At 53.0% G+C, this 115,343-nt stretch carries 88 protein-coding genes and 2 tRNA genes (2 of these 90 running past the window's edge); 42 read left to right on the forward strand and 48 right to left on the reverse strand.

Features of this window, described 5'->3' with window-relative positions; genetic code table 11:
* Positions 1 to 59, reverse strand: partial view of an asparagine synthase (glutamine-hydrolyzing) gene (gene asnB / locus SH668x_RS11550; RefSeq protein WP_437185212.1) — the 5' end (the start) only. Its footprint begins 1,927 nt before the window's first position; only the first 59 of its 1,986 coding nucleotides appear in the window; it begins with the start codon at positions 57 to 59; its stop codon lies beyond the left edge, outside the window.
* Positions 60 to 549: 490 nt separating this feature from the next.
* On the opposite strand from asnB, the gene SH668x_RS11555 reads away from it, so the two are divergent.
* The gene (locus SH668x_RS11555) at positions 550 to 1,842 is read left to right on the forward strand and encodes an aminopeptidase P family protein (RefSeq protein WP_437185213.1); all 1,293 of its coding nucleotides are present in this window, start codon (positions 550 to 552) and stop codon (positions 1,840 to 1,842) included.
* 315 nt (positions 1,843 to 2,157) lie between these two features.
* Positions 2,158 to 6,030 (forward strand): hypothetical protein, encoded by a 3,873-nt coding sequence (locus tag SH668x_RS11560; RefSeq protein WP_437185214.1) that lies wholly within the window; start codon positions 2,158 to 2,160, stop codon positions 6,028 to 6,030.
* Positions 6,031 to 6,066: 36 nt separating this feature from the next.
* Here SH668x_RS11560 and SH668x_RS11565 read toward each other — a convergent pair whose 3' ends face one another.
* From SH668x_RS11565 to SH668x_RS11575, 3 genes are read right to left on the reverse strand one after another with little or no spacing between them, the layout of a single operon-like run.
* Positions 6,067 to 9,183: a multidrug efflux RND transporter permease subunit gene (locus tag SH668x_RS11565; RefSeq protein WP_437185215.1), complete on the reverse strand. Its 3,117-nt coding sequence runs from the start codon at positions 9,181 to 9,183 to the stop codon at positions 6,067 to 6,069.
* A complete protein-coding gene (locus SH668x_RS11570; protein ID WP_437185216.1) occupies positions 9,180 to 12,329 on the reverse strand; it encodes a multidrug efflux RND transporter permease subunit in 3,150 nt (1,049 codons plus the stop codon). The genes SH668x_RS11565 and SH668x_RS11570 overlap by 4 nt, the downstream gene beginning before the upstream one ends.
* Positions 12,330 to 12,334: 5 nt before the next feature.
* Entirely contained in the window at positions 12,335 to 13,693 is a 1,359-nt protein-coding gene (locus SH668x_RS11575; RefSeq protein WP_437185217.1) for an efflux RND transporter periplasmic adaptor subunit, read from the reverse strand.
* 389 nt (positions 13,694 to 14,082) lie between these two features.
* Here SH668x_RS11575 and SH668x_RS11580 point away from each other — a divergent pair, with 389 nt between their 5' ends.
* Together SH668x_RS11580 and SH668x_RS11585 are read left to right on the forward strand one after the other, a co-directional pair.
* The gene (locus SH668x_RS11580) at positions 14,083 to 17,034 is read left to right on the forward strand and encodes a sensor histidine kinase (RefSeq protein WP_437185218.1); all 2,952 of its coding nucleotides are present in this window, start codon (positions 14,083 to 14,085) and stop codon (positions 17,032 to 17,034) included.
* A 71-nt stretch (positions 17,035 to 17,105) separates the two neighbouring features.
* Entirely contained in the window at positions 17,106 to 17,729 is a 624-nt protein-coding gene (locus tag SH668x_RS11585; RefSeq protein WP_437185219.1) for a response regulator, read from the forward strand.
* 187 nt (positions 17,730 to 17,916) lie between these two features.
* Here the strand turns inward: SH668x_RS11585 and SH668x_RS11590 are convergent, their stop codons facing one another.
* Complete coding sequence (locus SH668x_RS11590) at positions 17,917 to 18,897, reverse strand: DUF1571 domain-containing protein (RefSeq protein WP_437185220.1); 981 nt, start codon at positions 18,895 to 18,897, stop codon at positions 17,917 to 17,919.
* Positions 18,898 to 19,418: 521 nt separating this feature from the next.
* Here SH668x_RS11590 and SH668x_RS11595 point away from each other — a divergent pair.
* The gene (locus tag SH668x_RS11595; protein WP_437185221.1) at positions 19,419 to 21,185 is read left to right on the forward strand and encodes a hypothetical protein; all 1,767 of its coding nucleotides are present in this window, start codon (positions 19,419 to 19,421) and stop codon (positions 21,183 to 21,185) included.
* 114 nt (positions 21,186 to 21,299) lie between these two features.
* Here SH668x_RS11595 and SH668x_RS11600 read toward each other — a convergent pair whose 3' ends face one another.
* Positions 21,300 to 22,301, reverse strand: coding sequence for a polysaccharide deacetylase family protein (locus SH668x_RS11600; RefSeq protein WP_437185222.1), 1,002 nt, complete (start codon positions 22,299 to 22,301; stop codon positions 21,300 to 21,302).
* Between the two features lie 159 nt (positions 22,302 to 22,460).
* Here SH668x_RS11600 and SH668x_RS11605 point away from each other — a divergent pair, with 159 nt between their 5' ends.
* Positions 22,461 to 24,065, forward strand: coding sequence for a hypothetical protein (locus SH668x_RS11605; protein WP_437185223.1), 1,605 nt, complete (start codon positions 22,461 to 22,463; stop codon positions 24,063 to 24,065).
* Positions 24,066 to 24,198: 133 nt separating this feature from the next.
* Positions 24,199 to 26,367 carry a prolyl oligopeptidase family serine peptidase gene (locus SH668x_RS11610; RefSeq protein ID WP_437185224.1) on the forward strand — a complete coding sequence of 723 codons (2,169 nt, stop codon included), beginning with the start codon at positions 24,199 to 24,201 and terminating at the stop codon, positions 26,365 to 26,367.
* Positions 26,368 to 26,532: 165 nt separating this feature from the next.
* Here the strand turns inward: SH668x_RS11610 and SH668x_RS11615 are convergent, their stop codons facing one another.
* From SH668x_RS11615 to SH668x_RS11635, 5 genes are all read right to left on the reverse strand, one after another.
* Positions 26,533 to 27,348, reverse strand: a complete 816-nt coding sequence (locus tag SH668x_RS11615; RefSeq protein WP_437185225.1) for an alpha/beta hydrolase family protein — start codon at positions 27,346 to 27,348, stop codon at positions 26,533 to 26,535.
* A gap of 133 nt (positions 27,349 to 27,481) precedes the next feature.
* The gene (locus SH668x_RS11620; RefSeq protein ID WP_437185226.1) at positions 27,482 to 28,702 is read right to left on the reverse strand and encodes a DUF3472 domain-containing protein; all 1,221 of its coding nucleotides are present in this window, start codon (positions 28,700 to 28,702) and stop codon (positions 27,482 to 27,484) included.
* 434 nt (positions 28,703 to 29,136) lie between these two features.
* A complete protein-coding gene (locus tag SH668x_RS11625) occupies positions 29,137 to 30,177 on the reverse strand; it encodes an HD domain-containing phosphohydrolase (protein WP_437185227.1) in 1,041 nt (346 codons plus the stop codon).
* Positions 30,174 to 30,629, reverse strand: a complete 456-nt coding sequence (locus SH668x_RS11630; RefSeq protein ID WP_437185228.1) for an Hpt domain-containing protein — start codon at positions 30,627 to 30,629, stop codon at positions 30,174 to 30,176. Before SH668x_RS11630 ends, SH668x_RS11625 begins: the two co-directional genes overlap by 4 nt.
* A gap of 875 nt (positions 30,630 to 31,504) precedes the next feature.
* On the reverse strand, positions 31,505 to 32,632 hold the full coding sequence (locus tag SH668x_RS11635) for a hypothetical protein (protein WP_437185229.1): 1,128 nt from the start codon (positions 32,630 to 32,632) through the stop codon (positions 31,505 to 31,507).
* Between the two features lie 402 nt (positions 32,633 to 33,034).
* Here SH668x_RS11635 and SH668x_RS11640 point away from each other — a divergent pair, with 402 nt between their 5' ends.
* Positions 33,035 to 38,977 carry an ATP-binding protein gene (locus SH668x_RS11640; RefSeq protein WP_437185230.1) on the forward strand — a complete coding sequence of 1,981 codons (5,943 nt, stop codon included), beginning with the start codon at positions 33,035 to 33,037 and terminating at the stop codon, positions 38,975 to 38,977.
* A gap of 61 nt (positions 38,978 to 39,038) precedes the next feature.
* On the opposite strand, the gene SH668x_RS11645 is transcribed toward SH668x_RS11640, so the two are convergent.
* The 6 genes from SH668x_RS11645 to SH668x_RS11670 form a co-directional block, all read right to left on the reverse strand.
* On the reverse strand, positions 39,039 to 40,475 hold the full coding sequence (locus tag SH668x_RS11645; protein ID WP_437185231.1) for a DUF1501 domain-containing protein: 1,437 nt from the start codon (positions 40,473 to 40,475) through the stop codon (positions 39,039 to 39,041).
* A gap of 50 nt (positions 40,476 to 40,525) precedes the next feature.
* Entirely contained in the window at positions 40,526 to 43,528 is a 3,003-nt protein-coding gene (locus SH668x_RS11650) for a DUF1553 domain-containing protein (protein WP_437185232.1), read from the reverse strand.
* A gap of 42 nt (positions 43,529 to 43,570) precedes the next feature.
* Positions 43,571 to 43,987 carry a hypothetical protein gene (locus tag SH668x_RS11655; protein WP_437185233.1) on the reverse strand — a complete coding sequence of 139 codons (417 nt, stop codon included), beginning with the start codon at positions 43,985 to 43,987 and terminating at the stop codon, positions 43,571 to 43,573.
* Between the two features lie 270 nt (positions 43,988 to 44,257).
* Entirely contained in the window at positions 44,258 to 45,253 is a 996-nt protein-coding gene (locus tag SH668x_RS11660; RefSeq protein WP_437185234.1) for a DUF1559 domain-containing protein, read from the reverse strand.
* Positions 45,254 to 45,340: 87 nt separating this feature from the next.
* Positions 45,341 to 46,663 carry a FecR domain-containing protein gene (locus SH668x_RS11665; RefSeq protein ID WP_437185235.1) on the reverse strand — a complete coding sequence of 441 codons (1,323 nt, stop codon included), beginning with the start codon at positions 46,661 to 46,663 and terminating at the stop codon, positions 45,341 to 45,343.
* Positions 46,660 to 47,247 carry a sigma-70 family RNA polymerase sigma factor gene (locus SH668x_RS11670; protein ID WP_437185236.1) on the reverse strand — a complete coding sequence of 196 codons (588 nt, stop codon included), beginning with the start codon at positions 47,245 to 47,247 and terminating at the stop codon, positions 46,660 to 46,662. The genes SH668x_RS11665 and SH668x_RS11670 overlap by 4 nt, the downstream gene beginning before the upstream one ends.
* Here SH668x_RS11670 and SH668x_RS11675 point away from each other — a divergent pair.
* The 3 genes from SH668x_RS11675 (at position 47,246) to SH668x_RS11685 (ending at position 52,652) form a co-directional block, all read left to right on the forward strand.
* On the forward strand, positions 47,246 to 47,371 hold the full coding sequence (locus SH668x_RS11675) for a hypothetical protein (RefSeq protein WP_437185237.1): 126 nt from the start codon (positions 47,246 to 47,248) through the stop codon (positions 47,369 to 47,371). The genes SH668x_RS11670 and SH668x_RS11675 overlap by 2 nt on opposite strands.
* 433 nt (positions 47,372 to 47,804) lie before the next feature.
* Positions 47,805 to 51,134, forward strand: coding sequence for a DUF1553 domain-containing protein (locus SH668x_RS11680; RefSeq protein ID WP_437185238.1), 3,330 nt, complete (start codon positions 47,805 to 47,807; stop codon positions 51,132 to 51,134).
* Between the two features lie 72 nt (positions 51,135 to 51,206).
* Positions 51,207 to 52,652 (forward strand): DUF1501 domain-containing protein, encoded by a 1,446-nt coding sequence (locus SH668x_RS11685; RefSeq protein ID WP_437185239.1) that lies wholly within the window; start codon positions 51,207 to 51,209, stop codon positions 52,650 to 52,652.
* A 71-nt stretch (positions 52,653 to 52,723) separates the two neighbouring features.
* Here SH668x_RS11685 and SH668x_RS11690 read toward each other — a convergent pair whose 3' ends face one another.
* Complete coding sequence (locus SH668x_RS11690) at positions 52,724 to 54,172, reverse strand: caspase family protein (protein WP_437185240.1); 1,449 nt, start codon at positions 54,170 to 54,172, stop codon at positions 52,724 to 52,726.
* A 371-nt stretch (positions 54,173 to 54,543) separates the two neighbouring features.
* Here SH668x_RS11690 and SH668x_RS11695 point away from each other — a divergent pair.
* Positions 54,544 to 54,632: transfer RNA gene (locus SH668x_RS11695), tRNA-Ser, on the forward strand.
* A 52-nt stretch (positions 54,633 to 54,684) separates the two neighbouring features.
* Here SH668x_RS11695 and SH668x_RS11700 read toward each other — a convergent pair.
* Together SH668x_RS11700 and SH668x_RS11705 are read right to left on the reverse strand one after the other, a co-directional pair.
* A complete protein-coding gene (locus SH668x_RS11700; RefSeq protein WP_437185241.1) occupies positions 54,685 to 54,972 on the reverse strand; it encodes a hypothetical protein in 288 nt (95 codons plus the stop codon).
* A gap of 162 nt (positions 54,973 to 55,134) precedes the next feature.
* Entirely contained in the window at positions 55,135 to 55,506 is a 372-nt protein-coding gene (locus SH668x_RS11705; RefSeq protein WP_437185242.1) for an SOS response-associated peptidase, read from the reverse strand.
* Between the two features lie 225 nt (positions 55,507 to 55,731).
* On the opposite strand from SH668x_RS11705, the gene SH668x_RS11710 reads away from it, so the two are divergent.
* Positions 55,732 to 58,395, forward strand: a complete 2,664-nt coding sequence (locus SH668x_RS11710; protein ID WP_437185243.1) for a P-loop NTPase fold protein — start codon at positions 55,732 to 55,734, stop codon at positions 58,393 to 58,395.
* Positions 58,396 to 58,582: 187 nt separating this feature from the next.
* Here SH668x_RS11710 and SH668x_RS11715 read toward each other — a convergent pair whose 3' ends face one another.
* From SH668x_RS11715 to SH668x_RS11740, 6 genes are all read right to left on the reverse strand, one after another.
* Entirely contained in the window at positions 58,583 to 59,044 is a 462-nt protein-coding gene (locus SH668x_RS11715) for a hypothetical protein (protein ID WP_437185244.1), read from the reverse strand.
* 298 nt (positions 59,045 to 59,342) lie between these two features.
* Positions 59,343 to 62,441, reverse strand: a complete 3,099-nt coding sequence (locus SH668x_RS11720; protein ID WP_437185245.1) for a type I restriction endonuclease subunit R — start codon at positions 62,439 to 62,441, stop codon at positions 59,343 to 59,345.
* The gene (locus tag SH668x_RS11725; protein ID WP_437185246.1) at positions 62,438 to 63,700 is read right to left on the reverse strand and encodes an AAA family ATPase; all 1,263 of its coding nucleotides are present in this window, start codon (positions 63,698 to 63,700) and stop codon (positions 62,438 to 62,440) included. Before SH668x_RS11725 ends, SH668x_RS11720 begins: the two co-directional genes overlap by 4 nt.
* Before the next feature lies 1 nt (position 63,701).
* Entirely contained in the window at positions 63,702 to 64,847 is a 1,146-nt protein-coding gene (locus tag SH668x_RS11730; RefSeq protein ID WP_437185247.1) for a restriction endonuclease subunit S, read from the reverse strand.
* A complete protein-coding gene (locus SH668x_RS11735; protein WP_437185248.1) occupies positions 64,844 to 66,400 on the reverse strand; it encodes a type I restriction-modification system subunit M in 1,557 nt (518 codons plus the stop codon). Before SH668x_RS11735 ends, SH668x_RS11730 begins: the two co-directional genes overlap by 4 nt.
* A 280-nt stretch (positions 66,401 to 66,680) precedes the next feature.
* Positions 66,681 to 66,890: a MerR family transcriptional regulator gene (locus SH668x_RS11740; protein ID WP_437185249.1), complete on the reverse strand. Its 210-nt coding sequence runs from the start codon at positions 66,888 to 66,890 to the stop codon at positions 66,681 to 66,683.
* A 152-nt stretch (positions 66,891 to 67,042) separates the two neighbouring features.
* Between SH668x_RS11740 and SH668x_RS11745 the strand changes: the two genes are divergently transcribed.
* The gene (locus SH668x_RS11745) at positions 67,043 to 67,405 is read left to right on the forward strand and encodes a hypothetical protein (protein WP_437185250.1); all 363 of its coding nucleotides are present in this window, start codon (positions 67,043 to 67,045) and stop codon (positions 67,403 to 67,405) included.
* Between the two features lie 254 nt (positions 67,406 to 67,659).
* Here SH668x_RS11745 and SH668x_RS11750 read toward each other — a convergent pair whose 3' ends face one another.
* The 10 genes from SH668x_RS11750 to SH668x_RS11795 all read right to left on the reverse strand — a co-directional run bounded on the left by SH668x_RS11750 (position 67,660) and on the right by SH668x_RS11795 (position 72,257).
* A complete protein-coding gene (locus SH668x_RS11750; RefSeq protein ID WP_437185251.1) occupies positions 67,660 to 68,664 on the reverse strand; it encodes a replication protein RepA in 1,005 nt (334 codons plus the stop codon).
* A gap of 36 nt (positions 68,665 to 68,700) precedes the next feature.
* Positions 68,701 to 68,967 (reverse strand): plasmid partition protein ParG, encoded by a 267-nt coding sequence (locus SH668x_RS11755; RefSeq protein ID WP_437185252.1) that lies wholly within the window; start codon positions 68,965 to 68,967, stop codon positions 68,701 to 68,703.
* Complete coding sequence (gene parA, locus SH668x_RS11760) at positions 68,964 to 69,593, reverse strand: ParA family partition ATPase (protein ID WP_437185253.1); 630 nt, start codon at positions 69,591 to 69,593, stop codon at positions 68,964 to 68,966. The genes SH668x_RS11755 and parA overlap by 4 nt, the downstream gene beginning before the upstream one ends.
* 484 nt (positions 69,594 to 70,077) lie before the next feature.
* Positions 70,078 to 70,320, reverse strand: a complete 243-nt coding sequence (locus SH668x_RS11765; protein WP_437185254.1) for a hypothetical protein — start codon at positions 70,318 to 70,320, stop codon at positions 70,078 to 70,080.
* A 4-nt stretch (positions 70,321 to 70,324) separates the two neighbouring features.
* Entirely contained in the window at positions 70,325 to 70,636 is a 312-nt protein-coding gene (locus SH668x_RS11770; protein WP_437185255.1) for a hypothetical protein, read from the reverse strand.
* Positions 70,636 to 70,806 (reverse strand): hypothetical protein, encoded by a 171-nt coding sequence (locus tag SH668x_RS11775; protein WP_437185256.1) that lies wholly within the window; start codon positions 70,804 to 70,806, stop codon positions 70,636 to 70,638. The genes SH668x_RS11770 and SH668x_RS11775 overlap by 1 nt, the downstream gene beginning before the upstream one ends.
* Complete coding sequence (locus SH668x_RS11780; RefSeq protein WP_437185257.1) at positions 70,803 to 71,573, reverse strand: hypothetical protein; 771 nt, start codon at positions 71,571 to 71,573, stop codon at positions 70,803 to 70,805. The genes SH668x_RS11775 and SH668x_RS11780 overlap by 4 nt, the downstream gene beginning before the upstream one ends.
* Positions 71,570 to 71,833: a hypothetical protein gene (locus tag SH668x_RS11785; protein ID WP_437185258.1), complete on the reverse strand. Its 264-nt coding sequence runs from the start codon at positions 71,831 to 71,833 to the stop codon at positions 71,570 to 71,572. The genes SH668x_RS11780 and SH668x_RS11785 overlap by 4 nt, the downstream gene beginning before the upstream one ends.
* An 11-nt stretch (positions 71,834 to 71,844) precedes the next feature.
* Positions 71,845 to 71,994 (reverse strand): hypothetical protein, encoded by a 150-nt coding sequence (locus SH668x_RS11790; protein WP_437185259.1) that lies wholly within the window; start codon positions 71,992 to 71,994, stop codon positions 71,845 to 71,847.
* A gap of 53 nt (positions 71,995 to 72,047) precedes the next feature.
* Positions 72,048 to 72,257 (reverse strand): hypothetical protein, encoded by a 210-nt coding sequence (locus SH668x_RS11795; protein WP_437185260.1) that lies wholly within the window; start codon positions 72,255 to 72,257, stop codon positions 72,048 to 72,050.
* A gap of 529 nt (positions 72,258 to 72,786) precedes the next feature.
* Between SH668x_RS11795 and mobF the strand changes: the two genes are divergently transcribed.
* The 5 genes from mobF (at position 72,787) to SH668x_RS11820 (ending at position 76,840) form a co-directional block, all read left to right on the forward strand.
* Positions 72,787 to 75,432, forward strand: a complete 2,646-nt coding sequence (gene mobF, locus SH668x_RS11800; protein WP_437185261.1) for a MobF family relaxase — start codon at positions 72,787 to 72,789, stop codon at positions 75,430 to 75,432.
* Positions 75,422 to 75,835: a hypothetical protein gene (locus SH668x_RS11805; RefSeq protein ID WP_437185262.1), complete on the forward strand. Its 414-nt coding sequence runs from the start codon at positions 75,422 to 75,424 to the stop codon at positions 75,833 to 75,835. The genes mobF and SH668x_RS11805 overlap by 11 nt, the downstream gene beginning before the upstream one ends.
* 235 nt (positions 75,836 to 76,070) lie before the next feature.
* Positions 76,071 to 76,337 (forward strand): addiction module protein, encoded by a 267-nt coding sequence (locus SH668x_RS11810; protein WP_437185263.1) that lies wholly within the window; start codon positions 76,071 to 76,073, stop codon positions 76,335 to 76,337.
* Positions 76,334 to 76,642, forward strand: coding sequence for a hypothetical protein (locus SH668x_RS11815; RefSeq protein ID WP_437185264.1), 309 nt, complete (start codon positions 76,334 to 76,336; stop codon positions 76,640 to 76,642). Before SH668x_RS11810 ends, SH668x_RS11815 begins: the two co-directional genes overlap by 4 nt.
* Positions 76,643 to 76,648: 6 nt before the next feature.
* Positions 76,649 to 76,840 carry a hypothetical protein gene (locus SH668x_RS11820; protein ID WP_437185265.1) on the forward strand — a complete coding sequence of 64 codons (192 nt, stop codon included), beginning with the start codon at positions 76,649 to 76,651 and terminating at the stop codon, positions 76,838 to 76,840.
* A gap of 47 nt (positions 76,841 to 76,887) precedes the next feature.
* Here SH668x_RS11820 and SH668x_RS11825 read toward each other — a convergent pair whose 3' ends face one another.
* A complete protein-coding gene (locus SH668x_RS11825; RefSeq protein WP_437185266.1) occupies positions 76,888 to 77,796 on the reverse strand; it encodes an ArdC family protein in 909 nt (302 codons plus the stop codon).
* Positions 77,797 to 78,582: 786 nt separating this feature from the next.
* Here SH668x_RS11825 and SH668x_RS11830 point away from each other — a divergent pair.
* From SH668x_RS11830 to SH668x_RS11845, 4 genes are all read left to right on the forward strand, one after another.
* The gene (locus tag SH668x_RS11830) at positions 78,583 to 83,601 is read left to right on the forward strand and encodes a two-partner secretion domain-containing protein (RefSeq protein ID WP_437185267.1); all 5,019 of its coding nucleotides are present in this window, start codon (positions 78,583 to 78,585) and stop codon (positions 83,599 to 83,601) included.
* A gap of 561 nt (positions 83,602 to 84,162) precedes the next feature.
* Positions 84,163 to 84,531 (forward strand): hypothetical protein, encoded by a 369-nt coding sequence (locus SH668x_RS11835; protein WP_437185268.1) that lies wholly within the window; start codon positions 84,163 to 84,165, stop codon positions 84,529 to 84,531.
* 149 nt (positions 84,532 to 84,680) lie between these two features.
* Positions 84,681 to 85,265 (forward strand): recombinase family protein, encoded by a 585-nt coding sequence (locus SH668x_RS11840; protein ID WP_437185269.1) that lies wholly within the window; start codon positions 84,681 to 84,683, stop codon positions 85,263 to 85,265.
* On the forward strand, positions 85,265 to 85,591 hold the full coding sequence (locus SH668x_RS11845; protein WP_437185270.1) for a WGR domain-containing protein: 327 nt from the start codon (positions 85,265 to 85,267) through the stop codon (positions 85,589 to 85,591). Before SH668x_RS11840 ends, SH668x_RS11845 begins: the two co-directional genes overlap by 1 nt.
* An 84-nt stretch (positions 85,592 to 85,675) precedes the next feature.
* On the opposite strand, the gene SH668x_RS11850 is transcribed toward SH668x_RS11845, so the two are convergent.
* Together SH668x_RS11850 and SH668x_RS11855 are read right to left on the reverse strand one after the other, a co-directional pair.
* Positions 85,676 to 85,984 carry a hypothetical protein gene (locus SH668x_RS11850; RefSeq protein WP_437185271.1) on the reverse strand — a complete coding sequence of 103 codons (309 nt, stop codon included), beginning with the start codon at positions 85,982 to 85,984 and terminating at the stop codon, positions 85,676 to 85,678.
* A gap of 87 nt (positions 85,985 to 86,071) precedes the next feature.
* A complete protein-coding gene (locus SH668x_RS11855) occupies positions 86,072 to 87,265 on the reverse strand; it encodes a hypothetical protein (RefSeq protein ID WP_437185272.1) in 1,194 nt (397 codons plus the stop codon).
* A gap of 363 nt (positions 87,266 to 87,628) precedes the next feature.
* On the opposite strand from SH668x_RS11855, the gene SH668x_RS11860 reads away from it, so the two are divergent.
* The 10 genes from SH668x_RS11860 to SH668x_RS11905 all read left to right on the forward strand — a co-directional run bounded on the left by SH668x_RS11860 (position 87,629) and on the right by SH668x_RS11905 (position 93,942).
* Entirely contained in the window at positions 87,629 to 87,799 is a 171-nt protein-coding gene (locus SH668x_RS11860; protein WP_437185273.1) for a YkvA family protein, read from the forward strand.
* 88 nt (positions 87,800 to 87,887) lie between these two features.
* Positions 87,888 to 88,700 (forward strand): ParB/RepB/Spo0J family partition protein, encoded by an 813-nt coding sequence (locus tag SH668x_RS11865; RefSeq protein ID WP_437185274.1) that lies wholly within the window; start codon positions 87,888 to 87,890, stop codon positions 88,698 to 88,700.
* Between the two features lie 29 nt (positions 88,701 to 88,729).
* The gene (locus SH668x_RS11870; protein WP_437185275.1) at positions 88,730 to 90,196 is read left to right on the forward strand and encodes a type IV secretory system conjugative DNA transfer family protein; all 1,467 of its coding nucleotides are present in this window, start codon (positions 88,730 to 88,732) and stop codon (positions 90,194 to 90,196) included.
* Between the two features lie 89 nt (positions 90,197 to 90,285).
* The gene (locus tag SH668x_RS11875; RefSeq protein ID WP_437185276.1) at positions 90,286 to 90,882 is read left to right on the forward strand and encodes a hypothetical protein; all 597 of its coding nucleotides are present in this window, start codon (positions 90,286 to 90,288) and stop codon (positions 90,880 to 90,882) included.
* A gap of 23 nt (positions 90,883 to 90,905) precedes the next feature.
* The gene (locus SH668x_RS11880) at positions 90,906 to 91,163 is read left to right on the forward strand and encodes a hypothetical protein (RefSeq protein WP_437185277.1); all 258 of its coding nucleotides are present in this window, start codon (positions 90,906 to 90,908) and stop codon (positions 91,161 to 91,163) included.
* Between the two features lie 2 nt (positions 91,164 to 91,165).
* The gene (locus SH668x_RS11885) at positions 91,166 to 91,372 is read left to right on the forward strand and encodes a hypothetical protein (protein ID WP_437185278.1); all 207 of its coding nucleotides are present in this window, start codon (positions 91,166 to 91,168) and stop codon (positions 91,370 to 91,372) included.
* 103 nt (positions 91,373 to 91,475) lie between these two features.
* Positions 91,476 to 91,655: a hypothetical protein gene (locus SH668x_RS11890; RefSeq protein WP_437185279.1), complete on the forward strand. Its 180-nt coding sequence runs from the start codon at positions 91,476 to 91,478 to the stop codon at positions 91,653 to 91,655.
* A gap of 14 nt (positions 91,656 to 91,669) precedes the next feature.
* Positions 91,670 to 91,900, forward strand: a complete 231-nt coding sequence (locus SH668x_RS11895) for a hypothetical protein (RefSeq protein WP_437185280.1) — start codon at positions 91,670 to 91,672, stop codon at positions 91,898 to 91,900.
* A gap of 5 nt (positions 91,901 to 91,905) precedes the next feature.
* The gene (locus SH668x_RS11900) at positions 91,906 to 92,301 is read left to right on the forward strand and encodes a hypothetical protein (RefSeq protein ID WP_437185281.1); all 396 of its coding nucleotides are present in this window, start codon (positions 91,906 to 91,908) and stop codon (positions 92,299 to 92,301) included.
* 147 nt (positions 92,302 to 92,448) lie between these two features.
* Positions 92,449 to 93,942: a recombinase family protein gene (locus SH668x_RS11905; protein WP_437185282.1), complete on the forward strand. Its 1,494-nt coding sequence runs from the start codon at positions 92,449 to 92,451 to the stop codon at positions 93,940 to 93,942.
* Here the strand turns inward: SH668x_RS11905 and SH668x_RS11910 are convergent.
* A tRNA-Pro gene (locus SH668x_RS11910) sits at positions 93,924 to 93,997 on the reverse strand. The two genes, SH668x_RS11905 and SH668x_RS11910, sit on opposite strands and share 19 nt — an antisense overlap.
* A 432-nt stretch (positions 93,998 to 94,429) precedes the next feature.
* Between SH668x_RS11910 and SH668x_RS11915 the strand changes: the two genes are divergently transcribed.
* On the forward strand, positions 94,430 to 95,131 hold the full coding sequence (locus SH668x_RS11915; RefSeq protein ID WP_437185283.1) for an MOSC domain-containing protein: 702 nt from the start codon (positions 94,430 to 94,432) through the stop codon (positions 95,129 to 95,131).
* Positions 95,132 to 95,152: 21 nt separating this feature from the next.
* Here SH668x_RS11915 and SH668x_RS11920 read toward each other — a convergent pair whose 3' ends face one another.
* The 3 genes from SH668x_RS11920 to SH668x_RS11930 all read right to left on the reverse strand — a co-directional run bounded on the left by SH668x_RS11920 (position 95,153) and on the right by SH668x_RS11930 (position 98,759).
* Complete coding sequence (locus SH668x_RS11920; RefSeq protein ID WP_437185284.1) at positions 95,153 to 96,538, reverse strand: hypothetical protein; 1,386 nt, start codon at positions 96,536 to 96,538, stop codon at positions 95,153 to 95,155.
* 191 nt (positions 96,539 to 96,729) lie between these two features.
* Positions 96,730 to 97,167, reverse strand: coding sequence for a hypothetical protein (locus tag SH668x_RS11925; protein WP_437185285.1), 438 nt, complete (start codon positions 97,165 to 97,167; stop codon positions 96,730 to 96,732).
* Positions 97,167 to 98,759 carry an efflux transporter outer membrane subunit gene (locus SH668x_RS11930; protein ID WP_437185286.1) on the reverse strand — a complete coding sequence of 531 codons (1,593 nt, stop codon included), beginning with the start codon at positions 98,757 to 98,759 and terminating at the stop codon, positions 97,167 to 97,169. The genes SH668x_RS11925 and SH668x_RS11930 overlap by 1 nt, the downstream gene beginning before the upstream one ends.
* 1,692 nt (positions 98,760 to 100,451) lie before the next feature.
* On the opposite strand from SH668x_RS11930, the gene SH668x_RS11935 reads away from it, so the two are divergent.
* A complete protein-coding gene (locus SH668x_RS11935; protein ID WP_437185287.1) occupies positions 100,452 to 101,486 on the forward strand; it encodes a DUF1559 family PulG-like putative transporter in 1,035 nt (344 codons plus the stop codon).
* A 63-nt stretch (positions 101,487 to 101,549) separates the two neighbouring features.
* Positions 101,550 to 102,020, forward strand: a complete 471-nt coding sequence (locus SH668x_RS11940; protein WP_437185288.1) for a carboxypeptidase regulatory-like domain-containing protein — start codon at positions 101,550 to 101,552, stop codon at positions 102,018 to 102,020.
* 96 nt (positions 102,021 to 102,116) lie between these two features.
* On the opposite strand, the gene SH668x_RS11945 is transcribed toward SH668x_RS11940, so the two are convergent.
* Both SH668x_RS11945 and SH668x_RS11950 read right to left on the reverse strand, forming a co-directional pair.
* A complete protein-coding gene (locus SH668x_RS11945) occupies positions 102,117 to 103,775 on the reverse strand; it encodes a cation:proton antiporter domain-containing protein (protein WP_437185289.1) in 1,659 nt (552 codons plus the stop codon).
* Positions 103,776 to 104,051: 276 nt separating this feature from the next.
* Positions 104,052 to 104,753, reverse strand: coding sequence for a GntR family transcriptional regulator (locus SH668x_RS11950; protein WP_437185290.1), 702 nt, complete (start codon positions 104,751 to 104,753; stop codon positions 104,052 to 104,054).
* Positions 104,754 to 105,926: 1,173 nt separating this feature from the next.
* Between SH668x_RS11950 and msrB the strand changes: the two genes are divergently transcribed.
* A complete protein-coding gene (msrB, locus tag SH668x_RS11955) occupies positions 105,927 to 106,334 on the forward strand; it encodes a peptide-methionine (R)-S-oxide reductase MsrB (RefSeq protein WP_437188541.1) in 408 nt (135 codons plus the stop codon).
* 243 nt (positions 106,335 to 106,577) lie between these two features.
* Here msrB and SH668x_RS11960 read toward each other — a convergent pair whose 3' ends face one another.
* Positions 106,578 to 108,836 carry an NfeD family protein gene (locus SH668x_RS11960; protein WP_437185291.1) on the reverse strand — a complete coding sequence of 753 codons (2,259 nt, stop codon included), beginning with the start codon at positions 108,834 to 108,836 and terminating at the stop codon, positions 106,578 to 106,580.
* 253 nt (positions 108,837 to 109,089) lie between these two features.
* Positions 109,090 to 109,449, reverse strand: coding sequence for a hypothetical protein (locus tag SH668x_RS11965; protein ID WP_437185292.1), 360 nt, complete (start codon positions 109,447 to 109,449; stop codon positions 109,090 to 109,092).
* A 203-nt stretch (positions 109,450 to 109,652) separates the two neighbouring features.
* Between SH668x_RS11965 and SH668x_RS11970 the strand changes: the two genes are divergently transcribed.
* The 4 genes from SH668x_RS11970 to SH668x_RS11985 all read left to right on the forward strand — a co-directional run bounded on the left by SH668x_RS11970 (position 109,653) and on the right by SH668x_RS11985 (position 113,752).
* Entirely contained in the window at positions 109,653 to 110,510 is an 858-nt protein-coding gene (locus tag SH668x_RS11970) for an ABC transporter permease (protein WP_437185293.1), read from the forward strand.
* A 192-nt stretch (positions 110,511 to 110,702) separates the two neighbouring features.
* On the forward strand, positions 110,703 to 111,707 hold the full coding sequence (obgE, locus tag SH668x_RS11975; RefSeq protein WP_437185294.1) for a GTPase ObgE: 1,005 nt from the start codon (positions 110,703 to 110,705) through the stop codon (positions 111,705 to 111,707).
* Positions 111,708 to 111,878: 171 nt separating this feature from the next.
* The gene (gene hemE, locus SH668x_RS11980) at positions 111,879 to 112,925 is read left to right on the forward strand and encodes a uroporphyrinogen decarboxylase (RefSeq protein ID WP_437185295.1); all 1,047 of its coding nucleotides are present in this window, start codon (positions 111,879 to 111,881) and stop codon (positions 112,923 to 112,925) included.
* Positions 112,926 to 113,245: 320 nt separating this feature from the next.
* Positions 113,246 to 113,752 carry a hypothetical protein gene (locus SH668x_RS11985; protein WP_437185296.1) on the forward strand — a complete coding sequence of 169 codons (507 nt, stop codon included), beginning with the start codon at positions 113,246 to 113,248 and terminating at the stop codon, positions 113,750 to 113,752.
* A gap of 154 nt (positions 113,753 to 113,906) precedes the next feature.
* Here SH668x_RS11985 and SH668x_RS11990 read toward each other — a convergent pair whose 3' ends face one another.
* Positions 113,907 to 114,179, reverse strand: a complete 273-nt coding sequence (locus SH668x_RS11990; protein ID WP_437185297.1) for a WXG100 family type VII secretion target — start codon at positions 114,177 to 114,179, stop codon at positions 113,907 to 113,909.
* A 374-nt stretch (positions 114,180 to 114,553) separates the two neighbouring features.
* Between SH668x_RS11990 and SH668x_RS11995 the strand changes: the two genes are divergently transcribed.
* Positions 114,554 to 115,343, forward strand: partial view of a PVC-type heme-binding CxxCH protein gene (locus tag SH668x_RS11995; protein ID WP_437185298.1) — the start only. 2,327 nt of this gene lie beyond the right edge of the window; only the first 790 of its 3,117 coding nucleotides appear in the window; it begins with the start codon at positions 114,554 to 114,556; the stop codon falls past the right edge of the window.

Consider the following 115,343-nt stretch of genomic DNA (forward strand, 5'->3'; position numbering starts at 1 on the left):
GTCGTCCGATCAATCGCAGATGACGATTGGTTCCAGGCTGCACCGGCGATTCCACACATGTGAAGATAATGCGCTTTGATCAGGAAATTCAGAAAGGGAATGACAGCGGTCGCTATCCATCAGTCAGCGTATGCCAGTTGAATCAAATCCTCAAGCGGTCTTGGATCTGCGCCAAAGATTTTCGGATTCAAGGAGTAGAGGCTCGCTTTCTACTGAGAAATCTCTTCCTTAGACGAAACCCCGTTTGCGTGAACTTTGCTGGGGAAATGGCAATGGAGCTTCATTCCGAAATGCCGATCGAGCGGTGAGCGGCGCATTCCGAAGGGGATGTGAACAACTGCGGCGGAGGGGGGCGATGGAAAGATTCGACCGGCTCACGAAAAGCGGTTGCCGAAGAACCACCGAAAGCTATGCGCAGATTTTAGTCGCTTGGCGATCGATTGAGCCGTGCGGGCGAGGCCCGGTTTTAATACGATTTCCACTGGGGCGGGTGGAATCTGCCTCTCCTGAATTCGCGGGTTGAAATTCATTTGTTCTTGGAATGACAGTATGCGCCATCTCCCAATTGATTCTGCGCTGTTTATTGAAAATCGTGCCCGACTCCGTTCGCTCCTGCCGTCTCACTCAATTTCGATTCTGCATGCCAATGACGTTCTGCCAACCAATGCAGACGGATCCATACGATTGATTCCAAACTCAGACCTCTTCTACCTGTCAGGGATTGAGCAGGAAGAAACCGTCTTGGTGATTTGTCCAGATGCGGTCGAAGAGACACATCAAGAGATTCTGTTCATTCGTGAACCGATCGCTCATCTCGAAACCTGGGAAGGACACAAACTTACCAAAGAAGAAGCGACGGCAATCTCTGGGATCAAGAACATCAAGTGGGTTCACGAACTTCCAAATCTGCTCCCGACGTTGATGATTGATTCACAGGAAGTCTTTCTGAATCAGAATGAACACCGTCGTGCCGTTCGAACCGTACAGACTCGTGATGACCGCTTTGTACTGGAATGCAAAGAGCAATTCCCACTGCATACTTATCGTCGACTCGCCCCCCTGCTCCATCGCTTGCGTGTGGTCAAATCAGAGCGGGAAATCGAGTTGTTGAAGCAGGCGATTAAAATCACGGATCAAGGATTCCGTCGAATTCTGAAAGCGACTCGACCGGGAGTGACAGAGCATTTTCTGGAAGCGGAATTTGCTCACGAGTTCATTTCGAATCGGGCCTCGTTCGCTTATACGCCGATCATCGCTTCTGGCAAGGGAGCCTGTTCGCTGCACTATATCAGCAACGATCAGGAATGCCGCGACGGTGATTTGCTGCTGCTCGATGTAGGGGCAAACTATGCAAATTACAACGCGGACCTGACTCGTACGATCCCCATCAACGGGAAGTTCACTCCTCGTCAACGATCGGTCTACGATGCTGTTCTACGAGTGATGCGTGCCTGCATTCAGTCGGCCGTCGTGGGAACTTACCATCGTGACTGGCAGATTCAGGCACAGGCGATGATGAACGATGAACTGTTACAACTGGGGCTGATCTCCAATGAAGATATTGCGAATCAGAAGCCGAAAGAGTTCGCTTCTCGCAAGTATTTCATGCACGGCCTCGGGCATCCGTTGGGGCTCGACGTTCACGACGTCGGACCATCCAATGTTCCATTCGCTGAGGGATGGGTCCTGACGGTGGAACCGGGCATCTACATTCCCGAAGAAGGATTCGGGGTTCGTCTGGAAAACGACATTCTGATTACCGAAAACGGACCTGTGGATCTGATGGCCGAGATCCCAGTGGAAGCTGATGAAATTGAATCGCTGATGGCGGCGGCCAAATGAGCGAAAGTCATTTCGACGCACTCTGCAGGGGGCATTGAGCGGGGAAGTCTTATTGAATCGGCGGGAAGCTAAAGTCTGATCTCTCCGATTCCCTTCCCGTCCGCTGAGTTCGATTGATTCTCAAAACAGGTGTGTCAGAAACCAAATCACGTTTCTGGCACACCTGTTTTTTCGTTTCCGGAGTGCGCACGCGTAGTCTAAATCACTCGACAGGTCAGCTCAAAATTGACTGATTTTGAGTCACTGGGATCACTTTTTTGTTATTCTGAAGTGCCCCGAGTCAAGGACGCGAATTCAATTCAGGAGTGAGTTCAGATGTCAGACCCTCGTTTGTTCCGCCGTCTCGATCAGGTTGCTTTTCGCCTTCGCAGTGTTCGTGGTCTATGGATGGCAACAATCGGATGGGCGCTACTGGCGATTGCCTTGTTTGTCTGTCGACTGCTCGGCCAGTACACAATGGGATGGATCGCTGTTCTATTCGGCGTTCCGCTCGTCCTGATCGCTGCAGTGATCAAAGCGAGTCGACGGCAACGCGATTTTCTGGATGCAGCGATTCTCATTGAAAAAAACTATCCTGAGTTGGACTCGCGATTGATCACCGCCATCCAACAGCGTCCCGAGCAAGAGCAGTGGAATCTCACATTTCTACAGACAGAACTTCTCTCGCAGGTTTTCGGGCAATTGCGGCAACAGAATTGGCACCAAGCAGTCGGAAGCCGGGAATTCTGGCTGGCTCACGCAGCCAATGCGGTTGCCGTCGTCGTTTGCCTCGTTTTACTCCCTCCGTGGTCTCATCTCGAGAGTGGACCGAATACGGATGCTCCGCCATTCGTGGAAAGTCGATCTGAAAATTCCGATGGAGCTTTGGTCATCGAAGTTGAGCCGGGGAACGCCGAGATTGAACGCGGGACGAGCTTGCTCGTGATTGCGAGGTTCCCGGAACGGATTCCCGGGCAGGTGCAACTCGTAGCAGTTGGTGCCGAGGGGAACGAGGTGCGTACCCCGCTTGAAAAAAGTCTGAAGGACCCCTTGTTCGGCGGACGTATTCCCAATGTTGAGGGCAATCTGAAATACCGTGTGGAATTCGATGGTCAGAGTTCAGAGGAGTTCCTTGTCACGACATTCGAGTACCCCGAACTCCGTCGCGCAGATGCTTCTGCAGTCTATCCTGAGTACACAGAATTGGCTCCACGGAAATTCGAAGATATTCGCACGCTATCAGTCGTTGAGGGGACCAAGCTCGATTTCCTTTGCGAGTTGTCGAAGCCGGTGGCGTCTGCCGTCCTCGTTGATGATCAGCAGATGGAACTATCCCTGGAAACGAACATCGCAGCGCTCGCATCGACGCAATTCAAGCTGGATACCGTTGGCGAGATGAAATTCAAATTGAGACTGACGGACGCTGACGGGAGAACGAATCAAGACGAGACGGAATTCAGAATCACAATCGTCCCGAATCGCGTTCCCGATCTGAAAATTGAGTTTCCCTCGCGTGACCTTCGTGTCTCACCGCTCCAGGAACTTGACCTTCAGGCACGAGCTGCCGACGATTTCGGATTGAAAGGAATGGGACTGATTTTTCAGACCCCGCAAGGGATCGATTCAGAGATCGATTTCGCTCAAAGCGCTGGCCCGGACGATTTGGTGAAGGCGTCTCATCTGATCTCAATGGAGTCGATGCAAACGCAGCCTGATGATGTAGTGTCCTACTATTTTTATGCTGACGACATTGGACCGGATGGGGCCACACGCCGAACATTTAGTGACATTTTCTTCGCTGAAGTACGGTCCTTCGAAGAAATCTTTCGTCAAGGTGAACGACAGAATGGCCAACAACAAAACCAGCAGCAGGGCCAGCAACAAAGCGGAGAATCCGGTGAGTTACTCGAATTGCAACGTCAGGTCGTGACGGCCAGCTGGAATGTGTTGCGGCAGGAACAGCGAGAGCCAGTGAGTGACTCATTCTCTCAACTTGCCAAGGAGCTGGCGGAGGCTCAGAAGGAAGTCCGAGGAATCGCAGAACAGTCTGAAACGAGGGTCACAGATCCGATACAAAAAAAACATCTCACCAAAGCGATGGAAGAGATGGCCTCGGCGACTTCGGCGTTTGAAGCTGCGTCTCGAGAGATGCAGTTAAAATCGATGAAAGACGGGCAGGTGTTGTCTCAGCAGGCGTATCAGTCGCTATTGCGAATGCAGGCTCGGGAGCATCAGGTTTCTGAAAGTTCATCCAGCAGTAGCAGCGCGGGCGCTTCGAGTCGGTCTGAGCAGATGCAGTCGCTACAACTGAAAAACGATCGCGATCGTTACCAGACAGAAAGTCAGGCGGGGCGAGAACAGCAGGAATCGGAGCAGCAGTCGCTCAAAATCTTGAATCGACTTAAGGAATTGGCTCAGCGGCAAGAGGATGTCAATCAGCGAATCCGTGAACTCGAGACTGCGTTGCAGAATGCGGCGACCGAAGAAGAGCGGAAGGATGTTGAGCGTGAACTGAAACGGCTTCAGGCGGAACAGGAGGAACTATTAAGAAGTCTTGACGATGTTCGCGAGCGGATGAATCAGGATCAGAATCGCAGCGAAATGACGGAGTCCAGAAAACAGGCGGACGAGATTCGAGAGCGCATTCGAAACTCTTCGGAAGCCTTGAAGCAGGGGCAAACTTCAAAGGCGTTGACGGAAGGGACACATGCGCAGCGAGAAATGAAAGATCTCGAAGAGACGTTACGGGATCAGACTTCAGGCGCGTTCACGGAGGCCATGCGCGACCTGCGTGAACGGGTGCGAGAACTGTCTCAAGCTCAGGATGAACTCAGTCAGCAACTGGAAGAGTCGAGCACTGGATCCACATCATCTCGCCAGCGCCCCTCGCTGGTCGATGAAAAGAACGAGAACGAAGAAGGCGAGCAACTCGCTCAGGAGTTCACCAGGCAGAAGGAACGTCTTGAGGAGATTCTGAATCGATCAAAGGAGATCGTGGAACAGGCGGAATTGACCGAGCCCCTCCTCTCCAAAAAGTTGTACGAGACACTTCGAGAGCAGAGACTCCACCAGACCGAAGACGCTCTTGAAGCGGCGATCCAGTACACCAGACGAGGGATTCAAGGACCCGTCAAAGACATTGAACGGGAGATCGCTGAGGGGATCGACTCGTTGAAATCTGGAATTGAATCTGCTGCAGAGAGTGTCTTAGGAAATGAAGATGAAGCGTTGAAACAGGCGCAGCAGGAGCTGAGAAATCTTCGAGAGTCTCTCGAAGAGGAACTCGCTCAACACGGACGGTCTGTTCCAGGCCCCAATGGTTCACGAAATCAAGATGCAGCTGAAGAATCGCAAGAACAATCAAACAACGAAGGCGCTTCAGGAGAACCACGAGGTTCCAGTGGGGCGATGGAACAGCGTCAGCGGGAGCCTGGTGAGAATTCAGGAAGCGGACAGGCAAACGAACCGCCCGCAGATGGCGAACAGAATTCAGAATCGGCTGAGGGCTCAGGGAATCGTTCTGGAGAAATGAGCGAACAGCCTGGAAATAATGAAGCTGGAGAACGCGGTCAGCAAAATACCGGCGAACGGGATCCATCAGGAAATCGTTCGGGGTCCACGCCAGAACCGACCAATCAGCCGCCTAGGGGCGGAGGCCAGTCCCCTTCCGATTCTCCACAGGAGGGACTGCAACCGGGAGATCAACCTGCTGGTGACCTGTCAGGTTCAACGCAATCCGGGAATGGAAGGACGGAAGTGGACGGTTCCCAAGAGGAATCGGCAGATCTGTTGAGTTCACTCGAGCAACTTCTCGGCGGAGATCAGAGCCTTGGAGGCATGGGAGCGGCCGGAACTGGATTGAGTGGACCGATTGTTGGTGAAGATTTTTCTGAGTGGACAAACCGGCTACGCGATGTGGAACAGATGTTGACCTCCCCCGAACTTCGGTCACGCGCCGCGGAAATTCGCGATCAGGTGCGTCTGGAACGAGTGAATGTCAAGCGGCATTCCAAGGCACCAAACTGGGAGGCAGTCCGCACCTCGGTTTATGGACCGTTGCGTGAACTCGAACAGCTTATTGCAGAGGAACGATCCCGTCGCGACCCGCAGAATAATTTGGTCCCGATCGATCGCGACCCGATTCCGGAGAAGTACAACGACTTTCAGCGCAGGTATTACGAGGAATTATCACGGCAACAGTCACCGTAAGACCGCATCTGCCGCGACTCTCCATGAAGACTGGAGCTAGGCAGATTGTTGGAGAGAATGTTGATCCAATCCGTCGCTTTCGTCTCGATGCCCTGAGCGATTCCACCACAAGGCGAACCGGTCGAGATAAAGGTAGACGACAGGAGTCGTATAGAGTGTCAGCATCTGGCTGAAGATCAGTCCCCCGACGATAGCAATCCCCAGCGGTTTTCGTAATTCCGCCCCTGCTCCGTGACCAATTGCCAGCGGGAGTGCTCCCAGCAAGGCTGCCAGAGTGGTCATTGTGATCGGACGAAATCTTAAAAGGCACGCCTGATAAATGGCCTCTTCTGATGAAAGATTGAGTCGCCGTTCAGCGTCGATTGCGAAGTCGATCATCATGATAGCGTTCTTCTTCACGATCCCGATCAGTAGAAGAATTCCAATCATCGCCATGACATTGAGCTCGACTTTGAAAATCATGAGCGTCAAAAGTGCTCCGACGCCCGCCGACGGGAGAGTGGACAGGATGGTGAGCGGGTGAATATAGCTCTCGTAGAGCATTCCCAGAACGATATACACAGTGACGATGGCTGCCAGAATGAGATAGAGCTGATTCGCGAGTGATTCCTGAAACGCTTGAGCGGTCCCCTGAAAACTCCCCTGAATATTTCCCGGCATCCCCAGATTTCGTACAGCGTCTTGAACTTTGGGAACGACATCACTCAGCGAAATTCCATCCGACAGGTTGAAGGAAATCGTGACAGACGGGAATTGCCCTGAGTGAGCAACGGCCAGTGAAGCATTCCGTGTTTCAGCGATATAGAGATCACGAAGCGGGACTTGTGTCCCCTGTGGAGTTCGGACATAAACGTGATCGAGAGCTTCGGGGCTGGCATTGAAGTCGGCGCTCAGCTCCATCACCACTCGATACTGATTGAGTGATTGATAAATTGTCGAGACCATGCGTTGACCAAACGCGTCGTACAAGGTGTTGTCAATTGATTCAAAAGAAATGCCTAATCGGGACGCAGAGTCGCGATCGACATTCAATCTGGTCTGAATGCCACGGTCCTGCAAATCCGAGTTGACGTCGGTTATTCCCGAGATCTTTCTCATCTCGCCAATCAGGGAGCGGGCCCATTCATTTAGTTCCGTTGAACTGCTGCCGCGAAGCGTGTATTGGTACTGGGCGCTGCTAGCGCGTCCCCCAACTCGAAGGTCCTGCACGGCACTGAGGAACAACCCTCCTCCGGGAACGCGTGCGGTTTTGCCTCTGAGTCTGGCGATGATCTCATCTGCGCGGTCTTTTCGTTCTTCAACCGGTTTGAGTGTGACGAACATCCGAGCGGAATTCGACGCTCCTCCACCTCCCGTAAACGCAACTAGCCCGGCGACGGATGGATCTTCCATCAGAATTGCTGAATATTGATCAATCAGTTTGATCATCGTGGCAGAAGAGGTGTCCTGATCAGCCATGATATTCCCCATCAAACGGCCAGTGTCCTGTTGAGGGAAAAAGCCTTTGGGGATCGAGATGTAGAGATAGACCGTGAATGCGACAGTGGCGATCGTCACCAGCATCGTGAACCATTGATAGCGCAGGACGATTTGTAACGACCACCGATACCAGCCGAGTATCCAGTCAAAGATTGCTTCGAAGGTGTTGTAGATTCGGCCGTGTCGGACGGTTCCGTGTGGTTTGAGCAGGTAAGCACACAGCATGGGGGTGGTTGTCAGTGAGACGACCAGAGAAATGAGGATCGCCGCAGAAAGCGTGATGGCGAACTCTCGGAACAGTCTTCCGATGATTCCACCCATCAGGAGAATTGGAATGAACACAGCGATCAGCGAGATGCTAATAGAAAGAACCGTAAAGCCAATTTCGCTTGCCCCGCGATAGGCAGCCTGAAGCGGAGACATCCCTTCTTCGAGATGACGGCTGATATTCTCAATGACGACGATCGCGTCATCGACGACGAATCCAGTGGCGATCGTCAGTGCCATCAGTGATAGATTGTCGAGGCTGTAGCCCGCGAGATACATCACTGCAAACGTCGAGACGAGTGAGACCGGCACCGCCACGCTGGGAATAAACGTCGTTCGAACGTCTCTGAGAAAGACGAAAACGACCAGAATGACAAGCCCGATCGAGAGACATAGCGTGAATTCAACTTCTTCCAGAGATGCACGGATTGTTGCAGTGCGATCCATGATGACGTTAATCCTCATGTTCGCTGGAATCTGGGCTTGAAGTTGCGGCAGGATTTCTCGAATCCCTTCCACTGAATCGATGATATTGGCACCAGGCTGTCGGAAGATCAGCACGGTGACCGCAGACTCGCCGTCCGAAATTCCGTAAGAGCGAATATCCTGCACCGAATCAGTGATTTCAGCCACATCTTTGAGGTAGATCGGGGCACCCTTCTCGTATCTTACAAGAAGGTTTGCGTACTCCTCAGCACGGAAAAGCTGGTCGCTCGAGCTGATGGCAAATGTCCGAATCCCGTCGCTGACCTGCCCTTTCGGACGATTCGCATTGGCGTTTGAAATCGCGGTGCGGATGTCCTCGAGGCTGATTCCTAAATGATTGATCACCGTCGGGTTCACGTTAACTCTTACTGCAGGAGGCGATCCGCCTCCAACGAGAACTTGTCCGACGCCGGCGACTTGCGAGATCTTCTGCTGAAGAATCGTGCTCGCGATATCATACATCTGGGGCTTTGTGTACGTGCTGGAGGTCAGGGCCAGCATCATGATCGGCGCATCGGCCGGATTGATTTTTCGATAGGAAGGATTGTTTGGGAGGTTCGAAGGAAGCTGACTGCGTGCTGCGTTGATCGCTGCCTGCACATCCCGGGCAGCGGCATCCACATCTCGGGACAAATTGAATTGCAGTGTGATGGACGTTGACCCCAGTGTGCTGGAGGAGGTCATTTCATCGACGCCGGCGATGCGAGCGAACTGCCGTTCGAGTGGCGTTGCAACTGAGGACCCCATCGTCTCCGGGCTCGCACCGGGAAGCGAAGCACTCACCTGAATCGTTGGAAAGTCAATCTGAGGGAGCGGAGCGACCGGCAAGAATCCGTAACACAGAGCGCCTGCCAATGTAATGGCAATCGTCAGCAGAGTCGTGGCGACGGGTCTCTTGATGAACGGGGCGGAAAGGTTCATGTCGCCCCCGCATGTTCAGGGGACTGCGGCTCTGCATCTGGAGTAGGTGACTCGGATCCCATCGGAAATGTCTCTGTCGAGAACCCTAACCGATTCGCGATCCGGTCGAACCAGAGGTAAATGACGGGTGTGGTATAGAGTGTCAAGAGCTGGCTGAAAATCAGGCCTCCGATAATCGTGATTCCGAGAGGACGCCGAAGTTCGGAACCGACCCCTCCTCCAAATGCCATCGGAACCCCGGCGAACAACGCTGCCAGAGTCGTCATCATAATCGGGCGGAATCGCAACAGGCAGGCCTGATAAATTGCTTCGTCAGGTGTCATTCCTTCATTTCGCTGCGCATCGAGCGCGAAGTCGATCATCATGATCGCGTTCTTCTTCACAATTCCGATGAGCAGAATGATCCCGATCAGGCCGATCACGTTCAGATCTTCTCGGTAGATCAACAAAGCAATCAACGCGCCCACCCCGGCACTTGGGAGTGTGGACAGGATTGTGATCGGATGAATGTAGCTCTCATAGAGCACTCCGAGCACGATATAGACTGTCACAAGAGCAGCGAGAATGAGCAACGGAGTATTGGACAGCGATGCCTGAAATGCCGCGGCCGATCCCTGGTATTGTGTGACAATACTCTCTGGAATCTCCAGTTCCTTCCGGGCAGCGTTGATAGCATCGACAGCCTGACCCAACGCGACTGATGGCGCCAGATTAAAGGAGACAGTGACGACCGGAAATTGACCTTGATGGTTAATGGCCAACGGCGTTTTGAGTTCAACGATTTCTGATAGAGTACTCAGCGGGGTGACGACACCTGTGTTGGTTCGGACGTAGACCGAGGAAAGGTCCATCGGGGTTTGACGGAATTCCGGGAGGACTTCGAGAATGACCCGATACTGATTCAATTGGGTAAACATCGTCGAGACTTGTCGTTGCCCAAACGCGTCATACAGTGCATCGTCGATCGTGCGAGGTGTCACTCCCATCCGAGACGCACTGTTACGGTCGATTTGCACGTGGGCCAGAAGTCCAGCATTCTGCTGATCGCTCGCCACGTCTCGTAACTCTGGAAGTTCCTGCAGTTTGCTGACAAGCCGTGGTGCCCAGAGACCGAGTTCCTCTTCATCAGGACATTCCAGACTGAATTGGAACTGAGTGCGGCTGACTCTCGTTTCGACGGTCAAATCCTGAATCGGCTGCATATACAGCGTGATTCCCCGCACCCTTTCTAACTCGGTTTGCAGGCGACGAATGACTTCGGTTGCAGTCACGTCCCGCTCTTCGTGCGGCTTCAGATTGATCTGAATACGGCCACTGTTGAGAGTGATGTTTGTGCCATCGATTCCGATGAAGCTCGAGAGGCTTTCGACTGCGGGATCTTCCAGAATAATTCGATTGAGTTCGAGTTGTCGTTCGGACATTAACTCAAACGAGACATCCTGAGACGACTCGGAGATTCCAAGGATCACTCCAGTATCCTGCACTGGAAAGAAGCCTTTGGGGACAAGCGTGTAGAGATAGACCGTCGCTGCCACCGTCAGGACAGCAATGAACATCGTGAATGGTTGATGCCGCAGAACGACGTCTAACGTGCGTGCGTAGATCCAAATTACCGATTCGAAACACCATTCGGTGAATTTGTAAATCGGACCATGTGTTGTCGCTGAATGTTCTTTCAACATCCTGGCGCACATCATCGGAGTCAGGGTCAGCGAGACAACCGCAGAGACGAGGATTGTCACGCTAAGCGTCACCGCGAATTCACGAAATAGTCGACCGACGATATCTCCCATGAATAGCAGCGGGATCAGCACTGCAATCAGAGAGACACTCAGAGAGACGATCGTGAACCCGATTTCTTCAGCACCTTTTAGTGCGGCAGCCATCGGCTTTTCGCCATTCTCAATGTGCCGCATGATATTTTCGATCATCACGATCGCATCATCGACAACGAACCCGGTAGAGATCGTCAACGCCATCAGCGTCAAATTGTTCAGGCTGTAATCCAGCAAATACATCACCCCGAACGTTCCAACCAAAGAAAGCGGAACAGCCACACTCGGGATGAAAGTTGCCCGAAAATTGCGGAGGAAAACGAAGATGATCGCCACGACAAGACAGATTGTCAGAATCAACTCATGCTCAACGCTGTGAACTGAGGCGCGAATCGTGACTGTTCGGTCAGTTAAAACGTGGACGTTCACGCTTGGGGGCAGAAACTCTTGTAGCTGCGGCAGGAGCTCTTTCACACTGTCGACAACCTGGATGATGTTCGCCCCCGGCTGTCGCTGAATATTCACGACGACGGCAGGCGTGGTATTCATCCACGCAGCCTGATTGCTGTTTTCGATGTCATCGATCACCGTAGCGAAATCTGAAAGCTTGATCGCGGCGCCATTGCGATAAGCGAGAATCAGATCACGGTATTGCTGAGAGGTAAAGAGTTGGTCATTCGCTCCGATAATGACGGACTGCCGCACTCCATCGAAACTCCCCTTCGCCTGATTGACGTTCGCCTGTTCGAGAACGGTGCGCACGTTTTCCATTGTCAGCCCGAGCGAATTCAGCGCGCCGGGGTTGACCTGAACACGAATCGCAGGCTTCTGGCCTCCACTGATGCTGACCAATCCGACACCAGAGAGCTGAGAAATTTTCTGAGCGAGTCGCGTATCTGCGAGGTCCTGAACTTCAGAGAGTGGGAGCGTATCTGAAGAGAGTGCCAGCGTCAGAATTGGTGAGTCAGCCGGATTGGTTTTCGTGTAAATCGGCGGATTGGGAAGGTCTGAGGGGAGAAAGCTGGTTGCGACATTTATGGCCGCTTGTACCTGCTGGGCTGCAACATCGATATCGAGAGTCAGCGAAAACCGAAGTGTGACAACCGAGCAGCCCGCAGAACTGGCCGACGTCATCTGAGTCAGCCCTGGAATCTGACCGAACTGCCGTTCGAGTGGTGCAGTCACCGACGAAGTCATGACGTCCGGACCAGCACCGGGATAGAACGTCAGCACCTGAATTGTCGGATAGTCAACCTGCGGTAGCGCAGAGACCGGCAGCTCACGATAAGCGACGATTCCAGAGAGCAAAATTGCCACCATAAACAACACGGTGGCAACCGGACGCATAATAAAGTGGCGAGAGGGGTTCATTCGGTTTATTTCGCCCCAGCCGACGGTATTTGTGGAGAGGATTTGGGAGCTGCTTGTCGTCCCGGAGCGGAATCGCCGCTCCCGTTGAAAATCACCTCGGAGTCTGGCCGCAACTTATCGAGTCCATCGGTCACCACGATCTCGCCATCCTGAAGTCCGGACAGGACGAGGATTCGACCCGCTTCAGTAGGACCGGTCGTGACTGTTCGCAGTTCGACTTTGTTCGCTGAATTCACGGCATACACATACTGACCATTGGCTCCGCGTTGAACCGCAGAGGCAGGGACTGTCACAGCATTGTCAATTGAGTCGATGAGCAAGCGGACGTTGACGAATTGATTTGGGAACAGCGTCTGCTCTTTGTTCTCGAACATTGCCTTCAGGCGGAGCGTGCCGGTTGTCGCATCAACCTGATTATCGAGAGCAGCGAGAACGCCGGTGGACAACAAACTCTTAAAGTTGCGATCGTAGGCCAATACCGTCAGCGACTTCTTCTCGTTCATCTTCTGGACAACGCGCGGAATGTCGTCTTGCGGAATGGTGAACACGACTGAGATCGGCTCAAGCTCTGTGATGATCATCAGCCCACTTGGGTCGTTGGCACGGACGATGTTTCCGCGATCGATCAATCTCAATCCGACTCGTCCTCTGATCGGAGATGTGATCCGGCAGAACTCAAGTTGTAGAAGTGCGTTTTCGTAGGCAGCTTTGTCGATCTGAATGAGCGCTTCCGCCTGATTGACGACGGCAATATGCTGGTCGACGACTTGCGGCGTAGTTGCGTTTTCCCGCATCAGTTCTTTTTGGCGGGAGAGTGTCACGTTCGCCAGCTTTAGAGCCGCTTCGTCCTGTGTGAGCTTTCCTTTCGCTTGATCGCGTTGCATCTCAAACGGCCGAGGATCAATTTCTGCGAGGAGTTCACCTTGCTCAACCAACTGGCCTTCAGAAATATGAACTGCGATCAACTCCCCTTCAACGCGACTTTTCACTGTCACGGTGTTCGACGCTGTGACTGTCCCCAGGCCATCCAGATAAATGTCAAATTTCTCTGTTTTCGCTGTCGCGGAGAGGACCGGAACTGGTCGCATGGCAGGTCGAGCTGGACCTTTCTCTGCGTGGAACAAGTAGTTCTCAACGATCGGTCGCCACACAGGTGCGTAATACCAACCGGCTAGAGCGGAGAGGATGACGACTCCCCAAGTCACGAGTGTCGAGAGAAAGCCGCCGGAGTTTTGCTTCGGAGGAGCGGTTGGATTGGGGGATTTCCCGGGTTCAACTGCAGTTGCTGGCTGGGCTTGAACCATTGGCGTGTCGACCGGGGTGGTGGGCTGTTCCGAAGTTGGTTCCGGTGAGGATAATTTCATAAATTGGCCAGTTGCCTGCAAAGGACCAGGCAATTCGGATTTCGGTGAGCGGAATGTCGAGGGAACACTTCAATGGATACTGTCGTGATTATCTTACAGTCGACGATCCTGTAACAGTGAAGTCAGGCAGAGTGTGGGGTATGCCGGATGGCATAGTGGCTGATCAGGGGGTACATTGAATCCGGAATGAACCACTGGAATACGGGAATTAATTGGGGATGTCAATTCGATCAGGCTTCGAGTCCATCGAGCAGTCGCCGCATGAGGGGGAATCAGCGGGGGATTTCGGCCAGTTGAGTAGTTGTCTTTGAGTCTCGTTTTGGTGTCATTTCGCGTTGCACAAGTTTGTCAATATTCAGCCAGAGTCGAACGAGAAATTGAAGTTCACGATGCGTTGCCGATTGTTGTTCGCCTTGGTTTCCTGCTTTGCCCTCGTGTCACTGACCACCGAAGCATTGGCTGTTGATCCAGCTAGAACCTTGACTCAGGCCTTTGTTCGAAAGTGGCAGAGTTCACAGGGGCTTCCTCACCCCAGCATTGTTTGCATCAAACAGACTTCTGATGGACGGCTTTGGTTGGGGACTCCATCGGGGCTCTACCAGTTTGATGGAATTCGCTTCAGTGCGCCGCTTGAAAACGATGATCCCAGCCGCGGATCTGACTGGGTGAATTGCATTGTTGAGGGTTCGGACAACTCGCTCTGGATCGGAACACTGGGGAACGGATTGCTGCGTTGGCACCAAGGAAAAGTGACGCGCATGGTGGAGCTGGAGCGACTCGCTGCTCGCAATATCACTGCGATCAGAGCGGCTAGAGACGGTGAACTCTGGGTAGCAACTGAGTCCGGGTTGTACTGCGGTTCTGACGATCAATTTGCTCGAGTTACTGATACGCCGAACGTGACAACGATTTGTGAAAGTCGTTCTGGTGAGATCATCATTGGGACCGACGATGGTCAGCTTCTGTTCCGGGTGAATGGCAGTTTTGAAGAACGAAAATTGCACACGGTTCATGCTCCTTATTCCATCAGAGTGATTTTAGAAACACCTGATGAGCGTTTGTACTTGGCAACGTCCGATGGGTTAGTTGTCCTATCTGGCCAGGAAGAAAAGCGGATCACTCGCTATCAGGGGCTGGCCGACAACAACATCGAAACGATTGAACTCTCTCACGCAGGCGAACTCTGGGTGGGAACCCGCAATGGGCTGAGTCGAATTTCCAATGACCAGATTGAGACACTTCGATCGCGAGATGGGCTGACGCAGAGTCGTGTGCTTTCACTGTGTGAGGACTCAGAGCAAAGTCTCTGGGTCGGAACAAAAAACGGACTGAATCAGATTGCGGATCGCAGAACGGTGCCGCTGACGAAGAGTGAGGGGCTCCCCTCCAACGATATCGGTGCCTTGATCCAGTCAGAAACCGGCCAGGTCTGGATCGGGACGCTCGATGCCGGGCTAGCGCGATTCAACGGACGTGCTTGCGATGCTTTTTTTCGAAAAGGAAGCGGTCTGGCTGGGAATCTGGTCTCGACACTCACCATCGGAAAAGATCGTGAACTCTGGGTCGGTACCGATCAGGGACTGAATCAGATCGTCGATGGGAAAGTCACCCGCCAATTTACAACCGATGACGGACTGCCAGCGAATCCGGTTCTGTCGCTTTGCTACGACAACTCTGGAAACTCAAATGATTTGTGGATCGGGACTGCGCGAGGGTTGGCACGAATGACCAATCATCAGCTCTCTCCACTTGGAGCGGAATCTGCACTCAGCGGCCTTCCCGTCATCGCGCTGTTGAAGACAAGCAGTCTTGGAATTCTTGTCGCCACGGATGGCGGAGGTATTTATCAAATTCAAGGGGATCAGCTGAAACCTTGGAATGCACATCTCGCTGAAATACTCAGTGTCTCTTCAATCCTTCAAGGTCAGGGGAATCAGATCTGGATCAGTACTCTCGGGAAGGGATTGATTCTGATCGATGGGGACCGGGTAACACGCTATTCAGTACGACAGGGCCTGTACGATGATGAGATTACCGGGCTCATTTTTGATGATCAGGACCGTCTCTGGTTCGCCTGCAGTCGAGGTGCCTTTTTTGTTCCGCAATCTGAGCTGATCGAGTTTTCCGAGAATCGAAGGCGACGAATTACGAGCACGCCATTTACTCCGATGGAGTCGCAAAGGACCATTGAATGTCAGTCAGGAGTCCAACCTTCCATCTGGAAAATGGATGATGGCAAGATCTGGATTGCCACGAATTACGGGGTCATCATCGTCGATCCTCACAACATTCAACGACATCTGCCCCTCCCTAAAGTCCACTTGGAACAGATTCAAGTGAATGGGCAGGATCAGGATCTGAGTCGGAGTGGTCAACTAAAAGCGGGGATGACGAACCTCATGTTCCGATACTCCGCGATGAGTTTTGTCGCTCCCATGAGGACGATGTTCCGTTATCAGCTCAAAGGATTCGATGAAGACTGGGTTGATGCTGGAAGCCGTCGCGAGGCGTACTACACCAACCTGCCACCGGGGCAATACCAGTTCCAGGTGATGGCGAGCACGCCTCAAGGAGAGTGGTCGGAGCCAGTGGAATCCTCCGAATTTGTGATTCGTCAGGTGTTCTATAAAACTCCGCTATTTTACTGTCTGCTCCTCTGCGGACTCCTCGCAGCTGCCTGGGGAGTGACCCGTCTCCGCGTCTATCAAGTGCGCACAAGGTTGAATGCCGCACTTGAAGAACGGATGCGCATCGCCCGAGATCTGCATGACACCCTGATTCAAGGATTCACCGGGGTGACAATGCAGCTACAGGCCTACACTTCCCTCTTAAAAGATTCCAAAGAGAAGGCCAACTTTCAGGAGCTGATTCAGGATTCCAGTCGATGTCTGAAGGAAGCACGCCAAATTGTCACCGGACTTCGCCATACCCCCGGTAGTTCGAGTGGATTGGTGAAGGCCATTGAACAGACAGCCCGGGAGCTGACTGAAACACACGACCTGCATCTGAATTTGAGTGTCCCGGAATCTGTCCCCCCACTCCCTGCGGATACCGAATACAATCTGCTACGGATCATTCAGGAAGCTCTGACGAATTCGGTAAAGCATGCAAATGCCAGTGTGATTACATTGACACTCGAAAGTCGGGACAATCAGATTGCACTTTATATTGCGGATGATGGAGTCGGATTCGCGATAGAGGGGCCCCATCAGAAGCCCGGACATTATGGTTTGATCGGTATTCGCGAACGAGCGCATCAGATTCAGGCGCAGATTTCGATTCAAAGTCGGCTCGGAAAAGGGACCTTCATCGAGTTGATTCTCCCAAGAACATCGCCTTGAATGTTGTCCGAGATGAGTGTTAAAAGGTCGGGGCTATCTGCCGCGTTTTTGGAAATAGGAAAGATCCTCGAATGAGCGATCAAATTCGAATCATTTGTGTCGATGATCATCCACTGGTACGCAAAGGAATTGCGTCCATCCTGCTCAATGAAGCAGACATGACCCTCGTCGGTGAAGGGGAAAATGGTCAGGACGCAGTCGATCTTTTCAGACGTCATCAACCAGACGTGACGCTGATCGATTTAAGGATGCCAGTTCTGACTGGGATCGACGCTGTGAAAAAAATTCGCGACGAGAGTCCGGAGGCTCGAATCATCGCTTTGACGAGTTACGACGGCGATCAGGATATCTACCGGGCGTTAGAAGCGGGGGTTCGCGGTTACCTTCTCAAAGAGACGGTGCATGTCGAGATCGTGAACGCAATCCGAACTGTGCATAGCGGTCGAAAGCTGATTTCACAGGACGCTGCTCAACGTCTGGCGGAGTACTTCACGCAGGCAGCACTGACTCCAAGAGAGATTGAAGTGTTGGAGTACGTCGCTCGTGGGCTGGGAAACAAAGACATCGCCAGCAAGCTAGGGACTGCAGATGGCACAATCAAGATGCACGTGCAGAACATCCTCGCCAAATTAGAGGCTTCCGATCGCACGCACGCGGTCACAACAGCACTCAAACGCGGGATCATTCATCTTTAAGCGGTGAATTGTGATCACCGCAATCAATCAGAGTGCAAAAGCAATTGGCCGTTGAAGAAGCCCCACCCTCTTCAACGGCCACATGTCTGTGACTGCTTCAGACCCACTCTAGCCCCACTGTGACAGTCACCACTCTCAAACATTCAGCTGGTGTCAGCCAGCCCGCTTTGTCGGCGAATCCGATTAGTTATCGAACTCGCAGGCGGTAGTCCTGGTTGTATTTATCGAAGTGACTCGCGGTCAAATTCTGTGTGAATTTGAGGTCGGTATACGAGTAGTATTCGATCAATGTCTCGTCGTCGATCGTCTCAGGATTGACATCGACTCCCCAAGTATAGTTCTTCACACAAATCGGAAGGGACAGTTCTTTGTCGATGTAAATGAGTGATTTGCGGTAGAATTCGTTATATTCCGCACCCTCATACTCAATGTGGTACAGGAAGCACTTGCGTCCTTCAAACTCTTGATTGTCGAGTAGCTGGCATTGATACCCTTTGCCGCGATTCAGGTCAGCCTTTTGGAATGACAAGACGGTGCGCGCGAGCTCCAGCAACCCTGCTTTTTCAATTGAGTAGCGAGTCTCAGCCATTGCCAGAGTTCCGGTTGGCTCCAGATTCAGGACTCCGGTGAGGCGCCCCTTCATTCCGCCCGGCTGGACCAGCATGTTGCCGTTGTTCTCTCCACGAACGTAGATCAGTTGGCGTCCGCGATCTCCTTCGCTCCATTTCATGTAAACGCTGAAGGGCTCATGTCGGATCTTGACATCAACCACCTGAAAATCACCAAGCTCTCCACCAATTCGCTCCTGACGGCACATCTTCGCTGTGTAGTCAGGGACTTTTGCGAAACTGGCGGCACCATTTTCCAGAAGTGTCGATGCCATCTTGATGGCCCAGATACCCTGCAGAGTCGTGGGATCAGCTTGTGGTGCGGCTGCCGGTGTTTCTGGAGCAGGTGTCGTTGAATCTTGAGCGATCTGGACAGGAAGACTCGGCGGCGGAGGTGTCAGTCTCGGAGCTGCGGCTGACGCAACCGACATGTTTGACTCGCGACCATCAATGCTGAACGGTGAAAGGTTCAACTGAGCGAGTCCAAAGGCTCCTGTGGCAACAGCGCAGGCCAGGAAATTACGACAATAGGGGTTCGGGAGTGGTTTTGATTGCCGCATAAGCCTGTTTCCCTGCGAGAAGAGCATGTTCGGGTGGAGAGATCGCGTGATGGCTAGATGTGTGATCGGCAATCGGGATTGGACTCCGGCAAAAAATGACAGGTGGCATGTGTAGTCGTTTCATGAATACAAATGCGGATACGACATCCTCTTTTACTGATCGGAAAAGTCCACCTGATGTGAAGAGGTGGCTCTCTAAGTCATCCGCGGATCCAGTTGCGTCAACCCCTGATGAGGGCTTTCGACTGTCATCCAGTTTGCAATGCTCAGCTCTACGCTCAAAAAATCTGACCGAACGTTTCTCACGGTCGGTTTCTCGCATTTCCGTCTGAGTGAATTGGGAAGTGTGCAACCTTTGACGTGAGAAGATAAAATCAACGAACCTTATTAAGATGCCGGCACCGCTTTTCAACCAGTTCGAACCGCGGGTGTGAATCCGTGTTTGGGCAATTTTTCGTTGGTGTGGATCGTTGCTACAGTTCGTTACTCGAGTTTTTTTGAGACATAAAGGGTTTGTCTGTATGGGAGTCATTAATAGCCGTCTTGTGTTTTGCACACTCGCAATCCTGCTCATGACCTGTCATGTCAGTCTGGTTTTTGCGCAAAGTCCTGCAGCGGCGCCTTTGAAGCTGTTGAAAAGTGGTCGAGTCCCAGCTGAGCGTCTTCCTGCGGTGATCAAATCGATCTGCGATCGTGGAAATGCAGATGACCTTGCCCAGATTCTGGCGGAAATCGTCCAACCGATGCACTGGTCTGACGCTGCTAGGGAAGCAGGACTGGCTGGCCTCCGAACTGCGGCTTCGGATCGAAAAGTGATTCCTTCTGGAGATCTCGCCGTTTTAACGGCGTTGCTTTCCGTTGAAAATCAGGAAGTTCACAAGCTCACGATCGATCTCCTTGGATTGTGGAAGGTCGAAGCCGCCCTTCCGGAACTCACACAAATCGCTGAAGACAAAACGCAGACGACGTTTCGCAGAGAGTCGGCGATGCGAGCGATCGCCTTGATCAATCCAGAAACTGGAAGCGAGTTGCTTGTTCGGCTTGCTGAAAGTGATGAACCATTCGCGATTCGAGCGACCTCGATTTCCATTCTGGCTCGACTGAATCCGACTGACGCGGCCCAACGTGCGGTCCACCTACTGAAGCAACTTCAAGCGGGCGATAACCCATCCGGTCTCTTAGGGGCCTTTCTCGACTTGAATCAGGGATCAAAAGTTCTGGCGGAACAGCTAGCTGCTTCTCCCGTTGAACAAGATGTCGCCAAACGGGTCTTGCGACAGATGTACAGGATGGGACGGACTGACGCAGAGCTGAATCAGATTCTCTCAGCTCAGGCTGGGATGAATTCAGAGCTCGCTCCCCCGACCCCCGAAGAAGTCGCCGCCCTCGTCTTGAAAGCAACTCAACATGGAAATGCCGCTCGGGGAGAAGAGATTTATCGACGGGCAGATTTAAGTTGCACAAAGTGTCACGCTCTCAGTAAAGCTGGCGGGCAGATTGGTCCAGATCTCAGCGCCATCGGTGTCAGCTCACCCGTCGACTATTTGGTGACATCCATTCTGGATCCGGATCAGGCGATCAAAGAAGCATTTATTACGAAAACGGTTTTTACTGAAGATGGCCAGATTTTGTCCGGAATTGTGGCAGACCGTACTCGCGATACGCTCGTCCTGAAGGATGCACAGGGCAAACTCATTACAGTTCCCCTCAGCGACATCGAAGATGAAGTCGAAGGAAAGTCGCTGATGCCGAAGGGGCTAGTCAACTTCCTGACTGAGGATGAACTGCTTGACCTTGTGGCGTTTCTTTCGGAACTCGGGAAGCCCGGCGAATACGAGATTCGCTCGACTCCCCGTCTGCAGCGATATCAGGTACTGGAATCTGTCGCTGATTCGTTGACTGCGGCTGAGCCTGATCAAGCGACATTTGAGAAAGACGTTATTGGTTCAGATGCCTGGAGCTCAGTATATGCGAAGGTCAATGGGACACTCCCACTCACAGAGCTCGCAGAGAGACTGAATTCCCGCGTCTTCTATGTTCTCGGGGAGGTCAGTTGCACAAAAGCAGGCCCAGCGACACTTCATATCAATAACGATGCTGGGGTGACGCTTTGGATCGATGATGAGAAGTTGTCGCCAGGAACGGAAGTTCCCATCGAGTTAACTGAAGGAACGCACAAGATTGTGATTCGCATCGATCTCGACCAAAGACAAGATTTAGGACTGAAGCTCGAACTGGGACGACCTGCGTCCTCCAGTGCGGAGTTTCAAGTGGTTGATGGGCAGTAGACCAATGAGCCCGAACTGAATGAATAACGCCCTCACATCTCAAGCGGATGTGAGGGCGTTTTTTCGCTGTCAGGGACGAGTGTGGAAGTCGTGCGATGCCACTGATTCAGTACGCTATGCGAAGATCCACGGAAGTTTTGCTGTCGACTGAAAAAGCTCTCGGCTGATGTGCGGGGAGACCGCGACGCGGGGAAGATCGTAGGGATCGTGTGGGCCGCGACGAGTAAATCCGCCGGAGAAGCTGAAACCCCAGAGGTACCCTGCTTTTTCGAGGAGCGTCTTGGTGATCTCGTTGAAGGAGTCAGGTTGGCCGACCGGGTAGCTGAACGCTGTAATCGGGTGTCCGATCTCAGTTTCGATCCGCCTCTTTGACTGATTGATCTCCCATTCCTGCTCAACCGGGTCAGAGTATGCGAGGACTGGATGGGTGACGGTGTGCCCTCCCAGATCCATCTTGTTGGCATCGAGTTCGCGAATCATGTCCCACGTCATCCAGATTGACTCTGTCACCTCCCGAGAGCAACGTTCGCTTCCGGTCACGCTGGCGAGCGTCTCAAGAAACTCTTCGGTCTCGGATGAGGGAATTGACTTGAACGTTCGGAGGCATCGCTGAATCGCCACTTCATGTTCTTCAATGGACTGCACCGCAATAGGGTTCTGATCCACTTGGGGGTGGTGAAATACTTGATGACTGCAGCGGCGAATCATCCACGCAATTTCGTCCCACCAGGCGATTGGCTTATTGTCGATGAAGCCACTCGTAATAAAAAATGTCGCAGGTGTTCCCAATTGCTTGAGCACCGGAAGAGCGAGTTCGAAATTGTCTCGATAACCATCATCGAATGTGATGAGTACATATCGACCACGTTTCGGCAGCTTTTCTTCGAGGTCCGAGATTCGCAGGACATCGTAATTTTGTCTCAGGAACCTGACTTGTCCCTCAAACTCGCTTTGCCCTGCACTGTAGAGATTTCGATCGAATTGAGACTGCAGCGGGTCTCCAAGACGATGGTAATTGAAGACAACCAGCCCGTCCCATTTCCCCGTCGTTGAAGTGAGAAGCGACCCCATACCGGTCCATTCAAGACTTCGGGCGAGGAGTTCACGTTTGCTCATTTTGTCCCTGAATTAGGCTGGTCGTGATTGCTTCGGATTTTCTGAACGGCTTCGCTGCGTTTAGAATAGATCCGGGTGCAACAAAGATGCGGCGTAGGGATGTGTTTGGAGGTTCAGACTCGTCTTTCCCCGCTTTTCTTCTCTGCATAGAATCCGCGTATGACGAATTCAACGATTTTTTCGAAAATGCTGGCACACCGATTCCCAATGCAGGTCTGGACTTCGGGCTGTTTGTATGGAATTTTGTCGCTGCTGTTGATTGGCTCCTTCCTGCAAACAAATGCAGAGGCAGCGGGAGAAGATCGTAAGCTGCAATTCCTTCATGAACGTTACAAGAAACTTCATGAGCAGTTTTCGAAGGACATGAATGCCCTGGCTGACAAATGCGAGGAGATGAGCTACTTCAAAGATGCGGATGAAATCCGTAAACGGGCTCAACTCCCTTCCGCAGGTGTTTACGATCTCGACGATCTTCCAAACGCCCCTCTCCCTCCCGTTTCTCTACAGCTTCCTGATGCGGAGCGGCAATGGCGTGTCAAATTACGAAAGTTGGAGACGGACTACGCCCTGGGTGTCTACCGGATTGCGCGGGACGCCATGTACCAAGGTCATTCAAGCCTTGTGTATCAGTGGATGCGAATTGTTGCTTTTCATGATCCCGACAATCGCAACGCCAGAGCCATGCTCGGCTATGTTCTCGACAAGGGCAAATGGACAACCGCATTTCTCAGCGCGATGGCTGCAAAGAAAATGGTTGACCACCAGACCTTCGGGTGGCTCCCCGAGTCGCATGTCTCCCGCTACGAGAATGGGGAGCGAAATCTTGACGGCGAATGGATGAGTGCTGAGCGTGAGGCGATTCGCAGAAGTGACTTTCGCTTGGCGTGGGAGATTGGCTCAGAACACTTTTTAGTCAAAACGAATCACAGCCTTGAAAAAGGAGTGGAACTCTCGAGAAAGCTGGAAGTTTTTCACGATTTCTTCCTGAGAGAATACTCTTCGTTTTTCAATACACCGCAGCAGATGGAACGCTTGCTCGACCCTGTGCGAAAGGCGAAATGGGACCCCGCGAAACGATACATCGTCTATTACTATCGCAATAAGTCCGAGTTTGTGGCAGCGCTGAAATCACGGCAACCGCAGATCGAACTCGCCAACGGGCTTTATCTTCCCCACGAACGCATTGCGTTCTTCTACTTTGATGATGGTCCAGAAGAGACCGAGGAACAAAGGCAACTGAAGTTCGAGACGATGTTCCACGAAGTGACTCATCAACTTTTAGGAGAGAGTCGGGCCAGAACCGTCGATGTGGCAGAACGAGCGAATTTCTGGGCAATTGAAGGGTTTCCCTGTTACCTGGAGTCATATCGAACATTCGATGGGGAGGAACAGGTCGGTGACCCGCTGCACATCCGCATTCGGTGGGCTCGATATCGCGCCGTTGAAGAAAGCACCTATTGGCCGTTACGGCAGTTCACAGCCTTGGGGAGATCTAATTTTCCACTTGAGGCGGATGCTTACAATCAGGCGGCCGGGTTATCCCATTTTTTCCTGCATTACGAAAATGGGATCTACCGGGACGCATTTATTCAGTATCTCGCGGAAATCTACAATCCCCTGGAAAGACAGCGTCCATCTGCAGTGAGCCTCGAGAAAGTGATGGGCGTCAAACTCGAGACATTGGATCAGCAGTATCTGGACTACATGGCTTCCTTGCCGGATGACCCTCCACCGTCGGCTGAGTTTTTCGACGTCGAAAGATAGCAGCTGATTTGACTTCCTCGCCTTGAAACCTCAGCCTCTCAGAACGTGAACTGTTTATTCCGACGGCGCTTTGCGGTGGCACTGTTGGGAATCTTTACTTCCCTGTGTTCGATCGTCGACTGAAGGAGCTCTGATGAAGAGTTTTCGTTATCTGATGCTGGGAGCAGTTTCAGCGTTTATTTTCACTTCTCAATTGCAGGCAGAGCCCCCGATGACCCAACGGATTGACCACGTCGATGAGTATTTCGGCACATCAGTAGCGGACCCCTATCGCTGGTTGGAAGCTGATGTGCGTGAGGATGAAAAGGTCGCCAAATGGGTCGAGGAAGAGAATCGTGCAACGAATGACTTCCTCTCGCAAATCCCTGAACGGGAGATGATTCGCTCTCGTCTGACCTCGCTCTGGAACTTCGCGAAGTTCGGCACTCCGTTCAAGGCGGGTGGACGTTACTACTTCTACAAAAACTCTGGTCTTCAGAATCAGGCAGTGCTGTACACACAGAAGAGCTTGAATGATGAGCCGACCGTGTTCATTGATCCAAATCAATGGTCTGAAGATGGGACGCAGGCCCTGTCCGGGATCACCTTCAGCGAAGATGGCCGATATGTCGCGTACGCACTGCAGGATGGTGGATCTGACTGGAAAATCTGGAAGGTGATGGAAGTTGAGAGCCGAAAAGTTCTCAGCGATGAACTGAAGTGGATCAAGTTCAACTCTCCAAGTTGGACACCTGATGGGAAGGGATTCTTCTACGCGAAGTTTCCTGAGCCAACCCCGGGGGCCGAATTCCAGAACCTGAATGTCAATCAGTCGATCTATTATCATCAGATTGGTGATGATCAGTCACAGGATACCCTTGTCTTTCATCGTCCTGATTTTCCGGAATGGGGCTATAGCTGCACTGTCACGGAAGATGGTCGCTATCTGGTCATCACTGTGCATGTCGGAACAGATAACAAGTACCGGGTCTTCTGTCGCGATCTTGCAAACCCGTACTCAGCTCCGGTTGCACTGATCAATCACTTCGATAACGAATACGCCTTCATTGGAAATGATGGACCGATCTTCTATTTCCAAACCGACCTGGATGCACCTCGCAAACGAGTTGTCAAAGTCGATATTCGAGAAGTGCCGGTCAAGATCGACCTCCCCGCGGAGAAAGATGCTCCACGCGATCAACTCCCTTTGCACGAGATCATTCCTCAAGGGAAAGATGCGATCGAGAGTGTTTCTTTGATCGGAAATCTGTTCTTTGTTGAGACCCTCAAAGACGCCAAAACGCAGGTGACTCTCTACAAAAAAGATGGCGAGTTGCTCAGAACTATTGAGTTCCCGGGGATCGGTTCCGCGACCGGATTCAACGGAAGCCAGTCGGACACCGAGACGTTCTACACGTTCTCGAGCTACAACATGCCTCCGAGCAGTTTTCGATACGATCTCTTCACCGGGAAAAGCGAGCTGATTCAGCAGGCAAATGTCGATTTCAACGCCGACGACTACGAAGTCAAACAGGTCTTTTGTGAAAGCAAAGATGGAACAAAGGTTCCAATGTTCATTGCTCACAAGAAAGGACTGAAACTGGATGGGAACAACCCGACGCTCCTCTACGGCTATGGCGGATTCGGCATCTCTCTGACTCCATCATTTTCGACTGGGCGATTAGCCTGGATGGAAATGGGAGGAGTGTTCGTCCTGGCGAATCTTCGTGGCGGCGGAGAGTACGGTGATGAATGGCATCGCGCTGGAACCAAGCTGAACAAGCAGAATGTCTTCGACGATTTCATCGCTGCCGCTGAATGGCTGATCGAAAACAAGTACACCCAGCCCAAGCGACTCGCCATTCAAGGGGGAAGCAACGGTGGATTGTTGGTCGGGGCCTGCTTAACACAGCGTCCTGAACTGTACGGGGCAGCACTTCCTGCGGTCGGCGTGATGGATATGCTTCGCTTCCAAAGATTTACTGCCGGGCGATATTGGGTCGATGATTACGGTTCATCTGACAATGAAGAGGAGTTCAAGGCTCTGCTGGCCTACTCCCCATACCACAACATCAAAGAAGGCACCTGCTATCCAGCGACAATGGTGTTAACAGCAGATACGGATGACCGCGTTGTTCCCGGACACAGCTTCAAGTTTGCCGCGGAGTTGCAACACGCTCAAGGGTGCGACAATCCTGTGCTGATTCGCATTGAAACCAGAGCCGGCCACGGTGCTGGAACCCCGACAGCGAAAGTGATTGAAGAGCTGACAGATCAGTTTTCGTTTCTTGTGAAAACTCTGGGAATGACGTTGCAGACATAACGCTGTCTCAATGTAAACAACTGACCGGGAAGTGACTTCTTTTGAATTCGCTTCCCGGTCCTTTTTGTTGATGAGTTGCATCCCCAAGAATCTGGACTTCCAGATCTGTTTTTCGGGACGCGGTCTTCAGTCGCAGGGACTGAGGCTCCCCCTGAGAACTGGCCGTCAATTGGCTTTGCTAGTGACCATAAATTCCAATATTGCGATTGCATCCTCGTATGTCGTCGAGTGTCCCCCTTCTGGACGGTGGATCAGGTGCACTGGGCGTTTCATTTTCTCGAGAATGCCAGCAAGTCGCAGTGTGCTGTCCGGAGGGACGATCTCATCCATTCCTCCAGTTGAGATTCCGACCGGCATCGTAAAACGTTCGGGCCAGTACTCGGCGCTCCGCGCCTTATAGACTTCCGGGATCGTTGCTTTGTCTCCGCCAAATGACTCGCTGATCGCATCCTGGAAGCGATCGTATTCCAAGTGATTCGAGGTGGGATTCATTGCTGCGACTCCAGAGATCAGGTCTGGGTGCAGTGCCGTGAATGTAAGCGACGAGGTTCCCCCCATCGATCCCCCTGCGATGAAGACTCGTTGAATGGAGAACTCTTCTTTCAGGGCTGCGATCAACTGAAGCATGTCTGCTTCAGCCTTCGGTCCCATCCAGGATGTCTTTGCTCGATAGTCTGGTGAAATGAGGATCATCCCATGCTTCTCTGCAAAATCGCGACAGGCTTTGGCCTCTGCGATGTCAGCAGTCGAGAACTGCCACCGGTCGCTACCGTGACCATGCAGCGTAACCAGCAAGTCAACCTTCTTGTCTGATGTAAAATCAGGGGGCAGAATCTGAACATATCGCTGAACGGTTCCATCACACTCAGCGACGAACTCTAAATCTTGAGGTTCACCCGCGGTTAAATTGCTAGACATCCAGATGGGGATCGCCCAAGCGATCACACATGCCATTGCCAGCACGTTTCCAATCCGACCCATTTCTCCCCCAATCAAAATGAAAACAGCCCCTTGAACAATACTCAAAGTTCAAGGAGGCTGAATTGTAGCAATGTCGATGCTGAATCCGTGTTGCGACTAGCGCGTTTTTCGAAATCAGCGATGTGCTTGAGAGCTATTCCATTGGAAGGAGATCAAAATCGATTTGCGGAATAGAGTCCGCGGTCGACTCGCGAGTGAAGGTTTCTCCCGGGGTTCCTGTGTTGTTGATGAAACCACAGTTTTCGAGATAGAAGCGATTCCCCTGCACTCCGCCTGTGAAGTCGAGACGCTGCCGCTTCCTGCCGGTATTGTCGACGCTGAATCGAGCTTGATTGCACTCATGCCATTTCCCCTGCGTGTCGCACACCCAAGTATTGCCATATTGGGCTTGTCGACCAATGTGACCGGTCGCGGCAGAGAAATTCTCGAGGAATGAGTGGAAGTGCTTGTAATGTGTATTCGTTTTTGGTCGGACGAAGCTTGCGATCAGCCGCCACTCATCCGCTTCTTTGTCGCCGAACCAACTTGTGTACGTGGTGGTCTCGTCGCCATTGGGGACAATCTTAGTCAGGAACCGGTATGTTTTTCCGGCCTTCCAAGGATACTTCAGGTAGCTTTGACCCCCTGAGCCTTCGTTGCCAAATTCTCCGATGTGAACGCCTTTGCCTCTGGCCACATTTCGGATCTGCATCTCTGGGGGAATGTCACGAGGGTTGTCGGTCTGAAATGGACTCCAGACTGAAAAGAGAACCCGCCGTTCGGTCTCGCTGTTCACCTGAAAGCCGAAATAACCTTCACCGAACCCATTGGCCATGTAGTAGGTCCCGATGGGATCTTCCCCTTCAGGAACGGTGATCTCGCTATATGCGTAGGTGATGTCAACGCTTTCAGGAAGCGGATAGTTCAAGTGAACGGAAGGCCCCCTTCGTCCCCAGTAAAACATTCCATCGTCGTTATTCTGAACGTACGCCAACTCCAGCCCTTCAGTCGAGGACTTGATTCTGAGTTCGTTCAATTTGGCAAACACGTTGCCCGTCTTTTTGAGTCCACGGATCTCTACGTGAACATAGCCAGCTTCTGCAATTTCCACTGATCCAAGCGGATAGTCCGTATCGTTGGAACCACTGAGGTTCGCTTGGAACTTCGAGTTTCCAACTTGGACTACAAGTGTCGATTTCCCTTTCGGAACGCTCGCGTTGAGCGAAATTTCGAGTGTCGCTGGCTCAGAGACCCAGAAGTAAAGCGAGCAGGTCTTGTTCGCATCCGAAATCAGAACATCATCCCCCCGTGATTGATGCAAAGGGGGATTGAAGAAATGATTCCCTTTGGCTGGAACTGTCCAATCTTCAGCCATCACGGCTGATGCACAAAACACGAGCGAAGTGACCAGGCAGCGAAATAAAGCTGAATAGGGCATACGTCTGTTCGTCCCAAAATAATTTCGGAAAACTTTAGAATGAGCGGTCGGAGCTTGATCTGCCTCAGCAGAGAAGTCAGGCGACGTTTCTCAATTTAATCCGATGAACCGATCGGGTTCTAACCCTGAAACCGCAATTGCCTGAATTTCTTCCAATTCGGCAGTTCATTTGAGACGGAATGTAAATGGATTTGCAGTAGCTGCTAGCAGGCGGGCAAATCGCGGCGATTCCCGCAGCGGCAAAAGTGCATATTCAAAGAGGCGAACTCAGCTCGAACGGTGATTCGTGCCCTTGAACGCTCGATCAGGCCACAGAATTGGCAGCTTTCTGCGACGGCGAAGTCGTTCCGGTCACGACTTTTACAACACGTTTATCTTCGGCTCAGTGCGGCGAACTGAATTCCGATAGGTGCCTGCACTTGGACTTTTCCCCTGACAGCGAGAAATTGGGACTCGCAGCGGAGAAATGCTCGGACGATTCGCGGATCGAAATGAGATCCACTTTCTTTGATGATGATGTCTCTAGCGACTTCGTGGCTGAATGGCTGCTTGTAGACTCGGGGAGAAGTCAACGCATCATAGACGTCGGCGACGGCGGTGATCCGACCGCTGAGCGGGATCTCTTCGCCAGTAAGTCCATTTGGATAGCCTGTCCCGTCGTACCGCTCGTGATGAGTTAACGCGATCTCAATCGCAATGCGCAAATAGCTGGCGTTGGGATGATTCGCTGCCACGTCCTTAAGTGTCTGGGCACCGAGAACGGTATGCGTCTTCATGATCTCGAACTCTTCTGGAGTCAGTTTTCCTGGCTTCAGAAGGATGCTGTCGGCAATTGCTACTTTCCCGATGTCGTGCAAAGGGCTCGTCAAATACAGCAAATTGATGTACGCGCCGTCCACCACGTCACTGAATTCCGCTTCGCACGCGAGGTCTTCAGCCAGTATTTTGACGTACTCCCGCATGCGTTCGAGATGGTCCCCTGTTTCCTGATCGCGAGACTCTGCCAGCTTTGCCAGAGCAAAGATTGTCAGCTCGCGACTTTCAAGATTCAGGATTCGTTCTCCGCTGCGAATACGAACAAGGAGTTCGCTGGGGTTAAACGGCTTGGTCAGGAAGTCATCAGCACCCGCTTCGAGTCCTTCAACAACTTCATCCAAAGCAGAGAATGAAGTGAGCATGATAATATAGACGTATCCGCCGACCGCGTTTTGGCGAAGTTCTTTGCAGATTTCGATGCCGGTTTTTCCGGGCATCTGCCAATCAGAAATCAGAATTCGGAATTTGCCTGTCCGCAAGAGTTGGGAGGCTTCAGTGCCGTCGACAGCAACGGTCACCTGGTAGCCAAAAGACTCCAGCGCGTTCTTTAACAGGTCGATTGTACTCGGATCATCGTCCGCTATGAGAATTTTCATTGAACAGTTCGTTTCGGGAGCGTCAGAATGGCCTGATCAGGTTCAAACTGATTGACCGCATGTACTAACAATGGCAGCTGAACACCGATACTCTGGGATTCAGCCTTCAAAGCCTGTGCTGCTGCATGAGCAGAGCTGAAATCACATTTGCGGCAGGCAACTTCGACTTCCGCGGATCTGTCGCGAATCCGGGTCGCTCCAAGATTGGCTGCTTCACCCTTTAAGCGGTGGGCAAGCATGCCGGCGACCTCAAGATCCTCAGCAGCGATCGCGTTTTGTATTTTGAGGCACAAGTCGGACGTGCTTTGCAAAAAACGCTCGATGAGGCGACTTGCGAGCTCTCGATTCCCAATACAGCGAGCCAGTAGTGCTGGCACTTCAATACATAGCTCCGTGCTCGGTGTCAGTTGAGCCGGTGCTGAAAATTGCCGCGAATAACTGTTGGTAACCATTTCAAACGCTCACTTAGCGAGAGTGAAGTCTTTAGAGCAACGGTTCTCGTCTTTTCGAGTCTGTAGTCGCGTCGATGATCATTTCACTTGCATCCGAGGTTCACGAGCAGTTTGCTCAGGCTTCCTCAGTCCAATCGCTTGCCTTACGAACTAATGTTTTAGAACGCTACGACAAAATCTGATGATTCGATGGTGGTTTCCCCAAGTCGAGTGAAAAGACTCAACGAAAATGCACAGTTCGCTGCATAGATGGGGAATCGTCACATTCTGTAAAATCAGTAAATTTGGCGTGATCAACGCCCTCAACCTTCCAGTGTTCCGGAACGTCGACGTAATAACTTCTCTGATGAATTGTTACATCGCTTTGTGTTGCTGGTGAACAACACGTAATTTCCGACGTGTTGCGTTTTTGCACGGAGATTCGCCTAGAGTTGCGTAGCAGTTTGCCTGGATCGCATTTCAATAAATACCCGGTCATCACGCTCTTCGGTCTAGAGAGAGTATTGGGCATCTGCAGCCGAGGCATCGAGGATCATTCAAATCGGTGAGTAAACGGAGAAATGAGATACTATCGCTGAGAACAATTGGGGGCCGGGCGTAAAAGGGCTGAGTTACGATTGATGAATATTTATTTTCGGCGCGTTATGTAATTTTCTGGCTATTCGGATCTCATGACAATTTGACCGACAAAGCAGTTTCTCGGTTAACCAAATGAAAACACACGAGCCAATCGGGTGATTGACTCGTGTGTTGGGAAGCAATTTGATGTCGCTCGTTACCGAGTGAGTCCAGATTGCGTGGCGCCGTTTCGACCGTTATTCCAAGCATTGGACGGATTTTGCACCGTCCAATGCTCTATGGAATTTCGGGTGCAATTACATGTCTTCAAATTCGAAGTCGAGACCGGATGCAACGGTTTCGCTCAAATCTGCATCTGCTGGCGTATGTGGTCCACGCAGTTCGTGTGCTCCGTCGATACGAATTCGGTTGATCGCACGATCTCGAGCAACAAAGTTCATGATGATGCCCGTTGTGTCGCGAGTCATCACCATGCTGCCGATGTCGTAGCCCGCTTCAGCGAACAGCTTGAAGCAGTCCTCTTCAGTACGCTGGTAGAAGTGCCAATCCACATGCCATTGGTACTCAGACGCGCGGTAAGTTGGTTCGTCCTTGAACGCGACATAGACGATGCCGTTCTCAGCAACAGACTCACGCCATCCGTTCAAAATACGAATGAGATAGCGATCTGGAATGTAGTCGCACAGGCCGACGCTGTAGATCATGTCGGCTCGACCAAACTGCTGCAAATTCGCCTTGGAGGAGGTCATTTTCAACGCGTTATAGCAGACACAGTTGAGATCGAGAGATTCGGCTGTTTCTGGTTTAACGTTGGCCTTCAGGTACGCAAGCGCTTGTTCATCGGTGTCAACGCAGGTCAGCTGCATCAAAGGATGCGGCTCGAAATCCTGCGTGTATTCCCGGCCCGGACCAGAAGCCACATTGAGGATGGAGAAGCGAGTGGTTCGGTTTGATACTTCATCGATCAGGAACTCCTTCACGGCAGCGAGCCGTGAGCAAACAGCTCGTGCGAGATCGGTGCCGAGGAAGTAAAGGTCAAGATATCCACCGAACCCGGTCCCTTTGGTTTTGCCGTCATAGATCGCAGCGAGCATCGCGTAATCGCCGGGGTAACCACGTGGCTTGTTCTTCGCTCGCAGCATGAACCAGCTTTGGTCAAACCAAGGCTGAATGGCATCGCGGAACTTGGCTTGAACAGATTTAAGAAGAACAGAATCCTCCCCAATCTCTGACTGAGCCTGTTCGCAGAACTCGCGAGACTCATGAATTGCACGAGTAAGCTCCTCTAGGAATTCATCGTGGGCGGGGGACTGGTCTTTAGGAATTCGTCGCTCGAGGCTGGCGAGCTTTGAAGTGAATTCGTGTACAGGTCCTTTGAAAAAGGCATCGATATCGAATTGATGAGCGTCTGCTTGAATCGACATGAGTGATTCTCCTAGCTGAGAGGTAGGCTTCGACCGATTTTAAGAAGGGTAGTAGTCGTATAGATTGTTTTATTTCGCACGATTGTCAATTCTAAAGCGATTAAAACTGATGTATTTAATAAAAGGAATATGCGGCTTTTAACGATTCTGCTGGTTGTGCGCATGGCTTGTTGCATTTAGACAACGTAAAAACAAAAAATATTTCCTATGTTGCGAAAGGGAGGCGCCCTGCTTCGGCATATGAGGTAGTTCTTTAGGTCGAACTCAGAGAGACACTGTCCATGCCTTCGGGAAGTCTCGTGACGAGATTCGACTCGCTGCAAGAAAATTATGGAAACCGTTTACAAGTCTGCCGACAAACAACGAGTTCGTTGTTGCAGTTCCGAATGATTTGAAGTTCCAATGCATCAGTCACACTACCGCGATTCTCAAAGTTCAAAGCTGTTCACGTTGAACCGTGGACAGTTTGAAGGGATTCGCCAGTCAGAGGATGCTGAATTCAATGGGGCGTGTTTCGGGATTGAACTGCAGACAGGAAAACGCGTTTTAATACGCTCTGTGAGCAAGGCTGAGATCTCCTCTGCAATGGTGCTGAGGATCGAGCATGAAGCGAGGATTTTGCGGACGATAGCGCATCCTAACCTCGCACAGTTGCTATATTTCGGCGAAGAATACGGCCGTTTCTGGCTTGTCTATGAATTTGGAGCGGGCGAGACTCTCCGGGACCGGTTGCAACGAGGCCCGATTCCATTAATTCAATCGCTTAAACTGGTCGAACAGCTGCTCACTGCTGTGGATCAACTCCATCAAAAAGGAATTGTCCCGCGATTCCTCCTCCCCGAAGACGTCTTCCTTCTTGACCAAGAGGCGGAGGTACACGCTCAACTGGCGACGGTGGAGCTACTGAATCCAGGGACGTATCGTAAAGCTGTTCGATCGGATTACGATCACTTTCTGAAGGTGGCAGAGTGCATCCCTCCTGAGCAGTCTGGAGTTATCGATGACTCCTTTTCTGAACTCTCGAATATTTATGCAATTGGGTGTTTCCTCTTCTGGTGTCTCAGCGGACGCACACCGTTTCAGGCAACATCTCTGAATGAACTCCTGCTGAAGCAGGCGACGATCTCAGTTCCTAAACTCCGAGAACTGGGCTTTCATGTTCCTCGAGTGATCGATGAGATCATCGAGCGCGCGATGAATCGGGAACAACAATCACGCTACCATTCCACGACCGCGATGTCGGACGATATCCGGCAATTGATTATCGCACTTGAGTCTGGCGCATCTGATCCTGACCTCACGATCGGGACCAGTGATTACCGTCGCACTCTCATCCAGCCATCCTTCGTTGCAAGATCACAGGAGCTCGAACAACTTGACAATGTCATTAGCTCTGTCAAATCCGGCCATGCGGGACTGACCTATCTGGAAGGAGAATCTGGTTTCGGAAAGTCTTGGCTGACATCGGAATTTGCGACACGTGCTATTCAGTCGGGGATCGACGTCTATCTGGGGAAGTGTACGAACGAAGGAGGCCAGCGACCGTTCGAACCGCTTCAGGAGGTTGTGTCCAAATTTATTGAGGAGTGTCTCAGCTACCCCAATCTCCGTAAACGAGTAAGCGGCGAAATCGAGGAAATCAGACCAATTCTTGAGAGTGCATTTCCGTGCATTTCCGAGTTATTTCAAGCTCCCATCGAGAAGGTGGAGAGTCGAGAAACGTTTGGAGAGTCTCGTACTCTGAACGCGATCGTGAAATTCCTGGAGTCGATGGGGACCCAGAAACATCCTGCAATCATCATCCTCGATGACTGTCAGTGGTCCATTGATCTCGTCTATGGAATCCTTCAACGATGGCATATGAATCGATCGCTTCGTCAATCCGGTCAATCTTTTGTCCAGATTCTCGTCGTATTCAGATCGGAAGAGGTACTAGCTGATAGCCCGCTGCGACGAATCTTTCCCGACCAAAGTCTTGCGTTAGGAGTCCTCGCTGAAAAGGACATCCATCGGCTTGTCGAGTCGATGGCCGGTCCATTGCCACAAATTATTCTGGATACCATCGTGCAGCATGCAGATGGGATTCCATTCATGGCAAGCGCCATTTTGTCGGGTTTGGTGGAATGCCGAGCAATTCAGGCCGGTGAAAGTGGCTGGATCGTCAATCGAGATGAGCTTGCCGAACTACGGTCTTCGTCACACGCTGCAGGCTTTCTCTCTCAGCGGTTCAATCAGCTGCAGCCTGACACGAGGCGGCTGCTTTCAGTGGGAGCAATCCTTGGGAAAAGTTTCGATCTCATCGAAGCAATTGAACTTGCAGAGTTGTCGACTCTAAATTCCATTCAGGCAATTTCTGATGCTCGGAGTCGCCAGCTCGTCTGGTGTCAGTATCAGGATGGGATTTGTACCTTCGTTCATGACCGGGTTCGCGAAGCGTTGATCGCGTTGATGGAGGAGGATGAACGCAGACATTGGCATCGGAAAGCGGCAGCCTACCTGAAGGCGAACGGCGTCGAGCAGGATGCTGAACTTGCTTACCATTTTGACGCCGCAGCAGAATATCAACTTGCCCTCCCGTACGCTTTGAAAGCCGCAAAGGCTGCTGTGTCGCGTCACGCACTCGACGTCGCAGAGTTGCAGTATTCAATTGCCAGCCGTGGGATCGAATATCTGTCGGACAAACTTCGCTATGAAGTGACTCGGGATTTCGGCGAAGTGTTGATGTTAAGGGGAAAATACGACCTTGCTGAGCAAGAGTTGCTGAAGGCGGAAGAATGGGCGGTGACTCCGATCGAGAGAGGCGAAACCAGGGGGCTCCGTGGTCAGCTGAATAAAAAACGCGGAAATATGGAGGAAGCCGTCAGCGATTTCGAGGCGGCACTGAACCTGGTGGGAATGCCCTTCCCTAAGCCAAATAGTCTTTGGCTTTACATGGCCCTGATTTTTGAGATTTTCTCACAGGTGCTCCATACTGCCTTTCCAAAGATCTTTCTGCAGAGAAAAAATCGCCTTCCAGATGATCGTGAACGCCTCTGTATGAGTCTGTTCAGCGAACTCTCTCACGGCGGTTGGTACTGTCGGAGTCTCCCGCGAGCGATGTGCGCGCATTTGCGCGGGATGAACTACGGCGAAACCTTCCTGCCAACTTGTGAACTGGCTCAGGCGTACTCAGATCACGCACCGGCAATGTTGCTTCTCGCGTTGTTTCGACGCGGTAAATGGTACGTCAAACGATCATTTCAAATTCGCAGCGACTATGGAGATCTCTGGGGACAGGGGCAATCGCTGAGCTTTGATGGAATCATCTGTTACGCTGAGGCCGAGTACGAAGAGTGCATTGAAAAATGCCGACGCGCAGTGCAGATTCTTGAACGTACAGGCGATTTCTGGCAGGTCCATATTGCCCGTTATCAGATTGCAGCTGCCTATTTAAGGCTAGGTGATTACGATTCAGCACTTGAAGAATCCCGCAGAAATTACGCTTCGGGCGTAATGCTCGGCGACGGTCAGGCTTCTGGAATTATTCTCGATGTCTGGGCGCGGGCGGCGATAGACCGACTCCCGGATTCCATTATTGAATCGGAGCTTGCACGGCCACGCCCGGACGTTCAAGGACGTGCACAAGTCTTGCTCGCCCGTGCAATTTATCGCATGCATCTCCAGGATCCGCGCGCCGCTGCGGATTTACTGGAAACCGCAGTTGAAAACATCGAGAAGGCGGGGGTCAAAAATCCGTATACGATGCCGGTTTATACCTGGCTTGCCACAGCATGGAGAATGACAGCCGAGGCACAACCGGCCATCAACCCTCGATACCGCGACTATTGTTTGACGCAGGCCGATCGAAGTCTGAAGATCGCGCTCAGGGACGGGTGGAGATTTCGAAACGATCTCCCTCACCTGCACCGGGAAATGGCTCTTGTCCAGACGATGCGTGGGAAGGATCGCGCAGCCAAACGCTCGCTTAAACGCAGTTTCTACTATGCGAAGAAGCACCATGCGAGAACGGAATTCGTGTTAACAAGTTCCGTGCAATACAAGATTGCTAAAAACGGTGGAGAGACCCTGCCCGAACTCACGATCGATGGCCAGAATATCGACCTTGATTCTTGCTCTCCGCTGACCGCTCCGTTGGCGACACTTTCGTTGGTCGATCGGTTCGAAACACTGATGTACGCTGGGCGGTCCATCTCCACTGCTCTGACTTCCCATGCGATCTGCGAAGAAACCGAATCAGCGACACGCCGTCTGATTCGATCCGATCAGGTGGCGATTTACTGGTTGCCTCGCCATGTCCACCATCGCGTTCGCGAAGTTTCGTTGGAAACTCTGGGGGTGAGCGATTCGACGTTGTGTCAGGCAATTGAGAAACGCGAAGTCGTTCTTGCGATGCCGGTCGATTCGAACTCGACGATCGAACTTCCTGTTTCGACAATTTGCGCTCCGATTCTCGTACGGAACGAAGTCGTTGCCTGCTTGATCGCCTCGCATCGACGGCGTCGGAATCTGTTCGGGGATGATGAACTGAGAATTGCCGAGTTTTTGGCGACTCTTGCTGGCGCTGCTTTTGAAAACGCAGAAGGTTTTTCGCAACTTGAACGTCTGAACTCAACGCTGGAAGAGCGAGTCGCTGAACGAACCGCGACTGTGGAAGAGCGCGCGAAACAGCTTGCATCGTCCAATCAGGAATTGGAACGAGTCGCTTCTGAGTTGCGTCTCACACAGGTGCAGCTCGTTACCTCCAAGCAGGCAGCTGAGGAAGCGAGTCTCGCAAAGAGTCGCTTCCTGGCAGCCATGAGCCATGAAATTCGGACTCCGATGAACGGCATTATCGGGATGACGGAATTGGCGCTCAGGACTGAATTGGATCAGCGTCAAAAGAACTATCTATCGACGGTAAAGAACTCTGCACAGTCGTTGCTGGTCATCCTTAACGACGTACTCGACTTCTCCAAGATCGAAGCCGGGAAGCTGGCGATCGACAGGATTTCCTTCAACCTTCACGACACTGTCGTCGAGGCGGTTCGGTTGTTTACTGCGATGGCTTCTCACAAATCCGTCGATTTAAACTGTCGCATTTATCCAGATGTTCCACGTCTCTGTCAGGGGGATCCGAACCGTATTCGGCAGGTACTCGTGAATCTGCTTGGAAATGCCGTGAAGTTCACTGAATCCGGTGAGATTAAAGTGACGGTATCATTGGAATCGACTGACACCGATCGGCAGGAAATTCATCTCACGGTCAAAGATACCGGGATCGGAATTCCAGCTGAACTTCAGGAAAGAATCTTCCTCCCGTTTGACCAAGGGGAAGCGTCTGTGACTCGGCGTTTCGGAGGAACGGGACTGGGACTCTCGATTTCCGCTCAGCTGATCGCGTTGATGAATGGACGCATCTGGGTGAACAGCTCTCCAAACATGGGGTCCGAGTTCCATGTCGTGATTTCTCTGGGAAGACATGAATCCCGGCCAGAGACCATTTTTGCTGATGGAGGAGATTCACGCCGTCGCAACACTTGCCTCGTCTTCTGCGAAAACAGCCTCGTCTTGCAGGCCCACGAGGAGGATCTCTCTGCGGCCGGAATCGATGTCCAAGGAGCAACGGACAAGGATGAAATGAGCGGTTTACTGGCTGTTCAATCGGAAATCCATCAAATTCCGGTTCTGATTGATATGGACCTGCATCCAGATGGAACGATGGCCACCATCCACAATCTCGTTTCCACCGATCAATTGAACCCCGCTCAGTGTATCGTGTTGACTCCACCGGGGATTGACCATGTCGTTGACGAGCTAGTACGTATCGGCATCGAATGCATCCACGAGAAGCCGATTTCGCTCGACAAATTGGCGAGTGAAATCAACCAACTGGCAACCGTCGTCGAAGTCGCAGCGACAGAGAAAGAAGCCGACGTTGAACTCCCGCAATTGAAGATCCTGATTGTTGACGACAGTTCGATCAATCTGGAAGTGGCCAGTGGAACCTTCGAATGGTTAGGGCAAAGTGTCACCGTTGCTGAGAGTGGAGCCGACGCTCTCGATTTTCTCAGTCGCGAGGAGTTTGACATTGTCTTCATGGACATTGAAATGCCGGGGATGGATGGCATTACCGCGACACGGAAGTACCTCGAGTTTGCTCCGCAATCGGATCTGTGCCAGGCCTCGATCTATGCGATGACGGCGCACGTGCTCGACTCGTTAAAGGAAGAGTGCCGCGCGGCCGGGATGAGAGGATTCGTTTCCAAGCCGATCGACCTGCGGGAGATCTACTCCGTCCTCGCTGACTTTGTTGAGACTCGCCATCGATCGGGAAATAAACGTTCGAGTTTGGAGAACGTCAACTAGCCCCTCTCTCAGCCAGATCAAATAGCTGGATTTACTTGCGGTCGGGGCTGATCACGAGAAGCTACGAGAGGATTTCTCGAATCACCTTTCCGTGGACATCGGTCAGCCGACGCTGAATGCCGTTTTGGTAATAGGTCAAACGGGTATGGTCGATTCCGAGCAGGTGGAGCGCTGTCGCGTGTAGGTCGTAACAATACGTTGGGTTGGTTTCCGCTTTGAAGCCAAGCTCATCGCTTGTCCCGTATGTGACACCGCCTTGGATGCCACCTCCTGACATCCAGGAGGTGAACGCTCCGGGGTTGTGGTCGCGACCTTTTCCTTGGGCGGCGGGTTGGCGCCCAAATTCACTTGAACAAATGACGAGAGTTGAATCGAGTAGTCCAGTTCGTTTCAGATCCTGAATGAGCGCGCTGGCGCCTACGTCGAGAATCGGTCCCCAGTACCCGTGATCTCTGACAAGATCTTCATGGCTGTCCCAGTTCGGGCGAATTTTTTTGGCTCCCGTGTTTTCCGCTCCGCAGTAGATCTGAACAAACCTGACACCTCGTTCAACGAGTCGTCGAGCCAGCAGGCATTGTCGTCCGAACGGACCGATCTCTTCATGATCGATCTGGTAAAGCTGCTGCGTTTCCTGTGTTTCGCCGTCGAGTTGGCTGACTTCCGGGACACTCAATTGAAGTTGGGCAGCCAGTTCATACGCTGCGATTCGTGCATCGAGCAGACTGTCTCCCTGTCGTTCTTCAGCGTGCTTTCGATTGAGCTTCTGGAGCAATTCGAGATTCGCAGGTTCTTCTTCACGAGGCCATTGGTCTGAGTGCTTCGGAAAAAGATCGGCGATCGCTGGCTTGTTCGCAGCAACCTGAAACATTGTTCCCTGATAGGTAGCGGGGAGAAAGCCAGCGCCCCAATTCACAACACCGCCGGGGGGAAGTCCTCGTGGGTCTGGAAGGACGACAAACGCTGGGAGGTTTTCCCGCTCGCTTCCAAGACCATACGTGACCCAGGATCCCATGCAGGGAAATCCGGGAAAAATGAACCCGCTGTTCGCCATGAACATCGCTGGTCCATGCAAGGCGGATTTGCTTTGCATGGAGTGGATAAAAGCGATGTCATCGACACACGTGGCCAGTCTTGGCAATAGGTCGCTCATCCATTTTCCAGATTGACCATGCTGACGGAACTTCCAATATGACTGCTGGCAATTTCCGGGCTTGGATGCAAAGAACGTCAACTTTCCGTCAGGATCAAATGGCTGCCCGTCCCTTTCTATCAACACGGGCTTGTAATCCCAAGTGTCGACGTGACTAAGGCCACCGGGGCAGAAAATCTGGATGACCGCTTTCGCTTTGGGAGCGAAGTGCGGCAGTCCACGTCCAGATGGATGCTCAGCAGCAGAGAGAGGAGAGTCGTCTTGCAGCAATGCAGCGAGGGCCACGCCACCGAGTCCTCCACCCGCCTGCCAAAGAAAATCCCGACGTGAATAAATTGGAGTCGTCATCGCAATGCCGCAGTGAGAGGTGAAATTTATGGCGCCGAACAAAAATGGACTCAATCGACAGAAAGGAACTCATTCGTGTTCAGCAGCACTCGGCAGAGTTGAACAAGCCGGTTTTTCTGAAGAAACTCCACGGAATCGTTGAGTTCTTCATTTGTAGGATCTCGCCCTAGCGTGAGGCGAAAGAGTGTGATGACTTGAGACTGAGAGGAATCTTCAGCTTCTTGGATCACTCTTTCCGCCAGTACTTGAGATTGCAGCAAGACGAATTCGTTATTGAACATTGCCAGTGATTGTAAAGCCGTCGTCGTCACAGTGCGGACGGGGGTCATGTTCGAAGGGCTTGGGCAGTCCAGCGTGCTCATCAATTCGTGCGGGGTTGTTCGAACAATGAACCGGTAGATTGATCGCCGTTGTAGATCTGGAGAAGTCGGCGCGATATAGCGATACACGGGGGCGTATTCTTCGAAATAGTCGAAATCACGGAACCCCGGTCCGAACTGCTGTAGATTGAGATTGCCTGCGACAAAGAGCGTCGAGTCCCAGATCGATTCCGCATCGAGTTTGCGAGGGTTCATCCGCCACAAGAGTCGATTTCCACTGTCGACGGAAACTTCGGCGGGTCGATGTTCGTTCGACGTCTGACGATAGGTTGCACTATTGCAGATCAAGCGATGAAGTTTCTTGAGTGACCATCCTGTATGCAGAAATTCGTCGGCCAACCAGTCTAGTAATTCTGGATGAGTCGGAACTCCGCCACCGAACCCGAAGTCGCTGGGAGTGTCAACAATTCCGACACCAAAATGGTGGTGCCAAAGACGATTGACGATCACTCGCCGAGTCAAAGGATTTGCTGTCTGAGTGATCCACTCTGCCATCGCAATCCGCCGCGCGTGATCTGAATCGGATTGAATTCGGAGATCAGAATCAAGCCCACTGAGACATTCCAGTCCAGCTGGTGAAACGACATCACCGGGATCTTCCGGATTCCCTCGCCGCAGGATGTGAATCGCCGGTGAGGTGTCATCCACGACGATTCCATAGACTCGATCTGGTTGCGGGATCTCGCTGAGCGCTTTGTCAATGTCTCGGATCTGCCGCTCAATCTCAGTGATTTGTTGTTTCACTTCCTCCGAGATCGACTCGCGGTTTGACTCCACAAGCTTGGCATTACAGAAGGCAATCTGGTCATGTGAGATGTCCTGATTAAAATCTGTCACCATCAGGGTCAGGAATCGACTCTCTGTAGAAATCTCAAACTGCACTCCCTTGATCCCGTCGTTCCGACCAATCCCGACACCTTCTTCTTTCAGGTCCCCGTCAAGATAGATGAAATAGCTCGCTCCCGCTTGGGGGGTGACGCCGAAGTAACCGACGTCGGCATGAAAGGACATTTCACCAGAAAACCCCGATTCTCTTAACTTTTGCAAGTCGAAGGTGATCGCGGAATTTGCATGCATTGAGAGCATGGAGTGCCCATCTTTTCCGTAATCGATTCCCCCCAGTTCGGTAGAATGCATCGATGTGACAGGCCCATTTCGAATTCCATCCCAGAGCATTCCAGAGGTGGCGGGAACATTCGTTACTCGAATGCCTGTGGACGAGATTTGCGTGCCGCTGCCGGTTCCGTTTGGAACAGTGACTCCATCGATTAATTCCAGCGGCGACTCGACAAACTTGTTGGCTTCTTTCACCTCGACGAAGTTGCGGTCTGCAACGATGGTGGTTCCATCGACTGGATCAATACCCTGCCGATATTTTCCAGTTCCGCGACCATTTCCACCGCCGACAATATCGGCCAGTAAAATCGGATCTCCTTGCAGGCGATTCCGCGTCGAGATGGCTTCATTTCGAGTCGCTTCAAGCTGGGCTTTGAGTGTGTTGTTCTTGCTGACGGAGACGGGATCACTGTCTCGATCACCTCTACGGACGCCAGCGAAGAGGCTCCAAAGCTGGTAGTACTCACGCTGTGTGATGGGATCGAGCTTATGATCATGGCACCGCGCACAGTTGATCGTTAATCCCATCGTCGTGCTGATGACCTGAGTGACCATATCATCGAGGTCGTCTGCACGAGCAGCCCGCTTCAACTCTGGAGATCCGGTCTCGACCTGCCCAACAAAGTCCCACGGGCCGGCAGCTAGGAAACTAGAAGCGATAATCGCCTCCGGGGCTTCAGGTCGGAGAGCATCGCCCGCAATCTGCTCCTGAAGAAACTCCCGATAAGATTTGTCGGCGTTGAGTGACTGAATGACGTAATCGCGGTATCGCCATGCATTCGGTCGAAGTTGATCTCTTTCGAATCCGTGGGTGTCCGCATAGTGAGCGATATCGAGCCAGTGTCGTGCCCATCGTTCTCCATAATGCTCGGAGGCGAGAAGACGATCCACCAATTTTTCATAGGCCTGCGGGTCGGAATCGTTGACAAAAGATTCCACCTGCGCGTAAGTCGGCGGAATTCCATGCAAATCGAAGGTCAGCCGTCGAATGAGGGTGCGACGATCAGCTTCTGCAGACGGAGAAAGTCCATTTGCTTCCAGTTTGGCCAAGATGAAGCGATCAATCGGGTTCTTTGCCCATTCGTTCCGAGAGACCTCTGGAACGACGGCACGCTGGATCGGTTGGAATGACCACCAGTCTTTTCCGCCTGCACTCTTCGCTTTCAGGGCAAACGTCTCAGGCCAGTGAGCCCCATCGTTCACCCATGACCGGATGGCGTCAACTTCCTCTGCAGTGAGAGGAGTTCCTTCTGCGGGCATTGCCGGGGCTGCGCCGGAAATTTGATCCAGCAAGAGGCTCTCCGCAGGAGACTCTTTGGAAATCAACACGCCACTCGCGCCCCCTTTACGGAAAGAGGCGTGAGATGAAAACGACAAGTCCCCTTCAGCGTGGTCGTCGGAATGGCATCTCAAGCAGTGCTTTTGCAGGATGGGAGCCACATTTGATTCGAAGTCGGAGTCCTCGGCGAAGCTGGGAGTACTCGAATTGGCACAGATGATCAACGTGATGATCATGATGCCTCGAATCAGTTCGAGTGGCTGCAGTTTTGTTGTCATGACATTCCCTATGACCGAGAGTGACGTCATCAAATTGCGTCGCTATTTCGTGACCAAATCAAATGTCATTGGCGAGTTTTTGTCGGCGATGACTTCCCTGACAAGCTCCGACTTCATGTTGTATTTGGCCGGAAGATATTGTTCCTGATGAGGAAGTCCGCCTGGGCCCGGCTTGGAGGAGAGGCGTGATGCCATGATGGAAACTTTTTTCTTACCTGCACTCGATTTGAGCTGAAATTCACCGTTTTTGATCGTTTCCCCGTACGATCCCGAGACACCGTCGAGCGGATCGAAGGTGATCACTCCTAGCTCAAGCGGCTTTCCATCGACTGTCACCTTACCTACGACTTCATGGAGCTTCGGGCCCTGATCTCCACCAGTGCACCCAAGTGCACCCGTCATCGCGACGCAGAGAGAGACCAGCAATGCAGCCTGAGCTTTTCCAACCAGAGTTTTCATATTTAAACACCATCGATTGATTTGGTCAGTAATGTGATTTCACGACGACTCGATCAGGCGCCTGTCGTGCTGGATTTAAACGGGCTAGACAGCCGAATTACGTGTCGCTTTCGGTAATCACAATTAAAAATGTGGAGGGGATTCTTCCTTGCAGTTGAGCGTGAACATGACGACTGCTCGCACGTCAATTGATCACTCTTGGTCTGCAGCAATCGGACGTCCCCTCCCCATATCGCTTCAACTTTGAAAGAGAGATTGTGCAGCGGAAGCCTAGAACTCTCCGACCACTTCTCCCCCAGCACATGTTCCCAGCGACTGATAAGTTGCAGTGTCGATGTTGTTGGAGATGAATCGGACGGATGCGTCTGCGAGTGATGCGTTGACGCCACCAACATGCTGGCTGCGTGCTGTCGTAATTCCGCCGCTGTCAGCACAAGCACCCTTCGCATTGGGAAGACTTGTCGTCGCCCAACCAACGATGTCTGGGGCATCACTATTTGGAGTGCGATATGCTTGAAACAAGCTCCCCATGTGAATTGCATTCCAGTAGAGACCACGCATGTCTCGTCGATCGGAACATCCTGGCTGCAAGTCCTGACCATCGGGGGCAATGATAATTTCACTTGCCATCAGAGTGTTTGTCGTTCCGTCGATCAGATGGTTCATCGCTGTGCGAGATCGAGGGTAGAACATCCCGCGAGGCGTGACCCCGAGATCGTCAAGTGGGGGGGTGAATGCGGCATTCGCCTGATTTCCCCACGGACGAGATCCAGCGCAGAGTTGGTAATTCCCTGCAAATCCATCCCCAGTTTGTTTGCCTGCATAAGGATCGGAAGGACAGAGCGTCGTCTGCACAACCTTGTTTGCGTTGCCGGACTGCCACCATGCACTGAACGTATTGGATGCAACAGATTGAGTCACCCAAAGGTTGTAAAGTGCGGATTGCTCCAGATACGGGAGCGCCATTGGGAACCAGCTGATACGGCCCGAGCTCCCCAACGCTCCGTCCTCAGGTCCCCATGCACTAATGCTGTTCATCATGCCGAACGGGAAGACTCGATGAACATCGTGATAGTTATGCAGAGCGAGACCAATTTGCTTGAGATTATTTTTGCACTGACTCCTGCGGGCAGCCTCTCGCGCTTGCTGCACCGCGGGGAGCAATAGAGCGATCAATACCGCAATAATCGCAATCACCACGAGCAATTCGATCAACGTAAAGCCGGGCTTTGTGGATCGAGCGTTGTCTTGCCTTGCCATGAACATGTCAAGCACCTCCTATGATTTTGAAAATGATAATTCGATCGAACGTGTCATGCCCACTTGTTCTCTCAATGCATGCGAAGCACGCCGTCACTCAACGATCAACACCCGCATTTCATCCAGAAACGCAGGTGGTGAGATTCCCAGAAAGAAGGAAAGCGTCCTTTGATCGTCAGAGATCAGGATTTCGTCTTCATCCAGTTCCAATTCGCGGAATGAATTCTTTTCGTAGATCGTCTGCTCGCTCCCGAAGAGAGCATCGGAATGATTTAAGGTCTCCGCGTCATACAGAACCGCTGAAATCGGACGATGAAACGTGACAGACCCACGTGGGGCGAACTGGACATTCGATGTTGGGTCGTAGTGGACGAGATAGCTCGTCAACGTGGTTCCAGTTGGAAAACTCACACTTCCTTTGAGGCTATTTACGGTGAGTGGCTGCGATAAGGTGATCGACTTTTCCGGGAGAATGAGGACGTGGTTGGGGGTCGTCGTGTTTTCGCTGGCGAGAGATTTCGCTTCGTTTGGGGTGGTTCGGATTTCGCCCGTCAGGCGTTGGATTCCTCTGCGATTCCGGTCGACAGAGGCATACATCTCGGGGGAGTACGCAACTTCTTTAGCAATCGAGGATGTCGCTGAGAATTGAGCAGCGCGAAAAGAACTCAGATCAAAGATCCGGGTCGATTGACCTGTCCAATCCAGTTGTTTCGCTTGCGCTGAGCCTGTACGTACGCTGACATGGGAACCTTTCGCAGCATCATGTTTGACGAGAAACTCGGTTCCAAGATCGACCACTTCTGTCTCAGGAGTACGTACTGTGAATCCGGTCGATTGTGGCTGGACCTTGGAAATGATCGTGCCGTGCTTCAGAATGACAAGTCCGTCGCGAGCCACATAGGCTGAGGCCGGACCGACAACATCCACAAACACACCTGAAAGCTGCAGACTCACGACCCCGCTCTGCACATTGATTCGCTGTCGAGCACGGATTGTTTGTCCGAGGACGAAGGGGCGTGAGCTACTGGTGTAATCTGATGAGAGACTCGCAACAGAACCGACCGGCGTCCGCAGAAACAGTTCTTTGCGGTCGGCCCAGAGGATGGCTGAAATCACCAGGCAAACACACACTGCAAATCCCAGAAATCGTTTCACGGAGCGTCTGGATTGTCGCCGAACGATTTGGTTTGCGGATGCTTGCAACGCAGTAAGCGCGACGAGCTCTTGCGAGCGTGATTCGGCCTGTTCTATCAATTCACAATGAAAATCAAGCCGTTCCACATAGGCCTGTAGCAGACGGGGATCAGCGAGAATCAGAGCTTCAATTCGATGAACCCCTGCAGTACTGATTGTTCCATCGAAATGTGCATCAGCGAGATCGTTGAGTTCTTCGATCAAGGTGCGATGAGCGCTCATGTACGATCTCCCTGTGAAAGCGTGCGTTGAACACAGTCAGAAAGAATCTTTCGAAGTCGCTTCAGTTTGGAGTAAACAGACGTTTCGGTCGTGTCTTCTCGTTTTGATTGCTCCCGAATTGACATGTTGGACTGGTAGAATTTTGAGAGATACATCCGATCTTCGATCGAGAGCTTTTGGAGGCAGTCGTGGAGAACTTCACGCCGCAATTCAAGAAGTTCCATCGCGGCCGATCGCGTCTGAATGATCCTGGTGATCGCAGTCTCGTTCAGACCGGGGCCACGAAACCGTCGCTTTTTACGTACATGGGCTTTGGCGATGTTGAATGCGATGCCGCACGCCCATTTGCGGAAGTTGGCGAGCGAATCTAGGGTCTCAAACTTTTGCCAGGCAACGACGCAGACATCCTGAACGACATCGCCTGCGTCATGTTTGTTCCCGACGATTGCCAACGCAGCAGCAAAGATGTTGCGGTAATTCTTAGCCAATAAACGCAGGAATAGCCCTTCACGCTCTGTCTCGTTCCGTTCCGAGGAGATGTGGTCAATATCTTGATTGAAGAAGTCGCTGGAATTGGGATTCATGAGGCGTGTCGGTGGTGGAGCAGCGTTCACTTTGGGGGACTTATCGGCGGTTCTGGATGCAAAGTCTCTCCATGTAGAAATGTCTTTGAAAGAGGCGATTGGTCGGGATATTTATTTAATCTGATGAAATTGTCTGAGGTTGTTGCAGCCCCTACAACCGAACGTTCATGGTTTCGAGTCACAGAGATTTTATATGACGACGATAAATTGGCTGGCGGTCGCTCCGAAGCGTACGAAACGTGCGTTTCTCCAAGTGTATATTCCGTAACGAGATACACGTGTTGTCGACGACTGTGTAGCGGTGTTTCAGAACCGCATCGATTGATTGAAACGTGTTCAGAAGCAAGCGGAGATTTTTTATTATTCCGCAGTCAAAAAACTTTGGTTTGGGGGAACTTCAATCGCTTGATTTGTATGATGGATTGAAAATACCACGAGCGATCAGATCGAGCCTCGCCCTGGTCGATACCCTCCGAAAGTCCCGGCAATTCAACCATCTTTGGTTGAAGTTGCAGATTTCAGCCCCTCTCCCCGAGGGCACCAGTTGAAGGGAAAAGATGCGAACATTTTCAGTCTTGCTGATGTTGCTCATCTCCTCGTACGCTCCCAATGTTGCTGAAGCTGCGGATAGCACTGTCGACTATCTCAAAGAGATCAAACCGCTTTTGAAGGAACGTTGCTTTTCCTGCCACGGAGCACTGAAGCAGGAAGCGGGACTTCGGCTTGATACCGCTGAGCTCATGAAATCTGGAGGGGATTCGGGGCCGGCGATCGACCTGAATCTCCCTGTCGATGATAGTTTGATTCTCAAGAGGGTCTCTGAAACTGACCCACAGTTGCGCATGCCTCCTCAACACGAAGGGGAGCAATTCAGGCTAGAACAAATCGATCTGCTTCGTACTTGGATTAAAGCAGGAGCGAAAGGCCCGGCTGACGAAAAGCCAGAGGCGGACCCTGCTGACCATTGGTCCTTCCGTCCGATCACTCGCCCTGAGCTTCCCAAAGCAGCGGATGCTAACTGGGCAAAAAATCCAATCGATCATTTTCTCTCCGAACAGCACCAACTTCATGGCCTGAAACCGGCTCCGGAAGCTCCACGTGCAGTACTACTGCGTCGTCTTTACATCGACCTGATCGGACTTCCCCCAACGGCCGAAGAAATTGCGCAATGCGAAGAGTATGAGTCTGATACGTGGTACGAAGAAACCGTCGACAGATTGCTGGCGGATCCCCGACATGGAGAACGCTGGGCGCGTCATTGGATGGACATTTGGCGCTACAGCGACTCGTACGGATTTTCAGGGCAGCTGCGCAATAGTCAAAAGCACATGTGGCACTACCGCGACTGGATCGTGGAGTCGTTGAATAAGAACACTCCGTACGACGAAATGATTCAGTTGATGTTGGCAGCGGATGAATTGGCTCCGAACGATCCTGATCGGTTGCGAGCAGGCGGTTACCTCGCTCGGAATTATTTCATCTTCAACCGCTCCAAGTGGATGGAAGAAACAGTTGAGCACGTCGGCAAAGGGATCTTGGCGATGACATTCAATTGTGCCAAGTGTCACGACCATAAGTTCGACCCCATCGCTCAAGAAGATTTTTACAAAATCCGGGCGTTCTTTGAGCCGTATCAGGTTCGGCTGGATATGGTCCCCGGTCAGGTGAATCTCGACTTGAATGGGATTCCTCGCCCGTTCGACGGCAACCTTGACGCACCGACCTATCTCTTCGTGCGAGGTGAAGAATCTCAGGCTGATAAATCCCGGAGTATTCCGCCCGGAGTCCCTGAAATTTTGACTTTCGATGAATTCAAAATTCAAAAAGTGAACCTTCCCGTTGAAGCCTATGAAACATTCCGTCGCCCGGGTGTGTTGGCAAACCACATTGCAGCTTCAAACATCAGACTTCAAACAGCGACTGAACGAGTCACGAAAGCGCAAACTGAACTCGATGACTTCAAGAAGCATCTCTTGGCACAAGAGGGGCAAACTGCTGATCCTGATGGCTCAAATGCAGACCAATGGAAGGTGACGGATCGCTTCGCTTCGATCGACCAATCACGCTGGAAGGTGGTCGGAGGCGAATGGAAAGAGATCGATGGGCAGCTCAATCAGATGAAGGATGGCCCTCAACAGTCGTCACTCATTTTGACTGAAATTGCACCGACCGACTTCGATGCGACTCTCCGGTACCGGTTGAATGGAGGGAGCCAATGGCGAAGCGTTGGGATCTCGTTCGATGTGAACTATGGCGACCAGGCATTGGAAACTGCTGGAACTCCCCTTTCCAGTAATCAGGTCTACATCAGCGGAGCAGCGAGCGACTCGAAAGTACAGGCCGCCTACTCCGAAGGAGGAAAGTCGAACTTTCCTGCGGAGGGGCGACAGGGAAATAAAATCGAAGTCGGTCAGGAATATACGCTGCGTGTGCAGGTCCGAGGCACTCTTGTCAACGCCTCCATCAATGGACAACCGTCAATTGCCTGGCGAACGCCACTCGGTCGTCGAAACGGTTATATCCAGTTGAACACGTTCGATGCACTCGCGACGTTTTTAGACTTCACCATTACTCCACTCGATAAAACTCTGATACTGCGCGAGGCTGCATCGAATCCCAATCCGGTTCCAATGACGCTTCACGACGCCGAACAAAAGCTCGCGACGTCGCAAGCTGAGATGAATGTTGCCTCGCGCGAACGAGATGCCCTGACCGCTCTGGCTGCAGTCTACGCCTCTTCGGATGAACAATCGAAAAACGAATCAAAACAGGAACGTCGAGAACGACTGAGAGTTGCGAATTGGGCCTATGTCATTGCCAAAGCAGAACTCAATGTTGTCCAAGCGCAATCTGCATGGGAAGTCGCCGACGCAGCCAAGAAAGAAGAGACGCTCAAGGCACTTGATTCGGCCAAAGCCAAACTTGCTGAATGGCAGTCGCTTGCCGCAAATGGAGAAGCACCTTCCAGTGAACTCCCAGTCGCCAAAGGGGCCGCATGGACTCCGACCCGCTTTCTGAACACTTCAAATGATGATCCCAATGTTGCGTTCCCTGAATCGAGCACTGGACGAAGGACCGCATTCGCAAATTGGGTGACAGATCGCAGAAACCCACTGACAGCCCGCGTTGCTGCGAATCATATTTGGACGCGACATATCGGAACATCGCTTGCCGGCTCTGTTTTCGACTTTGGACGGAACGCTCCGAATCCTACCAATCCGGAAGTTCTTGACTGGCTGGCTGCTGAACTGATTGACAGCAACTGGAATATGAAGCACCTGCACCGTTTGATTGTTACTTCTGCTGCGTACAGGATGAGTTCTTCTTTACGTGGTCAAGAAGCTAACTTGGAAATCGACTCGGACAACAAGTACTTTTGGCGACGCGTTCCAATGCGAATTGAATCGCAAGTCGTCAGGGATTCGGTGCTCTCCTTCACGGGGAGCCTCGACCAGACGATGGGAGGGCCATCCATCCCTCAAAATGAACAGGCGAATTCAAAACGCCGGAGCCTTTACTTTGTGCATTCCGGAGATGATCGCAATCTGTTTCTGACGACGTTCGATGATGCGATGGTGGGGGAGTGTTATCGCCGCGAAGAAAGCGTTGTTCCTCAACAGGCACTCGCCTTGGCGAACAGCGAATTGATTCTCGAATCCGCTCTTCAGATCTCCACAAAATTTTCAGAGCAAGCTCCTAACGAAGTTGATTTCATTCGGCACGCATTCAAGGCCATTTTGGTGATTGACGCTTCAACCGAAGAAGTCGCCGCTTGCCAGCGTGCCCTTGAACAATGGCGTCAACTTCCGGGGAACACCGATGTTCAGGCCCGTTCGCATTTGGTCTGGGCACTCCTGAACCACAATGATTTTGTGTCTGTTCGCTAGTCCAGACAGAACCCGATTTTTCGATACAGCAACGCCTCACAGGCCGTCGTGACAATAGCTCGAGGATGAACCATGTCTTCCAACTGGAACCATTTCCTTCAGCGACGCGCATTCCTCTCCGACATGGGGATGGGATTTACCGGGCTCGCGCTCGGTGCGATGCTTTCACGTGATGGAATCGCCAGTGAGACATGGTCTCCTCCGACTGGTTCCCCGCACTTCCCCGCGAAAGCGAAAAGTGTGATTTGGCTGTTCATGAATGGGGGCGTCAGCCAGATGGAGAGCTTCGATCCAAAGCCGATGCTCAATAAGTACGGCGGAAAATCGATTTCCGAAACCCCCTTCGCTTCCGTACAGGATCCCGCGAAACTGGCGATTGAAAAGCTGGTGGCGCCAGATGCAAATGGTAACCAGCGAAACGAACTCTACCCCCTGCAGATTGGTTATCAGAAGTACGGTGAAAGCGGGATCGAAGTCAGCGACTGGTTCCCACATATCGGGAAGCAGGTCGACAAGATTGCGGTCGTCCGTTCCATGTGGACGACAGACAGTAATCACGGAGCACAAACTCAGTTTCATACTGGGCGTCATACGAATGATGGAGCGTTTCCGACGCTCGGAGCGTGGGTCCATTATGGTCTCGGTTCTTTGAACGAGAACCTTCCGCAATTCGTTTCAATTGGAACCCGAGAAGTCTGGAACCGACGTGATGGTCAGTACCTCGGCCCGGCACACGACGCTGTCCCGCTGCGTATCGATCCCGCTAACCCACTCGATTTTAGCCAGCCGCAGCGTCCGTTCGCGTTGGAATCTCAAGTGACCGGACGGCATCTTATTGAGGAGCTGAATCTTCTCCGCGGAGTCGAATACCCGAACGATCCAGCGATGGCAGCCCGTATCGCTTCTTATGAACTTGCATTCCGGATGCAGAGTTCCATTCCGGACATTGTCGACTTCACAAAAGAAACGCAGGAGATGCAGGCGCTCTACGGTCTCGATCGACCGGAGACGAAAGAATTCGGAATGCAGCTACTTGCTGCCCGAAGAATGGTCGAACAAGGTGTTCGCTTCATTCAGATCCAACATGGCGGCGGAGGCGCCGGGGCGTGGGACGCCCATAGCGGATTGAAAGAGAATCACGCGAATCTCTCCACAGCTGTCGACAAGCCGATTGGAGGACTGCTTGAGGATCTGGATCAGCGCGGTCTGCTGGATGAAACGTTGGTGGTCTTCGCCACCGAGTTTGGAAGAACGCCCGGTTCACAAGGGGGAACGGGTCGAGATCACCACATCTTTGGCTTCAGTGTCTGGATGGCAGGCGGAGGTCTGAAACGCGGAGTTGTCCACGGTTCCACTGATGAAATCGGATTCCATGCAGATCAAGATCGCCATTACGTGACTGATATCCACGCAACCATCCTGCATCAACTCGGGCTCGATTCACGAAAGCTCGAAATCCCCGGCCGGAAACGTCTCGAAATTGACCACGGCAAACCGATCATGGAGATCATCGCCTGATCCCGCTTGCGAACTGACCGTCCCGTTGTTTCACGGTTTACGTGGTGGGTTTGGTCGGCGAGAAAACGTGATCAATCGGTGAGCGATCGCTGCACGTTGAAGAACGATTGCAGAAGTGCTTTTAATGTCCCTTTGCGCAGCTGAGTAATACGATAACGCTTCGAGTTGACTTCAATTTGAATGTTATGGGCGGGGATTAAAACGGTGCAATACGTCAACTCATGATCGTACTGCACAGTCATCTCCAGAGAGTCGAGTGCTTCGACCCTGTCCACAATTTCTTCGATCTGAATGGGTTTCCCGCTTGCAAACTCAAGAGAATCGAATCGCCCAGAGAAGACCCGATCGAACTCGGAACCAAGAATGCGTTCCGGATGACGGATGTTGACGATCTGCTGGCGAACCAGCGCATCTGAAGGGGCTTCATCCAGAAGCGAAACCGCGATTTCGTAGTCGAAATGCGGGGTAACGATCGACCCGGATGTTCCATCGACATTGGCGGTGATGTCGAGTCGTTTGAGTTGGAATTGGCCTTTCAGTGCTTGGAAGATCTCATCGATCTCGCGGTTCAAATCCGTTGCAGCCACGCTTGCCAGAAAACTCATCGACGCGGCATTCACGCGTTCCGGGATGAAGTGCCCGATAGACTTGTCAAAGCCGCTCAGGTTTTTGACCGGAATGGTCTGCTCATGAACCAGGCGGAGCGATTGGAACTGTTGCTGCGACGGTCCATCGAACAATGCGCTGGTCTGAATCACCGGTTTGAGGTCCGCAATGGCCATCGCGCTGGAAACATCCCCGAACGCACAGGGCGTTTGTGTGGCAGTCCCAGTAAACAGCGTGCGGATCGTGCGGGGCACCTGTCCCTTCAAATAATTCTGAAGCGACCTGGAAGTGAGCGACGTCTTCCGGTAGGTCGCATTGGAGACTTTCCCTTCCAACGATTCAAGAATGTGATTCACCCAGACGCCATGTTTGAGTGAGCCATGGCTGCGAGAACTTTCTCCCAGTTGACATGGCAGGAAGCAAACCCGCCCTGCAGCATTCGTAGCGAACTCTTCGAGCCCGACTGGAGACACGCCCTGCTGATATCCATTTTCTCTGAGGTCTTCGGACAGCTCGCCACGGAAAGCGTCGAGGAATAGGACCGTCTTCGACTGTCTTCCGTTTCTCATTACGGACGTCACCCAGTCCAGTGAGAGGCTGGTTCCCGGTAGATCCTGCGAGCGCGAATCACTGCACGCGAGATAGCTGATTTCGTTCTGAATAATCCCCAGCCCAACGTAGAAAAAATAAAACGTGCAATCTGGCGAAAGTGTAGAGATCAATTCTTCAAGTCGCCCCTGGGCTTCTTTTGCAGTTGCAGATTTCCCTGTCAGAAGCATGGAATCGTCGGTCGAGACCCCCAGTGAAGTCATGGCCTCCATGAATCGCTGAGCGTCCGAGTCTGCAAAGTTCACTCGATTGAATCGGCGATCTGCGAAGGATTCAACGCCGATTGCAATTGCAACTTTTCGCATCAATTCATTCTTGTTTCGACGGTGAAGCGGGACATAACTAGCGAGCCTTCAATTCTAGTGGAAACGAGGACGCAAATCGCTCGAGAGAGGATGAATCGGGCTGATCCGGGGGCGAATTCTCCCGATTTAACTCATGGCTCAGGCTGGAGAACGGCAATTTTGATCATCCATCGTCGATTTGATCAGTATCTTTCGCGATAGGCTTGCCAGATGTGGCGGAATCTGTAGACTTCTCTCACTCGACGCGAAAAGCATCAAACAAAAACATCGACGGGCACCTTACCGGCTCGGATGCGGATTTTTGAGCGATTTTGCGAACCCGTTGTGTTTGATGTCGTCACTGACATGATTCAGCACGAATTTGAGTGATCGGAGAGATGGCAGAGCGGCCGAATGCGCAGCATTGCTAATGCTGTGACCATGTCAAAGTGGTCCCGGGGTTCGAATCCCCGTCTCTCCGCTTTTAGTGCAACTTGTTTGAAAAAGACGAGTTGCGTTGGATGAGTTTGCGATCAGGGCGCCAGCATGTCAAATGCTGGCGTCGCTGGCGCCCCTGGCGTCGCTGGCGCCCCTGGCGTCGCTGGCGCCCCTGGCGTCGCTGGCGCCCCTGGCGTCGCTGGCGCCCCTGCCGTCGCTTCCGCCCCTGCCGTCGCTTCCGCCCCTAGCGGAGTGAAGTGGTTTGGTTGCGGATCAGCCGTAAGGCCCCGGCGCTTTGCTGTAAAGGCGTAGGTCAGCCAGCCCGCTTCATACCGCCAAGGGCGTGACTCGGCGCAGGATTTCCCGGTTGATTTCTTAATCAAACAATGCTTCAGGTTTCGAATTTCTGTGCGTCATTTTTACGCACTTCCGCGAGTTGATGGCACGACGGATCAACTTACAAGAACTCGAAGGATCGCAACGACGAGCCGACTTTGGTTTGGCAATTTGCTCTGTTGAAAGGCCATTGACTTGTAGTGTTTAACCTAACGCCTCAGGGTGTAGGCCAGCACGCGGAGTGCCGCTTCGACGAACAGGCTCCGCTCATGGCGGGATGACAAGGTTGCTCCCGTCGTGCGTTTGAATGCAGTGCGGAACGAGGGTTTTTCATCCACCGTTTCGCCCCGTGCATTGATCAAGCTGGCCCCGATTTTGGGATCCTTCGACCATGAGGGGATGAGGCCCCATTTGAGAGAGACGATCTCGCGCTGGCCGCTTTCAGCTACCCGACACACTGGGTTTTGTTGAGTGGGGGCGATGTTGAATCGGAACGGGAGGAGCGGAGTTTCTTCAGCGAAGATCGCAAAGAACTCATTCAATTCAGCGGACGTCGTTCGCAGATTATACCGACCGCACATCACTGACTCCGAGTTGAGTTTTGAAAATGCCCTGGGCCCATCTCTTCAATGTTATTCTGACGCTGATCAAACCGCGACTCCTCATTGCCTGATTGGTAAAGCAGGAGTCGTTTCGCTTGTGATGGTATCTCAACGATGCTTAAAGCCGCCTGTGTTTGATCGCTTTTTCGTTGCCTGGCTGGCTACACTTACTCTACTTCCTCTCCAGAGAAATGGGCCATCTCAATGCGACATCTGATACGTCACTGGACCAATGCGATTCAGGCTTTGGTGATCACGGTCTTTGCAGGCTACTTTTTGCTGCCGTTGATTCGAACACAACCGGAAAGCCTCCATAAATACATGGAGAACTTTGGCTGCGTTCCACGAATTATCTTCACATTGTCGATTTGCATCAGTTTTACCGGATTGATGTTCAAGTTGCTGAAGCCACGTCTCCGGCATCTTGCTCACGTTCACAAGGTGCCACCCACCTGGCTCGCTGTGATCGTTGGAGTCATCTTCGTGGCGCTGATCGACATCTACGTTGGTTATGGAGTGTCGTGGGGGCCCCATCCGGTCTGGAGGGATTGGCTCTGCTATGGAGTAGTATCGTTCGTGATCGTGAGCTCGGTTTATGCTTTTCTCATGTACATCTCTGGACCAGAACTGCCCCAAAAGAATAAGAGGGAGAGTAGAAAATGCGAAAATGGGGCTGGTTCAGAAGCAAGAACGCTCACAGAACCAAGTCCCGCGGGAATAAATTGGGAGCATTTCAAGGAATGGTTGGATTCCGATGCACCGGCCAAATACGACTTCCTGAATACACGAAGTGTGGCTGAATGCGTCAAATTACACGTCGAAAATGGGACGCGTTCGATCGGAATTGTAGGACCATTTGGCGCTGGGAAATCCACCATTGTTCGGTGGGTTCAAGATGGCTTGAACAGAGGTACAGGCAGGAGCAGCAAATACTTCGTCTGCCACCACAGTTGTTGGGGGTTTGAAAGCTCGTCATCTTCCATACATGAAATGCTTCGCTCGGCGATGTCAAAAATCAATGAGGAGGTGGACACGTTTCAGCTTGAATCCCTTCCCGAATCGTATCGTCGGACATTTGCCGCTGGGGGAAATTGGTTGGAAACGATTTCCGATTTGACGCTTGGATCGGCAGATTCCGAACAGATTTTTTCGCATCTCTCGGGATTACTAGACGCAATCAAAGGCAGGCTTGTCTTCATCATCGAGGATTTGGACCGGAACGAAACAAACAATTTTGAGATTCAGGAAGTGCTCGGATTTCTGGAACGACTTAAGAAACTCGACAACATTAGTTTCATCCTCACTGGAGGCCTGACTTCTCCGGTCCGGATTGACTATTCCAAACTCTGCGACCACATCGAATTTTTAACTTCACTTCGTCCGCAGCAGGTTTATGAAATTCTGGAAAGGGTTCTTAAGGAATGTGAGGACGATTCAATATTGAAAATTCGTCCTAGCGATGAGAGCAGAATGCCGGTTGGTTGGCCATGGAATCATAACTTCACCGGTATTTTGATGGATTTCGAAGAGTTTCCGATTCCTCAGGCCGTTGCAGCATTATTGAAAACTCCTAGATCTTTGAGGCATGCCATTGGTCGAACTTTCCACGACTGGGAAGTATTGCGTGGAGAAATCTGTTTCGATCATTTACTCGCTGTCAACATCATCAGATTTGGCGCACCGGAGGCATTTCTGTTTCTCATTCGCCGATGGGACCGTCTTCGAGGCTTGCCAAATCGTAATCTGCCGAATGCCGACGAAAATCAAAAACGAATTCGGCAAGGTGTCTCCGATGACTGGACGGCCACGATTGAGAAAGTCGACTGGAATCCGAAGAGTGCATCGAGTTTGATGAATTTCATCCTGCCGGCCTGCGAATTCTGGCTTGAAGGCGGAGAACCATCGACGAATCCTGCTACGGGACTTCAACGGGTGTACGAAGAGCGATATTGGAAGCGAGCAATCACCGGCTCGATCGAGTCTTCAGAGATTCGCGACCAGATTGTTCTTCGTGATATGAAAAACTGGTTTGGGGAGCGATCATTTGATTCAACGCTTGTTATTAATCTGACGTCTGACAGCGAATATGCCAACCAGTGGGAACTCTTGGCTCCCCATGCATTCACGCAATATCAACACGTGATCGAGGATCTGTTTAAGCAAGTCATTCAACGTCACCTCGCCGTTCATGGTCCATCTGCAGATGCCAATTCCCAAGGTTTTGTACAACTATGGCGATATGTTGAAAAGCACGGGCCACGCGACCGATCATGGTTGCGGTGGCTAAAGTATCGACTTTCGGATGCGGGGGAGAAAAGCATCGGAATGGTTATAGCCATCTGGTACTACTTTTGCCTCACAGAGGGTCAGAGATTCGTTCCGGAAGATGCAAAAGGGTCAATTCGAAGCCACATTCGCGAAACTCTCAGAGAAACTGTTAAGGATGGCCCTTCCCTTGCTTTCAAGCTGACGATGAAACGCCCTTTCGAACTTACAGAATTGATTTTTGACACTCTAAATAAGGGTGAAAAATATCTGACTGATTTAGCGGATTGGGAATGGCTTGCACCTCATATTCGCGATGGAATGAAGACAGAGAACGCAGCAGCAGTCGCCTTGCATTGTGCAAGGCTTCTCTGTCATCGTGGTGATCGGACAGCTTCAGTGACGGTTGACACCGAAATGTTAGACAATTTCTTCGCAGGCTATGGACCTGAAATCATTGAACTCATTACCGTGAATTTCAGTAATTTTTCTGTAGAGGATCAGGCTGTCGCGGGGCACGTTATTACAGGCGGCAGGGTTTATTTCGCCCAAAAGGCGAAAGAGGCAGCGAACGATGAAGTGCGACCTGACGATGGGTCTTGATGGGGGTTGACTGGCCAAGTGGTGATTCCCATTCTTCTCCCGGCGCACCGTGGGCGGGGTGATTGAATTCCACTGCAGGGGGGCTGCCGTGCGGATTCATTCAGGAGTCCGCCGATGTATCATCCACGATCACCGCTCACAAAACTGCCCGATGTCGATTCCAGCAACATTGCTGGTGGGTCGGCTCTCATCTGGTCTGACAATGATGGACAGCACATTTACGCGCCGACCACAACTGAAACTCCACATGTTTGTTGACGGTGTACCGGGTGATACCGGACTTCACCATCACTTCCCGGACGTTGCGAAGCTTTGTGGGAGTCAGATCAGCAATGGAGTGGCTTCGGAAGAGACGCAGAAGCGGTTTAAGAGCAGCCCGGACGCTGGATGGCTCGGACGTTGGCTTTCCAGACTTCACGTAATAAGCAGCACAGTGGTCGTTGTACAAAAGTGCCAAACTGGCCAGAGTCATTTCCGGAAACTGGCGGGCATTCTGCATTCGCAGCCAGCGATCAACCAATTCCCGGTATTTCCGCTTAGATTCTTGGGAATCGAAGATCCCCAAGTAGTGGTCGTGCCCGTCAATGCAAACGCGGGCCTGTCCAGTTGCCTTGTGAAGAGAATACTTTGGCGTACGAGTTCGCCGCATGATGCAACCTTTCCGATTCCGGTAAGAAGTCGGTAGTAAGTTGCACCGCACAGCAAGTGCGGGTAGGCGTAACCTGTTGCCTCAACCCTGTATATGTCTAGTCGGGGTGACAAGACGCCAATTGAACTTTTCATCGCCGGGGTGCGAGGCTGGGAAGCGGGGATTCGACGGGCTTTTGCAGTCAACCCACTATCACACCAATTCTTTTCGAAGTCTGATGAAGATGCCGTCACCTAAGCTTACTTTCACGAGTAGCCATGAAATTTTTCTAGACTAGCGACTCAAGACGATCGATCTCTCAAACCTGTCCGCCGACCCCTTTGAACTTCTCCACAAACGCTGCAATCTTCTGGAAAACGCTTTGCTTCTTGGTCAGGTATGCCGGATTGAGCGGACTCATTTTCGGCAGGATTCCGTTGAGTTCCGTGCCGTTTTCGCTGGCAAACTCTTTTTTTAATGAGTTACTGATATACCGCTTGGCAGCTTCTATACTCAAATTTTCAGCAGCAATCAGCTCGCTAGCCTCGCGCTGTTGCTCGGCCCGTGCAAAACTGAAAAACGCTTCGATCACACTGGCTTTATCGGGAATTTCATCTAGATTCGCTTGGTTTATGAAATCAACCACCAAGCTTTCCTTGGCGCGGTTGCCTACACTCGCACGAATCAGGCGACGTACTTCTTCAACCAAACTCGCCTTGTTCTTTGTCTTCTTGTTATGTTCGAAAATCAGCTCCAAAATGTAATCAAGATTGATCTCTTGAGACTTCAGCAAATCCACCTCGAATACCACGTCCGCCCAATCGATGGTGGACTGCTCCTTTTCATTGCCCGCCTTTTCACGTCGCAGCCAGTCCCGGATGTCGTTATAGGTGGAGCGGTAATTCTGTATCTCGCGCTCCGCAGGCAGCTCGATGTTCTGGAGTTCCTGAAAATCATCATCGCTCAGGTAATGCTTCGTTTTAAAGTCTTCGACTTGTCTGGGATCATCCTTGTCGAGCGTTTGTAACGCTTTCAAGCTGGCGAATTCATCGAAGTTCTGAAGGATGTTTTCCACCCGCAAGTATTCACCGAACAGCTTCACAAACTCCTTCTTATCCTTCTCCTTAACGATTTCTTCTGGATTAGGAAAGCGTTGTTCTAACTCCGCGACGACCTCCCTAAAACCACGCCGAGCTTCGCCGGTGACGATATCGGTGAATCCCTCCATGTACTCCTTGTAGCTCTTCTCTAGTACCACATTCTTTGTGTTGCTGTCTCCAAACAGGGTAATCGCGTCGACTGTGGCCTTTTCTAAATCACGGAAAGTCACAATATTGCCAAAGGTTTTGGTCGCATCGTAAATCCTATTTGTTCGTGAATAAGCTTGAATCAGCCCGTGGTAACGCAGGTTTTTATCCACAAACAGGGTGTTCAATGTTGGTGCGTCAAAACCGGTCAAAAACATTCCCACAACAATCAGCAAGTCGATTTCTCGTGATTTCACTCGCTTTGCTAAGTCGCGGTAGTAATTCTGAAAGCCGTTGCTGTCCACACTGAAGCTGGTTTTAAAGAAGGCGTTATAGTCAGCGATCGCCGTGTTCAAGAACTCCTTGGCGGTGCTGTTCATCGCCGACACGTCAAAGCTCTCGTCCTGAATATCGCCCACGGCATCCTGCTCTTCATTGGCGGCAAACGAAAAGATCGTAGCCACTTTCAGGGGCTTATCGCTCCCAAACTGAAGGTTCGTCAGTGACTCATAATACAGCTTTGCTGCATCCACGCTGTTAACCGCAAACATGGCATTAAAACCAGTTCCACCTGGCCGCAGTCGATGTGTCTTCTGCCGGTAGTGAGTCAGAATGTACTGAGAAATTTCCCGGATTCGTTCAGGGTGCAGCAAGGCTTGGCGATTTTCGGCCGCAGTCAGTTTTCTCTCGTCTTGCTCGGTTTCAATCGCTTTAAACTGTGGACGAACATCGTTGTAGTCCACCTTGAATTTTAGCACCTTTTCATCGCGAATCGCATCGGTGATCACGTAGGAATGCAACTCGCGGCCAAACACGCTGGCGGTCGTTTCAGCTCCCAGTGCGTTTTGTGGAAAAATCGGAGTCCCGGTAAAGCCGAATTGATAAAACCGTTTGAACTTCTTTTTGAGATTCTTTTGTGCTTCACCAAACTGGCTGCGATGACATTCGTCAAAGATGAAGACGACTTGTTTGCCGTAAATCGGCAAGTCTCCCTCGTTCTTCATCAGGTTGTTGAGTTTTTGGATCGTGGTGACGACAATCTTGTTGTCATCCTTCTCTAGATTGCGTTTGAGGCCAGCAGTGCTGTCGGAGCCGTTGACACTGTCAGGTGAAAAACGCTGATATTCTTTCATCGTCTGATAGTCCAGGTCTTTCCTGTCCACGACGAAAAACACTTTGTCGACAAAGTCCAGTTCCGTCGCCAATCGAGCCGCCTTGAAACTGGTCAACGTTTTGCCCGACCCGGTCGTGTGCCAGACATACCCGCCACTTTCTGGTTTGCTCCAGGCTTTGGCGGCATGAGAGCTGTTGATTTTCCATAAGATCCGTTCAGAAGCGGCAATTTGATAAGGCCGCATCACCAGCAGCGTGTTGCTGACATCAAAAACTGAGTATTTCAGCAGCACCTCCAACAACGTATTCTTCTGAAAAAATGTTGCGGTAAAGTCCTTCAGATCCTTGATCAGATCGTTATTAGACTTCGCCCAGTTCATTGTGAAGTCAAAACTGTTCTTGTCGCGCCGCGTTGTGTTGGCAAAATAACGGGTATCAGTGCCATTCGATATGACAAATAATTGCAGATATTTAAAGAGCGAGTGTTCGCTGTTAAAGCTCTCCTTGCTGTAGCGATGTACTTGATTAAAGGCTTCACGAATCGCTACTCCTCGCCGTTTCAATTCAACCTGCACCAGCGGCAACCCGTTGACCAGGATCGTAACATCATAGCGGTTGGGGTGGCTGCCCATTTGTTCGAACTGCTTGATCACCTGCAACTTGTTGCGAGTCCGGTTCTTTTTGTCCAGCAAATAGATATTCTGGATGTGGCCATCGTCGAATACAAAATCATGAATATAGTCATCGTGAATCTTACGAGTTTTATCGACGACACCTTCGCTCTGTTTGTCCAAAAAGGTTTCCACAAAACGCTGCCATTCGCCATTCGAAAACTCCACATTGTTGAGAGCTTGCAATTGCGTACGGATATTGGCTAGCAATGACTCCTGAGAGTTCAAGTCGGTCCGATACTCATATCCCTGGTTCTGAAAATCAGCAACAAGCTCCCGTTCCAGATCGCTTTCGCTCTGGTAGCTCTCGGAAACCGTCCACTCGCGAGTGTATTTCTCCAGAATTATGAAGTTGTTCGATTCCGCGATGGGGTTGTATGCGATCATGTAATTTTTTCCTGCCAAAATCGATGGTTCGCGACAACGTGCTTAACCAAGTTTTCCAGAACCTTCTTTTCTTCTGGCTTCAATGGTGGCACCTCTTCGGCAGCGTGTTTTGAATGGCTTGAAAAATTCACGATCCGCTTTGCGTACGGGTTTGGCCCACCATCACTTGTTTCAGGGAGTAGCTGTTCCCATCTCTTGTATCCGAGGAATGTCGCGGTTTTTTCCAGGATGTTCCTGAGCAGATTGAAATGGTATTTTTCGATCTGTCCGGTTTTGATGACCCCCTCAAGCTGCGATATTAGATGCAAATGGTAGGAAAAAGGAGAATCGTTTGGCTGTTCGATGAGTTGGTAAGACCCGTCTTCAAACTTTTCTAATCGTGATTTGGCGAACCACTTTGATCGCCAGGTTGGATTGTGCGTTTTGTCGTCGCTACCCAGTTCGTTCACGAGTACGTTGAAGAAAAGTGGGTTGTGCGTGGAGATGATGAATTTGATGTCTGATGCATTGGACTTAATCAAAGTCGCAAGATCGACAGCCAGTTCAATCAAGTGATTGTCATCCAAAGAGCTAACTGGGTCGTCGACAAACACGTACTCCAACTTATTAAAATCATTCGTCTCTCGGTCGGCTGGTTCGGCAACATTGAGGACCTCAATCACCAGCTCTAGAAGTGTATAAAAAAGGCTCCAGACGAAACAACTTTCTTCACCTTTGGATATTTTGAAGTTGCTAGAATAAACATCGTCACCGGTTTCAAAAGTGAAGGTCACTTCTGAAAACGCCTCGACCGTGACCTCATTGTCATCGCTGTCTTTCGTCTTGTATTCAGCATTGAACCGTGGCGTGAGCTTGCCGTTTACGTAGCGCTGAAAGTTGGCAATGATGTTCTGGTCTTGCCCCTGATCTTGTAGAATCCAATTTGTAAATGAGTTTGGTTGGATCTTCAGTTTCGGATCGGCATCGAGAGTCAAATCGTTGTCCCAGTAGAATAAGTCCTCAGTAAATGCGTTGTAGTAGAGGATCTTGTCTCGCGAGAGTCCGACTTCTGCAATGTCAGCATCCGCATCTCCAGCGTCGTCAGCAGCTTCATCGGCACCTGCGTTTTCAAACTCCCCAACAGCATTACGGGGGGCGATCAGTTGCCTAAAATCGCGAGACAAGCGGGTTTTTCCGGTACCGTTAAAGGCGTAAATCAACTGTACTTTTTTGTCGGAATTTTTTAGCTGCTGGGCGATCTCTGCTAACGTCTTATTCATGTCAACCTGTCACCTCTTCGGACTTGGGGAAGCTCAGCAGCAGATCGCGATAGTATTCGTATTGCTTTCGCCGCAATTCAATTTCTTTCGGCAAGCCTTCGCTAATCGAGTTGGTCAAGGTGTCGAACTTATCGAGGATGGAGACAATGCGCACCTTCTCTTCAGGCGAAGGGTTCGGAATGACGATGCTTTCCAAATTCTTCTTGTTTAGTTTCGGCTGTGCTGCTCCTGAAATGTATGACGTCAGATCGATTCTGTTTAGATAAAATTCAACGAATCTTCTCTCAGCATACGTTTTAAACTTTAGAACATGCGCGTGGTTGTTGACCCAACTCTTTCCACTAATACTGAATGCAATTGGTGTACTTCGTGCTAGCAGGTTTGCCCCGTCCTCAGAAACGAGCAAGTAGTCACCGTCAAAGATATAGTCTTTGACATAATCTACGATTCCTGAAGCCCCGTAGTACGGGATCTCCCCTGGCTCCCTTAATCCGCTTGTTATCGGTTTTCGCTGCGAGTCAAGATTCTCCGCGAGCCCTCCCAGCGTCTTCCACTCCACTTCGCCGTCTTTAAAACTCAACAACTGATCGCGATAGTAGTTGCATTGCTTTTTGCGGGCAGTCAACTCGGCAGTCAACTCGGCAGTCAACTCGGTAAAGGTGTCCAGAATGCGGACGATTTCGGCCTGGATTTCCAGCGATCTCTTCGGGTTCGATGGGCAGGGAATGGGGATTTCGAAGTTCAAAAACATCGGCCTCCGAAGTGATGTCACCGAGGCATGGACCGATGTTTTTAAGACGTAAGCGTAAAAAGTGGCAACGACATAGTGATACAAATACCGGGGATTCAAAACTTTGGATGGAACGATGCGATAGGCTCGTTGGTGAAGTGCGTATTTACCTTGCGCATAGTGGAATACTTTTCCAACTCCAACGCCATCACCAGCAGTGATTACCGCAGTTTCGTCGAAATCAAACTCGGCCAGCCTTAGTGGCTCTCGACCTCGTGCATAGAAGATATATTCGCCGCCGTCGATCGCGTCCTGAGTGTCATGACTGCCTGTTCCAATCTCCGCCAAGCGCCCCAGCGGTCCCCATTTCACATCAACGCCGTCGAGCAGCTTTTCGAGAAAACTGATATTGTTCATACCTCGACCTCCTCGCCTTCAATCTCTGCCACAATCGCATCGATCTCCGAGCGCAACTGATCGATCCTAGCCACCGTTGTTTTTAGGTCGGCGTTGAGCTTGCCAATGTCCACCTTCTCACGGGTGTCTTCGGCTTCGACATAGCTGCTGACCGACAGGTTGTAGTCGTTGCCTGCGATCTTCTCAAACGCGACGGATTGAGCGAAGTGGTCGATGTTCTCCTTGCTGTCAAAAGCTTGCGTGATGGCTGCTCTGTGATGGTCTAACAGCACATTGTTATTGGTTTCCTTCTTGAACAGACCGCTGGCATCTATGAATTGGATGTTCGTGTCAGTTTTGTGCTTGGACAAGACCAAAATGTTCACGGCGATGGTAGTTCCATAAAACAAGTTGGGCGCCAGTGAAATCACCGTTTCCACATAGTTGTTATCTACCAGATACTTGCGGATCTTCTGCTCAGCTCCGCCTCGATAAAAAATCCCGGGAAAGCAGACGATAGCCGCTCGGCCTTTGCTGGAAAGATAACTAAGGGCGTGCAAGACAAACGCAAAGTCAGCTTTGGATTTGGGAGCCAGCACTCCTGCCGGAGCAAAACGGTCGTCGTTGATCAGGGTTGGGTCATCGCTGCCAATCCATTTCACCGAATAGGGTGGATTGGAGACGATGGCATCGAACGGTTTCTCATTACCAAAATGGGGATCGGTCAGGGTGTTGCCCAACTGGATGTTGAACTTGTCGTAGTTAATGTTGTGCAAGAACATATTCATCCGCGCCAGGTTGTAGGTCGTGTGGTTGATTTCCTGGCCGAAGAAGCCCTCTTCAATGATGTGGTCTTCAAAGTGTTTTTTGGCTTGCAGCAGCAACGAACCGGAACCGCAGGCGGGGTCGTAAATTTTGTTGACTTGCGTCTGCTTGTGTAAGGCGAGCTGGGCAATCAGCTGGGACACATGTTGCGGTGTAAAGAATTCGCCCCCTGATTTCCCCGCGTTGGCCGCATAGTTAGAGATCAAAAATTCGTAGGCTTCACCGAACAAATCAATCTGATTGCCATGAAAGTCGCCGAAATTCAATCCGGCGACCCCTTTCAATACGGCTGCCAAACGAGTGTTTTTCTCTTTTACGGTATTGCCTAGGCGATTGCTGGTGGTGTCGAAATCGGCAAACAGGCCTTTGATGTCGTACTCCGACGGATAACCATTGGCAGAGCCTTCGATGGCGGCAAAAATTGCGGCCAGATCGGTATTCAAGCTGTTATTCGTGATGGCGCTGGCGACCACATTCGCAAAGAGTTGGCTGGGGTAAATGAAGTATCCTTTGGTTTTAATCGCATCGTCTTTGATTTCTGGCGTGATGACGCTATCAGGCAGCTCGGCATAACAGATGCTGTCGTCACCGGCTTCGATGTAAAGGGAAAAATTCTCGCTGATAAAGCGATAGAACAATGTTCCCAGAACATACTGCTTGAAATCCCAGCCATCGACTGCGCCACGTACGTCATTGGCGATCTGCCAAATCTGGCGTTGCAGGGCAGCGCGTTGTTGGGTGCTGGTCATGGTGAAGTTCCTGTTTCGATTATTCTGATATGGTTTGCCTGGTGATCCCAACATGGAGGGATACGATGGAAGCTAGTGCTGTGGTGGCGGTTTTCTCAGGGTGCGTTCGAGCATGCTCGGCGACATTATTCTTGTTGACGTGACCCTGCTGTCCCAAGATGTTCCGGATTTGTTGAGTTCAGGCTGTTAAGTTCTGTTCGCTGTCGAACACGAACGATTTTCCTGACTTCGAGATACTGGCGACAGTATTCATTCGGCCCGTCTTCTGCTTTCAAGGATGTTAAGATGATTTATGGCGATTGTTTGCTGGCTGGCTGACTCGGCGAAGAAACTCGTCAAGATCAGTTTTCAGGAATAGCCGATAGCCATTCGCTGGATTTCGATGCATGGGAATCTTTCCGTCTTTCGCCCAAGCTCGCAGGGTGTTCTGAGAAATCCCCAGAATCTCGGCTGCCTCGGCCGTCATCACGTAATCACTGAGTTTTTCCACGGCTTGACTCCGTGTGAGAAATCCCCTCGTCTGCACTCACAGCAGTCTACCAAAGTCTGCAACAAATTCGTAGCGGCCAAGGAATTTTGAGAATTCAGGACCAGATCCATCCATCAGAGCCGGAGGTGGCTTCTGAGCGGGGGCTTTGAAATATGGCTGGACCGAAGGTCTCGATTGATCCCGCCCCTGGCCGAAAGGCCAAGGGCGATTGGTTCCCCCATCCGCCCGATGAAGTTCTGTTGGGTTTCCGCTATACCGATGTCGTTCTGAACGATCAACTGACCAAGGTCGCCCTGCTCGTGATGATACTGCCGTACTTGGATGCAATCTTCATGCAGGCGTTCCCCAGAGAACGCACCGAGTCATTTCTGGAAGGACACGGCGAGCTTTCGACTTCTTGGCTGCGGCAAAGACATCCTGAACGAATTCCGCCAGAAATGCCTCACTGGCGAGTGAAACACCTGCCCGGCAGGTGGGGAGGCCATATCAGCAAACCACGCTTCCACACCCCCTGAAAATGCGATTACGGGGCATGTTAATACCGGGGGTGAGGTCGTCCTCCTGAATGCCATTCCGAACCGGTCGGCAGGTTCTGGCGGTTCGGTTTGTCCGAAATCGCCGCCTCTTCAACCACTTATCCCCAGCAGCCCCCTCGCCAACTACAGGAAGAAATCTATAGGTTACTTACTATAGGTTTTACGGGGGGGCAATTCAGCGCATGATTATGGGGAACAGAGGGGGGTGATTCAGCGCACCAAGGGGGGACGATTCAGCGTGGATAACTTTCCCCTTCCCCGGAGTTATCCACAGGTGAGGACTGGGAGGTGGTTCCAGACAGACTGACTTGAGTCCGGCTGATCGGTGGCGGCGATTCGTAGAGCCGGATGCCGCCGATCACTTCTTCGATTCGGGCGTCGGGATAGACCAGCCAGACTTTCCGGAGAACGGCTTTGAACTCCCGCTTAAAATCCTTGGACGTGGCGTATTCCTGGCCGAACTGGTCACGGAGATTGTCCCAACTGAGCATCACGCCACCGGACTGTTTGATCCGGCAGAGCCGGTGGGCCAGCCAGGTGTAGATGTCCAGGGCCAGCGACGAATGCTTCAAGGCGGCCAGTGCCCGGTGATCGAGCGGAACGGCATGGTGAGTCAGGGTGTCGTAAAATTTCTGGGAGAGTTCGAGGACTCCGGGCCACAGCGTTTGCTGTTGCCCATCATGGTGCAACCAGGCTTCGAACCGGTCGATCGGTTTGGCGTCGACCGTGACCACCCTCCCCTCGGCCGCCATGCCGATCGTCAGACGGCAGGCCGCGAGGGCTTCCATCTGCTTGCGGAACACGGCGTAGCCTCCGCGTTTGCCGCCGCTGGTGGAGATCCCCAGCATTTGCAGGAATTGCCGCATACTGTCGCCCAGTTCCACTGTTCGATTTTTCGTGCGGATTGCTTCGGAGCTGAGATGCACCATGACGAGACGCGGAGTCGTGCCGTAAGGCATGGGTTTCTCTTCCCAGGCCTGACCGTTCCAGAGTTTGCCTGCTTCCAGCAGAATGCTGAACGGGCCGTTGTTCCGTTCAAAGGTCCGGGTCTCAGTTGCTTTGCGAGGTAAACCGACCTGACACATCACCGTGTGCAGAAAATCCGACCGGTCGGGGCGCTCGGTAACAATCCGGTCGTGGGCCGCGACCAACCGTTCCGTGACTGGCGTCGGTTTCAGGCGAGTCTCTTTTGCCTTGGGCTTCAGAGACTGCCAGTCTTCAAAATCATCCTGATCCATCGCAATTACAGAGAATCGTGGAATCGTGTTTCTGTATTATCGCCATTCCGTGTCATGGCTACTCCCCGACTTCGTTGGTTCGTCAAAACGCTTATCCAGTAGCTCTCGAATGACGTCGGCCATTTTCAGTCCCTGCAAGGCACACTGACTTTTGACTCGTTGATGCAGCGAAATCGGAACATCAATCGTCAGCCGTTTGACTGGTTCGCTGGAAATGTTGCCGTTGCGGTCGTTGACCCAATGATCGGGAGAGGTCGCTCCGGGACGGCTGGTCGGTTTGCCGGAAAAAGGGACCTTCTTCATGCCATCAGCTCCAGAATGTCATCGACCAGGGATTTGATCTCCTTACCTGCAACGTTGCTGGGAGCCGTTTCAAAGACCGTCTGTCCCTGGGCAGCCGATTCCGCCAGGGCAACTCGCTGGCAGATGGCCGTTTCCAGAACGGGAATCGGATATTCGGCCAGTGCCTCGATGACATCCCGTCCCAGAGCCGTATTTACGATTTTACGATTAATGACAAATGCAGATTTCAGTGCCGGTTTGAAGACCGTTGCTTCCTGGAGCATGTCCACGATTTCCTTGGCGGCCCAGACGTCATACGGCGAAGGCTGCACCGGGATCAGAATCAGGTCGCTGGCCATGATCGCCGACCGGGCGACGTCATAGACTCGTGGCGGTCCGTCGATGATCACGGTGTCATACCCCTTGGCCAGCGGCGGCAATTCCTTGTGAATGGATGCCTTCGGCAGACCGGCGACCGGAAACAGCGGTTCCCCATGTCGGGCAGCGGCCCAATCAAGTGCGGAGCCTTGCGGATCAGCATCGACCAGCAGCACTTTCTGTTTACGTCGTGACAGGGCATCCGCGACATGGACAGCCAATGTTGTTTTCCCAACGCCCCCCTTCTGATTCAAGAATCCGATAATCATAACCCTCCGTAAATGTGGTTTTGCAGAAATACGATTTTCTGCCTATCACCATTTGCGGAGATGGTCAAACACAGAATTGCAGCGAGGCGATTTTGCAGTTTTCTGTATCGTCGTATTTCCGTAATTGCGATTTTCACGGTGAAAAAATTCCTAAGCTCTGCTTAGGGGAGACGTCTGATGGGAAATTTCAATCAGCCTTTCTCAACATCTCGTTTTCAACATGCTTTGGCAGTGGAGATTCAGGGCGATCTGATGAAGCCAGTTCAGCTCCTGACTGTCAATCAGAAATGACGTGACAGGCACATCAGCCCTGCTATACCGGACACGATGAAACTAACGTGTCACGGAAGAAGACCGTATGCAAAGGAAGCGGGAGGAAAAGGAGCGTCAGGAGTCACGCTGGATGGCATTCCTGGAATGGTTCTTCACCTTGTTCATGGGGCTGACGACGATCGTGATGGGATTCCTCTCGATCCTGCCGGATTTATCCCCGATTCCCACACTTGGGGGCGTCGCTTTGGTCAGCATCGTGCTGGCCTGGCGATGGTCCGGTCGAACCGATTGAGGAACCACCGGAATTCCGTTTCGCCAACTCGGCCTCGTAGTAGCGATAGGCTAGCTGGCGGGTGGTGTCCTGGTCCGGGACACCATCACACTGGATCGCCAGTTCGACGTAGGCGGTGAACGCGCATCCGTGGAACAGATCATCAAGGAGCAGATCGTCCATCGGTTCAGGCTCGGTGGATCTCGGGGGCAAGGAAGACTTCCCAGTCGCCATAGAACTGGCCATCCCATTCAATCAGGTCGTCGTTGACCGTCAGCCAGAGCTCCTCATCGTTGGTCTCGCCATGCAATCGGATCGTGGTGAGATAGGTCAACACGACTCCGGAGAGGGGGCCGAACGTGGGGCCATCGAAGCCCCAGTCCTCTAGTTGGTCGGTTGAATCATTCCGGCCGTGATACAGCCTGACATAAAGTTTTCCGGGAATCAGTGGTTCTGTGTTCGGATGGCACAGGAAGGGAGTCTCGATCAGCTGGCTCATCACGGCCTCTTATTGTCGATCGGTTGCCGTTCCTGCATACCATCGGGCAGGATTACTTTAATCCAGCTGCGACGTTCGATAAGGGCATACAGAATTCGGGAGAGAGCTTCGGCATGTTCCCGATCCTGGGCGACAATGTCGATTTCGATGCGGAGGCGGTCGTGCTTCATAGGCGGTTCCTTTCCAGTTGTGGTTTCTCAAAGATCATGCACGTATCGTGAAGTCCAGGGATAAAACTGGAGCGGTAGACTTTGCGGGAACTGCTGGCCCCGTGGCTGAACCGGATGATGTCGGTGCAGCACTGCCGGAGACCATTGGCAAACGCCTGTCGCTTGGTGTGCCAGGTGAGGGGAACGAACCCTTCGTCCCGGTCGCAGTAGTCACCCATCAGGATGGCCAGTTTGCCGTTCGGCTTCAGAGCCTGGGCTGAGTTCCGGATGAACTGGCCGTAACGCTTCAGGAAGTGATCGAGCGTGGGAGAGCGGGACAGATCGCGTGGATCGTCGGCGTAGAGTTTCTGGCGCCAGTACGCGGGGTGTGCCCAGATGAAGTCAAACGTCTCGGCCGCCGGAGCATTCTCAGTGCTGCATGCGTCGTATCCCTGATGGATGTCGAATGACAGACAGGGGATGTTGAGTTCCTGGCAGACGTCGGCACAAGTTCCCGATCCGCTCATCGGATCAAACACCAGTCCTGGCTGGAAGTAGAGCAACAGGTCTTTGATGAGATTTCCGCCGCAGTTGCCGGGGTAGCTGCGATCACCGTATTCCCCTGCCCGGTGGAAGTGATACAGGCTGGTCAGGTGAGGGACGGGACTCCCGTTGCGGGGAGCCACCGGCAGCCGGGCATATTCCGGAGTGGTGTTTCGGGGGGAGATATCCCCTCTCTGCTGCATCCGGGCTGCGTAGAACGGGTTGATGGGATTGATCGTTCTCATTGTTCTTCTCCTTCCTGTTGGTGTTGAGTGATCGCGGATCGCAGATGTGGCTCGTAGTGGTCTCCTCGAAACGAATTCGAGCCGAAGGCGACATCCTCGAAAGCCAGCTTGTCGAGGTTGAAGACCGCGACCTGGTGCTTCTGCTCGAAAACAATGCCGACCATGCGCCCCTGGCTGGAGTCCCGGAAAATCAGGACATGGAAGGGAGAGCCGCAGATCCCGTTGCGGTGATACTGGATGGCGTCAAAGGTCAGTTGCATGGTTCCCTCTCTCACTGAAAGCTGTTGAGCTGGAGGCGGAGTTCCTGGAACTCGCGGTCCAGTTCTTCGTGCTCGTCGAAGTCGATGTCGCATCCGGCAGAGAGCAGATCGGTCAGTTCGTAGAGTCGGAATTGCAGGCCGTGATGATCGGTATAGGTCATAATTCGATTCCTTTCGATAAAATGGGGCAGGCGGCGAACCTGCCCCGGTTGAGTTATTCCTTGGTTTCGCTGGCGATGCGGAGCGTCACGCGGCCGTCAAGCGGGACGCACTCCAGTTGGATGTTGGACCCTTTGCCGTCGGCATGAGGCCAGACGCTGCCGATGCGGGTCCAGAACCCGTTTTTGTTCTCGCCACGGTCACGCACCTGATAGGCGATGTGGCTCGGTGTTTTGGAGCTGGAGGTTTTCGAGTTGTTGGACATGGTGTGATTCCTTTCATTTCTGTTTCCGGCTGCGACCATCGCGGCCTGATGGCACCCGTCATAAAGTCGCCTCAGTTCGAGGCAGAGCGAGCGCAGCGAACCGGGCAACGGGAAAATTGGGGGAGACCTTCAGGGGGAACCGATTTTCCCGTTGAGCGGCCCGACGGCGGCTTTAGGAGTGCCTGATCAGAAGGCCGTGTGGGCAGTCGGATCGAACAGAGATAGGAATCGCCAGCTCTGCGGATCGAGATTTTTCGCCATGGTTCAATGAGTCATCTCACTTCAGATTCCCGAACTGGCTCAGAGAACATGCGGTTCTGGATGATGTGACCGCGTTGTCTGGACACTTGGGACGCTGCCGGTTCAACATTCTGTTTGAAGCCGTTTTCCCCGTCAGAAATGCCGAAATTTAGCCGCCAGCGAACAATCAACATGTCTCAAACTGGGACAGTGGCACCGCCGCCATTGGGAAATCTGCGACTTATGCGGCATTAACCATTTCCGACGACCTATCGGTGTAAAATGAGGCATGCTACGCATCATTCAAAACACCTCTGCGGCCGGTGCGAAGAGTTACTACAGCACGGCGGACTATTACACCGAAGGGCAGGAACTCTCCGGCCAATGGCGGGGGGAGGGAGCGCGGCGGCTCGGCCTGTTCGGTGATGTCCAGAAACAGGACTGGGACTCCCTCTGCGATAACCAGCATCCCCAGTCCGGCCAGACATTGACACTGCGCCAGAAGGAACATCGCCGGATCGGCTATGACTTCAACTTCCATGTGCCGAAGTCGGTCTCGGTGCTGCATGCCATGACCGAGGATGAGCGTTTACTCGAAGCGTTCCGGGATTCCGTGCATGAGACGATGCAGGACATGGAATCCGAAATGAAAACCCGTGTCCGCAAGAAAGACAAGAATGACGACCGCACCACCGGCAACATGGTCTGGGGGGAATTCATTCACACGACCTCGCGACCGATCGATGGCGTCCCTGATCCGCATCTGCATGCGCACTGTTTCGTGTTCAATACGACGTTCGATGAGCACGAAAAATCCTGGAAGGCCGGGCAGTTCAGCGATCTCAAGCGGGATGCTCCGTATTTCGAAGCGTTGTTTCATTCGCGGTTTGCTCAGAAGCTGACGGAACTCGGTCTGGATGTCGAACGGACGAAAACCGGCTGGGAGCTGACGGGATTATCCAAGGAGACGCTCACAAAATTCTCCCGCCGCACGGCCCAGATTGAAGAGGAGGCCCAACGTAAGGGGATCACCGATCCCCACCAGAAGGCGGAGCTGGGAGCCAAAACGAGGGCGGGCAAAGCCAAGAACCTTTCGCCTCGGCAATTGCATGACCAGTGGCAATCCCGGTTAGAACCTGCAGAAACCGATGCTCTGGGTTCAATGGCGTTTCAGATCGAACGTCGTACTTTTCAGGACGATTCATTCGTCGCTCAGGGGGCGGTCCAGGCGTCGGCTGATCATGGTTTTGAACGCAAGTCCGTCGTTCCGGAACGGACGCTCCTGGCCGATGCATTGAAGCGTTCTGTCGGGAAATCCTCCGCCGAAACCATCCATCACCAGTTCGAGAGCTATGGATTCCTGGCCGCGACTCGCGAAGGACGTCGCATGGCAACGACTCGCGACGTCCTGGCCGAAGAACGCTCGATGCTCCATTTCGCTCGTCGTGGCCGGGGAACCTGTCGTCCGTTCCAGATGAAGCCACATGAGTTTCAGAGAATCTGGCTCAATGTGGGTCAACGCAAAGCGGTGGAGCATGTGCTGCAATCTCGGGATCGTGTCGTGCTGATTCGAGGGGCGGCCGGTGTCGGCAAAACGACCATGATGCAAGAAACGGTCGAATCCATAGAGAAGAGTGGAACGAAGGTGTTCACGTTTGCTCCGTCCGCATCGGCCAGTCGGGGAACGCTGCGTCAGGACGGATTCCATGAGGCCGATACCGTCGCCCGCTTATTACTGGATGAAAAACTGCAGCAGCAGATTCAGGGTCAGGCGATCTGGATCGATGAAGCGGGGTTACTGGGGACCCGAACCACCGCGAAAGTCTTTGAGCTGGCCGACCGGCTGCACGCCCGTGTCATTCTCTCCGGGGATCGAAAGCAACATGGTTCGGTCGAACGGGGAGCGGCCCTGAGACTCCTCGAAGAGGAAGCGGGGCTGATCCCCTCGGAGATCAAGGAAATCAAGCGGCAGAAAGGGAGTTACAAACAGGCCATTCAGACATTGAGTGATGGGTATACGCTCGACGGGTTCCGCCAGCTGGATGATCTCGGCTGGATTCGGGAAGTTCCGGAACTGGATCGATACAAGGCGTTGGCCGCCGATTATGTCGACGCCGTGAACAATAAAAAATCCGCTCTGATTGTCTCGCCGACGCACCTGGAGGCCGATCGCATTACCTCGGAAATTCGCCAGACCTTTCAGCAGCAAGGGCGATTAGGTGTGGACGAACGGACGTTCGCCACGCTTCATAATGCCCAGTTGACAGAGGCCGAACGGGCCGATCCCATCAACGTCCTGCCGGGAGATCTGTTGGTGTTCCACCAGAACGCCAAGGGTTTTCAGAAAGGGCAGCGGGTGGTGGTCGGTGCGGAAGATCTTCCGGCCAGCGAAGCGGCCCGGTATCAGGTGTTCCATCAAGGAAAATTGTCACTGGCGGCCGGGGACATGATTCGGATCACCCAGAACGGAAAAACCGCCGACGGCAAACACCGCCTCAACAACGGTTCCCTGCATCAAGTCCAAGACTTCGATGCTCAGGGAAACATCGTCCTGGCCAATGGCTGGACGATTGGTAAAGAATTCGGGTTCATCGACTACGGCTATGTGGTGACGTCTCATGCCTCCCAGGGAATGACGGTCGATCGCGTCTTCGTCGGCCAGTCGTCCGATTCGTATCCAGCATCGTCGCGGGAACAGTTCTATGTCAGCTGCTCACGCGGACGGGAATCGGTCACGGTCTATACCGATGACAAGGAAGCGTTGCTGGCAGCAGTTCGCCATTCGGATGAACGGCTGAGTGCGACCGAACTGGTCGCCGGTGGACGGTCTTACTCTCGATCTCCGTCCAGCATGCCGTCTCTGCAATGGCTCCAGCAGCCCGCTCATGTGATCCATCCAACACATCTACGAGAGGAACTTGTCTATGACCGATAGCATTCTGGAGAAATACACCGGTCGGAGGCCGGTGGAGACCAATTCCCTGAACGGTTCCCCGGACGAAGAGGGCTTTGATGATCTGGGAGCGTTCGGCCTGCTCCGGGGCATCCGGGACCGGGCCATCATGCTGGAATTCCGCAAGAAAGACGGCAATTCGCTGGCTCTGGCCTACGCCTGGCTGGAGTCGGCCGAGTTCGATCCGTCAGAGGGAATCACACTCCGATTCGGCAGCCGAAAAATCCGGCTGATCGGGCGGAATCTCAATCTGGTGGGGCCATCGGGGATCGGCCTGTTCACCGCCATCACCCGGCATCGGGTCTCCTGGGTGCAGGAAGCGGATGAACCAATGTCCTGGCAGGCCGGGGAAAACTCCACCGTCATCGAACGGATCGAGTGGTGATAACTCTCGACCGTTCTGGCGTTTGATGTCATAATTGGGAGAACAAATTCAGGAAAAAACGATGTCTCATCAAACAGCTTTATTATCGGAACTGAGGCGACGCTCTGAGGCGACGCTCTGCGGCGTATCGTTCCGGGCAAATGCCTTCTCGTCCTGCCTTGGAAGTTCTGGCGGACATGCGGCAACGTCAGGCGCACGAAAAGGCGAGACTGAAAAACAATGATGATAAGGATTCATGACCATGACGCTCCGTGACCAAATCATTCAGCAAGCCCTGACCCTGCCTCCCGAAGACCGGGAGTATGTAGCGGATCTGTTGGAAGGCAGTCTGCCAGTTGGAGAATTCAGAACCGAAGAGATCGCCGATGCCTGGTCACAAGAGATCGATCGGCGGATTTCCGCCTATGATCGGGGCGAGACGACAGCCGTCGATTTTGACGTGGCGCTCGACAACATGCGTCAGGCACTGGAAACCCATCGAGCGAACAAGGCCGCCCAGTGAATTTCCGAGTTCTGCCGGAGGCGCAGGGAGACGCCATCGAAGCGGCCATCTGGTATGACGACCGTCAGGCGTCATTGGGAACCGAATTCCTCGCGGTTGCCCATCAGGCGTTTCAGTTGATCCAGTCCGGCTCCCAATCGCTGAGCAAGCTCGAAACCTATCACGGGCCACACGATGTCCGGCGACTCTTGCTGAAACGCTTCCCCTATGCGGTGGTTGTTTTGGTCCGGCCGGAGGAAGTGGTTGTCGTGGCTGTGGCTCACACAAGACGTCGTCCGTTGTATTGGCTCGATCGGCTGGGGTAATCAAGTATGACCGAAACGGATGATCCCGAAGCAATCATCACGGCCATTCGTGAAGGCCTGGCGGATGTCGAAGCGGGTCGCACACAGCCTGCTCGGACCGCTCTCCAGCGTCTGGTCAGGAAATATGGCTTCACTGAGCCGAGCAAATCAGAAACCACCAGCCGCGCGACAACGGAGCGCGAAGAATTTTCACCGTGAAAACCAGCGACCGCTGGAGTGTTCCAGCGGTCGCGGAAATTTCTGGCTCAGGTGGTTGCTTCCGGCTGTGGCTGCAAGCCATGCAGGAATTCGACCGCTTTGCTGGCGTGGGAGGCAGCGGAGAAGATCGCCCGTTTGTCGTCCTTCAACACTTTCAGCCAGGACGCGAGGTAGGCGGCGTGGTCGTCTCGGATTTCGGGGGTGATCGCCAGATCGGCACAGAGGAACGCCGATCCCAGTTCGGCGACCAGCTCCTCCATCGCATAGCCTTCATCTCCCCATTTCTTCCGTCCCAGATCACGGTTCAAGCGGGACGGATGCCGCGTCCAGTGGATTGTCTCATGGCCGAGAGTTGCCGCATTTGATTCGGCATCCACGAAGCATTCAAACGGCGGCATCTGGATATGATCGCTGCCGATGGCGTAGTACGCCTGATTCCCTCCGATGCGAACGTCGGCTTTGGTGTTGGCGAAGAATGCTTCCGCCTGTTCAATCCGTTGCAGGTTCTCCTTGGGTGGCTCGGCCAGCGTTGAGAAGTGCTTGGGCAGGCCGTCGCACTGTTCCGCATTAAAAACGGTGTATTCCTTCAGGTAAGGAATGTTCTCCTCGATCTCTTCTCCTTCGTCGTTGGTCTCCGTTCGTTTGAACGTGTTGGCGTAAACAACCGGCGAACCTTTTTCCCCTTTGCGAACCTGTCCTCCCAATTCCTGAGCCTGCTTGTAGGTCAGCCAGAACGGGCAGGCATAACCCGCCAGTTCGGCGGAGGCCCACAGCATCAGAATGTTGATTCCTTGATACGGCGTGCCGTTATGACGTAACGGCCGGGTGATCCTGCCGGCAGCATGTTCGGCATTCCAGGGTTTCATCCAGGGGCGAACCCCTTGTTCCAGACTCTCGACAATCTGGTTGGTGACACGGGTGTAAACATCGGTGCGAGTTTTGGTGGAAGTGACCATCGGGAACGTCTCCGTTTTCAAAGTGAAATGAACTTCGTTGAGCCAAAGCAGCTCATGCTTTTGGCCAACGGAGACGAAGGCCCAAAGCCGGGGGGAACGCAGTCAAGGACGACCGGTCTGGAGGGCACCGCTCTGCACAAGCGACGCAGGAGTGCGGAAGAGTGGGAGGAAGCCAGACCGGTCGCATGGCCCGATCCTTGACGGCGTGGGGGGACTCTCCCCCTTGAAACAAAACAAGAAATCGCCGCAGGCATCCGCAGCAGGCCGATAGGCCGCCGCACCAGCGGGAGAAAGGGGGCCTCAGCCGTTCGTCAGAACCGAGCGATCAGCGAGCCCTGCATCACGCGGTCGCCAGGAAGGCGAAGGTGCTTAAATGAAATCAGGAGTGGTCCAATTCAGTTACTTCTACCGTCTCAGGTCGCATTCTGGAAAATGCCGCCAACGCATTCTGGATTCGGGAGATCGACGGTAAGAAAATCCGGATTCTGGCGAAGCTTAACCATTCACTGGACAAGGACAATGAATGACGTAACACAAGTCATATTGGTACAAGAACGCCCCGGCATTGGCTGCTCCGTCCCTACCCATCTGGCCCGATGGGTAGGGAGTCTGAGCCAAGCTCCTGATCTTTCACTATTGTGTTGATATTAGCAGTGGCTTGTAGTAATCATTTATTAACAATTACTACGCTACACTAAACCTATTTACCAACTTCATGTTAAGACATTGGATTTACCGCTGCTGCGACCTTGTTCCCTGACCTCTTATCTGCGTGCCACGACGGCTATGACAGCCATCTCGTTGCTGGCGGCGACGCCAGCACTCGCCCTGCCGCAGGGCGGCCAGATGGTAGGCGGTCAGGCGAGCATTGCGACGACCGGTCACCAGACGACCATCACCCAGTCCACGCAGCGCGGCATTATCAACTGGCAATCGTTCGATATCGGCCAGAGCGAGGGCGTTCACTTCCAGCAGCCCTCTGCGGCGTCGGTCACGCTCAACCGCGTCACGGGCGGGGGCGGTGCCTCGCAGTTACTGGGCAACCTCACCGCTAACGGCACGGTGATGCTGGTCAACCCGCAAGGCACGTTCATCGGCCCCAATGCCAGCGTCAATGTCGGCAGCTTCCTGGCCACCACTAGTGATATCAGCAACGACCGCTTCATGGCGGGCGATTACCGCTTCGACATGCCCGGCAACCCGAACGCCGGGATTGTGAACCTCGGCAGTGTCACGGTGGCAGAAGCCGGGCTGGCTGCCTTCGTGGCCCCAAACGTGGTCAATAACGGGCTGATCCAGGCGAAGCTCGGCAAGGTACAGCTTGCCTCCGGGGATACATTCACGCTTGATCTTTATGGGGATGGCCTCTTTGCGCTTGAGGCCAGCCCCACCATCACCAGCCAGTTGGTCACCAATGGGGGCATCATCGCCGCTGAGGGCGGCAAGGTGCTGATGACCGCTGCGGCTGCCGGTGAGGTGGTTAATTCGCTCATCAACATAGACGGCATCATCAGTGCCACCAGTATCGGCGAGCAGAACGGGGAGATCGTGATTTTCGCCGAAGGCAGCAATGCGGTGACCGGCAACGACCAAACCCAGAAAGGGCAGAAGCAGGGCAGTTCCACTGTGCTGGTCTCAGGTATCATTGACGCTTCCGGCCGCAAGCCCGGCGAACGCGGCGGCAAGATTACGGTGACGGGTGATCATGTGGCGCTGCTGGATGGCACTCTGATCGACGCTTCCGGCCACACGGGCGAGAGCGGCACGACAGTGGGCAAGGCGGTCTCTGCTCACCGCGACGGCTCTGCCGGTGGCGACATCCGCATCGGCGGTGACTATCTCGGCCAGGGTGACACGCCGACGGCACGCTACCTCTATGTCGATCCGGGAGCGCTGATCGTCAACGATGCGCTGTTTACCGGCGATGCCGGGCGCAGCATCTTCTGGAGCGACGGCAATACGCAGTTCTACGGCAATGTCTATGCACGTGCTCTGGGCGGGCAGGCCATTGACGCACTCACCTGGAGCGCCACCGCAGGCGGCAACCATGGCGACGGCGGGTTCGTCGAGACATCGGGGTACCAGCATCTGGATGCAGGTGGTTACGTCAACCTCACCGCCAGCAGCGGCGAGAAGGGGACCTACTTCCTGGACCCGACCGACATCACGATTTACGGCAATGTCGATCCGGCGTTCCAGTCCACCGACGGCAGCATCGACCTGGCCTCCAGCCTCAAGCTGTGGCTTGATGCCTCTGACACCAGCAAGGTCACGCTCACCTACTCCACCGACGGCTTGTCCGGCGCCACCGCGACCGGAACGGCCGGCAGCAACACGATCACCACGAGCACGGATGTCGCGGCCAGTCTCACCGTGGGCGCCAGAATCCGCCTCGGTGTAGCCGGTGCCGTGACAACTGCTGACACAATGGGAGCCGACACTTACACCGTCGCCTCCATCACCGGCACCACCATCACGCTCGGTGAAAGCCTGACGCAGAACTACACCGACAGCGCCCTGCGCCGCGGCCTCGTCAGCCAGCTCGCGGACAAGTCCGGGCAGAACAACAACGCCACGCAGGCTACTGCCGCCAACATGCCCCTGTGGGTGAGCAATGGCCAGAATGAGCTGGGGTTGGCGAAGTTTGATGGCAACGACACACTTCGTAATACAAATTTCATTGTAAACACTGCAAATCTCAGCATTTTAGCGTTGTTTCAAGAAACGCTTGCGTCAGAAAACAGGCGATTCTTTGATCTAGGAAACTCGAGTGGAGATGTTAATAGTCTGTATGTTTCTGTGGATTTTAAATTTGGTGCTGGATTCTCCGCAGGATATAGAATTCCAGAGAATTCCCCGGCCAGTCACGGAGTTGCAAACACAAGCCTCGCGTTGATTTCGTATGTCAAGTCAGGGAGTTCATCACAAACATCCTGGTGGAATGGTGTAAGCTCAAGCACAAACACCAGTGTGGTGACGACGTTTGATTCTCAAAGGTTTACGATTGGAAATCAGAATTCGGAAAACCCGAATAACTTTCTTAACGGGAATGGTTATGAACTTCTTCTGTACACCACTGACCTGAGTGTTTTTTCTCGAGGCTTGATGGAGCAATACCAATCGGCCAAGTGGGGCATCGCGCTGACGCCGCCGGGCACGGGGGCAACTGAGGTCGCCAAGGCTACAGCTTCGGACGGGTACTCAGCGTTCACCACCCGCTACCTGGAGCAGCTCTCCCAGTCGGCCAACATCTCGCTCCAGGCCACGAACGACATCAACCTGGATTTCAAAGGCGACACGCTTTCGCTCGCCTCGGGCCGAGATCTGACGCTCACTGCCGGGAACAACATCACCTCCGCCTCCGCGGGCACGATCCAGACGGCCGGGACAGGAAGTATCCTGCTGTCCGCCGGCGGTGACATCAACCTGTCCCACGACCTTGACCTGACGACCACCGGTACCGGCTCGGTGACACTGCGGGCGAACAACTCGATCCTCTACTCCGGGGGCGGCGACATCACGACTCAGGGCGGCGCGATCACGCTGAACTCCAACCGCGACGCCAGTGGAGCCGGTGCCATTTCCCTCGGTTCGGGAACTTTACTGACGAGTAACGGCGGGAACATCACTCTCGGCGGAGGAGTCGACCCGCTCACCACCGCGGCCCTCGGCACCGCAAGTAATGTGCAGGGCATCAGGTTGGTCAGCGCGATGCTCAACGCGCAAGGAGGCAATATCAGCCTGCGCGGCCAGGGCGACGCGGCATCCACTATTTCTGATTACCTTACTAGCGCACACGGACTGTTCCTGAACGACAGTACCCTTCAAACGAATGGCGGCGGCACGATCGCCTTAACCGGCTTGGGAGGGGGCGCTGACTCAAGCGGATCCAACTTCGGAGTATCTCTCTATGCCGGCAGCACCGTATCCGCCCAGAACGGCACCATCACGATCAACGGCACAGGAGGTCATGGCAGCAGCTCTAGTATTGGTCTCAGCATCTCCGGCTTAGGAACTAACACAATTCACTCCACCGGCAGTGGCAGCATTTTGATTTCAGGTACAGGGAATGGATCGGCCCATGGGGTTCATCTAAACAGCGCGACGGGCGGTATCTATAGTACCACAGGCTCCGTGGCTGTGACAGGTATTTCGGGTGCCAGCGGTTCTGGGTTGAAGGCTGACAATGCCGGATTTACGCTGGGTGGCGCTACTGCGACCGGGGACATCACCCTCACTGGCGATCGGCTCTCTCTGGGCGGCAACGTCACGACGCGGACCTCGGGTACGGTCACCATCCGGCCCTACACCGCCTCGACATCTATCGGTATCGGGGGCGCGACGGGTATGCTAGATATCACTTCGGCGATATTGAACAGTATCTCGGCAGGCACGCTGTCAATCGGCAGAAGTGACGGCACGGGGCTGATGCGGGTGGCCGGGACGAATTTGTCGGCCCGAGACTATCACCTTTCGCTGATTAACGGCAGCGGGAACATCCAGCTCGACGGCGGGGTCACCGCGTTGGCTCTTGGAACCAGCCGGAATTTCTCGGCCGCGACAACGTCCGGGCACATCACTGCCCCGACAGCGGCCGGCACCATCACCACTACCCGAACTGGCAGCGGCGGCAATATCACGATGACGGCGGGCGGTAGCGGCACGATCAACGTGAGCAACTTGACCCTGAATGCCAATAACGGCGGGGAGATAAACCTTACTTCGGCAGGTGCCATGACCATTGGAACGATGAATGCCGGTTCGATTCTCGCTCGCACCACGGACGAAACGTCTGACCTGACGATAGCGTCCGGCAAGACGCTTTCGGCCTCTGCCTCTGGCAACGCCATCACGCTTGCCGCTGGCCGTAACTTCATCAACAACGCGGGCAGCGGGGTCTTATCCACGCCGTCCGGCCGCTGGCTGGTGTATTCCACGAATCCGGCCGATGACACCATCGACACCCTGACCAATGACTTCCGCCGCTTTTCCTGCACCTACGGCGGTTCCTGCCCGTCCTTCCCGGCTAGCGGCAAGGGGTTCCTGTACGGTTCCACCCCGCTCCTGACGGTGAGCCCGACCGGCGGCCTCGCCGTGACCTATGGTGACGTGGCTCCGAACCTCTCCGGTTACGCCTATACACTTTCGGGCTATCTGGATTCGGACGCTACGATCGACTCCATGACCGGTTCACTTGCGGGGACCACGCCATACACACAGGGGGCGAGCGTCGGGAATTACGCGATCAGCCATGCGTCGGGAACACTTGCCTCAGCATTGGGGTATGAGTTTACCTATGCAAGCAACGCGACAGGCATTACCGTTGCCCCGGCAAGCCTGACCGTCACTGCCAACGCCATAAGCAAACTGTATGGCGCAGCTGATCCGGCTCTGACTTACGGCTACTTCGGATTAGCGAATGGTGACACCTCTGCGGTCTTCACCGGTGGCTTGAGCCGCGCAGCAGGCGAAACGGTAACTGGCAGCCCGTATGCTATCGGCCTTGGTACACTTTCGGCAGGGAGTAACTACACGATTGATTACACCGGTGCGGACTTCATCATCCGCGACGGTTTCGGCGATGTGCAGCGAATTATCCTGAGCGTGAAGCCCGTGTCTTCGCCGCCCTATCAAGGGGACGTGGTGGCGACTGACAACACGTCGTCACCCACACAAGACACGGATCTAAGCCATCCGTATGAGCTATCGCCAGCGTCGGCAGGACACAGGCCGCGCTGGCTCAATCCAGAGATCGCCGTGGCTCCCGAGTTGCAGCAGATATTCGATCTTCCTCCCTACCTGTAATGGAAATTGAGCATGGCTTACGGTCGGCTGAACTGGGGGAGTCAGCTGTCATTTTCAGAAGTGCGTGACAGTGCAATGCCATATTGACATTGGCTTCTGATCTTTAAAGTTGCCAGAACCGGTCGTCAGTAGTATGTCGGAAATACAGAAGGCAATGTCAGTGGACTACATCGCGTGGATGACGAAGACGGAAATATTCCTGAAAGTGGCGTTCTTCGCTTATCCGATTCCGCTTGGGTTGTGGCAAGACAAAGGGCTGATGTAATTGGCCCTCTTTCTGAACGAGGTGACGTATCCTGTTCTCTTGCAAAAGAGGCTGGCAGGCAGTTAGGGATATCCCTACTGGATCGACAGCGGGAGAGATGGGGAGTATTGCGCTGATCCTGGATGCTCGAGTGTCCCCACTGCGGTGCCGGAACTGGAAGAATATGCCGCGATCCTGTTCCTCAGTCTGGCATTGCTGGTCGGCTGGCGGGTGAGCCGTAAAAGTACGCAATACTTGGCCAAATTTCCGGATGGAGCCAGACCGGCAACGATTCAAGAGGAAGGAACACTTTGATCATGAAACCATTCATTCGATCGTGCCGTCATTGGAGTCATCGGGCTGCTCTCTTCACCGCATTCCTGATCCTCTGCGGCGGTAGCCAACCGGCTTTGGCCGAGCCGATCCTCACGGAGGACGGACGCTGCCTCCAGCTGTATGAATCGTGTGATGGGAGCTGCGAAGTCCTTGGGTATAATAAAGTTCTGCTGAACGCGGAAAACGACTGCATCTGGTGCTATGACGGTGATGGGGACAATCAATGTGATGGAACACCTCCCCCGGCAGCTGTTCCCGAGTTGGAAGAATACGCTGCCGCGCTGTTCCTGGGCCTGGCGTTGTTGATCGGCTGGAAGGCCCGTCGAAATCTCCGCACATCAACCGTCTGACCAGCTTCATGAATTTGTCCGATTGAGGTACACCTCAAACTGACGTCAGGTGAACCACCGGATACTGCTGTCAGACAGGGTGGTCCACGTCATTTCTTGACAGGTGTCGGAAACGGTCTTAGAGATGACCTGACACTTTCAGGAGGACTATGGCATCCCAGGGACAACGCATCGGTTATCTCCGCGTCAGCAGTGCCGACCAGAACCCCGACCGGCAACTGGAAGGGCAGACGCTCGACCGGAAGTTCATCGACAAGGCTTCCGGCAAGGACATCGAGCGTCCTCAGTTGCAGGCCCTGATCCAGTATGCCCGTGACGGGGATACGATCCTCGTTCACAGCATGGACCGCCTGGCCCGGAACATCGATGACCTGTTGCAGCTGGTGAAGGATTTCACCAGACAGGGAATCGTGGTCGAGTTCCTGAGCGAGAACCTGCGGTTCACCGGTCAGGACAGCCCGATGTCGCAACTCATGCTGACGGTGCTGGGAGCGGTCTCCCAGTTCGAACGGGATTTGATCGGAGAACGCCAGCGGGAAGGGATCGCTCTGGCGAAACAACGGGGGACCTATCGCGGCCGCAACCGCAAACTTTCGGCCGACCAGATTCCCGAACTGGTGCAACGGGCGACCGCTGGCGAAAGCAAAGCGGCGCTGGCCCGTGACTACGGCCTCAGCCGGGAAACCGTCTATCAATATCTCAGGCAGGCCAAGCCCTCCGAACCGGCCGCCTGATGGACCACTTGCTGACGGTCCGGCTCGAAGCCCATTACCCCGAACGAAATCATCATCGGTTCTATGAACTGGCCCTCGGCCTCGATCTGTTCGGACTCTGGACGTTGACCGTCCATCACGGCCGCACCGGCCGACCGGGACATCAACGATCGTTTTCCAGCAGCGATCTGCAAACCCTGCAAACACAGATTCGCCGGTGTCTGATCGTCCGGGAATCGGCTCCCCGGCGTCTCGGCTGCCGGTATCAGCTAGTGAATCTCAGCCAGGACGACGATTTGCTCATCGAAGACTGGCTGCCGGAAGCGTGGCTTCAGCCATTTCGGTAACGAAGAGGATTTCCGCACAGGCACACGGCCCATCAGGCCGACCGGATGAAGGCATCACAGTCTCTGCAGAAATCAGGGAAAAACTCAGCGCCCTCGTGGTCGCGGCGCGCGTTGAAGAGCCTCATGAAGACATCGGCAGAGTTCCTCATCATTTCCAACCAAAGCTCCCCCATCTTCCACGTTCAGGTTCTTGAGCATGGCTTCATAACGATCCCATATCCGGTGAGTTTCCGGAGTTCCCAAATCAGGTGGCCCGACACAATATCGAAGTTCCGATTCGTCACTTTCCAGCAGAACGTCCAGTGTTGCCAGAAATTGGTAAGGCTCCAGTTGGTAGCGTCCGGCCAGTTCATTGACCTTCATGAGAATGGCGACTTGGGAATTATCCAGCATCTTGTTCCGACACGATGAGTGATTAACTTATGCAGTATCGGAAAAATATCTTAATAAACCGTCAATCGGGCGCAGCTTGTTATCAATTCATCCGCGACGATTTCCCAGTACAAAGCATTGATACCAGGCAATGAGTTCTTTGGCGACGGCAGACGGACCAGTGATTTTGAGAGTGCCACGCCTGTCTTTCGCCGTGTGCACCAGATCCAATCCGAAATAGTCTTCTAATCGGCGAATCAGTCTGCGAGCCCCTTTGGCATCCCCGGCATGCAGGCGCTTTCCGGTTTCATTTAATGATCCGCTTTGAACATAGGAGCGTAAGACTTCCAGGCAATGGAACACCTGAAAGCGAACCTGACGAGGGTTGTCGATCAATTGCCGCAAGCGTTGCTTGATCCTCTCATCCAGGACCAGGGAACGGGACAGATCTTCAGCATGCTCTCCCAGAGTGCTGGCGATGCAGGCGTGATATCGCTGTTGCGAAGAGAACACCACTTCAATCGGAACCCGCGCGCTGCGAACGCTGACGATTTCCCCCGACCGGGGATGCAACTCCAGCGTGAACATCTCCGCCATTCCCTGACCGGATAGGGCCACCCAGTCGATCAGCATCCCGGTATGCAGCTGAGAACTGACCCGTAGCGGAAATCCGGCCGGAATCCAGCCCTTATCAATCTGTTCGCGGTGTTCCTCGGGATCAGCCGCACACCAGGTATCGAACATGCCAGCCTGCAAGACGTAACCATTCGACACTTCACGGGAACGGCTCATCCGCACCAGTCCAGTGGCGGAATTTCCCTGAGCATCGACCATGACGAGTGATTTTCGTGGAAGGAGAACATGGGGACCATGCTTCAGGCTGCTCCGGAACTCGTAATTTCCAACGTGTGATTTGAGCGAGGGGAGATTCCATTCCGCAGGCCAGGGGGCCATCCGCAGCTCAGGAGCTTGAATGCTCAACGGATCACGACAGCCCTCGAAGTGAATCCACGCGGCCGCATTTCCGCGTTTGGCAAAGAACTGCCTCATCATCTGCAGGCATCCGGGCCGCAAGCGTTTCCAGGACTCGTGTGTGTGGAGTCCCAGTCCTGCGGCCACCCAGTCCAGCGGAGCGGCGGGATGATCCGTGAACCGCTCGGCGGTGGACAGCAGCCCCCCATGCTGGTTGACGCAATACGCAGGAACGTCAGACGCCAGGGGCATCTTGTCCTGAAACGGACGGTCGGAACGCTGGCCGTGCAGATCGTGCAGGCGGTTCCAGAGTGGTCGAGCGGAGTTCATCAATGAGTTCCTTCGGAGTCAGTGTTGCGGTGATGATGTCCTTGTGGTTCTGGAGCCCTGCCCGGCCGGGAAGAGGATGGCGGAGGTTAGGGCGCGTGCTTGTCGCGGCGCCCCAATCGACCCCCAAAGAATTCCTCATAGGATTCCATTGTCGATCAGGCACACGGGCCACCGTGGTGATCGACAGAGAACACGAAAAGAATCGGTTCTCTGAGAAAACCGGTCGTGTTCGGCTGGAGCAAGCATGCTGGGATCTGGCTCCCCGTATTGTCACGGGTGGCAGATCTCCGTTCAAGGCCGAATGAGTCAGCGGATCACATTCGGCCTGTCTTCTTCGATCCGCATGTAAGGAACGTGATCGCCATGAATGATCGAACCAAAGCCGTTTTACTGATTGTGGCTGCTGTGCTGTATGTGATCTCACCGCTCGACTTCATTCCTGATCCGCTGCTGGGGATTGGGCAACTGGATGATCTGGTGATCGGCATTATGGGCTTCCGTAACGCCAAAGGATTGCTGACCGGGGAATGCTGATGCAGCCTCTCCTGGCGAGGGGCGGTGCGTTCTCCGGGAATCACCGCTCCTCCTTTCTCTCCCTCATTCTGTAACAGGAGTTCCTGTCATGAGCCGCGAACAGATTCAATACCTCTCGCTGGACCAGATTCAAACCGTCAGCCAGGTACGAACGCACTTCGATGAAGAGGCGATTCACGGACTAGCGATAAGCCTCAAGGAACTGGGCCAACTGCAACCGATCCGAGTCCGCAAGGTCGGTGACACGTACATTGTCGTTGATGGTGAACGCCGCCGTCGGGCCGCCCCTAAGGCCGGGATGACGACCATCGCCGTGATCATCGAAGAGAAAGATCTCAATGACGGGGAAGTGATTCAGCGACAGCTGATCGCCAATTGCCAGCGGGAGGATCTTTCCGCGATGGAAAAAGCCCGTGCCCTCCAGCGACTCATGGAAACCACTGGCTGGAATGCCTCTCAAGCCGCCGCCAAGCTCGGCCTCTCCAACGCGACTGCCACACGTCTGTTGTCACTTCTCTCTCTGCCGATGGCCTTGCAACAGAAAGTGGACCAGGGCCAAATCGCGGTCAGTGCGGCCTATGAACTAGCGAAAGTGAGCGATGCCGACCGGCAGACCGAACTGAGTCAGCAGGTCGAGTGCGGCCGACTTACCCGTGATGCTCTGACCGGTGCGCTCAAGGCGGAACGCAAAGAGCCGTCCACATCAGCGATGCCTTCCCGTGCGACCGCCGTCTTGGCTCCCGGCCGGTCGATCACTGTTACCAGTGACGGTCTGGATCTGGAACGGTTCATTTCCCTCATCGAGGACCTGCTCGCCAAAGCCAGGAAGGTTCGGCCCCAGGGCGTCGAACTGTCCACATTCATCAAGATGCTTCGGGATCAGTCGAAGGCCGCCATCTGACACACTTCCATTTCAACAGGAGAAATCTCATGTGGTCATTATTGAGTCGCCGTGCCCGACTGCGGCAGTGGGATCTGGCGACACCGATCCTGTCGTTCTCAAAACACGATCACTGGACGATCGGCGATGCCTGTCAGGGAACGCAGACTTTCGGAAGTACCGGCAGTGGCAAATCGACCGGAACAATGGCGGCGATCTGTGAGTCTTTTCTGAATGCTGGATTCGGCGGGATTTTCTTCACTGTCAAGCCGGATGATCGGCAGACTTACGAAGCCTACTGCCGGAAAACCGGCCGACTGCACGATCTGATCGTCTTCGGAATCAACGAACCGTGGCGCTATAACCCGATCGATGCCGAACTCCAGCGACAGGATGCGGGGGCCGGGTTGACGGAAAACATCGTCGCGTTGCTCAGTACCTTGCTCGAAGTCTGCGAACGCAGTTCCGGGCAGGATGGCCGGGACGATTCCGGCTACTGGAAGCGGACCAACCGCCAGTTGATGCGGAACACCATCGACTTGTTGGCGATGGCGACCGGTCGTCTGTCGGTTGAAGATCTCTATCGAGTGGTGGTCTCGGCGGCCGGTTCTCCCGAACAGGTCCGCTCGCCGGAGTGGCGGGAGAGTTCGTTCTGCTTCCAGTGTTTGCAGCAAGCCGATTGCCCCGCGAACCGGGACCACAAATCGCATGACCTGAACATCGTCGTCGATTTCTTTCTGGTCGAGTGGCCGAACCTCAGCGAAAAGACCCGCAGCATCGTCCTCAGCACGTTCACCAGCATGCTCGATGTCCTCAATCGTGGCACCATCCGGCAACTCATGGGTGGTGAAACGAATCTCACTCCCGAAGCGGCTCTGGATGGCAAGATCATCATCCTCGATTTGCCCATCAAGCAATTCGGCGAGGTTGGCACGTATGTGCAAATCCTCTGGAAATACTGCTTTCAGCGGGCCATGGAACGGCGGAACGTCCGCGACAATCCCCGGCCAGTGTTCCTGGTCTGCGATGAAAGCCATCTGCTGGCAGTTTCGTCCGACCAGATGTTTCAGACAACGGCGCGGAGTTCCCGTGTGGCGACCGTCTATGCGACTCAGAGTATCTCGAACTATCTGTCCGTGTTCGGAGACAAGGCGGAAGCCGAAGTTCACAGCCTGCTCGGGAATCTACAATCACAGTTTTTTCATCAGCAGGCGGATATCAAAACCAACCAGTATGCGGCGGAGCTGATCGGCCGCACCCGGCAGTTCTTCTCGAACGCCAGCCACAGTTATCAACCGACCGATTTCCTGGACTCATTACTGGGGATGTCTCATCCGCAAAGCAGTGCCGGTGTGAGTGAGTCCATGGAATACGAAGTCCAACCCAGTGTCTTCGCGGGTCTCCGCAAAGGGGGACCGCCGCACTGGTCCGTGGACGCCATCCTCTATCAGGGAGGACGTCGGTTCCATGAAACGGGTCGTCCCTGGCGACCCGTGACCTTCCGCCAGCAGTTCTAACGAGCATTCCGGCCTCGTCGGTTTGAAAGTTCTTGACCCCCGTTTGCGCTCAAGGTGCGCGCTGACATCACCTTCAAGGAGTTATTGCGATGCAACCCACACACTCACAACCACCATTGGCCGATGCCCGACAAGGGATGGGATTCCTCATCCTGCTCATCAATGCCTGGGCGGATTCCTGTCTGGTCTTCCTGCGATACCGGTTCGGCTCGCGGTTTCGGGAGAACAACGGCGTCTGGGCCGTCCTGTTGATCTTCGTCTGGGCCGGGTTCTTTGCGGAATACGATCAGGGTTATCAGTCCATGATGGTGTTCCTGGGATTGTACGTCTTTGCGAGTGCCTGCCATCAGTTGATGGCCCAGTGGCGGTACTTCCGCAAGATCTCGAATCAGGAACATTCTCGTTATTCGGGGTATCCCCGCCTGCTGAAGAATTTTCCCTGGTTCTCGGAAGCGACCATCAAGCTCAAGGTCGAACCGATCTTCGTGCTCCTGGTGGGCTTGATGCTCCTGCTGATCAGCATCCCCCTGGGACTGTATCTCATCGTGGGGTCCTTCTGCCTGAACCTCTCGGTCTCACTCGTCGAGATCTGGTACCGCAAACAGGCTGAGCGGATGCATGACCAGATGGTCGAGCAACAACAGCTGTCCGAACGATTTCGCGAGCTCCGCGAAGGCCGTTTCTAAACCCTTTTTTTGAAAGGAAATGAATGATGTCCAGTGAGCCCACCAAATGGGGGTCGGAACACGCGTCGGCGATGTTCCGGCAGGGACTGCGTGAACTGCGCGGTGCCCTGTATCCCGAATCGAACGTCGCCCAACAACCGGAGTACGGCTTGTATGGGACTGTCACTCCCGGTGAGGTCGCCGCCTCACGGCGCGACTCCATTGTGGATGAAAAATTGCAACAACTCGACAACCAACCGGTCCCCGAACGGGACCACAAAGACCGAGAAAGGGATGATTAGTCATGCTGGAAAACTTTGCAGACCTGCTGTGTAACACCCTCAATGTGATCGAAAAACTGTTCGTAACCTGGCTGGCGACGGTGCTGGCCATTCTGACCGTCCTGGGGCTGCTGGGGCTGATATTCAGCTCCATGGCTCACCACAACCCGGACGCCTTGCGGGATTTCGCCTATGGCGTGGGTCGCATCCTGGGCATGCCAGCCGATTGAAGCGTGCCTGAGTTCAGACCGGTGCAGGCAATCCCAAGTCTGCGCCGGTCTGTTTCTCCGCCATGCCTCTCCTTGAGAGCTTCAACGTGAAACAGGAGTTCCCATGCCAGATCCTCCTTTATCCATCGACTCATTGGCCCGGAAAACGGCCATGCACTGCCGCCGTGTCATTCAGTCCTGCCTGCGGGAAGAAGAGTGGCGCGACGCTGATAACGAGTTCTACGAAATCATCCGCCGGGCACTGCTCGAACTGCTCCAGAACGACAATCCTTCTCAAGCTTGAAAGAGAACCATCCCATGTCCCGCCGCAATCGAAAACCCGATTGCCAGCCACCGGAAACGGCAGCGTCATCGCTGCGTCTTCCGTCCGGGACACCGGCATGGATCACTCCGGAGTTGGTCGAGCTGACATTGAAAACCTGGCAACCGTATTACCGGGAACCGCTCTCCATCGATGAGGCCATCGGCATGATCCGGAGCGCCGGTCTGATGTTTGATGCCCTGTCACCACTGGAACCGAAAGGATGAAAACGATGTCTGAGCAGAATGGGAATCCGGGAACGCCGGGACAGTCCTGGCTGGATGACAAGCTGGTCCGTCTCAATGCGGTCTATCAGCGCTTCGGGCGGGATGGATTAAAGGATTATGCGCTCCAGGATGTCAGCCTGCTGCTGTCCGCGAAGGAACTGAAGTTCCGGGACACCCCCAAAGGCCGAGAACTACCCGAAATGCAGAAGGCAGAAAATCGTCGCTTGGAACTGGAGATCAAAGACCTGACCTGCCACCTCAATTCCCATCTGGCTGGTGCCAGCCTGCATCAGGGACGGAACTTCTCCGCTGGCCCGCGACCGACCATTGATCGTGCCATCGAGCGCAGCAAGTTCCGGCAACACTCTCCCGACCGGGGCCGCGACCGGGATCGAGACTAATTGTTCCCATCACGCTTCGTTATGGATGCAGAAAATTTCTGGTGATCACAGCCAGCCAGAAGGGGATGAATCTCCCAGACCACCGGGAAAGCGGATAGAATTGAGGCGGTTAAAGTTTCTTGTTCCCGCATTTCTCGGAGCCATCCCATGAAACAGTTCGTCGCATTGGCCCGTGTCAGTAGCCGGGAACAGGAACGCGAAGGCTTTTCGCTGGAAGTGCAAGAAGACGCCCTCAAACGCTACGCCGATCAGGCAGGCGGTGAGATCGTCAAGTTCTTTAAGATCGCGGAAACCGCCAGCAAAGGTGAAGAACGGAAATCGTTCCGAGAACTGATCGCCTACGCCAAGAAGAACGCTTTCGCTCTCGACGGCCTGCTGTTCTACAAGGTCGACCGGGCTTCTCGGAATCTGTTCGATTACGTCGAACTCGAACGGCTTGAGTCCGAATACAACTTGCCGTTCATTTCGGTTTCACAGCCGACCGAAAACACTCCTGCCGGTCGGATGATGCGGCGCACACTGGCCAACATGGCCAGCTTCTACACCGAACAGCAATCGGTCGATGTCCGTGAAGGCTTGGCCAGACGTGTCAAAGAAGGCTGGTTCGTCGGCCTCGCTCCCTATGGCTACTGCAATGCCCGCAAAGACGGTCGGGGAATCATTGAGATCGATCCCGAACCCGCCGCCAACGTCAAACGCATTTTTCACCTGTACGCCTATGAGAACTGCACGCTCGATGGTCTGGTGGACAAGATCAAGGCCGAAGGCCGTCTCTGGCGGAAGGCCCAGCCGACATTCCCTCGCAGCTCGATCGCCAACATTCTCAAGGACCGAGCCTACATCGGCGAGCTGGAATACAAGGGGAACTGGTATCCCGGCAAACACGAGCCACTCATCGATCGGGCCACCTGGGACCGGGTGCAGGCGTTGCTGGGCGGCTCCATCTACCAGGCCACCACGCTGACCTATGCCGGGCAATTCATGACCTGCGGTCACTGCGGCCATCCGATCACCGGTGAGCTGGTCAAAAAGAAGCGGAAGGACGGCGGTATCAACGAGCATGTCTACTACCGCTGTGCTCGGTACACGAAGCCGGGACATCCTCGTATTCGAGTGAAGGAAGCGGACATCGAAGCCCAGGTGCTGGCCCTGTTCGACAAGATGAAGGTCGAAGACGCATCGGTCCGGGACTGGTTCAAGGCGGTATTGCGGTCCCAGACCAAAGACGCCCAAGCCGATTCAGCGGCTCAGCAGACCGAACTGCTCCGCCAGCGGACGTTGCTCACAGGGCAGCAGGACCGCCTGATCAACATGCGGCTGGATGAAGAACTCGACCAGGAGCTGTTCGCCAAGAAACACCAGCAGATCCGCGACCGGCTGGCGTCCATCAAGCTGCAACTGGACGTGCTGGACCGCTCGAAGGACGAAACGGCCGAGTTAGCGGTGAAAGTGTTTGAACTCTCGCAAACCCTGAAAGAGAAATGGCTTACCGCGGACTACGCCACCAAACGCCGATTGCTCGAAATCGTCTGTTTGAACTGCACCCTCGACGGCGTAACCCTATGCCCTGAAATCAGAAAGCCCTTCGACGTCCTCGCCGAAGGGCTTGTTTCTGAAAATAGTCGGAGCGACAAGATTTGAACTTGCGACCTCTTGACCCCCAGTCAAGCGCGCTACCAGGCTGCGCTACGCCCCGATTTGCTTTTGCAGGAAGACTTTTCGTCTTTACCTCCAAAGCGTCCGGATGTTAGTGGGGGGGATCGGCTGTTGTCAATTGCTGATTGGGGATCAAATGTTCAGGCGTTGGAACTTTCAACTCGGCACAGCGTCAAACACCCTGTGAGATTCAAGTTGACGTCCCATTCCCGCCTCTGTATTCGCAGGCACCTCACGCAATCTGTACGGGGAGACTCGCGGAAATGAAGTTTTTCAGTTTGACGGGTGAGAGTAGAGCCATGCTCCGATGCGGACGTAAACTTGCCCGCAGACTGGCCTCATTGAATCGGCTGTCGAGCTGTTCCTGAAATTTTTGTTTGTGCTGAGTTCATGATGAAGCGACAGTGGTGTCGCTTCTGTTTGTCTTCGACGAGAACTTCAGTGGGATATCGGGGTTGAGAGGGAGACGGCTGTGAATATTGAGATTGTGTCGATCCAGATTGGGCGTGCGAAGATGTTCGATGGCGTGGACGACTCTGGAGGCGATTCCAAACCGTGGTCATCCGCAATTATCAAGGAGCAGATCTCCTCACCAGTGTACGTCGATTACACAAATCTCGTTGGTGATGAACAGGCTGACCGGAAGCATCACGGAGGAGTCGATAAGGCGATTCTCGGATATGCAGCCAGGCACTACGAGAGTTGGAAACAAGATCTCCCTGACATTCCATTCTCCTTTGGGGCGTTTGGAGAAAATCTGACACTCGACGGAGTCGATGAATCTGAATGTTGCATCGGGGATGTGTACTCTGTCGGTGACTGCCAATTGCAGATATCCCAGCCACGCCAGCCATGCTGGAAATTGTCTCGGCGCTGGAATGTGCCCCGCCTTGCGATTCAGGTTCAAAAGAATGGCCGCACCGGTTGGTACTATCGAGTGCTGCAGCCCGGAATGATCGCCCCTGGAATGCCGGTTCAACTGGAGGATCGGCCCCACCCGCGGTTTACAGTTTCGTTTGCGAGTTCCGTCATGTATGCAAACCCTCGCGACCGGGAACTTGATCTCGAACTGGCGGCCTGCCCTGCCCTCTCTGAGTCATGGAAATCCACCCTCGGCGAGCGAGCTCTGAAAGGAATCGAAAAGGACTCTGGAAAGCGTCTCTACGGAAGGTGAACCGCAAGCAACCGAATGAAATCACTTCGTTTCCGGAGAGGGTTCCGATTCAAGCCCCACGGTGTTCACGGAAATCACGCGGTAAGTGTGCTCTTTCCCTTCGACAGGATTCGGATCGACAAATTTCATCTCTTTCAATGGCTGAGTCGGCGTGTCGCTATAGGTGAGGTTTTGAAACAACTTTCTGCCAAATGGGTTCTGTTGAGCTTCAGGATAGTGAGCGATTCGTTCGCCATCCCGTTCGATTAAGAAGCCCGCTAAACCGCTTTCAAGGTCGGCCTCGGCCTGCCATGTCAATGTGTGATCAACCAGCTTGACATTAGTGGGTGCCTTAGGGGGCGACGCGTCTGTGATCTTCGTGTCATGGTTGTATTTCACCCATGCATCAGCAATCTCTGCGTTGGGGAGCCAACAGGTCGTGAGGCTTGGATTGTTTCTCACTGATTCAGGGATTCCAGTATGCTTTTGCAGCCGAACAGGGAGATGTTGATCGTCTTTCATGGGCTTGAGCGGCTCTCCAAGCTGCTCGGGGAGGCGGGCTGTTAAGCACGCATCCAGCCAGAGAATTGCGAGGTACCTCTGATTTCCACAGTCGTGCGAAGAAATCGGATCGAGCGAGACGCTGACCAAAGCTCCGCGGGGGCGGAGGATGTTGAAGAATTCGACATTTGCTGACCAGACTCTGGCAAATGGTCCGGTTGTTGATTCGAAGCCTTCCTGAATTCCGACGTTGCACATCATCGGAACGCTGAGAACCTGGTCAGGAATTAAATGGGGCTGAATCGCACCTTGAGCTGATTGACCTTCGAGGAGAGGGACTCCAGACCTAAGCCATGCTGCGGCAACTCGCTCAGGATGGAGTAGCGCCATGCCGCCTGCCCAGTGACCTCCTCCGCTGTGCCCCCAAATTGCCCATGGGACTTCAGCCAGTTCGGCATGGCCGGATTGTTTCCCCAGATCTGCGAGTGATCTTTGAAAGGCTGCGTCGGACCCGTTTCGAGGGTCACACCAGTTCTGGCATTCCTCGTTGTCCCGTTGCTCGTAAGCGGCGGCGAGAAGTGCGCAATCATGCTTGCGGGCGAGAGCCTGCCAGTGAAGATCGTACGCTCCTGTCAATCCTGACTGGCACGATCCTTCCCCGCATCCATGTTGATGAACAATAACTCCACGCAGCTTTTGGACACCCTCTGGAATCCAGACTGTGTAATTCACAGGGTACTTCAGTTCGCCCGGAGCCTCTGATGCCTCGTAACGCACCCTGTAGTACGGTGGGTTCGCTTCGGGGTAAACATCGTATGGAGGATGTTGAGAAAAGGCAGGAGCAGCCTGTGTAATTAGTAGGAGCATGCAAAACGCGACGTGCAGCCATTGCACGCCTGAAGAAAACGAAAAACTCAAATTGAACATGCTGTGCTCCGGATCATGTGAATGCGATCCGCACGTTCATATCATCCGACGGTATTGAATTCAATTCGGTCGAGAGTGGCGTTGGTAATGCGTTCACATTTTCGAAACGTCAAATAAAAAATCCTGCCTTGTTGCACTGGTAAGAGTGGCAACAAGGCAGGATTCAATCGATGATGGAGATTAGTTAACGACTACGGCGTGCAGTCGCTCCCCTTCACGCAAAGTCCGGGAGCACCTTGGCAGCGGCAAGTTGCATTCTGGTAGCAACGTGGAGCAGTTGGAACGCATTTGTACCAGCAGTTCGTCAGGCCGAAGCACCCTGTTGGCAGAGGCTTTCTGCAATAATCATCCGGGCAGCAGGTTGGGACTGGGCATGGAGCTGGACGTGGCTCGCAGCACTCTTTCTGACATCCCTTCTGGCAGCCCTTGTTACAGGCTTTCTTTGCTCCCCAATTGGCAAACAGGTTCCATGATTTGGCCTTGGCTGGTGCGGCGGTAGCAACTTTGGAGTCGCAAGTTTCGCTGCCGAAGCCGACCTGAGTCAGCGTCATGGTGGCAATCAGTACGATGGCAATGTGCATCAGATTGCGTGTCATTCCGTTCAGATTCATCGTGCTAGAAGTCATCATTATTCATTTTCTTTCACAGCTGGAACCGGAACAGGCTCAACAAGGGGAACGTGAACTGGGTCACCTGGAATTTCGCTCCAGTCAGTTGGGGATGAAACCGAGACTGTCACTGCGGCTTGATTGTTCAGTCGTAGTTCCCATCCGCCGCCGAGTGCCTTGTAGAGTTGAACGAGGGACTTGGCAGAATTCCCTTGAGCAGCGGCGAGTGCTTCCTGCTGACTGAGGAGTAGCTGTTGAACTGTGAACAAGCGGTTAAAGTCGATTTCACCTTCACGATACTTAATCTGAGCAACTCGCTCCGCGTCAGCCGCTTCCAGGGCACTCTTGTCGAGAACCTCGACCTGATTGAGGTAGTGACGGTATGCCACAATCGCGTTTTCAGCTTCCTCGTTCGCGTTGAGGATTGTTTGCTGGTACGTCGCAACCAAGGCTTGGAAGCGGGCGTCGTGAACACGAACGTTGTTGAGCAAGCGGCCATAGTTCAGCACGTTCCAGCGGAATTGCGGTCCAATCGAACCACCAAACGCACTGGTTTTGAACATGTCGGAGAACTCTGCCGCACTCCAGCTGAGCTGGCCGTTGATCGAAATGTGTGGATACAGTTCGGATTCAGCAAAGCCAATTTCAGCGCTCTGAGCTGCAACAAGTCGTTCTGCACGACGAACGTCGGGACGACGCCAGACCAGTTCCGCTGGAACTCCGACTGCCACAGACGGAGGTGGAACCGGGATGTCCCGTTCACCTTCCAGAATGTATGTCAGATCGTGTGGAGGCATCCCCAGTAGTACGCACAATCGGTTTTCAACCTGTCGGCGGGCAATTTCCAGCTGTTCGACAACAGCCAGTGTATTACCGAGGTTGGCCTTCGCTTGAGGGGTGTCGAGTTCGCTGTTGACGGCTCTTGCATCGAAGCGGACCTGAGCAACTCGCACACTCTCGCTTTGCAATGTCGCGTTTGTCTTCGCCACATTCAGTCGTCGATCGAGTGTTCGCAGCTCCACATAACTCGAGGCAACGTCGCCAACGAGAATCACGAGGACGTCGTCAAAATTCTCGATCGATGCATCGAGTTGTGCGTCTGCGGTTTCAATCGCTCTGCGGAATCGACCCCAGAAGTCGAGTTCCCATGTCAACGAAGAGCCGATCTGCCAGTTATCAAAGCGAGGAAACGCGAACGCTCCAAACGCACTCTGCTGACTGGTCTGAGTTCGGGTATAACCGCCGAGGACGGCCTGATCTTGCGGGAACAGATTCCCAGCCACCACAGCTCGCATAGCCTGTGCTTCCTGAATACGGAAGCCAGCTTCGCGAAGTGTAATGTTCTGGGTATAGGCTGTATTCACCAATCGATCGAGGACGGGATCATTGAAGATCGTCCACCAGTTACGAAGGTCTGGCTGAACGGTTGACAGTTTACTGTCTTGTGAATCGATCCACTCATTCGCGACAGGGGCAGCTGCACGCTTGTAGTTCGGACCGACTTTGAATCCGTTATCGACGTACTCTTTGAGACTCGTACATCCTGATGCACATGCCAGTGATACCAGGCAGGCAGGAATGAGTTTGCCGAGTCGCCTTGGGCGCCAAGTCATTTGAAAGATCCTCCGTGAAGTCAACTCTGCCCGGTTGATCCTTCAACCCTCTCTGAAAAGTTCTGGAGAGGCAGTGGGCAGTTGTATGAGTGAGGCCGGTAAAGCCATCCCTGATGTTTTTCGTCAGTTGTTTCTCGGATACTCAACAATCTCATCCTGCATGCGGCGACGATTTCAGACATCGTGCCTGAAGTATGAGTTGGTCCGGTTGTTCCGAAAAAGCCTGAAGCACCGAATACACTGTTGGGTGTAGATTGGTCGCTGTTTTGCGGCCTGGAGTGGCCGCAACCTTTTTGCAGAGCACCTAGTTTTACTGTTGTGAGCACGTGTTAATGTAGATTTGATTCGAAAATCATGAATGCGATTTGCCGACGACACTGGAGAAAGTGCTTGCACATGCGGTGCGGAGAATGGCTGAATCAACGGCCGTGAGGGTCACGGGGATTGCAATAGGCCACGGCATTTCGCGAATTATCGCTTCAGCCGGTGCAATCGATTTTTCCCGTCAACGCAATTGTGACTCCCGCTGTACCTGTGTAAGGAGATGTTCTTGTCGATTAGGGCGATTTTGACGGCAGTCGCGCCATCATAGCCGTCCTCCCCTCAACGTGATGATGGACTTGAGTGGCCTCGAAATCCTCGATGTTCAACCTATTCACCATAAGTGACGGCGCGAGTCGAGACTCGCGCCTAAGTGATCGCCATGCATTGGCTTTCAAGATCCAACACGGCACGCTGCAAGGTTCTGTTTCGGTGTAGGATCAACTGCGACTGAGCTCAGTCTTGAACGCAGACCATCAGTCACAGTTGCCGGACTCGTGAGGGCACTTTTTCTTTGGAGTTCAGTTCACTGCTGCAGATAGAATCGAGGCCTCTCATTGTGGGCTGTGCAGGTGATGCTGACGTATTTGGATCGTCAAAATTTTTTTCGCTCGCTGCATGTGGATCTGTCGCTTCGAGGTGTTGAAGTGTCAATCACTGAAGTCTCGATTCGATTCGGACACACATTGCTTCTGAATCACAGTCTGCAAGCCGTTGTGTGGATGAACAATGACATTCAATCGATGAGGGTTTTGACGCGATGTTCACAGTTCTGAAACTGTGCGGGGACATCAATAACACTGCCCTGCTTTGTCTCGTGATTATTGAAAGAGATGGAAGAGCAAATCAACGGGATGCGACCGCTTTACGGCTGCATACGATGGAAAAGCGGTCGGCAAACTGGATGGTAATTAGTTTTGTAGAAGGCTGATCATTATTGGTATTTAGCATCGCTGTTTATTGTGTGGCCACGTGAGTGTACTTCTGTGGCGTGACGTCCGTTATTCTCGAACTTCAGTCGCGTGCGATTGGAAATGACCGAGTAAGTAGAGGCAGGGGTTTACGCGAACGCAACCGAAGGAGTCGCAGCTTGACAGCAGAGTTGCCTGGAGAATCGGCTGGGGATCAACGAATTATTTGCGGCGAAACCTGATATCAATCGACCATTCTCAAGAAGGGAATTGCACTTTGTGCAATGAAATATTGCAAAGTATTTCCGTGAGGTGGTTCGCAAAATCAACATTGGTTCGTATGATCAATGTCGCTGCTCCGCATTAACTTTGGTTTCAATCGATCCACTCTTCTTAAGTTTTTAGTGCGCTTACTCCACGTGTTATTTTCACTCGTTTCAAGAGGAAACAGGAGTTCTCTATGAGCATTTTCCCCAAGTGCCAACGCCGCTGTTGTAGTTCGACTACTTCCCAATCCAGTTCATTGACCTCAAAAACAAAATTACGTGGGTTTACGCTAATCGAGTTACTGGTCGTGATTGCGATCATCGCTGTCTTGATCGCGCTACTTCTGCCTGCGGTTCAGCAGGCGCGTGAGGCAGCACGAAGGAGTCAGTGCAAAAACAACATGAAGCAGCTAGGGTTGGCTCTTCATAACTACCACGACACCATGAACACGCTCCCGCCGTCTGCAATCGGCCGCTGCTCGAACCCGCTGCTCAACCATAATGGCTGGTTATTTCTTCTCCCCGGAATCGAGCAAGGGACTCTGTATAACAAGTATAATTTCTCAACGACATCATCGGCGTTTTCTTCTTCTGAGGCCATACCGAGTGGCTCTCAGTACACGATGAATGTCGATCCTGCTACGAACGACAACGCGATGGTTGTGAAAACAATCATTCCTGCGTTTGTTTGTCCATCCGATCCAGGAGTTCGTCACACACCCGATCCCAGCAATCACTACGGAATTTCTCCGGGGAATACCGGAACCGGTGGTGCTCGAACGAACTATGATTTCAGCGCAATGGGCTGGGTCACTGGTCCCTGCGAAGTTTGGGGAACGACCCCTCTCGAATATCGAACCATGTTCGGAGACGGAAGTCGCTGCCGATTCGGCGACATTACCGACGGTAGCAGCAACACAATCGCAATCGCTGAAACACTCATGACCGTCTTCAACGGACAGTCGCCAAACTGGGGTTACCGCGGATGGGCGCAGCCCGGGATCGACATTGCGAACAACAACATCAACGACTGGAATTGGGGATACGACGGACACGTTCGACGCGTTGGTCTGCTCGGCTCTTGGGGACGTCCTGGAAGCCTGCACGTCGGGGGGATGCACATCCTTCTTGGTGATGGATCGGTTCGATTTATCAGCGAGAATATGAGCTCGGTTACCCGCCGAAACCTCACATTTATCGGAGATGGCGGAATCGTTGGAGAGTTCTAGACCAACACGTTCATGTCCGCATTGCGATTGATGTTTCGTCGTTTGAAGTCATGGAGTTTCATCATGAAGTTAACACAGTCATTGAAGTCGATGACCTTAGCATTTCTCTCGGCAGCGACTCTCTCAGGGTGTGGAAGCGGGGTTCCAGCAGTAAAAGCACCAGCGACAGTTCCAGTGTCAGGAGTCGTTACCAAAAACGGCTCCCCCTTGTCCGACGCGAAAGTGATTTTCATCCCCACTACAGAAGCTCAAGGGAGCGAATGTGCCGGGATCACTGACGCCGAAGGAAAATTTGAGCTCGCTCAAATTCGGGGTGGAAACGGGGCTCCTCCGGGCGCATACAGAGTCGCTGTGAGCCACTACATCGGACCGGGGGGGAAGAAAATCGACAGAAGTCCCGGCGCTCCGCCGCCGACCAACCAAGGGGGATTCGAGTCTCTTCCTCCGCGATACAGCAACTTCAATCGCACAGAATTGAAGGCCGATGTTCCTTCTGAAGGGGGAACATTCACGTTCGACCTCAAAGGCAAATAGTCCTTCGCGTCCAGGGCAACAGCCAAAAGAGGAGTCAGCACACATGCTGGCTCCTCTTTTGCGTTTGCGGTGTACGTTTGAACTCGGTGTGACGGGTCAACTTTTCAGGACAGCGAGTGCGCCGGTGAAATTTCTTGCCTGTAGGATTCGGCCCAGAATCTTCTCATTCTGAAACGCTTCGGCGATAATCGCGTTCAGTTGGAGTTGATTGTAATTGCTCCGCTCATCAGGAGTCAGCACGAGAAAAATCATGTGGGCGAGAGTCTGGTCAGGAGCACCAAAGTCAACTCCAGCCTCTGAGATGCCGACGGCGAGGATCGGAGCCGCAAGGCCCGAGATTTGAGCATGAGGAATCGAGATGCCCTTCCCGATCCCCGAGGAATTGGCAGCTTCGCGGTCTAAAACCGCTGAAATCGCTTCATTTGCATCGACCTTGTTGACGCTACACGCGACGTGCGCGAGCTCTTCGATGACTTCGCGTCGAGTCCTCCCTTTCAGCCGATGAATATATCGATGTTTGGAAAGCATATTTGCCAGAGTTGCTCGTCGCGATTGCCCAAGAATCAGCTGAAGCATCGGGCCGCCCAGAATCGATGTGACAATCGCCATGATCACCAGCGCCACGAATAGCGACTCTCCAATCACCCCAGCTTCGAGGGCCAGCATTCCCAAAATGATCTCCATCGCCCCTCGAGCGTTCATCCCGAATCCGATGCCCCACCGCTCGCGCGTCGGCAACCCTGCCCAGGCTGCCCCAATCCAGCATCCGATGAGCTTTCCAGCACAGGCGATGAGAAGCACGACGACGACTGTGACGATGTCGAAGTGTGTTACGAAATCAACTTTCAACCCGATCGAGGAGAAAAACAAAGGTGCGAAAATGAAAGAGACGAAGCTGTCGATCGTTGTTCTCGTTCGCTCGCGAAGATGGGAAGAATCGCCGATCGCGACCCCCACCAGAAAGGCCCCGAAAATCGTATGAACCCCGATCCACTCTGTGAACGCTCCTCCGACTAAAGCGAGTACAAGCGCGAAGCTGAAAACTGCTCCGGGGCCGTGACCGTATGCCTGCAAGTACGGCAATATTCGATCAATCATCCATCTGCCGACAGTTAACATTCCTGCCGAAAAAAGCAGGATGCAGGCGATCGTTCCCCAGATGGGCATTGTCTGAGTATGCACCTGATCCATCATTCCGAGAGTGATGGCAAAAATCACCCAGCCGGCGAGGTCATTGAGGATCGCGGCGCTGATGATCACCATCCCCATATCACTGCGAAAGAGGTTGAGGTCCATCAACATCTTTGCGATGACGGGGAGCGCGGAGATTGAAAGTGCGGTTCCGAAAAACAGCGAGAATATAAAGGGGTCAGTCGCAGTCTCTTTGCCAATCAATTCCGGAAACCACCACGCACTGAGAAATCCGAGTGAGAGTGGGAAAACCATCCCGGCAGTCCCGACCTTCAGAGCAGTTACCCCCTGCTTCCAGATCGATGAGAGGTCCACCTCCAACCCTGCCACGAGTAGAAATAAGGTGATGGAGAATGTCATAAACGTTTCACGAACCGTTGCGACATCACCGACCTGGGGAAACAGGCTGTGGGAAAGCGAAGGAGACAGTGCGCCGAGAACTGATGGTCCAAGGAAAATACCCGCAAGCAATTCTCCCACGATTGCCGGTTGTCTCAGCCATTGAGCGATTTCGCCAAATATTCTGGCAGCGGCCAGCATGAGACCGATCGAAAACAGAAACAATGTGAGTTCGTAATGCGAGAGGCTGGCGAGCAAGGTTTCCTGGCCGTTAAGACGACATGTGAGCAGACACTAAAACTCCGGATTTGGTTGTAGACTGTTCCTGCAGGAAACGAAATCGAGGAGAGCGTGAATTTTTCGTCGACGGTGGCGCACTTTGTGAGAGCCGCTGCGATTTTTGGATTCAGAGGAAGACCTTTGAAATGAAAAAAGGCTCATGCCCTGAAAACGGCATGAGCCTTCAATTAAGTGAATCGGTTCGGCAGAGACGCTGCTCGCTTATTCTTCAGCGCCGAAAAGTTCCTTGAGGAGAACTTTCGCTGCCTGATTGATGTGATACGCCATTGCCGCCACCGCTGCCGCAGGGTCGCGAGCAGCGAGAGTTCTCACAATGACAAGGTGCTCCGCATTCTCTTCTGCGTAAGAATTCCCGACACCGTCAGGGCGTTTTTCCGTCAGAGCGTCGCGAAGTGCGTTGAAAAGGACCGCGTAACGACCGATTTCCAGGGCGAGACGGTCACTGCCACATCGTTCCGCAATCAAATTGTGGAGTCGACTATCCAGTTCACGTGTCTTCTGAGCCCACACCGCATCACGCGGAGCGTCATTCAGAGCGAGCAATTCCTGTTCGAGACTTGCAAGTTCATACGGAGCGAATCGGTCGCAGGATGTCCGCACAGCTTCGCACTCGAGAATGCGCCTTACCTGAACGATCTGCTTGATTTCCTCTGCACCGAACGGGCGTAGAACGGCACCACGATTAGGCTGCAAGTCGACAATTCCAACCCCTGCCAACTCAACGAGAGCTTCACGAACAGGAGTAGCACTGACCTCAAACTGCTCGGCGAGTGATTCGACTCGCATCCGCTGTCCAACTTCGAAGCGTCCTGTGAAAAGTCCGACTAGGATTTCTCGGACGACACGCTGCCGACGTGAACCGTGGTCAAAGATTTGAATTTGATCCTGAATCGCTTGAGTCATCTGAACCTCAAAATGCTTCGCTTGGAACACAAGTTGAACTGCATAGAATTTCTGTGTTTCAGGTCTGTGATTTCAATCCGTGACAGATTGTATTGAAATCACATGTAGACGAAATTCTTTGCAGTAATTTGCTAATAGTTGATACTACAAAAGGGTTTCTCTCCGAATCTTCCCGTGAAAAAGGAGAATGATCTGCTTGATTTCTGCCATTTCCGAGAAGATCTTTAAGAATCCTTTGCATATAATATTGACGCATTTTTGTAATCGTGTCGTACACGTTGATAATTCGCAAGTGATCTTGGGACGGGTTTGAAAAAAATCCAAGGAAATCCTCTATTGCTTTTTAGAGATTTCCGTCTCTGCACCCGGTCCCAATCTAATATTGATCAATAAAATGCATGATTTTGGGAAGTCTTGTCTCGTATCTGTCTTCAAAGCTCGTTTTAAGTTTGTTCGTATCCACAATTAGAGGAATGAGTTAAAGAATTAATCATCCGACTAGTGGTCGCACGGACGCTGCAAAAATTAACCCGCTGCCAATACGCACAATTAACTCAATTCCGACAGAAAAACCGAAAAAAAGATCGCGAGAGAATTGACGGAATATATTCCTTAAATCCGTCATTGAAGATCAAGCGATTGAGGTTTCCGCCAAGGAGATTCTGCAAGTGACTGAGAAGATTGACTCGAAACGTCATTGAATCTGAAGCTGTCAGACAAAGTCGTGTTCTCATTCTCCTGCAAACAATTCGGCGTCCAAACCTCATGCGCGCAGAAGTGACATGTTCGAGAGTATTCGCAAATGACTTCAGTCGCATGATGCGGGAGACATGGATGAAAATCTTCATTAAGATTGGAAGCGAATAGGCGAATTGCACTGTGAGGGAAATTCCCGCATGCTGTCGATTGGCATTCCAGAGTTGCGACTGAAGGGCTACTGATTCGATGAGAACGGCATCACAAGTTTCTAAGTCTCCGAAAACCTCAATCGTCAATCGTGCTTCGATGAAGCGGGGCCAGCTTACGCTCGTGGCAGCCATATTGTTGGGAGGCTGCAACCGGGTAAGTGATTCAACCCAAGCACCTGCCAGCGAACAGGTGAACACGGAAGTCCTGACCATCGAAGATGCAGGTTCCGAACACACAGATCCAGATCAGGCAGAGGTGTCCAAGATGGCTGTCAAATTGAAATTGACCGAGGAAGAGTGGAAGTCGCGTTTGACTGCAGAAGAGTTCTATGTGCTGCGTGAGAAAGGTACGGAACGGCCGTTTACCAACAAGTTCGACCACCATTTCGAACCGGGCACCTATTCCTGTGCCGCGTGTGACACCGAGCTTTTTGAATCGGATACAAAATTCAATTCGGGTTGTGGTTGGCCCGCGTTTTATGCTGCGAAAGCCGGCGAAAAGGTCACACTCGTTGCAGATCGAAGTATTCTTCCGGAACGCGTGGAAGTTCTTTGTTCGCATTGTGATTCGCATCTGGGACACGTGTTCGACGACGCTCCACAGACACCGACAGGGCAACGATTTTGCATCAATTCGGTTTCACTGAAATTCAAACCGAAAGCTGATGAATAGCGGATCGTCTGTCCCATCCTTCATGCAGGGGCCTATTTCGGTGGGCACCCTGCTTCGGAAGGAGGCAATCGAGCCGATTTGTGAGTTTGGATAGACTCGCTCAGAAATCCACAATCCGACTCTGGTTCGATCGAACTGACGGGGACATACAAATCCCAAGTGCACTTGGCTGTTTGGCGGCGATCACATCCGACATTGAGCGGCGATTGCCGCTCGTTGCCGGCACACCCTCTGTCGCGACGGTCAGGTGATTTCTCTGACGACGATTCGGTTCTTGCTCACCTCAACGACAGTCACGGCGGCCCCGCTTTCAACAAATGGGCCATCGCTCACGACGTCAATGAGCTTTCCATCGATCCTCGCCTTCCCTGAAGGTCGGAGAATCGTCACCGCATTGCCTGTCGCCCCGAGCAGAACTGCGATTTCCGGAGCGAGTTCAGGTTTCAATCGAGGGGCACCGTCGTCGAGATCTCTGCTTCCCGGAGGGACCAGCACCATCTCTTTGAGAATCGGAATTCGGTGAAAATTCTGACTGATGATGGCAGCTGCAATCGCAACAAGTATAAGCGATGCGGTCAGCGTTCCGACCGTCTGGCCCGCCCTGGAAAGATCCTGCTCAAAGCTGAATCCGGTAAAGGTCTGGCTGGCCATAATCAGTGAGCCGAGTACAAGCAGAATTCCTGATACACCGAAGACACCAAATCCTGGGATCACGAAGAATTCGATGAGCAAACACGCAGCTCCGACAACAAACAGAGCGAGTTCCAGCATATCGGCCGTCCCTCCCATCACCTTGCTCCAGAAGAAAATTGCGAAGGCAAGGGCGGATAAGATGCCGAAAAACCCGGTCATCGTTCCGAGTTCGATGTAGATGCAAATGATCGCAAGGAAGAAAATAAACCCCGTCATCGCTGGGTGGTTGAGCGTGAAGACCAGCGAGTCGACCCAAGTTCTTCCAATTGAACGAAACGGCATCTCGGGAGAGATGCCGAGTCGGGATTTCAGCTCATCGATGTCACGAATCGGCTCTTCTGAGATCATCAGTTGATGAGCTCGGGCACCATTGACCATGATGGCAATTCCCTTGCGGGATTCAGGAACCAACGGACCGGGAATCCATTCTTCTGCCTGAGCAGCAAGTTCGTGTTGAGACAGAAACCATTTTCGTCCAGTTGTTTTGTTCGTCGCTTCAAATACTTCCAGATCTTTATCAGCAAACGCTTCCAGCACGGCGGCAGGCCGATTCTTTGCTTCCGCGAGCCGTCGAAGAATTTCGAGTTCGTAGCTCAGGATTTTCTCTTCCGCATGGACGATCGCCTTTCCCATGAGGTTGATGGGAATTGCGTCTCCGATTTTCGCATCCGACTTCATGTAAATTTCGTCGCAGGCCACTGCGAGGATCGCTCCACCGCTGGTTGCTTCACGCGGGATATACGCGACCGTTTTGACCTTCCGTTTGCTCAAGTCCGAGATCTGCTGAGAAAGATCCGCGCACACTGTCAACAAGCCCCCTGGGGTGTCAATTTCAAAGACAATCAGGTCTGCCCCGGAGCTGACGGCGCGTTCAATTTGCCTTTGGGCAAATGATTTGAAGACTTCGTCGATCACATCATGAAGCTCGATGTAAACGACTTTTTTGATTGGGGCCGCTGGCGTGAGTTCCTTAAGGGCGTCAACCGACAGCCCGAGTCCTTCGATCAGCTCACGACGACTTGAAGCTGTGCGAAGTGCGAGGATGTCGTAGTTTCTGGCTTGAGCCGAAGAGAGTAGCCCAGAAGTGCCCGGTTCAATGACGGTTTTCGTGCTCAGGATGACGTTTCCTTCATCCTGAAGTTTCCTCGCTTCATCGGAAGTCGCCAGCCGCGTCTCTTTTTGTCCCTCTTCTGGTTCGATCTGTAGTTGAACCAGCGATACCTGCGGATCCATCAGAGCATTCGCGAGTGGAACCGAAACTCGAGGGTTTCTGCGACGTTCGATGATCCCTCGAACAATCGTTTGTTGATCCGCTTGGACCGCTTTTCCATATCCAATGTCGCCCAGTGAGGCATTTGGCCCCATTACAATTTGCTGACAAGCGAGTGCCGGCAGTACATTGAACCCGTTCACAGTCTCTGGAATGTATGCGACAGTCGTGACGTTGCTGAGTGGATTTTCAGTCAGAAAGTCGGCAAGCGCATAACAGTTGTGAAAAGAGCTAGATCCAGGCTGGATCTCCAGAATCAGGTAGCCAGCGCGCCCTTCGCGGGAAGCTGTATCCTGAAGCTGCAGAGCCGTTCTGCGGATTTGTCCAAGCACCTCGTCGCCTATGGGGGAAGTCACCGTCACGAGTCTGGCTGTTGGCTCGGCAGTCGCTTGTTCGTTCGCTTTCTCTTGCGCTGGGAGCGCGCCACCAATCAATGAGACGAGAAAGGCAACTGTCAGAGTGAGACCGCGGACGATCGGACTGTCTTTTTTGTGAAGACTTTCCGAGCTTCGCGGAGACTGTTCGAATTGCTCAAACATGAACCGATCCCAGTTGGGGGACTTGTCAAACCGAATTTAAACTCGAGCGGTTCCAGATATTGCGATCCTCGCACATCGAAAGGACCGCCGAACTGCTGCCGAGTGCACTTAAATATTAAGAGGATACGTGGAATCAGCATCGAAGATCAGAAAAATCAGGCGAATTCACGAGGGTCGAGGGAAAAAACGAGTCGAGAAATCTCTCCGCATTCCAGAAGTGGTTCGCGACAAAACAGTCTCCTTGTGAAGTCTCCTATTGAACGACCGAGTTTCGCAACGCAGCCTCGATTTTTGCACACGCTTGCCCACGTGTCAGAACCGCGTCACAGCCCCCTTTTTGGGCAGCTTCAAACAACTCAACCCGAACATGGGGCCCGTATGCATACATTTTGCAGTCGGGACCCGCTGCTTCACGCAAGCGGGCGAAGTCGAGTTCCGGCATCTCCAGATCGATGAGAATGCAGTCGTGAGGACCGGTTGAGAGTTGTTGGAGACACCCATTCATGGATAGACAGGTACGTCCCTTCCTCCCTGCACGTTGCACCGCTCCGTGGATCTGGCTGGTGAAAAACAGGTCTTTGCTCAAGACGAGGACATTGGCTTCGGTCGACATTTTCTTCCTTCAAAAGTGTTTCAGCAATATTGTTTTCTGCATTCCGTCCAAGTTCAAGGCGCCTCAGGAGCATTCATCCAATCGAATCGAGGTTGGCTGGAGACGGTTGCGGAAACTGGTTTGTACCCAATGAGCAAGTGTGTCAAACTGGCCGATGTACGAGAATCCGATGACTACCGAGAATTCTGGAACACTTACGAAACATGTCTGCTGCGTCCGAATCCTTCTCGCAATCGCTGATTTCCAGATTTCGCGTCACCAGGATCATTCTGCGAACGTGTATTGAGGAACGACTGGTTTACCGGGCAGATTTCGCCTTGGGGACGTTGTTTCGCTTTCTCCCCATCGTGACGCAAATCTTTATGTGGGGAGCGATTTTCGCTGTTGGAACCAAAAGCGAGCATCAGCAAATCGGCGGCTACACTTACCAAAACATGGTCGCCTATTACCTGCTGACCATGGTGGGGCGTGCTTTTTCGAGTATGCCGGGGCTCGCCAGCGGAATCGCCGCTCAAGTCCGCGACGGGTCCATCAAGAAATTTCTAACGCAGCCTGTCGACCTATTGAATTACCTGTTCTGGCATCGTGTCGCCCACAAACTGGTCTATTATGGGGTGGCAGCGGGCCCCTTCGCCCTGGTTTTCTGGTTGTGTCGGGCCTACTTGCCAGACATTCCCGATCTTTTTACGGTGACAGCTTTTATGGCGAGTCTCGTGATGGCGTTTCTGCTGGGGTTCCTGATTGAATCGCTGCTGGGGCTCATTGCGTTCTGGTTCCTTGAAGTCAGTTCGCTGTTGTTCATCTATATGATGTTCAACTTCTTCTTATCCGGACACATGATCCCCCTCGATTTCCTTCCGGAGGGGGTTCAACAAGTCGTTTCGCTCACTCCCTTTCAGTTTCTTGCCTATACTCCCGCAGCGATTTGGCTCGGAAAATACTCCCAGCCGGAATTGATCAATCTTTTGGTGGTGGAAGTGCTTTGGGTCGTGAGTCTTTTCGTGCTGAACCGGGTTGCTTTTCATTACGGAGTCAAGAGATACAGTGCATTCGGCGGGTGAAATCGCTGCCTGCGACCGAGTTTTCACGTTCATTCTCCGTAATTCTGGCTGTCAGATAGTTTCTGGCTTACCAAATGCGTACACTCCGTACACCACAGGGAATAAGGCGCTGAATTGTGTCGACACAAGAGTCGACGTCACCGCTTGTTCCGACTTCGACTTCCGAAGAATTTGTTTTGTTGATGAGTTGTCATGTTTATTGATCGCGTCGAATTGGAATGCCAGGCCGGAGACGGTGGCAAAGGGTGCTGTAGCTTTCGTCGCGAGAAATTCGTTCCACGCGGTGGGCCGGATGGCGGCGACGGTGGAAATGGTGGCAGCGTCATCATCCGCGCTGATGAAAACCTGGGAAGCTTGTACAGCCTGGTGGGCCATCACCATTGGCAGGCTGAACACGGTCGCCCTGGGGAAGGTTCGCTTTGCACCGGGAAATCGGGACTGGATACGGTGATCGTGGTTCCACCCGGGACCATCATTAAAGATCGCACTGACGGATTCGTACTGACGGAATTGCTCAGCCACGGAGCAGAAATGGTAGTTGCTCGTGGCGGAAAGGGAGGACGTGGGAACAAGCGGTTTGCTTCCTCCGTCGATCGCGCTCCACGAACCACGGAAGATGGCGAACCGGGGGAGATTCGGGCAGTCACACTCGAGCTGAAACTGATTGCGGATGTCGGACTCGTCGGAAAGCCGAATGCCGGCAAAAGTACGCTCCTGAGTCGCCTGTCTCGTGCTCGACCAGAGATTGCTGCATACCCCTTCACCACCAAGTTTCCCAACTTGGGAATGGTACAGGTGGGGCACGATGATTACTTCCTGCTTGCCGATATTCCCGGGCTCATCGAAGGTGCCCATGCAGGTATCGGTTTAGGTCATGAGTTTCTCAAGCACGTGCAACGTACGCGTGTCTTCATTCATATGATCGAGCCCGATCCGATGGATCAGACTGATCCAGTGCAGAATTACCATCAGATTCGCAAAGAACTGGAACTTTACGATCCAGATCTTTTGAATCGCCCTGAGTTCATTGTCATCACTAAATGCGAACTTCCAGGTGCGGACGAGTGCGCGAAAGAGCTCAGTAAGAGTATTGGTCAACCAGTTATGCAGATCTCTTCTGCAACTGGAAAAAACCTGACGGAACTCACTTACCGAGTGCTTGAAAAACTGAAAGAACTCGGCGTCGCGACGGCATAGGTTCCCGAGCGAATCCAGCCACCGTCCCCCTGCCTCAATATTCAAGTTGGTCGCCTCTTCCGAAACACGCGTCGAGTCATTTTGAAGAGGCGCTGACTCCCAAACAGTCTGTCGATTTCGGTTGAAACAGGAAATCGACAGTCCGACCTGCCAAAGATCGAAAGCCATCGAATGTCGCTGACTCCAGAACTTCGCAACTCACGGTTCATGAAGGCTGCTTTCTGCGAGCCAACAGATTGCACCCCTGTCTGGATTATGCGACAGGCTGGCCGTTACTTGCCCGAGTACATGGCAGTCCGCAGTAAAGTGACATTCATCGAACTCTGTAAACGTCCAGAGTTGGCAGCCGAAGTGACATTGACTGCTCGAGAGGTACTGGGAGTCGACGCAGCGATTCTCTTTGCGGACCTGCTGCCGATTCTCGAACCAATGGGGTTCGATCTGGAGTACCAGAAGGGAGAAGGTCCGGTCATCCATAATCCACTCATGAGCGGATTGGATGTCGATCGCGTTCAGGCGATTGACGATGTGAGCGTCCTGAATTACGTATTCGAAGCGGTCAAGCTGATCCGTAAAGATCTTCCCGCAAATATCCCGCTGCTGGGATTCGCAGGTGCTCCCTTCACCCTCGCCTCTTATGCAATTGAAGGGGGAGGTTCGAAGAATTACATCCGCACAAAGTCAATCATGTTCAGCGACTCCGGAGCATGGGATGCCCTGATGAGCCGACTGGTTGACAGTCTGGCGGTGTACTTGAATGCTCAGATCGCAGCGGGCTGTCAGGCAGTGCAGATTTTCGATAGCTGGGTGGGATGTCTCAGCCCGGCAGACTACGTGAAGTACGTACTCCCGTACACGAAGAGACTCATTGAGTCGGTGACTCCCGGAGTTCCGGTCATTAACTTTCTGACCGGGAACCCTGCGTTGATTCCTCATCAAGTCCAGGCGGGTGGGCAAGTCATCGGAGTCGATTGGCGGATCGAATTATCGGAAGCCCGAAAGATCATCGGATTCGATCGTGCGGTTCAGGGGAATATGGACCCGATATCGCTCTACTGCGATTTGAAAACACTGGAAGCTCGGACGAAACAGATTCTCGCAGGAGCGTGTGGGCGCCCGGGGCACATTTTCAATCTGGGACATGGAGTTCAACCCGATATGAATCCAGACAATGTGAAGGCACTCGTCAACATGGTTCACGAATTCAGCGCAAAGTAATTCGTTTCCATGTTATACACAGAATCCGAACGTTCTTGCGCAGAACGATTTCAGGTGATTGACAATCCGAGATTGATGATAATAATCATCACGATATTGAATGTTTACAGCACCGTAATTTTTGCGGTCAGTGAGACATTCCTTCGTATGAACTTCAAGTTCTTGAAAGAGTTTTCCAAACTGGAGGTTTGGACGACGGCGTCATTATGGCTCCCGTAAATGCGAGACGGATTTCCTGGTGAACTGACATCTAGTTTGACTGCGCTGGATGTGTTCTTCGAATCAGATGTCTGTTTTGAAGTTGTTGGAGCGTTCTTGTGATGCGTGTTTTTGTCTCTGGAAAACTTCTCGCCGCCGTATGTGCGATCGTCGTTGGTTGTGTCGCACAACTGTCGCTGGCAGCGAATCTGTTGCCCGGAGTCACTTCGGCTGAATCCTGGCGCGTGGATCAACTGAACGGAGCGCGAGGCTCAGTCAGTGTTCAAGGGAACGTGGTCGACATCACCATCGATCAAACCACCGCCCACCCGGAGCATTTGCAAGTTTTCCTGGGGGATCTCGATCTTCAGGAGGGGCTGACGTACACCGTTTCTGGTGAAATCAAAGCCACCACTTCTCGCGTCATTGTGCTGAACGCTTCAATTGATGAAGACGATTGGCATGAAATCGGATTGCATGAAGAGATTCGACTCGAACCGGCATTTCAACAATTCGAATTCACATTTCGAGTCAGTGACGCAGTGCGGAGAAAGAACCGTCTTGGCGTGATTGTTGGTCAGAGCCCCGGTTCTATTCAGATTCAGAACCTTCAACTGATCAAGAAGTGAATTCTGCTCCGCGATTCGTCGTGCGTGACCCGACGGCCGACGAATTCTCTCACATGCTTTCGACTCGTGTTCTCGCACGCAGGTGGCACGGATTTCACTCTCGAGTTGAAGAGCTCCCATTCTGGTCAGAGCTGCTTGTGATCGAGTCGACCGGTTACCGTTGCTGAAGGTATTCTTCCAGGCGTTCAGCTTTTCGCATCAGGTACGGAATGTGGTTGTTATTCGCCTCGACAAACTGAGCGAGTAGCCGAATGTGATCCTTGAATTCTTCCGAGAACTTTTGGTTCTCCTGGTCCCGCCAAGTCGAACTCAATGCATCCAACTGTGAAAGCAGCATTGCTGCCTGATCGGAAAGGGAATTATTGAACTGCTTGAGCTTCAATGCGAATGCTCGAAGGTCTGCTGGATTGGCAATCGCTTGGTTCATGGCTTGTCTCGATGAATTCTGTCTGCTGCTTCACTGACCGTCCATTGGGGATTGGAAGCGGCCGCGTTGTCGCCTCAAAACTATTGTCCTGATTCAGCAGTCATTATACAGCATTCGACGACAGCGTCTGCAAGGTGCGGGAAATCAAATTGAAACATGGTCGACGTGAGAGCAAATGATGAGCTGAAACAGCAGCAGTCACTTCCGTTTTCGCCATGAACTCTCCAGAATGCGATATGCGAACTTGTTGATGGGAACGACGCGGTGTGCCTTGCGTTGCTTTCATTTCGGTTTCAATAAGACTAGCGGTTGAAGTGAGACGATTCTCGTCGCCTCACGACGCTGTTTCCTTCATCCTCGCCTAGATTCAACGCATGAAACATCGACTTACCTGCCTCACTCTCGGGATGGGCTGCCTGTTTCCATCTTTACTGTTTGCAGCGGACCAAATCGACATTCCTCGCCGTCATGACCGACCGCCCAATGCTTCCTATTCTGCGGAAGAGGCGGCAGCGCGCATGACTGTCCCCGAGGGATTCAGCGTCGAGGTTGTTGCTTCAGAACCGGATTTGAAAAATCCGGTTGGCATGTGCATCGATGAAAAAGGACGGTTCTGGGTCACGGAGAGTTTTGAATACCCGCGTCAATCTCCTGGTCCCGGCCGCGACACCATCAAAACCTTGGAAGACACCGATGGTGACGGCAAGGTAGATAAGGTCACAGTGTTCGCTGAAGGACTGAATATTCCTTCGGGGATTGCTGTCGGGTACGGCGGTGTCTGGGTCGTCAACGCCCCTGACCTGTTGTTCCTTGAAGATACCGATGGAGATGGAAAGGCTGATCGTTCGACTGTTCTTCTCACTGGATTTGGCCGCACGGACACTCACGAGTTGCCCAACTCTTTGACTTGGGGCCCAGATGGGTACTTGTACGGGTTGAACGGCGTCTTCAACTATTGCAGCGTCAAGTACGGCGAAGCGAATCCAAACTATACTCCAGAACATCCAGGTTGGGATTTCACTTGCGCTTTGTTCCGCATTCATCCCAAGAAGAAGACGTTCGAAATTTTTGCGGAGGGAACAAGTAATCCGTGGGGGATCGCAGTGAACGCCGAGGGGGAATTCTTCCTCTCGGCTTGCGTGATTGATCATCTGTGGCACATCG

The sequence above is a fragment of the Planctomicrobium mucosum genome, from assembly GCF_051466335.1.
Classification (GTDB): Bacteria; Planctomycetota; Planctomycetia; order Planctomycetales; family Planctomycetaceae; genus Planctomicrobium.

Excerpts from the sequence above, each read along its gene's own strand:
- SH668x_RS11555 (WP_437185213.1), top strand. The coding sequence starts at position 550 with ATGCGCCATCTCCCAATTGATTCTGCGCTGTTTATTGAAAATCGTGCC.
- SH668x_RS11560 (WP_437185214.1), top strand. The coding sequence starts at position 2,158 with ATGTCAGACCCTCGTTTGTTCCGCCGTCTCGATCAGGTTGCTTTTCGC.
- SH668x_RS11565 (WP_437185215.1), bottom strand. The coding sequence starts at position 9,183 with ATGAACCTTTCCGCCCCGTTCATCAAGAGACCCGTCGCCACGACTCTG.
- SH668x_RS11570 (WP_437185216.1), bottom strand. The coding sequence starts at position 12,329 with ATGAACCCCTCTCGCCACTTTATTATGCGTCCGGTTGCCACCGTGTTG.
- SH668x_RS11575 (WP_437185217.1), bottom strand. The coding sequence starts at position 13,693 with ATGAAATTATCCTCACCGGAACCAACTTCGGAACAGCCCACCACCCCG.
- SH668x_RS11580 (WP_437185218.1), top strand. The coding sequence starts at position 14,083 with ATGCGTTGCCGATTGTTGTTCGCCTTGGTTTCCTGCTTTGCCCTCGTG.
- SH668x_RS11585 (WP_437185219.1), top strand. The coding sequence starts at position 17,106 with ATGAGCGATCAAATTCGAATCATTTGTGTCGATGATCATCCACTGGTA.
- SH668x_RS11590 (WP_437185220.1), bottom strand. The coding sequence starts at position 18,897 with ATGCGGCAATCAAAACCACTCCCGAACCCCTATTGTCGTAATTTCCTG.
- SH668x_RS11595 (WP_437185221.1), top strand. The coding sequence starts at position 19,419 with ATGGGAGTCATTAATAGCCGTCTTGTGTTTTGCACACTCGCAATCCTG.
- SH668x_RS11600 (WP_437185222.1), bottom strand. The coding sequence starts at position 22,301 with ATGAGCAAACGTGAACTCCTCGCCCGAAGTCTTGAATGGACCGGTATG.
- SH668x_RS11605 (WP_437185223.1), top strand. The coding sequence starts at position 22,461 with ATGACGAATTCAACGATTTTTTCGAAAATGCTGGCACACCGATTCCCA.
- SH668x_RS11610 (WP_437185224.1), top strand. The coding sequence starts at position 24,199 with ATGAAGAGTTTTCGTTATCTGATGCTGGGAGCAGTTTCAGCGTTTATT.
- SH668x_RS11615 (WP_437185225.1), bottom strand. The coding sequence starts at position 27,348 with ATGGGTCGGATTGGAAACGTGCTGGCAATGGCATGTGTGATCGCTTGG.
- SH668x_RS11620 (WP_437185226.1), bottom strand. The coding sequence starts at position 28,702 with ATGGCTGAAGATTGGACAGTTCCAGCCAAAGGGAATCATTTCTTCAAT.
- SH668x_RS11625 (WP_437185227.1), bottom strand. The coding sequence starts at position 30,177 with ATGAAAATTCTCATAGCGGACGATGATCCGAGTACAATCGACCTGTTA.
- SH668x_RS11630 (WP_437185228.1), bottom strand. The coding sequence starts at position 30,629 with ATGGTTACCAACAGTTATTCGCGGCAATTTTCAGCACCGGCTCAACTG.
- SH668x_RS11635 (WP_437185229.1), bottom strand. The coding sequence starts at position 32,632 with ATGTCGATTCAAGCAGACGCTCATCAATTCGATATCGATGCCTTTTTC.
- SH668x_RS11640 (WP_437185230.1), top strand. The coding sequence starts at position 33,035 with ATGCATCAGTCACACTACCGCGATTCTCAAAGTTCAAAGCTGTTCACG.
- SH668x_RS11645 (WP_437185231.1), bottom strand. The coding sequence starts at position 40,475 with ATGACGACTCCAATTTATTCACGTCGGGATTTTCTTTGGCAGGCGGGT.
- SH668x_RS11650 (WP_437185232.1), bottom strand. The coding sequence starts at position 43,528 with ATGACAACAAAACTGCAGCCACTCGAACTGATTCGAGGCATCATGATC.
- SH668x_RS11655 (WP_437185233.1), bottom strand. The coding sequence starts at position 43,987 with ATGAAAACTCTGGTTGGAAAAGCTCAGGCTGCATTGCTGGTCTCTCTC.
- SH668x_RS11660 (WP_437185234.1), bottom strand. The coding sequence starts at position 45,253 with ATGTTCATGGCAAGGCAAGACAACGCTCGATCCACAAAGCCCGGCTTT.
- SH668x_RS11665 (WP_437185235.1), bottom strand. The coding sequence starts at position 46,663 with ATGAGCGCTCATCGCACCTTGATCGAAGAACTCAACGATCTCGCTGAT.
- SH668x_RS11675 (WP_437185237.1), top strand. The coding sequence starts at position 47,246 with ATGAGGCGTGTCGGTGGTGGAGCAGCGTTCACTTTGGGGGACTTATCG.
- SH668x_RS11670 (WP_437185236.1), bottom strand. The coding sequence starts at position 47,247 with ATGAATCCCAATTCCAGCGACTTCTTCAATCAAGATATTGACCACATC.
- SH668x_RS11680 (WP_437185238.1), top strand. The coding sequence starts at position 47,805 with ATGCGAACATTTTCAGTCTTGCTGATGTTGCTCATCTCCTCGTACGCT.
- SH668x_RS11685 (WP_437185239.1), top strand. The coding sequence starts at position 51,207 with ATGTCTTCCAACTGGAACCATTTCCTTCAGCGACGCGCATTCCTCTCC.
- SH668x_RS11690 (WP_437185240.1), bottom strand. The coding sequence starts at position 54,172 with ATGCGAAAAGTTGCAATTGCAATCGGCGTTGAATCCTTCGCAGATCGC.
- SH668x_RS11705 (WP_437185242.1), bottom strand. The coding sequence starts at position 55,506 with ATGTGCGGTCGGTATAATCTGCGAACGACGTCCGCTGAATTGAATGAG.
- SH668x_RS11710 (WP_437185243.1), top strand. The coding sequence starts at position 55,732 with ATGCGACATCTGATACGTCACTGGACCAATGCGATTCAGGCTTTGGTG.
- SH668x_RS11715 (WP_437185244.1), bottom strand. The coding sequence starts at position 59,044 with ATGCGGCGAACTCGTACGCCAAAGTATTCTCTTCACAAGGCAACTGGA.
- SH668x_RS11720 (WP_437185245.1), bottom strand. The coding sequence starts at position 62,441 with ATGATCGCATACAACCCCATCGCGGAATCGAACAACTTCATAATTCTG.
- SH668x_RS11725 (WP_437185246.1), bottom strand. The coding sequence starts at position 63,700 with ATGAATAAGACGTTAGCAGAGATCGCCCAGCAGCTAAAAAATTCCGAC.
- SH668x_RS11730 (WP_437185247.1), bottom strand. The coding sequence starts at position 64,847 with ATGAACAATATCAGTTTTCTCGAAAAGCTGCTCGACGGCGTTGATGTG.
- SH668x_RS11735 (WP_437185248.1), bottom strand. The coding sequence starts at position 66,400 with ATGACCAGCACCCAACAACGCGCTGCCCTGCAACGCCAGATTTGGCAG.
- SH668x_RS11745 (WP_437185250.1), top strand. The coding sequence starts at position 67,043 with ATGGCTGGACCGAAGGTCTCGATTGATCCCGCCCCTGGCCGAAAGGCC.
- SH668x_RS11750 (WP_437185251.1), bottom strand. The coding sequence starts at position 68,664 with ATGGATCAGGATGATTTTGAAGACTGGCAGTCTCTGAAGCCCAAGGCA.
- SH668x_RS11755 (WP_437185252.1), bottom strand. The coding sequence starts at position 68,967 with ATGAAGAAGGTCCCTTTTTCCGGCAAACCGACCAGCCGTCCCGGAGCG.
- parA (WP_437185253.1), bottom strand. The coding sequence starts at position 69,593 with ATGATTATCGGATTCTTGAATCAGAAGGGGGGCGTTGGGAAAACAACA.
- SH668x_RS11765 (WP_437185254.1), bottom strand. The coding sequence starts at position 70,320 with ATGGACGATCTGCTCCTTGATGATCTGTTCCACGGATGCGCGTTCACC.
- SH668x_RS11770 (WP_437185255.1), bottom strand. The coding sequence starts at position 70,636 with ATGAGCCAGCTGATCGAGACTCCCTTCCTGTGCCATCCGAACACAGAA.
- SH668x_RS11775 (WP_437185256.1), bottom strand. The coding sequence starts at position 70,806 with ATGAAGCACGACCGCCTCCGCATCGAAATCGACATTGTCGCCCAGGAT.
- SH668x_RS11780 (WP_437185257.1), bottom strand. The coding sequence starts at position 71,573 with ATGAGAACGATCAATCCCATCAACCCGTTCTACGCAGCCCGGATGCAG.
- SH668x_RS11785 (WP_437185258.1), bottom strand. The coding sequence starts at position 71,833 with ATGCAACTGACCTTTGACGCCATCCAGTATCACCGCAACGGGATCTGC.
- SH668x_RS11790 (WP_437185259.1), bottom strand. The coding sequence starts at position 71,994 with ATGACCTATACCGATCATCACGGCCTGCAATTCCGACTCTACGAACTG.
- SH668x_RS11795 (WP_437185260.1), bottom strand. The coding sequence starts at position 72,257 with ATGTCCAACAACTCGAAAACCTCCAGCTCCAAAACACCGAGCCACATC.
- mobF (WP_437185261.1), top strand. The coding sequence starts at position 72,787 with ATGCTACGCATCATTCAAAACACCTCTGCGGCCGGTGCGAAGAGTTAC.
- SH668x_RS11805 (WP_437185262.1), top strand. The coding sequence starts at position 75,422 with ATGACCGATAGCATTCTGGAGAAATACACCGGTCGGAGGCCGGTGGAG.
- SH668x_RS11810 (WP_437185263.1), top strand. The coding sequence starts at position 76,071 with ATGACCATGACGCTCCGTGACCAAATCATTCAGCAAGCCCTGACCCTG.
- SH668x_RS11820 (WP_437185265.1), top strand. The coding sequence starts at position 76,649 with ATGACCGAAACGGATGATCCCGAAGCAATCATCACGGCCATTCGTGAA.
- SH668x_RS11825 (WP_437185266.1), bottom strand. The coding sequence starts at position 77,796 with ATGGTCACTTCCACCAAAACTCGCACCGATGTTTACACCCGTGTCACC.
- SH668x_RS11830 (WP_437185267.1), top strand. The coding sequence starts at position 78,583 with ATGACAGCCATCTCGTTGCTGGCGGCGACGCCAGCACTCGCCCTGCCG.
- SH668x_RS11835 (WP_437185268.1), top strand. The coding sequence starts at position 84,163 with ATGAAACCATTCATTCGATCGTGCCGTCATTGGAGTCATCGGGCTGCT.
- SH668x_RS11840 (WP_437185269.1), top strand. The coding sequence starts at position 84,681 with ATGGCATCCCAGGGACAACGCATCGGTTATCTCCGCGTCAGCAGTGCC.
- SH668x_RS11845 (WP_437185270.1), top strand. The coding sequence starts at position 85,265 with ATGGACCACTTGCTGACGGTCCGGCTCGAAGCCCATTACCCCGAACGA.
- SH668x_RS11850 (WP_437185271.1), bottom strand. The coding sequence starts at position 85,984 with ATGCTGGATAATTCCCAAGTCGCCATTCTCATGAAGGTCAATGAACTG.
- SH668x_RS11855 (WP_437185272.1), bottom strand. The coding sequence starts at position 87,265 with ATGAACTCCGCTCGACCACTCTGGAACCGCCTGCACGATCTGCACGGC.
- SH668x_RS11860 (WP_437185273.1), top strand. The coding sequence starts at position 87,629 with ATGAATGATCGAACCAAAGCCGTTTTACTGATTGTGGCTGCTGTGCTG.
- SH668x_RS11865 (WP_437185274.1), top strand. The coding sequence starts at position 87,888 with ATGAGCCGCGAACAGATTCAATACCTCTCGCTGGACCAGATTCAAACC.
- SH668x_RS11870 (WP_437185275.1), top strand. The coding sequence starts at position 88,730 with ATGTGGTCATTATTGAGTCGCCGTGCCCGACTGCGGCAGTGGGATCTG.
- SH668x_RS11875 (WP_437185276.1), top strand. The coding sequence starts at position 90,286 with ATGCAACCCACACACTCACAACCACCATTGGCCGATGCCCGACAAGGG.
- SH668x_RS11880 (WP_437185277.1), top strand. The coding sequence starts at position 90,906 with ATGATGTCCAGTGAGCCCACCAAATGGGGGTCGGAACACGCGTCGGCG.
- SH668x_RS11885 (WP_437185278.1), top strand. The coding sequence starts at position 91,166 with ATGCTGGAAAACTTTGCAGACCTGCTGTGTAACACCCTCAATGTGATC.
- SH668x_RS11890 (WP_437185279.1), top strand. The coding sequence starts at position 91,476 with ATGCCAGATCCTCCTTTATCCATCGACTCATTGGCCCGGAAAACGGCC.
- SH668x_RS11895 (WP_437185280.1), top strand. The coding sequence starts at position 91,670 with ATGTCCCGCCGCAATCGAAAACCCGATTGCCAGCCACCGGAAACGGCA.
- SH668x_RS11900 (WP_437185281.1), top strand. The coding sequence starts at position 91,906 with ATGTCTGAGCAGAATGGGAATCCGGGAACGCCGGGACAGTCCTGGCTG.
- SH668x_RS11905 (WP_437185282.1), top strand. The coding sequence starts at position 92,449 with ATGAAACAGTTCGTCGCATTGGCCCGTGTCAGTAGCCGGGAACAGGAA.
- SH668x_RS11920 (WP_437185284.1), bottom strand. The coding sequence starts at position 96,538 with ATGTTCAATTTGAGTTTTTCGTTTTCTTCAGGCGTGCAATGGCTGCAC.
- SH668x_RS11925 (WP_437185285.1), bottom strand. The coding sequence starts at position 97,167 with ATGATGACTTCTAGCACGATGAATCTGAACGGAATGACACGCAATCTG.
- SH668x_RS11930 (WP_437185286.1), bottom strand. The coding sequence starts at position 98,759 with ATGACTTGGCGCCCAAGGCGACTCGGCAAACTCATTCCTGCCTGCCTG.
- SH668x_RS11935 (WP_437185287.1), top strand. The coding sequence starts at position 100,452 with ATGAGCATTTTCCCCAAGTGCCAACGCCGCTGTTGTAGTTCGACTACT.
- SH668x_RS11940 (WP_437185288.1), top strand. The coding sequence starts at position 101,550 with ATGAAGTTAACACAGTCATTGAAGTCGATGACCTTAGCATTTCTCTCG.
- SH668x_RS11950 (WP_437185290.1), bottom strand. The coding sequence starts at position 104,753 with ATGACTCAAGCGATTCAGGATCAAATTCAAATCTTTGACCACGGTTCA.
- msrB (WP_437188541.1), top strand. The coding sequence starts at position 105,927 with ATGGCTGTCAAATTGAAATTGACCGAGGAAGAGTGGAAGTCGCGTTTG.
- SH668x_RS11960 (WP_437185291.1), bottom strand. The coding sequence starts at position 108,836 with ATGTTTGAGCAATTCGAACAGTCTCCGCGAAGCTCGGAAAGTCTTCAC.
- SH668x_RS11965 (WP_437185292.1), bottom strand. The coding sequence starts at position 109,449 with ATGTCGACCGAAGCCAATGTCCTCGTCTTGAGCAAAGACCTGTTTTTC.
- SH668x_RS11970 (WP_437185293.1), top strand. The coding sequence starts at position 109,653 with ATGTCTGCTGCGTCCGAATCCTTCTCGCAATCGCTGATTTCCAGATTT.
- obgE (WP_437185294.1), top strand. The coding sequence starts at position 110,703 with ATGTTTATTGATCGCGTCGAATTGGAATGCCAGGCCGGAGACGGTGGC.
- hemE (WP_437185295.1), top strand. The coding sequence starts at position 111,879 with ATGTCGCTGACTCCAGAACTTCGCAACTCACGGTTCATGAAGGCTGCT.
- SH668x_RS11985 (WP_437185296.1), top strand. The coding sequence starts at position 113,246 with ATGCGTGTTTTTGTCTCTGGAAAACTTCTCGCCGCCGTATGTGCGATC.
- SH668x_RS11990 (WP_437185297.1), bottom strand. The coding sequence starts at position 114,179 with ATGAACCAAGCGATTGCCAATCCAGCAGACCTTCGAGCATTCGCATTG.